The sequence below is a fragment of the Streptomyces sp. NBC_00690 genome (assembly GCF_036226685.1).
In the GTDB taxonomy this organism is placed as follows: Bacteria; Actinomycetota; Actinomycetes; order Streptomycetales; family Streptomycetaceae; genus Streptomyces.
The window spans coordinates 865,073-980,415 of record NZ_CP109009.1 but is presented as its reverse complement, the minus strand read 5'-3'; the positions used below and the strand labels follow the sequence as shown (position 1 = coordinate 980,415).

The 115,343-nt window shown below is 67.5% G+C and carries 98 protein-coding genes and 1 pseudogene (1 of these 99 cut by a window edge); 65 read left to right on the top strand and 34 right to left on the bottom strand.

Translation table 11 applies throughout. The features are described 5' to 3' along the window. Positions 1-26: 26 nt before the first annotated feature. Together OID54_RS04320 and OID54_RS04315 are read left to right on the top strand one after the other, a co-directional pair. The gene (locus OID54_RS04320; RefSeq protein WP_329014131.1) at positions 27-3,395 is read left to right on the top strand and encodes an RHS repeat-associated core domain-containing protein; all 3,369 of its coding nucleotides are present in this window, start codon (positions 27-29) and stop codon (positions 3,393-3,395) included. 24 nt (positions 3,396-3,419) lie between these two features. Then, complete coding sequence (locus OID54_RS04315; protein ID WP_329014129.1) at positions 3,420-3,638, top strand: hypothetical protein; 219 nt, start codon at positions 3,420-3,422, stop codon at positions 3,636-3,638. 118 nt (positions 3,639-3,756) lie between these two features. Here the strand turns inward: OID54_RS04315 and OID54_RS04310 are convergent, their stop codons facing one another. The 4 genes from OID54_RS04310 to OID54_RS04295 all read right to left on the bottom strand — a co-directional run bounded on the left by OID54_RS04310 (position 3,757) and on the right by OID54_RS04295 (position 7,873). After that, complete coding sequence (locus tag OID54_RS04310; RefSeq protein ID WP_329014126.1) at positions 3,757-4,377, bottom strand: CE1759 family FMN reductase; 621 nt, start codon at positions 4,375-4,377, stop codon at positions 3,757-3,759. A gap of 1 nt (position 4,378) precedes the next feature. Then, positions 4,379-5,506 carry an LLM class flavin-dependent oxidoreductase gene (locus OID54_RS04305; protein WP_329027259.1) on the bottom strand — a complete coding sequence of 376 codons (1,128 nt, stop codon included), beginning with the start codon at positions 5,504-5,506 and terminating at the stop codon, positions 4,379-4,381. A gap of 434 nt (positions 5,507-5,940) precedes the next feature. Beyond that, entirely contained in the window at positions 5,941-6,897 is a 957-nt protein-coding gene (locus tag OID54_RS04300) for an NAD-dependent epimerase/dehydratase family protein (protein WP_329014124.1), read from the bottom strand. 244 nt (positions 6,898-7,141) lie between these two features. Next, entirely contained in the window at positions 7,142-7,873 is a 732-nt protein-coding gene (locus OID54_RS04295; RefSeq protein WP_329014121.1) for a DUF4386 domain-containing protein, read from the bottom strand. Between the two features lie 107 nt (positions 7,874-7,980). Here OID54_RS04295 and OID54_RS04290 point away from each other — a divergent pair, with 107 nt between their 5' ends. Further along, positions 7,981-8,685 carry a TetR/AcrR family transcriptional regulator gene (locus tag OID54_RS04290; RefSeq protein WP_329014118.1) on the top strand — a complete coding sequence of 235 codons (705 nt, stop codon included), beginning with the start codon at positions 7,981-7,983 and terminating at the stop codon, positions 8,683-8,685. A 171-nt stretch (positions 8,686-8,856) separates the two neighbouring features. Continuing rightward, a complete protein-coding gene (locus tag OID54_RS04285) occupies positions 8,857-9,078 on the top strand; it encodes a hypothetical protein (RefSeq protein WP_329014115.1) in 222 nt (73 codons plus the stop codon). Positions 9,079-9,141: 63 nt separating this feature from the next. On the opposite strand, the gene OID54_RS04280 is transcribed toward OID54_RS04285, so the two are convergent. The 3 genes from OID54_RS04280 to OID54_RS04270 form a co-directional block, all read right to left on the bottom strand. Continuing rightward, positions 9,142-9,627 carry a GNAT family N-acetyltransferase gene (locus OID54_RS04280; RefSeq protein ID WP_329014112.1) on the bottom strand — a complete coding sequence of 162 codons (486 nt, stop codon included), beginning with the start codon at positions 9,625-9,627 and terminating at the stop codon, positions 9,142-9,144. Between the two features lie 246 nt (positions 9,628-9,873). Beyond that, positions 9,874-10,758, bottom strand: a complete 885-nt coding sequence (locus OID54_RS04275) for a hypothetical protein (RefSeq protein ID WP_329014108.1) — start codon at positions 10,756-10,758, stop codon at positions 9,874-9,876. Between the two features lie 10 nt (positions 10,759-10,768). Further along, positions 10,769-11,332 carry a papain-like cysteine protease family protein gene (locus OID54_RS04270; RefSeq protein ID WP_329014105.1) on the bottom strand — a complete coding sequence of 188 codons (564 nt, stop codon included), beginning with the start codon at positions 11,330-11,332 and terminating at the stop codon, positions 10,769-10,771. A 470-nt stretch (positions 11,333-11,802) separates the two neighbouring features. Here OID54_RS04270 and OID54_RS04265 point away from each other — a divergent pair, with 470 nt between their 5' ends. The 6 genes from OID54_RS04265 (at position 11,803) to OID54_RS04240 (ending at position 19,449) form a co-directional block, all read left to right on the top strand. Next, positions 11,803-12,528, top strand: coding sequence for a hypothetical protein (locus tag OID54_RS04265; RefSeq protein ID WP_329014103.1), 726 nt, complete (start codon positions 11,803-11,805; stop codon positions 12,526-12,528). Next, complete coding sequence (locus OID54_RS04260; RefSeq protein ID WP_329014100.1) at positions 12,528-15,353, top strand: ABC transporter ATP-binding protein/permease; 2,826 nt, start codon at positions 12,528-12,530, stop codon at positions 15,351-15,353. Before OID54_RS04265 ends, OID54_RS04260 begins: the two co-directional genes overlap by 1 nt. Continuing rightward, a complete protein-coding gene (locus tag OID54_RS04255) occupies positions 15,350-17,113 on the top strand; it encodes an ABC transporter ATP-binding protein (RefSeq protein ID WP_329014097.1) in 1,764 nt (587 codons plus the stop codon). The genes OID54_RS04260 and OID54_RS04255 overlap by 4 nt, the downstream gene beginning before the upstream one ends. 151 nt (positions 17,114-17,264) lie before the next feature. Continuing rightward, complete coding sequence (locus tag OID54_RS04250) at positions 17,265-17,858, top strand: TetR/AcrR family transcriptional regulator (protein ID WP_329014094.1); 594 nt, start codon at positions 17,265-17,267, stop codon at positions 17,856-17,858. Beyond that, entirely contained in the window at positions 17,858-18,712 is an 855-nt protein-coding gene (locus OID54_RS04245; protein WP_329014092.1) for an SDR family NAD(P)-dependent oxidoreductase, read from the top strand. Before OID54_RS04250 ends, OID54_RS04245 begins: the two co-directional genes overlap by 1 nt. Before the next feature lie 305 nt (positions 18,713-19,017). Further along, the gene (locus OID54_RS04240) at positions 19,018-19,449 is read left to right on the top strand and encodes a PPOX class F420-dependent oxidoreductase (protein WP_329014090.1); all 432 of its coding nucleotides are present in this window, start codon (positions 19,018-19,020) and stop codon (positions 19,447-19,449) included. A gap of 97 nt (positions 19,450-19,546) precedes the next feature. On the opposite strand, the gene OID54_RS04235 is transcribed toward OID54_RS04240, so the two are convergent. The 4 genes from OID54_RS04235 to OID54_RS04220 form a co-directional block, all read right to left on the bottom strand. Further along, positions 19,547-20,476 (bottom strand): malate dehydrogenase, encoded by a 930-nt coding sequence (locus OID54_RS04235; protein ID WP_329014086.1) that lies wholly within the window; start codon positions 20,474-20,476, stop codon positions 19,547-19,549. Beyond that, positions 20,473-21,297, bottom strand: coding sequence for a class I SAM-dependent methyltransferase (locus tag OID54_RS04230; RefSeq protein ID WP_329014083.1), 825 nt, complete (start codon positions 21,295-21,297; stop codon positions 20,473-20,475). The genes OID54_RS04235 and OID54_RS04230 overlap by 4 nt, the downstream gene beginning before the upstream one ends. Positions 21,298-21,320: 23 nt before the next feature. Further along, positions 21,321-22,574: an FAD-dependent monooxygenase gene (locus OID54_RS04225; protein ID WP_329014081.1), complete on the bottom strand. Its 1,254-nt coding sequence runs from the start codon at positions 22,572-22,574 to the stop codon at positions 21,321-21,323. A gap of 359 nt (positions 22,575-22,933) precedes the next feature. Then, positions 22,934-24,178: an MFS transporter gene (locus OID54_RS04220; RefSeq protein ID WP_329014078.1), complete on the bottom strand. Its 1,245-nt coding sequence runs from the start codon at positions 24,176-24,178 to the stop codon at positions 22,934-22,936. Between the two features lie 26 nt (positions 24,179-24,204). On the opposite strand from OID54_RS04220, the gene OID54_RS04215 reads away from it, so the two are divergent. Together OID54_RS04215 and OID54_RS04210 are read left to right on the top strand one after the other, a co-directional pair. Further along, positions 24,205-24,729: a CGNR zinc finger domain-containing protein gene (locus tag OID54_RS04215; RefSeq protein WP_329014075.1), complete on the top strand. Its 525-nt coding sequence runs from the start codon at positions 24,205-24,207 to the stop codon at positions 24,727-24,729. 291 nt (positions 24,730-25,020) lie between these two features. Further along, positions 25,021-25,362 carry a YciI family protein gene (locus tag OID54_RS04210; protein ID WP_329014072.1) on the top strand — a complete coding sequence of 114 codons (342 nt, stop codon included), beginning with the start codon at positions 25,021-25,023 and terminating at the stop codon, positions 25,360-25,362. 174 nt (positions 25,363-25,536) lie between these two features. On the opposite strand, the gene OID54_RS04205 is transcribed toward OID54_RS04210, so the two are convergent. The 8 genes from OID54_RS04205 to OID54_RS04170 all read right to left on the bottom strand — a co-directional run bounded on the left by OID54_RS04205 (position 25,537) and on the right by OID54_RS04170 (position 32,183). Then, a complete protein-coding gene (locus OID54_RS04205; protein WP_329014069.1) occupies positions 25,537-26,100 on the bottom strand; it encodes a uracil-DNA glycosylase in 564 nt (187 codons plus the stop codon). A gap of 313 nt (positions 26,101-26,413) precedes the next feature. Further along, positions 26,414-26,998, bottom strand: coding sequence for a dihydrofolate reductase family protein (locus OID54_RS04200; RefSeq protein WP_329014066.1), 585 nt, complete (start codon positions 26,996-26,998; stop codon positions 26,414-26,416). A 234-nt stretch (positions 26,999-27,232) separates the two neighbouring features. After that, positions 27,233-27,628: a peptidase inhibitor family I36 protein gene (locus OID54_RS04195; RefSeq protein ID WP_329014063.1), complete on the bottom strand. Its 396-nt coding sequence runs from the start codon at positions 27,626-27,628 to the stop codon at positions 27,233-27,235. 584 nt (positions 27,629-28,212) lie between these two features. Then, complete coding sequence (locus OID54_RS04190) at positions 28,213-28,809, bottom strand: HAAS signaling domain-containing protein (protein ID WP_329014059.1); 597 nt, start codon at positions 28,807-28,809, stop codon at positions 28,213-28,215. After that, positions 28,806-29,180: a PadR family transcriptional regulator gene (locus OID54_RS04185; protein WP_329014056.1), complete on the bottom strand. Its 375-nt coding sequence runs from the start codon at positions 29,178-29,180 to the stop codon at positions 28,806-28,808. Before OID54_RS04185 ends, OID54_RS04190 begins: the two co-directional genes overlap by 4 nt. 575 nt (positions 29,181-29,755) lie before the next feature. After that, positions 29,756-30,199, bottom strand: a complete 444-nt coding sequence (locus OID54_RS04180) for a TIGR03618 family F420-dependent PPOX class oxidoreductase (RefSeq protein ID WP_329014052.1) — start codon at positions 30,197-30,199, stop codon at positions 29,756-29,758. 272 nt (positions 30,200-30,471) lie between these two features. Beyond that, positions 30,472-30,924: a VOC family protein gene (locus OID54_RS04175; protein WP_329014049.1), complete on the bottom strand. Its 453-nt coding sequence runs from the start codon at positions 30,922-30,924 to the stop codon at positions 30,472-30,474. 368 nt (positions 30,925-31,292) lie between these two features. Next, on the bottom strand, positions 31,293-32,183 hold the full coding sequence (locus tag OID54_RS04170; protein ID WP_329014046.1) for an SDR family oxidoreductase: 891 nt from the start codon (positions 32,181-32,183) through the stop codon (positions 31,293-31,295). Positions 32,184-32,272: 89 nt separating this feature from the next. Here OID54_RS04170 and OID54_RS04165 point away from each other — a divergent pair, with 89 nt between their 5' ends. Continuing rightward, positions 32,273-32,719 (top strand): MarR family winged helix-turn-helix transcriptional regulator, encoded by a 447-nt coding sequence (locus OID54_RS04165; protein ID WP_329014042.1) that lies wholly within the window; start codon positions 32,273-32,275, stop codon positions 32,717-32,719. Between the two features lie 454 nt (positions 32,720-33,173). Here the strand turns inward: OID54_RS04165 and OID54_RS04160 are convergent, their stop codons facing one another. Beyond that, positions 33,174-33,947, bottom strand: a complete 774-nt coding sequence (locus OID54_RS04160) for a glucose 1-dehydrogenase (protein ID WP_329014040.1) — start codon at positions 33,945-33,947, stop codon at positions 33,174-33,176. Between the two features lie 387 nt (positions 33,948-34,334). Between OID54_RS04160 and OID54_RS04155 the strand changes: the two genes are divergently transcribed. After that, positions 34,335-34,775, top strand: coding sequence for a VOC family protein (locus tag OID54_RS04155; RefSeq protein WP_329014037.1), 441 nt, complete (start codon positions 34,335-34,337; stop codon positions 34,773-34,775). A 143-nt stretch (positions 34,776-34,918) separates the two neighbouring features. On the opposite strand, the gene OID54_RS04150 is transcribed toward OID54_RS04155, so the two are convergent. Continuing rightward, positions 34,919-35,152: a hypothetical protein gene (locus OID54_RS04150; protein ID WP_329014033.1), complete on the bottom strand. Its 234-nt coding sequence runs from the start codon at positions 35,150-35,152 to the stop codon at positions 34,919-34,921. A 772-nt stretch (positions 35,153-35,924) separates the two neighbouring features. On the opposite strand from OID54_RS04150, the gene thrS reads away from it, so the two are divergent. The 18 genes from thrS to OID54_RS04060 all read left to right on the top strand — a co-directional run bounded on the left by thrS (position 35,925) and on the right by OID54_RS04060 (position 55,434). After that, positions 35,925-37,151, top strand: a complete 1,227-nt coding sequence (gene thrS, locus OID54_RS04145) for a threonine--tRNA ligase (RefSeq protein ID WP_329027258.1) — start codon at positions 35,925-35,927, stop codon at positions 37,149-37,151. A 384-nt stretch (positions 37,152-37,535) separates the two neighbouring features. Beyond that, the gene (locus tag OID54_RS04140; RefSeq protein WP_329014031.1) at positions 37,536-38,078 is read left to right on the top strand and encodes a class I SAM-dependent DNA methyltransferase; all 543 of its coding nucleotides are present in this window, start codon (positions 37,536-37,538) and stop codon (positions 38,076-38,078) included. Positions 38,079-38,265: 187 nt separating this feature from the next. Next, positions 38,266-38,916: a type III effector protein gene (locus OID54_RS04135; RefSeq protein WP_329014028.1), complete on the top strand. Its 651-nt coding sequence runs from the start codon at positions 38,266-38,268 to the stop codon at positions 38,914-38,916. Between the two features lie 129 nt (positions 38,917-39,045). Then, on the top strand, positions 39,046-40,968 hold the full coding sequence (htpG, locus tag OID54_RS04130) for a molecular chaperone HtpG (protein ID WP_329014025.1): 1,923 nt from the start codon (positions 39,046-39,048) through the stop codon (positions 40,966-40,968). 250 nt (positions 40,969-41,218) lie between these two features. Continuing rightward, positions 41,219-41,866, top strand: a complete 648-nt coding sequence (locus OID54_RS04125; protein ID WP_329014022.1) for a class I SAM-dependent methyltransferase — start codon at positions 41,219-41,221, stop codon at positions 41,864-41,866. Positions 41,867-41,904: 38 nt separating this feature from the next. Next, on the top strand, positions 41,905-42,867 hold the full coding sequence (locus OID54_RS04120; RefSeq protein ID WP_329014019.1) for a hypothetical protein: 963 nt from the start codon (positions 41,905-41,907) through the stop codon (positions 42,865-42,867). A gap of 185 nt (positions 42,868-43,052) precedes the next feature. Next, the gene (locus tag OID54_RS04115) at positions 43,053-43,958 is read left to right on the top strand and encodes a MerR family transcriptional regulator (protein ID WP_329014016.1); all 906 of its coding nucleotides are present in this window, start codon (positions 43,053-43,055) and stop codon (positions 43,956-43,958) included. 79 nt (positions 43,959-44,037) lie between these two features. Further along, complete coding sequence (locus tag OID54_RS04110; protein ID WP_329014014.1) at positions 44,038-45,462, top strand: IS701 family transposase; 1,425 nt, start codon at positions 44,038-44,040, stop codon at positions 45,460-45,462. Positions 45,463-46,255: 793 nt separating this feature from the next. Then, complete coding sequence (locus OID54_RS04105) at positions 46,256-47,713, top strand: 4-hydroxyphenylacetate 3-hydroxylase family protein (RefSeq protein ID WP_329014010.1); 1,458 nt, start codon at positions 46,256-46,258, stop codon at positions 47,711-47,713. A 31-nt stretch (positions 47,714-47,744) separates the two neighbouring features. Then, positions 47,745-48,773, top strand: a complete 1,029-nt coding sequence (locus tag OID54_RS04100) for an amidohydrolase family protein (RefSeq protein WP_329014007.1) — start codon at positions 47,745-47,747, stop codon at positions 48,771-48,773. Positions 48,774-48,783: 10 nt separating this feature from the next. Then, positions 48,784-49,803, top strand: coding sequence for a hypothetical protein (locus OID54_RS04095; RefSeq protein ID WP_329014004.1), 1,020 nt, complete (start codon positions 48,784-48,786; stop codon positions 49,801-49,803). Next, positions 49,796-50,491, top strand: a complete 696-nt coding sequence (locus OID54_RS04090) for an RraA family protein (RefSeq protein ID WP_329014000.1) — start codon at positions 49,796-49,798, stop codon at positions 50,489-50,491. Before OID54_RS04095 ends, OID54_RS04090 begins: the two co-directional genes overlap by 8 nt. Further along, positions 50,488-51,147 carry an RraA family protein gene (locus OID54_RS04085; RefSeq protein ID WP_329013997.1) on the top strand — a complete coding sequence of 220 codons (660 nt, stop codon included), beginning with the start codon at positions 50,488-50,490 and terminating at the stop codon, positions 51,145-51,147. Before OID54_RS04090 ends, OID54_RS04085 begins: the two co-directional genes overlap by 4 nt. After that, positions 51,144-51,770 carry a 4-carboxy-4-hydroxy-2-oxoadipate aldolase/oxaloacetate decarboxylase gene (locus tag OID54_RS04080; RefSeq protein WP_329013994.1) on the top strand — a complete coding sequence of 209 codons (627 nt, stop codon included), beginning with the start codon at positions 51,144-51,146 and terminating at the stop codon, positions 51,768-51,770. The genes OID54_RS04085 and OID54_RS04080 overlap by 4 nt, the downstream gene beginning before the upstream one ends. After that, the gene (locus OID54_RS04075) at positions 51,767-52,726 is read left to right on the top strand and encodes a flavin reductase (protein WP_329013992.1); all 960 of its coding nucleotides are present in this window, start codon (positions 51,767-51,769) and stop codon (positions 52,724-52,726) included. The genes OID54_RS04080 and OID54_RS04075 overlap by 4 nt, the downstream gene beginning before the upstream one ends. Before the next feature lie 46 nt (positions 52,727-52,772). Beyond that, positions 52,773-53,885 (top strand): cupin domain-containing protein, encoded by a 1,113-nt coding sequence (locus OID54_RS04070; RefSeq protein WP_329013989.1) that lies wholly within the window; start codon positions 52,773-52,775, stop codon positions 53,883-53,885. Further along, positions 53,882-54,709 carry a fumarylacetoacetate hydrolase family protein gene (locus tag OID54_RS04065; protein WP_329013985.1) on the top strand — a complete coding sequence of 276 codons (828 nt, stop codon included), beginning with the start codon at positions 53,882-53,884 and terminating at the stop codon, positions 54,707-54,709. Before OID54_RS04070 ends, OID54_RS04065 begins: the two co-directional genes overlap by 4 nt. Next, positions 54,706-55,434 (top strand): maleylpyruvate isomerase family mycothiol-dependent enzyme, encoded by a 729-nt coding sequence (locus tag OID54_RS04060; protein ID WP_329013983.1) that lies wholly within the window; start codon positions 54,706-54,708, stop codon positions 55,432-55,434. The genes OID54_RS04065 and OID54_RS04060 overlap by 4 nt, the downstream gene beginning before the upstream one ends. 138 nt (positions 55,435-55,572) lie before the next feature. Here the strand turns inward: OID54_RS04060 and OID54_RS04055 are convergent, their stop codons facing one another. Beyond that, positions 55,573-56,757: a PucR family transcriptional regulator gene (locus OID54_RS04055; RefSeq protein WP_329013980.1), complete on the bottom strand. Its 1,185-nt coding sequence runs from the start codon at positions 56,755-56,757 to the stop codon at positions 55,573-55,575. Between the two features lie 147 nt (positions 56,758-56,904). Between OID54_RS04055 and OID54_RS04050 the strand changes: the two genes are divergently transcribed. The 14 genes from OID54_RS04050 (at position 56,905) to OID54_RS03985 (ending at position 79,769) form a co-directional block, all read left to right on the top strand. Continuing rightward, the gene (locus OID54_RS04050) at positions 56,905-58,365 is read left to right on the top strand and encodes an aldehyde dehydrogenase family protein (RefSeq protein WP_329013977.1); all 1,461 of its coding nucleotides are present in this window, start codon (positions 56,905-56,907) and stop codon (positions 58,363-58,365) included. A 46-nt stretch (positions 58,366-58,411) separates the two neighbouring features. Then, the gene (locus OID54_RS04045; RefSeq protein WP_329013973.1) at positions 58,412-58,606 is read left to right on the top strand and encodes a ferredoxin; all 195 of its coding nucleotides are present in this window, start codon (positions 58,412-58,414) and stop codon (positions 58,604-58,606) included. Continuing rightward, positions 58,599-59,753 carry an NAD(P)/FAD-dependent oxidoreductase gene (locus OID54_RS04040; RefSeq protein ID WP_329013970.1) on the top strand — a complete coding sequence of 385 codons (1,155 nt, stop codon included), beginning with the start codon at positions 58,599-58,601 and terminating at the stop codon, positions 59,751-59,753. Before OID54_RS04045 ends, OID54_RS04040 begins: the two co-directional genes overlap by 8 nt. Positions 59,754-59,780: 27 nt before the next feature. Continuing rightward, complete coding sequence (locus OID54_RS04035; protein WP_329013968.1) at positions 59,781-60,962, top strand: cytochrome P450; 1,182 nt, start codon at positions 59,781-59,783, stop codon at positions 60,960-60,962. 15 nt (positions 60,963-60,977) lie between these two features. After that, positions 60,978-62,036: an alcohol dehydrogenase catalytic domain-containing protein gene (locus OID54_RS04030; RefSeq protein ID WP_329013965.1), complete on the top strand. Its 1,059-nt coding sequence runs from the start codon at positions 60,978-60,980 to the stop codon at positions 62,034-62,036. Beyond that, the gene (locus tag OID54_RS04025; protein ID WP_329013962.1) at positions 62,026-63,264 is read left to right on the top strand and encodes a flavin-dependent oxidoreductase; all 1,239 of its coding nucleotides are present in this window, start codon (positions 62,026-62,028) and stop codon (positions 63,262-63,264) included. Before OID54_RS04030 ends, OID54_RS04025 begins: the two co-directional genes overlap by 11 nt. Positions 63,265-63,859: 595 nt before the next feature. Beyond that, a complete protein-coding gene (locus tag OID54_RS04020) occupies positions 63,860-68,404 on the top strand; it encodes a HAMP domain-containing protein (protein WP_329013960.1) in 4,545 nt (1,514 codons plus the stop codon). Between the two features lie 56 nt (positions 68,405-68,460). Further along, positions 68,461-70,899, top strand: a complete 2,439-nt coding sequence (locus OID54_RS04015) for a SpoIIE family protein phosphatase (protein WP_443055520.1) — start codon at positions 68,461-68,463, stop codon at positions 70,897-70,899. A gap of 359 nt (positions 70,900-71,258) precedes the next feature. Continuing rightward, positions 71,259-72,479 (top strand): glycosyltransferase, encoded by a 1,221-nt coding sequence (locus tag OID54_RS04010; RefSeq protein ID WP_329013957.1) that lies wholly within the window; start codon positions 71,259-71,261, stop codon positions 72,477-72,479. 1,119 nt (positions 72,480-73,598) lie between these two features. Then, positions 73,599-74,429, top strand: a complete 831-nt coding sequence (locus tag OID54_RS04005; protein ID WP_329013954.1) for a class I SAM-dependent methyltransferase — start codon at positions 73,599-73,601, stop codon at positions 74,427-74,429. A 75-nt stretch (positions 74,430-74,504) separates the two neighbouring features. After that, positions 74,505-75,287: a tRNA-dependent cyclodipeptide synthase gene (locus OID54_RS04000; protein WP_329013951.1), complete on the top strand. Its 783-nt coding sequence runs from the start codon at positions 74,505-74,507 to the stop codon at positions 75,285-75,287. Further along, positions 75,268-76,494 (top strand): cytochrome P450, encoded by a 1,227-nt coding sequence (locus OID54_RS03995; protein ID WP_329013946.1) that lies wholly within the window; start codon positions 75,268-75,270, stop codon positions 76,492-76,494. Before OID54_RS04000 ends, OID54_RS03995 begins: the two co-directional genes overlap by 20 nt. A 407-nt stretch (positions 76,495-76,901) precedes the next feature. Then, positions 76,902-78,611, top strand: a complete 1,710-nt coding sequence (locus tag OID54_RS03990) for a dihydroxyacetone kinase subunit DhaK (RefSeq protein WP_329013943.1) — start codon at positions 76,902-76,904, stop codon at positions 78,609-78,611. A gap of 324 nt (positions 78,612-78,935) precedes the next feature. Next, the gene (locus tag OID54_RS03985; RefSeq protein ID WP_329013940.1) at positions 78,936-79,769 is read left to right on the top strand and encodes a helix-turn-helix domain-containing protein; all 834 of its coding nucleotides are present in this window, start codon (positions 78,936-78,938) and stop codon (positions 79,767-79,769) included. Here OID54_RS03985 and OID54_RS03980 read toward each other — a convergent pair. Together OID54_RS03980 and OID54_RS03975 are read right to left on the bottom strand one after the other, a co-directional pair. Next, a complete protein-coding gene (locus OID54_RS03980; RefSeq protein ID WP_329013938.1) occupies positions 79,714-81,579 on the bottom strand; it encodes an ABC transporter ATP-binding protein in 1,866 nt (621 codons plus the stop codon). The two genes, OID54_RS03985 and OID54_RS03980, sit on opposite strands and share 56 nt — an antisense overlap. Continuing rightward, the gene (locus OID54_RS03975) at positions 81,576-83,378 is read right to left on the bottom strand and encodes an ABC transporter ATP-binding protein (RefSeq protein ID WP_329013934.1); all 1,803 of its coding nucleotides are present in this window, start codon (positions 83,376-83,378) and stop codon (positions 81,576-81,578) included. Before OID54_RS03975 ends, OID54_RS03980 begins: the two co-directional genes overlap by 4 nt. A 198-nt stretch (positions 83,379-83,576) precedes the next feature. Between OID54_RS03975 and OID54_RS03970 the strand changes: the two genes are divergently transcribed. The 6 genes from OID54_RS03970 (at position 83,577) to OID54_RS03945 (ending at position 89,239) form a co-directional block, all read left to right on the top strand. After that, a complete protein-coding gene (locus OID54_RS03970; RefSeq protein ID WP_329013932.1) occupies positions 83,577-83,912 on the top strand; it encodes a hypothetical protein in 336 nt (111 codons plus the stop codon). Positions 83,913-84,202: 290 nt separating this feature from the next. After that, positions 84,203-85,129, top strand: a complete 927-nt coding sequence (locus OID54_RS03965; protein WP_329013928.1) for an ABC transporter substrate-binding protein — start codon at positions 84,203-84,205, stop codon at positions 85,127-85,129. A gap of 7 nt (positions 85,130-85,136) precedes the next feature. After that, positions 85,137-86,066 (top strand): siderophore-interacting protein, encoded by a 930-nt coding sequence (locus OID54_RS03960; RefSeq protein ID WP_329013925.1) that lies wholly within the window; start codon positions 85,137-85,139, stop codon positions 86,064-86,066. A gap of 5 nt (positions 86,067-86,071) precedes the next feature. Further along, positions 86,072-87,127, top strand: a complete 1,056-nt coding sequence (locus OID54_RS03955; protein ID WP_443055754.1) for an iron chelate uptake ABC transporter family permease subunit — start codon at positions 86,072-86,074, stop codon at positions 87,125-87,127. Between the two features lie 71 nt (positions 87,128-87,198). Continuing rightward, positions 87,199-88,293 carry an iron-enterobactin ABC transporter permease gene (gene fepG, locus OID54_RS03950; protein ID WP_443055753.1) on the top strand — a complete coding sequence of 365 codons (1,095 nt, stop codon included), beginning with the start codon at positions 87,199-87,201 and terminating at the stop codon, positions 88,291-88,293. A 67-nt stretch (positions 88,294-88,360) separates the two neighbouring features. Continuing rightward, positions 88,361-89,239: an ABC transporter ATP-binding protein gene (locus OID54_RS03945; RefSeq protein WP_329013917.1), complete on the top strand. Its 879-nt coding sequence runs from the start codon at positions 88,361-88,363 to the stop codon at positions 89,237-89,239. 259 nt (positions 89,240-89,498) lie between these two features. Here the strand turns inward: OID54_RS03945 and OID54_RS03940 are convergent, their stop codons facing one another. From OID54_RS03940 to OID54_RS03925, 4 genes are all read right to left on the bottom strand, one after another. Continuing rightward, entirely contained in the window at positions 89,499-89,783 is a 285-nt protein-coding gene (locus OID54_RS03940) for a hypothetical protein (RefSeq protein WP_329013914.1), read from the bottom strand. A gap of 12 nt (positions 89,784-89,795) precedes the next feature. Further along, positions 89,796-90,170 (bottom strand): zinc ribbon domain-containing protein YjdM, encoded by a 375-nt coding sequence (locus OID54_RS03935; RefSeq protein WP_329013911.1) that lies wholly within the window; start codon positions 90,168-90,170, stop codon positions 89,796-89,798. A gap of 25 nt (positions 90,171-90,195) precedes the next feature. Beyond that, the gene (locus tag OID54_RS03930) at positions 90,196-90,591 is read right to left on the bottom strand and encodes an STAS domain-containing protein (RefSeq protein ID WP_329013909.1); all 396 of its coding nucleotides are present in this window, start codon (positions 90,589-90,591) and stop codon (positions 90,196-90,198) included. A 160-nt stretch (positions 90,592-90,751) separates the two neighbouring features. After that, the gene (locus OID54_RS03925; protein ID WP_329027256.1) at positions 90,752-91,093 is read right to left on the bottom strand and encodes an ArsR/SmtB family transcription factor; all 342 of its coding nucleotides are present in this window, start codon (positions 91,091-91,093) and stop codon (positions 90,752-90,754) included. Between the two features lie 415 nt (positions 91,094-91,508). Between OID54_RS03925 and OID54_RS03920 the strand changes: the two genes are divergently transcribed. Further along, on the top strand, positions 91,509-92,033 hold the full coding sequence (locus tag OID54_RS03920) for a hypothetical protein (protein ID WP_329013906.1): 525 nt from the start codon (positions 91,509-91,511) through the stop codon (positions 92,031-92,033). 936 nt (positions 92,034-92,969) lie between these two features. On the opposite strand, the gene OID54_RS03915 is transcribed toward OID54_RS03920, so the two are convergent. After that, positions 92,970-93,452 carry a DUF4253 domain-containing protein gene (locus OID54_RS03915; protein ID WP_329013903.1) on the bottom strand — a complete coding sequence of 161 codons (483 nt, stop codon included), beginning with the start codon at positions 93,450-93,452 and terminating at the stop codon, positions 92,970-92,972. A 735-nt stretch (positions 93,453-94,187) separates the two neighbouring features. On the opposite strand from OID54_RS03915, the gene OID54_RS03910 reads away from it, so the two are divergent. From OID54_RS03910 to OID54_RS03900, 3 genes are all read left to right on the top strand, one after another. After that, positions 94,188-95,054, top strand: coding sequence for a lytic polysaccharide monooxygenase auxiliary activity family 9 protein (locus tag OID54_RS03910; protein ID WP_329013900.1), 867 nt, complete (start codon positions 94,188-94,190; stop codon positions 95,052-95,054). Between the two features lie 355 nt (positions 95,055-95,409). Continuing rightward, the gene (locus tag OID54_RS03905; protein WP_329027254.1) at positions 95,410-96,159 is read left to right on the top strand and encodes a DJ-1/PfpI family protein; all 750 of its coding nucleotides are present in this window, start codon (positions 95,410-95,412) and stop codon (positions 96,157-96,159) included. Between the two features lie 240 nt (positions 96,160-96,399). Beyond that, complete coding sequence (locus OID54_RS03900; RefSeq protein WP_329013896.1) at positions 96,400-97,455, top strand: TerC family protein; 1,056 nt, start codon at positions 96,400-96,402, stop codon at positions 97,453-97,455. A 282-nt stretch (positions 97,456-97,737) separates the two neighbouring features. Here the strand turns inward: OID54_RS03900 and OID54_RS03895 are convergent, their stop codons facing one another. Both OID54_RS03895 and OID54_RS03890 read right to left on the bottom strand, forming a co-directional pair. Further along, positions 97,738-99,723 carry a WD40 repeat domain-containing serine/threonine protein kinase gene (locus tag OID54_RS03895; protein WP_329013893.1) on the bottom strand — a complete coding sequence of 662 codons (1,986 nt, stop codon included), beginning with the start codon at positions 99,721-99,723 and terminating at the stop codon, positions 97,738-97,740. A 199-nt stretch (positions 99,724-99,922) separates the two neighbouring features. Beyond that, positions 99,923-101,134, bottom strand: coding sequence for a S8 family peptidase (locus OID54_RS03890; RefSeq protein ID WP_329013890.1), 1,212 nt, complete (start codon positions 101,132-101,134; stop codon positions 99,923-99,925). A gap of 582 nt (positions 101,135-101,716) precedes the next feature. Between OID54_RS03890 and OID54_RS03885 the strand changes: the two genes are divergently transcribed. From OID54_RS03885 to OID54_RS03850, 9 genes are all read left to right on the top strand, one after another. Continuing rightward, positions 101,717-101,914, top strand: a complete 198-nt coding sequence (locus OID54_RS03885) for a hypothetical protein (protein ID WP_329013888.1) — start codon at positions 101,717-101,719, stop codon at positions 101,912-101,914. Positions 101,915-102,401: 487 nt separating this feature from the next. Next, on the top strand, positions 102,402-105,017 hold the full coding sequence (lanKC, locus tag OID54_RS03880) for a class III lanthionine synthetase LanKC (RefSeq protein WP_329013886.1): 2,616 nt from the start codon (positions 102,402-102,404) through the stop codon (positions 105,015-105,017). 116 nt (positions 105,018-105,133) lie between these two features. Continuing rightward, a complete protein-coding gene (locus tag OID54_RS39150; protein WP_443055752.1) occupies positions 105,134-105,217 on the top strand; it encodes a class III lanthipeptide in 84 nt (27 codons plus the stop codon). A gap of 171 nt (positions 105,218-105,388) precedes the next feature. Beyond that, on the top strand, positions 105,389-106,048 hold the full coding sequence (locus OID54_RS03875) for a GNAT family N-acetyltransferase (protein ID WP_329013883.1): 660 nt from the start codon (positions 105,389-105,391) through the stop codon (positions 106,046-106,048). Next, a complete protein-coding gene (locus OID54_RS03870) occupies positions 106,045-107,091 on the top strand; it encodes an ATP-binding cassette domain-containing protein (protein ID WP_329013880.1) in 1,047 nt (348 codons plus the stop codon). Before OID54_RS03875 ends, OID54_RS03870 begins: the two co-directional genes overlap by 4 nt. Further along, entirely contained in the window at positions 107,088-107,852 is a 765-nt protein-coding gene (locus OID54_RS03865) for an ABC transporter permease (protein WP_329013877.1), read from the top strand. The genes OID54_RS03870 and OID54_RS03865 overlap by 4 nt, the downstream gene beginning before the upstream one ends. Beyond that, positions 107,849-108,454 carry a flavoprotein gene (locus OID54_RS03860; protein ID WP_329013874.1) on the top strand — a complete coding sequence of 202 codons (606 nt, stop codon included), beginning with the start codon at positions 107,849-107,851 and terminating at the stop codon, positions 108,452-108,454. The genes OID54_RS03865 and OID54_RS03860 overlap by 4 nt, the downstream gene beginning before the upstream one ends. Positions 108,455-108,462: 8 nt before the next feature. Beyond that, on the top strand, positions 108,463-110,544 hold the full coding sequence (locus OID54_RS03855; protein ID WP_329013871.1) for a prolyl oligopeptidase family serine peptidase: 2,082 nt from the start codon (positions 108,463-108,465) through the stop codon (positions 110,542-110,544). Positions 110,545-110,554: 10 nt separating this feature from the next. Then, positions 110,555-113,137: an ABC transporter permease gene (locus OID54_RS03850; RefSeq protein WP_329013869.1), complete on the top strand. Its 2,583-nt coding sequence runs from the start codon at positions 110,555-110,557 to the stop codon at positions 113,135-113,137. 69 nt (positions 113,138-113,206) lie between these two features. On the opposite strand, the pseudogene OID54_RS03845 reads toward OID54_RS03850, so the two are convergent. The 3 genes and pseudogenes from OID54_RS03845 to OID54_RS03835 form a co-directional block, all read right to left on the bottom strand. Continuing rightward, positions 113,207-114,346, bottom strand: a pseudogene (locus OID54_RS03845) (MAB_1171c family putative transporter); the annotation flags it as partial. Then, positions 114,343-114,783: a hypothetical protein gene (locus OID54_RS03840; RefSeq protein ID WP_329013866.1), complete on the bottom strand. Its 441-nt coding sequence runs from the start codon at positions 114,781-114,783 to the stop codon at positions 114,343-114,345. The gene OID54_RS03840 and the pseudogene OID54_RS03845, both read right to left, overlap by 4 nt. A gap of 176 nt (positions 114,784-114,959) precedes the next feature. Next, on the bottom strand, positions 114,960-115,343 hold the 3' portion of the coding sequence (locus tag OID54_RS03835) for a helix-turn-helix domain-containing protein (RefSeq protein ID WP_329013863.1). It continues 45 nt past the right edge of the window; only the last 384 of its 429 coding nucleotides appear in the window; its start codon lies off the right edge, out of view — the gene reads right to left on this strand; it ends in the stop codon at positions 114,960-114,962.

Genomic DNA, 115,343 nt, shown 5'->3' with positions numbered 1-115,343 from the left:
GCGGTTGATTCCTGTGGAGGAATCTCATGGGTTCTCCGACTTTCCGCTCACCATCACAGCGCGCCCGCAGACGGGCCGTCCTGTTCACGGTGACCAGTTTCGCCGTCCTGTCCCTGACGGTCACTGCGCTTCCCGCGACCGCCGCGCCCCCGGGCCCTGAGCCGGGCGTCGACTCGGTCTGGGGCAAGAAGGCGACGCCTTTCGTGAGCCCGCCGGTCGCGGTGGGCACGACCAAGCCCGTCCCGACGGAGCCGGAAGCTGCCCCCTCGCAGGAGGTGGCGACCTGGCGCGCATCGGAGAGGAAACGTTCCGGCGCCACTTCGGGTTCCACGCAATCCCCTCGCGTCGGTGCGTCGACCCCGTTCGATCCGGAGGGGCAGGGTGCGGTGCCCTGGCACCGGATCTCGGACTTCAGGATCACCGACTCCCTGGTCGCCCGGATCAATCTCTCCAACGGCAACCTGATGCTTGCCGGGACGGACTTCGACATCGCGGGGGTGGGCCAGAAGTTGCGGCTGACCCGTACCTACAACTCGCTGGACGCTCCGTGGGGCAAGGTGTCCCAGCGCTGGTGGCAGGGGTACGAACGCTATCTGAAGATCTCCACCGGCTCGGTGGTGCTGTACGACGCGACCGGGGACACGGTCCGATTCAGCCCTGGCTCCGGCGGCAACTTCACCACGCCGACGGGCTACTCGAAGGACCTGAAGGCGAATGCCGACGGGACCTACACACTGACCGACCGCAAGTCCGGGGTGAAGGACACCTATGACCAGCACGGCACGCTGACGAAGGTCACCGATCGCAACAAGGGCACGATCTCCGTCACACAACACAACCAGGGGACCGAACACAAGGGTTTCAAACTCACCGAGACCCGCTCCGGCCGCTGGGTCGACCTGGTGAAGACATATCCGAACCAGTGGCAGGCCAAGGACAACGTCGGTCGCACCGCGGTCTTCGACCTCAACCCGGCCGGTGATCTGGCGAAGACCACCGACACCGAGGGCAAGGCAACACTCTTCGACTACGACCCCTCGCGCCGGTTGACAAAGATCACCACTCCCCAGGGACGCGTGACGGTCTTCACCTACGACAGCGTCAACCGGGTGACGTCCATGCTGAGGGCCACTGCCTTCAACGGCTCCGGCCACACGGGACCGACCTACAACTACGCCTACTCCGCTGCCGACCCGCAGGCCGCCGGGACCACGACGGTCACCAACCCGGAGCAGCACGCCACGCGATACGAACACCATGCGGACGGCGCGGTCACCAAGGTCACCGACGCGCTCGGCCGTGATCGCTCGACCACCTTCGACGCCAACCGCAACGTGGCCACCGCAACCGACGCGATGGGCGTGGGCGGCGGCGCCGGGAATGTGACCGCCTACGGTTGGGACGGGCGCAACAACCCGACCTCCGCGAAGCTGCCCACCGGGGCGACCGCCTCCATGACGGGCTATCAGACGATCGCCGGGGCGGACCTGCCCGGGTCCATGACCACGGCCGACGACGAGAAGACCGACTACGCCTACGACGCCGCAGGCAACACCACCACGGTCGCGGTGACCGGCACCGGAGGCGGGACCCGCACCTTCGACCACAACCCCGCCGCTCCCACCTGCGGCGGATTCGAAGGCCAGCGCTGCAAGGCCACCACTCGGATGACCGCGACGAAGACGGTCTCCACCGCCTTCCGCTACGACGGCCAGGGCAACCTGGAAAAGGTCACGCCGCCGACCCCGCTGGGCCCCACCACGTACACCTACGATGCGCTCGGACGACCTCTGACGGTGACCGACGGCCGAGGGATCACCACCACCTACACCTACGACCACCGCGATCGCACCAAGACCGTCACCACCCCCACCGCCAGCGTGCGTTACGAGTACGACGGGGACGGCAACCTCACCCTTCGCTCCGACGGTACCGGTGCCATCCGCTACGAGTTCGACCCGCTCTCCCGCGAAACCATCCGCACCCTCCAGAACGGCTCCCAGACCCAACTCACCTACACCCCCGCCGGCAACGTCGACACCTACACCGACCCCTCGGGCGTCACCGACTACACCTGGAACGCCGTCAACAAACTCACCCAGCTGAAGGAGCCGACGGCCAACAGGACGACGACGTACGAGTACAACCGCAACGACACCCGCACGAAGACCACGTATCCCGGCGGAACCGTGCAGAACGTGACCCTGGACAGCTCCGGCCGGCCTGAGAAGATCAAGGCCACTTCGTCTCAGGGCACCCTGACCGAGCTGGACTACTCCTACCGCAACGGCACCAAGGACAGCAGCAAGATCCGCACCGCCACCGATGCCGTCGCCGGTCGGAAGACGACCTACAGCTACGACGGCGAGGGACGCCTCGCCTACGCCAAGGAGGAGCAGGGCAGCACCCTCAGCGCGGCCTGGCAGTACTGCTACGACCGGGCCGGCAACCTCACCTCACAGGGCACGGTCTCCGGCTGCCCCGCCGCCACCACCTACACCATCAACGATGCCCAGCAGATCACCGCGAAGAACGGTTCCACCACCAACTGGTCCCACGACGCGGCCGGCAACGAGACCGCCGCCGCTTCCAGCACGGACGGCACCCGTACCGCAGGGCAGTGGTCGGACTATGCGCAGTTGACGTCACTCACCATCGGTGCGACCACCTACACCGGTCAGTACGGCTCCACCGACCAAAGCGAGCGCATCAGGCTCGGCGACACCTTCTTCCACAACGGGCCGCTCGGGCTGTCCGCCACCAGTACGGCAGGCGTGGACCGGGGATTCAACCGGGAACCCGGGGGCACCCTCAACTCCATGACCACCGGGGGCCGCAGCTACTACTACCTCACCGACGCCATCGGCAGCGTGGTCGCGCTCGCCGACGACACCGGCACCAAGGTCAACACCTACGCCTACGAGCCCCGCGGAGTGAAACGCTCCACCACCACCGAAACCGTTCCCCAGCCCTACCGCTTCGCCGCCGGCTACCAAGACCCCACCGGTCTCTACCACTACGCCGCCCGCTACTACGACCCCCACACCAGCCGCTTCACCAGCCCCGACCCCAGCGGCCAGGAGAAGAACCCCTATCTCTATGCCGAGGGTGACCCCGTCAACCGCATTGACCCCACCGGGCTCATCAGCATCGGGGGCGCGTTGGAAGGGCTCGGCAAGAGCAGCGACCTGATCAATACGGGGATCGCCGCCATCCAGGGGGACACCCGGGCAGCGTGGGCCAGCGTGGCGGGATGGGCCGTCGGCACCCTGGCCGGTGTGGGATGCGGTGCCCTCACGGCGGGAACCGGTGTGGGAGCGGCCGTTGCCCCGGCCGTGTGCGCCGGCGTCGGCTTCTACACGGGGGAGATCGTCTCCGGCGCGATCAAGGGATAGTCGTCCATGGGAAGGAACCCGGCAATGAGGCACTCGCGATTCACCGGCCCGGACAAAGTGAGCAGGAATCTGAAGGCTACGGCGGTCCTGACGGTCCCCTGCGTGGTCTTTCTCCTCTTCCTCATCTTCGTGCAGGGCATCGGTGAGGCATGGGTGGGGTTGGCGATCGTGATCGGGCTGTGGGGGCTCCTCTACTGGCGCTTCCAGGGAGTCGGACGCCGGGGTCTTCCCCCACAACGCTAGAGCGCCAACGATGCCCGCACCGGGCCACCTCGACGGTGCGGGCATCCAGCACGCCCGGCACAGCTCGTGGCATCGAACGGGCGTGAAGTTCGAGGGGGAAGTAGGTCCCGGTCGGTGTTCACCGTGGGCCGGGCTGGAGAAGTTGCTCCATGGCGGCCACGTCATCGGTGAGGGCCTCGCGCCGATGGCGGGGGCCGCAGCCCTGGACCAGGCGGGCGTAGTCGGCTGCCGCCCGACTGATGCGGTCGGCCAGGCCCGTTCCGCTGTTGTGGGAGCCGAAGTCATCGGTGGCGGCGTAGACGCCGCGGGGCGAGACGATGGCGTGGAGATACGAGAACATCGGCCGCAGTGCATGTTCGAGTACCAGTGAGTGCCGTTCGGTGCCGCCAGTCGCGCCGATGAGCACGGGCATGTCGGAGAGTGCGTCTTCCGGCAGTACGTCGAAGAACGATTTGAACAGTCCGCTGAAGGAGGCGTTGAACGCGGGAGTGACGGCGATGACACCGTCGGCGGCACTGACGGTTTCGTACGCCTCCTCCAGGGGTGCGGTGGGGAACCCGCTCAGCATCGCGTCGATGATCGCGCGTCCCAGGGGGCGCAGTTCGACGAAGGAGGACTCGGCCGGGGTACCGGCAGCGGCGAGTTCCCTGAGTACCGATGCTTCGAGCCGGTCGGCCAGCAGTCGCGTGGATGAAGGCTCCCGCAGCCCGCCGGTGATGATCGCAATCGTGGTTGTCATCTCAGCCGGATCCTCTCGGCGTGTCGACGTCCCCGGCGCCCGTCGACCCGTCTGCGGCGTCGCGTGCCCGGAGCAACGACTGGTGCGTAGGGGCGTCGGGGGCGTCGGGGGAGCGGCCGACGGCGAACTCCTTGCGGAGCACCGGTACGACCTGCTCACCCAGGAGGTCCAACTGCTCCAGCACCGTCTTGAGCGGAAGTCCCGCGTGGTCCAGGACGAAGAGTTGGCGTTGGTAGTCCCCGGCGTACTCGCGGAAGCCGAGGGTCTTGTCGATGACCTGCTGGGGTGATCCGACCGTTAGGGGTGTGAGCGAGGTGAACTCCTCCAACGAGGGTCCGTGCCCGTAGACCGGCGCGTTGTCGAAGTAGGGCCGGAACTCCTTGACCGCGTCCTGGCTGTTGGGGCGGATGAAGATCTGTCCTCCCAGCCCGACGATCGCGGACTCGGGTGTGCCGTGGCCGTAGTGCGCGAAGCGTGTCCGGTAGCGCTCGACCATCGTGCGGGTATGTGAGGCGGGCCAGAAGATGTGGTTGGCGAAGAATCCGTCCCCGTGGAATGCCGCCAACTCCGCTATCTCGGGACTGCGGATGGAGCCGTGCCACACGAAGGGCGGAATGCCGTCCAGCGGGCGGGGCGCAAGGGTGAAGCTCTGGAGCGGGGTGCGCAGCTTTCCCTCCCAGTCGACGACTTCCTCGCGCCACAGACGGCGCAGCAGCCCGTAGTGCTCGACCGTGAGGGGGATCGCCTGACGGATGTCCTGGCCGAACCATGGGTACACCGGCCCAGTGTTCCCCCTCCCCAACATCACATCGGTGCGTCCGTCGGCGAGGTGCTGGAGCACACTGAAGTCCTCGGCGATCTTGACGGGATCGTTGGTGGTGATGAGTGTGGTCGAGGTGGACAGGATGATGCGTTCCGTCCTCGCGGCGATGAAGCCGAGGAGTGTTGTGGGGGAGGACGGCACGAAGGGTGGGTTGTGGTGCTCACCCGTGGCGAAGACGTCGAGGCCGACCTCCTCTGCCTTCAGGGCGATGGCCACGGTGTCCCGGATACGTTCCGACTCTGTCGGTGTACGGCCCGTGGTGGGATCGGGTGTCACATCACCGATGGTGAAGATGCCGAACTGCATACCAGTCATGTCGCTGCCACTCTCCTCACTGAGGTGACGCGCCGCTTTGCCGTGAGGTCCTTGCTCCCACGAGAGCCGACCGCCACTACACCGCGCGATCGACTCGCTGCGCTCGGCTTCCGAGGCCGGACGGCCCCGGCTGGAAGGGGGAATCACCCGCCACACCAGCCTCATGGCTCCCTTACCCATTCCCCCGGCGGCCGGAGTTGAATCGCTTCCCTGGGCATCCGGTATCGCCGAAACCCTCTTTCGTCTGGCATTCGCGCAGGTGAGATGGGTAGTGGCAAAAAGGTCGCCCCGTGAACACCAGCCGAATCCCGCGCCGCTTGTTTCCCGGCCGACCGCTCGCTCAGTGGGCAGGGGAGAGCACCAGTGCGGCCGTCGGGACGGCCGCTGTGGCACCTCCGGCCTCCGCCCCTGCGCCCGGTGCGGGCTCACCCAACGCCTGGTCCGGCCATGTGTGTGCGATGCCAGGCGACGGTTGCGGTCGCGGCCACATCGGGAGCGGTGGTCTCGGTGTGGCCGAAGGTGCGACGGTAGAGCGTGTCGTCGACGGTCCAGGAGTGGCTGAACTGGTACCAGATGTCGAGCAGTTCACGGGCCTCGGGGTTGGCCAGACCGACGAGGCGCATGAGCGGCTTTGCGGTTCCGCGCATGCGGGCGCTGCTGTCGGCCGCTGCGGCGAACTGTTCGATGAACTGCCGTGGGGTGGACGCCGGGGCGGCGGGCAGGATGAAGGTCTGCCCATCGGCTTCGCCCCGTTCACCGAGCGTGACCAGCCCGGTCGCGATGTCCGGCAGGTAGTGCAGGGCATGGGGAACGTCGAGCCGTCCGGGCCAGTTCACCGTCCTGCCGCCCAGTACGGCAGGCAGCACCGCGGCGCCGATGACGCTTCTCGTACCGCCGGGGCCGTAGTAGTCACTGGCCTGACCAATCGTCACATTCAGACGGCCGGTGTTGTGGGCTTGGAGCAGCCGGTCCGCCATCGCCTTGCGTACGGCTCCCTTGCGACTGGTCGGCCGCTGGGGTGTTCGCTCGGAAACCGGACCGTCGATCGGTCCGTAGAGATAGAGGTTGTCGGCGAACACGAGTTTCGCGTCGGCCGCCGCGGCACCGTCGATGACGGCGTCGGTGAGCGGGGGGAACTCCTGTGTCCAGCGGTGGTAGGGCGGCTGGACACAGTGGTAGACGACGGTCGCGTCGGCACAGGCGGCGCGGGCCCCTTCGGTCGTGGAGATGTCGACGGCGAGGGTGGTGACACCGGGGGGTAGGTCGAGGGCCGGACTGCGCTGGACTGCGCGGGTCCGGACGCCGCGGCGGGCCAGTTCATGGACGACTGCCGACCCGATGCCGCCGCCGGCGCCGAGAACCACATGCAGGGGAGTGGACATGTTGTCCTACCTTCTTGTTCGTGTATGCGCGCCGGTCAGGTGAGTGGGCGGTGAATCCGGGGCTCCGGCACCTGCGTGGGAACCGACCGGTAGAGGTCCGGTTGCGCTCCGGGCGGGCTGTCGGATGTGGTCCGCGATCCGTCGTAGCAGTAGCAGTAGCCGCGGCGGGACGAAGACATCGAGATGGTCACACGGTGTGTACCGGACCGGTCCGGTACACACCGTGCTCCATGGGGGTGAAAGGTCAGCGGGGGCGGCGGAAGAGGGTGATGGCAGCAGCCAGGAACCACAGGTGCAGGAGGGAGGTGCCGATCGAGGTGGCGGCGCCCACATCGACGCCGGCGATCTCGGCGAGCGGCAGTGCGAGACCGGCCGCGGCGAGGAATCCGGCGATCAGCAGCCAGCGGGGTGCGGTGTCGGCGCGCCGGGCCGCGAGCATGGTGCACACGAGCCAGCCGACGGCGAACAGCGAGACGCCGAGTACCTCTCCGATCCCGCCGCCAAAGTCATTGAGCACCTGGTACTGAACGGCCACCGCCTCGCGGACCGCCGGGCTGGACGCATCGCCGTGAGCCTCCGCGAGACCGGGCATCGCCAGCAGCCAGCGTGAGATCCCGATCGTGCGGGCGAGGGTCGAGGCGACGGCGAACCCGATGGCCACCCGGCTGAGCGGGCTGTCCGTGCCGCCGGTCAGAACTCGGGTGGTCCACACCGCGACGGGCAGGAACAGCACCGAGTAGGCCAGATAGACCGCATATCCGGCGCGGACGGCACTCTCCTCGTCGAGCAGCCGCGGCAGAGCGGTGGCGGCCGGGTCATCGAGGCTGGCCGGCCAGCCGATTGCGTTTCCCAGGACGACCATGGGGACGAAGATCAGCAGACCCTCGACGACCAGCAGGGCGGCGGCGGCACGCCGGGGGCCTGGGTCGCGGGACGGGACGTCGGAGAGACGTTCCCGGGGATGGGTGACGGACATGGCCATGGGCTCCTTGCGATGGTTGTTCACAAAGCGACGGGTGTTCGCAAAAGTAGAGCACGCCGTTCGCGATGTAAACACCGATCGCACTTTGGTAGAGTGCTCCCATGCCCGCACCCACCCGCCGCGACCGGCTCCGCGCCGAGACGCTGGACGAGATCAAGGCCGTCTCCCTGCGCCAGTTGCGCGAGGTCGGGGCAACCCAGCTCTCCCTCCGGGCGGTCGCGACCGACCTGGGCATGAGCCCCGCCGGGCTGTACCGCTACTTCGACAGCCGTGACGCACTGCTGACCGCGCTGATCACCGACGCCTTCGACCGGCTCGCCGATGCGGTCGAACGGGCCCGGGACACCGACCCCGCCGCAGACGTGGCCGACCGGCTGTTCGCCGCCCTGGTGGCCTACCGCCGATGGGCCGTCAAGCACCCGCAGGAGTTCGGTCTCGTCTACGGCACCCCCGTGCCCGGCTACGCCGCCCCGCCGGACGGCCCGACCAGTGTGGCGACCCGGCGCGTCGGCGGGGCGTTCGCGCCGCTGTTCGTCGAAGCCTGGCAGCAGGGCAGACTGCGCCTGCCCGACGAGGTCGCGCCCGATCCCGCTCTGGCGCGCTACGCCGCCGAACTCCATCCCGACCTGCCGCCCGCCGCCGCAGCGGCCGTGCTCGGAGTTTGGACCCGTCTGCACGGGCTCGTCGTCTTCGAGGCGTTCGGCCATCTCCACTGGCTCGGGAACGACACTGCTCCCCTGGCCGAGCAGCAGCTTCGGCTACTGCTCGCGGAGATCGGGCTGCGCCCCGGCTCCGGGGCGGGGTGAAGCCGGGCTGTGGTGTCCGAAGCCCGGCAGGAGTCATCCAAAGCCAAGGTCCGTATCGGCCTCGCGCCGCGGGGGCTGCGCGCAGTTCGACGCCCGGCTGCCCGGCGATGTACGGGTGCGGGAGCCGGCGCTCGCGGTGCGTGTCAGCGTGCTCGGGGCGAAGCTGGGGTCATGGCAAAGCCTCGGCTGGTGGTGTACCCGCCGGATGAGCGCGGGTGGCGGCGGGTGCGCTACGACGGGCAGATTCTGGGCACGGCCTACCGGGTGTCCGATATCGCGGTCTTCCTCGCGGCGGCCGGGATGCAGGACGCGGAGGACATCGACCTCACCGACCCGGCGCTGGTGGAGTGGCGCGGGGGAGGGCCGGAGACCTGGGCCGAGTCCCCGCCCTAGCCATACCCGGAGCCATCCCGCAGCCGTACCCACACCTGGTGCCCACCATTGCACGGGCAGAACTCACAGGGCTTTGAAGTACCGGGCGATCGGCATGAGCGTGTAGTCCGCCTGCTCATAGACCTGGCGCGCCGGGGCATGGCCTGCGTCGCCTCCCGTGTCGATCATGGCGACCTGCATGCCGGCGTCACGTAGCCATGTCGTGGCGTGTTCGGTGAGTCGACCCCCGACGCCGCTTCCCTGGCTGTTGGGGTCCACGGCCAGCATCGAGATCTCACCGAGGAGACCAGTGGGGTCGGCTACCGTCGCCGCAGCGAAACCGACGACCCGAGCTTCCGTTGCTGCCACCCAGACCTTCATCGCGCCATCGGAGAGCACCTGCCGCACCGCTCGCTCCTGGTACGTGCGCCAGTCACCGTGGAGACGGAGGAAGAGCTGATCGCCCAGAACACTCCGCATCGAGTCGAAGACCGGGGCCCACGCCCGCAGGGACAACTCGACGACCGGCTCTTCGTCGAAGGGCCTGTACTCACGAATCCGCGCATCCATGGCTCCCAGACTGGCACGGCGCCCGAGTCCCGCCTGCCGGACGGCGATAGCCGGTCCCAGCGGCGCGGCTGCTCTGGTTGCGGTGACGAACAGCCCATGCCGGGCAGCATTCCTGACCTGCCCGGAGGAGTTGGCCAGCCCGCGAGCCTCCGGTCGTTCGCAGGGGGCAAGGACGGATGACGGCCGTGATGTGCTCCGCCCCGACTGGCTGTCGGGACGGAGCGAGGGGGACGTACGGGGTCGGGTTCAGCGGGTGCTTGCGCGCCGGCGTCGGTAGAGCACGGCGGCTCCGCCCACGAGGACGAGTGCCGTGCCGGAACCACTGGCGAGGAGCAGGGCGGAGGACGAGGCGTCGTCCTTCGTGCGTTGGAGGCTGTAGCCGCTGGAGTAGCCGGTGGCGTCGTACTCCGAGCCGGGCAACTTGTCGGCGTAGCGGGCCTTGACCAGTTTCTGGTAGTCGCCGAGCGACACCGACGCTCGGCCGCCCAGTCCCTCCCGGGCCTGGTCGTTGAGTGGCTCGACGGTGAAGAGTTTGAGCTGGTACCAGCCGCGGATCTGCGGTTCGGTGAAGACCAGCGTGCCCACGGTGGCCTTGCTGGCGTACGCGGCGTCGCTGTCGCCGTCGCGCACGGCCGCAAGGTGCCAGCCGCCGCCGCTCTGGTCGGGGGCGAGCATGACGGTAGCGTTGCGGCCGTTGACGGTGGCACTCAGCGAGGAGACCAGTTGCGTTAGCTTGATCGCCTCGGCTGGCAGTGGTTTGGCGGTGCCTGCGACGAACCCGGGGGTGATCTCGTTCCGCGCCACCGGGTCCTTGATAGTGAAGACCGGGAGTCCCTGACAGGGCTCGGCCGTCTCGGGGATCGTCTGTACCGGCGTGCCGGTGTCGCCGGTGGGTACTGGAGTGCGCAGGAAGCGGCAGACGGCGTTGCGGACGTCGGCTGACTTCACCGCGTTGAGGGCGGCCTGATAGCCCGGGATGTCGGCCGGGAGAGGGTCCTTCGCCGGGGCCGCGTGCGTCGGACCCACGAGAGCCAGCAGCGCGGACGCGCTCACTGCGATGAGGATGGACAGACGGGAGAAGCGAGCAGCCGCCCGCTTGTTGGACGTTTTGGTACCGCTGGTGTCGCGCATGTCGCCTGCCTTAGCGGGAGATACCGATGCGGGAGTGGGTCCACTTGGACGAGCTGTTGCTCACGTAGTCGTTGTAGTTCCACCATGTGTACGTGGTTGTGTCCGGCCATGGATCGGCCACGGCGATCGTGTTGTTCGACGTGTCGAAGCCGTAGACCACGTTCATATGGCCGCCTCCGGACGTCCACCCGATGCGGGCACCGATCGGTCGGGCCGCCTTGACGTCGGTGTACACCTGGTTGAAGGTGGCCGCACTGCTCAGGCCCGAGCCGGTGTGGGCCATGCCGAGGCTGCTCCAGCCCCTGGCCATGTCGTCAAGGGTGGCGGGCTGGTTGTTGCAGCCGTAGTAGGGCTGAGCCCGGCTGCAGAAGTCCGTCTGGGTGGAGCCGAAGCCCTGGAACTTGGCAATGGTCAGCCCGGAGGCGACCCAGCACCACTGGGACTTCTCCTGTTTCAGCATGGTGATGGTGTCCTGGCCCGCTTCCGCGTGAGCCGTGGCTCCCGAGGCCGCGAGCGATACCAAGGCGGCCAGCGCGATGGTCGACGTTGTGGTTCCGTACCTGAACCTGCCCATTTTCCTGCCTTCCCCTGTTGGGTGCACGAGATGAACGGGGCGATCTGGCAGGGAACAGGACAGCGCATCATGTCTGAGACAGATAAGAGATTTACGGGAAGTTACCCCCTACTGATGATTCGTCAGGTCATCGTGTGAATCGATCACTCGTGGCTCACATCCACTTGCTGACAGGAGTGTGAAGTTCCTTGCTTGTGCTGCCTTCGATGGGCTCCAAAGGCATCCTTCAAGTCCGCGAAGCCGGTCAGGCATGGCGTTGCATCGTGGAAGTGGAGGTTCGCCTCGCGACCCAACAGAACCCATGACGGCCGTGGTCTCCGCTCAGTCGCAGCAGTGAACGTTCTCGCACGAAGCGAGACCCGTCGGCCGCCGCAAGGTTGTCCCAGCAGTCTTTCCGGACTAAGTTAACGCCTTAACTAAGCACACCCTAAGTTCGTGGGGTGTGCGCTTCGGCGTGGAGATGTGACGGCATGGTCGGCAGAAAAGGTGACGAGGGGCGTCCGCCACGCATTTCGCTCGCCGATATAGAAGCGGTCGGACGGGAGATCGGACTTGCCGACCTGACCCTCCAGAAAGTCGCCTCGCGCCTCGGTGTCGCGTCCGCCGCGCTCTACCGGTACGTAGACGGCAAAGCGGGCCTGGACCGGCTGGTCGGTGAAAGCATGCTCACCGAACTGCGCATCCCGAACCCGCTCGAGGACACCGGCGCACATCTGCTGCGCTTCGCCATCACCCTGCGGGAGTTCGTCCTCGATCGGCCGGGCATGGCCCGCTATCTCCAGGAGCTGTTCCCGCGTGGTGCGGCGGGTGCCGCAGTGCTCGCCGGGGAGATCACGGCCCTGGTCGAACGCGGCCACACCGAGGACGTCGCGGTGGTCGTCTGCTCCTCGGTGGCCGGGTTCGCGATCGCGCAGGCCGCGGCCCAAGAGCGCCAGACCGCCTATCTGGCAGGCGGACACGGCGACCGCCGGATGGAACGGCAACTCGCCGATTCACGCGTTCTGCTGGCCTCCGACGGAGTCCTCGCGAAAGCGCACGAGAACCTGCCTGACGTCTCCCTCGCGGACTACTTCCGCCTGGTCGTCACGGCCTTCATCCGCGGCCTGACCGACGCGGCGCCACCAGGGCGCCCCCTGAGGGAGGTCATGGCCGCACTAGACGTCCGGCCCTCGCCGTCGCCCGATGGGAGCATCTAGTGTCACGAGGATTTCAGGGCGCGGTGCTGCGAGGCTTCGGCGCCCGCGACCACGAGGCGACCGTCGTGGAGAAGGTGCGGCTGGCACCGCACTTCGTCCGCGTCCGCCTTGTCTCGCCCACACTGTTCGAAGACGCGGTGGCCGAACCGACCGCATGGCTGCGGCTGTGGATACCGGACCCGGACGGCGCGGACACCGAGCACCAGCGCGCCTACACGATCACCGAGGCCGAACCGGAAACCGGCGCGTTCGCATTGGACTTCGTCCTGCACGAACCCGCGGGGCCCGGTTCGCGCTGGGCAGCGCTGGCGGAACCAGGTGCCCGAGTGCCGGTGATGTCGCTCGGTTCCACGAAGTTCGAACCGGCGGAGGAACTACCCTCCGGATATCTGCTGTTCGGGGACGCGGCGTCGATCCCGGCGATCAACTCGATCCTGGGCGTCGTACCGCAGGGCGTCCCGGTCGAGCTGTACCTGGAGGAACACAGCGCGGACGACCGCCTGATCCCGCTGGCGACGCACCCACGGCTGCGGCTGCACCGGGTGCCGCGCGGCGACGGAACACGACTGGCGGCGGCGGTCGAGGCACGGGACTGGTCCGACTGGTCGGCCTGGATCGCCACCGAGCAGACCTCCTTCAAAACGGTCCGCAAACGGCTGCGCGAGGAGTTTGGATTTCCCAAGTCGGAGTTGACCGGCCGGGCGTACTGGATCCACGGGCGGGCCATGGGCAAGCTCCGGAACAGCAAGGAGGGCGAGAACACTCCGATCCCCGAGATCACCGCGGCGCGAGGGCCGACCGAGGGCGAACTGATCACCGGCAAAGCGGCGACCTCCCTACCCGCGCCCGTACCCTCGGCACCACCGCCCGCAGTGTCCCGGCCCACCGAACCGTCCGTACCGGGGGAGACCGGCGAACCGTCCGGCTCGCCCCTGACCGGTGTCCCGTCCGTGCTCCTCGGCGAGTCCGAAGCGAACGTGACCCCCGGGCGCTGGCGATCGCAGGCCGCCGGACGACTGCTGGCCCCCATCCGCGGGACACTGCTGCTCGCCGGAGTACTCCAGACCGTCGTCACGCTCCTCCAACTCGCCCCGTTCCTCCTGCTCGCCGAACTGGCCCGGCTCCTCCTCGACGGCGCAGACGAGTCCCGGCTGCGAACGGTCGGCACCCTGGCCCTCGTACTACTCGGCATCGGTACCGCCCTCGGTGCCGCGCTCACCCTGTGGCTGCACGCAGTGGACGCCCGATTCGCACGCGCGTTGCGCACCCGACTGCTCGGCAAGCTGGCGCGGCTGCCGCTCGGCTGGTTCTCCGCACGCGGCTCGGCCGGAACCAAGAAAGTGGTCCAGGACGACACACTGTCCCTGCACTACCTGGTCACCCATGCCGTCCCGGACGCGGTCGCCGCGGTCGTCGCTCCGGTCGCGGTCCTCGTCTACCTGTTCACCGTGGACTGGCGGCCGGCCGTGGTGCTGTTCGTGCCCATCCTGATCTACGTCGTGACCATGGCGGTCATGATGGTCCAGTCCGGCCCCAAGATCGCACAGGCCCAGCGTTGGGCCGAGCGCATGGGCGGCGAGGCGGGCGCCTATCTCGCAGGGCAGCCCGTGATCCGGGTGTTCGGCGGTGCGGCGGCCTCGGCATTCAGACGGCGCCTGGACGACTACCTGACGTTTCTGAACGACTGGCAGCGACCGTTCATCGGCAAGAAGACCTTCATGGACATGGTCACCCGGTCAACGACCTTCCTCTGGCTCATCACCACCACGGGGACCCTGCTCATCGTCACCGACCGTATGAACCCCGTCGACCTGCTGCCCTTCCTGCTCCTCGGTACGACCTTCGGCGCCCGACTGCTGGGCATCGGCTACGGGCTCAGCGGGCTGCGCGACGGGATGCTCGCGGCACGCGCCATCGCCGTCACCCTCGACGGGAAGGAACTCGCCACCCGTCAGGACGCCGCCGCCGACCTGCGCGACGTGCCGGCCGGCTCCTCGGGGACGGTCGTGTTCGACCGCGTGACCTTCGGATATCGACCCGGTGTGCCAGTGATCCAGGACGTCTCGCTCACACTGCGACCGCAGACGGTGACGGCGTTGGTCGGCCCATCCGGCTCAGGCAAGTCCACCCTCGCCGCGCTGCTCGCCCGCTTCCACGACGTGGACGCCGGCGCCATCCTCGTCGACGGACGTGACATCCGCGCGCTCACCGCAGACCAGCTGTACGCGGGTGTGGGGTTCGTGCTCCAGGACGTCCAGCTCGTGAACGGAACCGTCCGCGAGAACATCGCCCTCGCCGTACCGGAAGCCTCCGACGAGCAGGTCGAAGCGGCAGCGCGTGACGCACAGATCCACGACCGGATCACCCGGCTCCCGCAGGGCTACGGCACCGTCCTTGGCACCGGCGCCCAACTGTCGGGCGGTGAGCGACAGCGCCTCACCATCGCCCGTGCCATCCTCGCCGACACCCCCGTCCTGGTTCTGGACGAAGCCACCGCATTCGCCGATCCCGAATCCGAGTTCCTGGTGCAGCGCGCGCTCGACCGGCTCACCCGAGACCGTACGGTCCTGGTCATCGCACACCGACTGCACACCGTCACCGGCGCCGACCGGATCGTCGTCCTGGACGACGGCCGGATCGTCGAGAGCGGGACCCATGACGAACTGCTGGCCGCCGAAGGCCGCTACCGCCGTCTCTGGGAATCCAACGGCACCGCACCCGCACCCGATGGGAACCGCGCACGGCGGCAGGCCGCCGACGGGGCCGTCCCCGAGCGGCCCGCTCAGGACCGGGCGGAAACCCTCATCGAAGGAGTGACCTCGTGATCCGCTCAATGCTGGGGCTGCTGCCGGCCGACCGGCGCAGCCGGGTTACCGCCTACGGCGCGCTTGCGCTGCTCTCGGTACTGCTCCGCGCCGCAGGCGCCGTGCTCCTGGTGCCGCTGCTGCGGGAGCTGTTCGGCCCCGATCCAGCAGACGCACTGCCGTGGTTGGGCGTGCTCACCGCCGTGACCGCGGCCGGATGGGCGACCGACACGGTCGCCGCCCGCCTCGGTTTCGACCTGGGCTTCGCGCTCCTGGACCGCGTCCAGCACGACGTCACGGACCGGCTGACCCGAGTCCGGCTGAGCTGGCTGGCAGACAACACGGCGACGGCACGCGGCGCGATCGCCTCCGGAGGCCCCGAACTGGTCGGCCTCTTCGCCCATCTGCTCACCCCATTGATCGGCGCCGTCCTGCTTCCCGCGGCGATCGCCCTCGCACTGGTTCCGATCGCCTGGCAACTCGCCCTGGCCGCCGCTCTCGGCGTGCCGGTACTGCTCGGGGCGCTGTGGGCCGCCGGCCGGATCAGCCGGCGTGCCGACGCCTTGGCTGCCGAGACCAACAGCGCCCTGACCGAGCGGCTCATCGAGTTCGCCGGTACTCAGCAGGCGCTGCGCGCAGCGCGCCGGGTCGCTCCTGCGCGCAGCCATGTCGGACGGGCGCTGACCGAGCAGCACGGGTCCACCATGAGGCTGCTGCTGTTCCAGATCCCCGGCCAGTTGCTGTTCAGTCTGGCGGGCCAGGTGGCACTGGTACTGCTCGCGGGCGCAGCCGCCGTACTGACGGTACGAGGGGAATTGACCGCACCGGAAGCGGTTGCCCTCATCATCGTCATCGTCCGCTATCTGGAACCGTTCACCACGCTGGCCGAACTGTCCCCGGCCGTCGAGACCGTCCGCACCACCCTCGACCGGGTCCGCACCGTGCTTACCGCGCCCACCGCCCCCACCGCAACCGCGACCAGCCATGGACGGCCGCCGCGGATCGAGTTTGAGAACGTCGACTTCGACTATGACAACGGCCATCATGTGCTGCGCGGCCTGAACCTCGTCCTGGACGCGGGCACCACCACCGCGATCGTGGGCCCCTCGGGCTCGGGCAAGAGCACGGTGCTCGCCCTGCTCGCCGGTCTGCATCCGCCGACGCGTGGACGAGTCCTCACCGATGGCGTGGACACGGCGAATCTCGACGGTGTGACCAGGCGTGGGTTGAGCAGCATGATCTTCCAACACTCCTATCTGTTCGACGGGACGATTCGCGAGAACGCTCTGGTCGGAGCCCCGGACGCGGATGACGAACAGCTTGCGCAGGCCCTAGCCTTGGCTCGGGTGGACGAGATCATCGACCGACTGCCGGAAGGCGCTGACAGCCGTGTCGGCGAGGGCGGTGCGGCGCTCTCGGGCGGCGAGCGACAGCGCATCGCCATCGCCCGCGCTCTGCTCAAGCCCGCCCCGATGCTGCTGGTGGACGAGGCCACCAGCGCACTCGACACCGAGAACGAGGCCGCGGTGGTGGATGCCCTGACCGCCGAACACCAGCCGAGGACCAGGGTCATCGTCACCCATCGGCTGGCCACTGTTCGCAGCGCCGACCGGGTCCTGTTCCTCGAAGACGGCGCTGTGGTCGAGGACGGCACCGTCGAGGAACTGCTGGCGGCTCGCGGACGCTTCCACGAGTTCTGGCACCAGCAGGAAGAGGGCGCACGGTGGCGACTGCGCGCCGAGCGGGAGCCGTCCGTCGCCGACCCGGCGTACGTTCGGTAACGACCCCAGATCAGCGGCAACTATTCGTCGGCACTTTGCTCGCGTACGAAGCCGCGGTGAGCGGCGAGGAGCGAGGAGCGAGGCTGAGTCGGGCCCACAGGCATCACCGCCGGGCTTGACAGTATCGGAGTGCGGAATGAATATTCATTCCGTGACTTCCCGGAAGCCAGACCTGGCCCAGTCCCTCATCGATGCCGCCATCGCCCTGTTCGCCGAACGCACCTACGAGGGAACGCAGATGCCGGCCGTCGCCCAGCGTGCGGGGGTCGGCGTCGGCAGCATCTACCGGTACTTCCCGAGCAAGGAGGCGTTGGGGAACGCCGCGTTCCAGCACGCCAAACGCGATCTACTGCACCGGTTGGCCGACGCGGTCGACCGAGATGGCCCCACCGCCTCGATCCGTGTGGAGTTCGGCCGGTTCTGGCGCGGCTTCGCCCAGTACGCCACGGAACGACCGGACGCCTTCGTCTTTCTGGAACACCAGCAGCACGACACCTACCTCAACCGAGAGAGCACCGAACTCGCCGCGGAGATCGACCGTATCGCCGCCGACTTCATCGCCCGAGGACAGCAGGCCGGTGAGATCCGCGACGGCGATGCCGGCCGACTGGTGGCCCTGGCGCTGGGTGCCTTTGCCGGCCTGGTCCGATTCCAACGCCCCGATGGACTCAAAGCCCTCGATCAAGATGCCCTCGACCAGGCGGAAGGCGCCGTCTGGGACCTATTGCATCCAAAGGACGTGTGATGACCACACCGCAGACCGTACTGATCACCGGCTGCTCCTCCGGTATGGGGCGTGAGACCGCCCTCGCGCTGCACCGCCTCGGCCACCGGGTCCACGCCACGGCGCGCCGCCCCGACTCGCTCGCCGATCTGGCAGCCCAGGGCATCTTCACCTACCCGCTGGACGTCACCGACGAGTCGAGCATGACCGCAGTGGTGGCAGCGGTCGAGGCCGAGCACGGCCAGGTTGACATCCTGATCAACAACGCCGCCTACGGGCTGCACATGCCGGTCGAGACGGCCTCCCCCGATGAGGTCCGGGCCCAGTTCGACACCAACGTCTTCGGCCTGGTGCGCATGGCGCAACTGGTCCTGCCCGGCATGCGCCGCGCCGGGCACGGCAGGATCGTCAACATCTCCTCCATGGGCGGCCGGTTCTCCCCGCCCGGAGGCGCCTTCTACCACGCCAGCAAGCACGCGGTGGAGGCCATCAGCGACTCGCTTCGCCTTGAGGTATCCGGGTTCGGTGTCCGGGTGGTGGTCGTGCAACCCGGGCCGACCATCACTGAGTTCGGCGCGACCGCGGTCGGAACCATGCAGCGCGACCCGGCTTCCGAGTCGGCGGATCCGTACGCGGACTTCCGCCGTGAGCTGGCCGCCATGTACGCGGACCGCACCTTCACCCGAAGCAAGGGCGCGGTATCGGCCGAGACGGCAGCCCGGGTGGTCGTTCGCGCCGCGACCGTCGCCAGACCTCGCGCCCGCTATGCGATCGGGACCATGGCCCGCGCGACGATGCTCGCCAAACGGCTGCTGCCGGATGCGGCGTTCGACGCGGTCATGCGGCGCAACTTCCCCCTACCGAGAACGGTCTGAGCAGAGCGGCCTGCGCCTTCGTCGGTCCCGTCGTGTCCTGAGGGAGGCCGGTCGGGCTCCGGAGCGTCGGTCTGCATTCCAGCTATGGAGCCTGAGGGATGACAGGTTGCGGGCCGCCCACCCGCCCCTGGACGACTGCCGGGAGAGGCAGGCTTGGACATGCCGACCCTTGAGGACCACCGGGTCCGTCATCATCGATGGGACGGCACGCTACCGGCAGGAATTGGCGTCACGTCAGAACAAGACCACCCGTTCAGCCGTGCCGAGTCGGAATACTCGGCGGCGGCCCATGGGTTGGGCCCGGTATGGCAGATACTCTCTTCGATCCGCATGCCCTGCTTGCGGACAGCCGACTCGGTGTGCTCGCGACGATCAAGTCCGACGGCCGGCCGCAGCTCTCGCCGGTCATGCCCGCTTACGACCACGCCGCCGGGGTGATTCGGATCTCGACGACCGCAGGAACGGCCAAGGCCGCGAACCTACGCCGGGATCCACGCGCCGCCGTGGAGGTGACCGGCCCGGGCGGCAGGTCCTGGGCCACGGCGGAGGGCACGGTCGAGCTGGTCGGCCCGGGTACCGATCCGGGCGGCCCCGAGGTTCAGGCACTCGTGGACTACTACCGGGCCGCGGCTGGCGAGCACCCGGACTGGGATGAGTACCGGTCTGTCATGGTCTCCGAACGGCGAGTGCTGGTGACACTGACCGTTGAGAAGGTGTACGGCGCAGACCTGCGCTGATGAGCCGGGCCGTTGCCCTGCCGCGGTCGGCATACCGCCGGCCGCGGCGGTGAGGTCGATCCTCCTGCCTCACTTGAAAGGGGTGCTCCGGATCCGCTCAGAGCCCGCCCAGACTGTCCATGCGCTCCCGGATGAGGCAAGCCGCCTGTTGGAGTGCGGCCTGCTCCGGTTCTTCCAAGGCCCACTCGACCACGCTCAGGGCTCCTTGTGCATTGATGGCGACGGGAATTCCCACGCTGACATCGGTCAGGCCGTACTCACCGTTCAATGCCGTGGAAGCCGTCCAGTCCGACTGCCGTCGTTGGGTGATGTCGAGAATCATCCGGGCGACTCCTCCCGCCGTGGTCCACACTGTTGTGCGCGGGATGCCGAGTCGACTCCATCGGGTGTAGAAACTGCGCAGGTCAGCGAGGATGACGTTGCGCTGATGGGCGGACATCCGTACGTGCCTGCCGGCCACCAGAATTCGATGGAAGAGCGGAATGAATGCATCTCCGTGCTCGCCGATGACCCAGGCAGAAGTGTCCGCGGCGTCTGCTCTCAAGACCTGGGCGGCGGCCACTCGTAGGCGCAGACTGTCGTTCCATGAGTAGCCGAGGATTCTTGCGTGGTCGATCTGTGCGTGTCGCTGCAACCAACCGCTGAACACATCGATCGGGTTGGTCACCACGATGACGTGCCCGGGCCAGTCTGCGGACAGTGTGGCGATCTCGCGGAAGTAGGGCCGGAGGATCTCCGCGTTTCCCGCCATGGACTCCGCCCGTGGCGCCCAGGTGGTGAGCGGGACCGAGGCGGTGATCACAATGATGTCCGAGTCGTGGAAGTCACCCATCCCTCCGTGCCTGACGATCGGTGCCCGGCCCAGCGGTGCGAGGGATTCCGAGTCCATCAGTAGGCAGGTGATGGACTGTGGCCTTCTGCCGATGAGCGCCATCTCGTACGGGGTGTGGGCATAGACGAGCAGATGCGCGAGGCATGCCCCAACTCCGCCTGCTGCACCGACGATCGTCACCTTGGGCGTTCTCATTGCGGTTGCACCGACTTCACATGGGCGGTGACCTGGCCGCAAACGGTCACCCAGCCGAACGAGCACATCGGATCGCCGCCCACACTGCTGGAGCCCTTGAACTCGGCGATCAGGTCGGGGGCGAGCCAAGGGCCCAGCCGTGGCCGGGCCGCTTCGACAGTGGAACGGTAGAGATCGCTCCAGGGGGAGCCTTCGCAGTAGAAGGGCACCTCGATCGACACATCACGGAGGTCGAGTCCTGCAAGTCGAACAGCTCGGGGCAGCTTGTGGCCGAGGCGAAAGTCGATTCCCTCGGACTGTCCCCAACGACACCAGGCAGACCAGAAGCGCTGGTGCTTTGCCTCACCGAACAGGGCGGCACCGGCGTCGGGTTCGATCAGGACCAGTACTCCGTTCGGAGCCAGAGCTCCTGCAAGACGGTGCACCACGGATTCCCACTGCGGCAGATGATGGAGGAGCGCACGGCAGGTGATCACATCAAACGCCTCGGAGGGCATCTCGCCAGAGAGCACGTCCAGTTCGCGCACGGTCAGGTTCGAGCGAGGCAGGTCCTTCAGGAACGAGAGGTTGATGTCCGTGGCCGTCACCTGCCCATCCGCCCCCACCTGATCGGCCATCCAAGCGGAGATCGTGCCTGTTCCCGAGCCGAGTTCCAGACAGCGCAGGCCAGACCGCATCCCGGCAGCTTGCAGCGCCCTCTGGTGAAGGGGGTCCAGCAACCGTGCCAGCAACCCAAGACGATCACATTCCCCCGCCCCCGAGCCGGCGAAGACATAAGGGGGAGCGGCCACAGCGTCCTCCGGAGGGAATGCGCTCGCCATGGGGGATCTTCCTTCCGTGCTGCCTACTCAGGGCCGGGAGTGTGACGGGCAACGGTCCATGACGGGTGGTCATTGACCTGGGTGACGGTGGCCTGGGAGAGCTTTCGGTAGTGGGCCGCTATCTTCTCGGCCTCGCCGGTCGGCAGCGCCCCGCCATGGCCCGCTGCTCGGGTGATGATCTCTTCCGGGCCGAGGTTGCGGTTGGCCCGTACGATCGCGTTGACTGCCGGCCGGCGCATCCGGTCGTAGCGGCGCAGCGCGGCCACGGGGTCGCTCTCACGAGCCAGGCACCAGGCCAGTACCCGGGTGTCGACGATGGACTGCGATCCGCCGTTCATACCCATGGGAAACATCGGGTGGGCGGCATCGCCGAGCAGGGTGACCCGACCGAAGCTCCAGCGCGGCAGGGGATCACGGTCGAGCATCGGGTACTCGAAGATCGCTGTGGAGCGGTCGACCAGCGTTGCGAGGTCGATCCAGGGCAGATTCCAGGAGGCCAGGCCGGTGTGTGCCTCCAGGGGTGTGATGCGGCGGCTGTGGCCGTCCTCAGCTGGCGAGGAGGGGCCGTGCCGTACTTCCAGCACCCAGTTCAGCAGGGCGTCGCCGCCCTCGGCCGCGGGATCCTCGATCGGATAGGCGATGAACTTTGCGCCGGGGGTCCCACCGGCCACCACGATGGAACGGCCGTCGAAGATGTGAGGATGGTGGGACACCGCGCGCCACATATGGACGCCGTTTCCGTTCGAGGGGCGCTCATCCGGGTACAACTGGGCGCGGACCACGGAGTCGATGCCGTCGCAGCCGACGAGCACATCGGCGTCCTCGATGGTGGGAAGGCCGCTCGTCCGGTCCAGGAAGTGGGCCCGGACGCCGCCCGCAATCTGCTCGAAGTGCCGGAACAACATACCGGTTCGAACCGAACCCGGCCCCAGGCGCTCGCGCACCGCAGCCAGCAGCAGCATCTGGAGGCGCCCGCGGTGTACGGAGTACTGCGGCCAGTGGTAGCCGGCCGTGAGTCCCAACCTCTCCTCCCATACCGGCTCGCCTCTACGATCGCGGTAGCTCAGCCGGTGCGGGGGAAGTGCCATGGAGGCCAGTTGCCCGGCCAGGCCGAGTTCGGCGAGTTCCCGGACGGCGTGCGGTAGCAGATTGATCCCCACACCGACCGCCTCGACACTGCGCGCCGTTTCGCACACCCGAGGCTCCAGGCCCGCTGCGTGCAGGCTCAGGGCGCAGGTCAACCCGGCGATACCGCCGCCCACGACGGTCACTTTCATCGGCCTGCCTCTGCCTTTCGCCGGGAACAGGAGCGTTCGCGGATCCCACCTGCCGCGATGGAGCCGGTTCTGCTGTGGGGAACTGGTCCGCAGTGGCGTGCGGGGCACAATCCGCTGACTTGGCAGTACCCATGGCGACCGCCGTTCTACTGGGGCATTCGAGACCCTGGCCTTGGACCAACGGCCCCGCATCAGCGTCCGGTTGGCGATCGGTGCCGTCCAATACGCAGGGGTGATGGCAACCGTCATCATCCGTGATCGCACCTGGACCCTGGGCAGGTGCGGGGGTGGGGCCGCTGGGGGATGTCACCCGTTCGGGGCGGGCGTCGGCCCGCCCGTAGGACAACTCGGTCCCCAGGTCATTGGGTGCGGTGTTCCGCGGCGGCTGTGACCGTCAGAGCGACGACGGTCAACAGGGCCAGCAGTGCCCAGACTGGGGTGAAGCTGCCGGTGAGATCCGCCAGGAGACCGAGCGCGGGTGGCATGGTGACGATGGCGATCTGGTTGACGGACATGGCCACCCCCAGGGCGAAGCCGGTCTTGCCGGGTGGGGCCGCTTCGGTGACGTAGGCGACCCATGGGCCGTACCAACCGAAGCCGAAGAAGCCGAGCCAGACGAAGGCGCCGGAGGCGATCAGCGGCGCCCGTCCGGCCGGTGTGAGCAACACGGTTAGCCCGGCGACCACGGCGATCATGCAGACCAGCACGATGGCATAGCGACCTGACCTGCTGTGGTCGCTCCAGGCAGCCAAGCAGATCCTGCCCGCAACGCCCGCACCTTGGGACGCCACCAGAACCAGGGCCGCCTGTCCGGCGCCGACCGACGATGTCTGGTGGAGGTGGAGCACCGTCAGCACGGCCACGCCGTACTGCACTGAGATCAGGCTGGTCCCCGACAGCATGATCTTCACCATGGACGGTTCACGGAGCATTCGCAGTCGAGCGCGTAGCCGTGCCGTGAGTGGGTTCGACGATCCCTTGTGCCGCGGGGCGGGCAGGACGGGCGGCTGTTGATAGCAGCCGAGGAACAGGAAGGCCCCGCTCAGCGCGACCAAGCCGCCGGTCAGCAGTGTCGCCCGCCAGCCGAACTCCTCGGCGACGAGGGGGAGTACCGCCGAGGCGACCGCAGCCCCCAAGGGCAGACCGGCCTGCCGGATGCCCATCGCGAAGCCCCGCTGCGAGGCGTCGAACCAGGAAGCCACCGACTTGCTCCCACCCGGCTGGACGCTGCTGTATCCCGCCCCGACCACGAGCAGGGCGACCAGCAGTGCGGGGTATCCCGGTGCCAGGCTCCCCATCCCCAGCGCCAGCGCGACCACCCCGGCCCCGATCCCCACCACCCAGCGCTCGCTGTAGCGGTCTAGGAGTTCACCGGCCACCAGCAGACCCGCGAGCGGCACGAATTGGGCAGCCGAGACCAGTAGGCCCAACTGTGCAGCACTCAGGTCCAGCGCGCGCTGAAAGTGGACACTGAGCGCCCCGATGCCTCCTACGAAGAAGCCGGATGATGCCTGGGTGAAGGTGGCAACGCCCAGCACGATCCAGCGATAGCGCCACGGGTCGCCGGGAGGAAATCGGGCGCGGTCGGGGCTCTGTTGTGCCATGTCGAACACACTGCTGTAATGGTCTTATGCACCTCAACCCTTACGGCGAGGATGCGGTGAACCTGGCCGCTGATCTGGCCAACCGCCGACCTGAGAGCGTGGACGAGTTGGCGGAGCGCTGTAGCTCCGCCGGGCTTGCGTTGGAGTGCAAGGTGACAGCGGACGACCTTGACCGTGCCCAAGTCGCGCTGAACGCCTGGGAGGAGATCGTCGACGCACCCGAGGAGCAGGGCCGTGCCGATCTGTTGAACCGGATGCTGGCCGAGGCTGCCGCCTACCCCCGGCTGACCTCCCACCCCGGCACCGGCTGGCATCTGCACTACCGGGACGCAGAACAGCCCATCGGATCCGTACTGTTCACACTCTTCGCGGTCGGTACCGCACTGCATCTGACGAACCGAGGTATGCACCGGCTGCGGCGCTGCGAGGCGACCAACTGCAACACGGCCTTCGCCGACACTTCGCGCACCGGGCGGCAACGCTACTGCTCGCAGCGTTGCGCCAATCGCGACGCTGTCCGCAGGCACCGGGCACGAGTTTCTGGCAGTTGACCAGTGGGCCGCGCTGGCATCGTGGTTGCTGGTTGCTGATTCCCGGTCGTCTGGCGAGGTTGCGCCGTAGCGCCGGTGCCATGGGATTTGTGGGCGGCTGTGGACGGGTGTGCCTCCTGGTGGGGCTTCCCATCGGGGTGCCGCCCCTACGTGTCCGCCCAGCCGAGAGGCTACGTACCGGACTGGGGGCACGTGCTCGGCGTCGGAGCCACAATAGGGGGCCGAGCACCAGCGCGGGGTCGCGGCGTAGAGGGTCGACGGCTGACGCCGCCCGAGCAGAGGAGTCCTTGCATGACGAAGTACCTGATCTCGTTCCCCGGTGAGGCCATGGTGTTCCCCGAGGGAGACCTCAAAGCGGTGGTCGAAGCCTCGCATGCCGTCATCGAGGAGGCCAAGGCGGCGGGCGTGTATGTCTTTGGCGGCGGGATCGATGAGGACGTGGCCCCGGTGCTCGTGGCCGATGACGGCACGGTCACCGAGGGCACATACCCCGGCCACAAGGTGCCCAACGGCGGCTACACCGTCCTTGAGTTGCCTTCGCGGGAGGCGGCACTTGAGTGGGCCGCGAGGATTGCCGCCGCTTGTCGCTGCTCGCAAGAGGTCAGGCAGTTCCAGTACGACCCGGCCAGCTGACGAGGGCGACCTCAGCCTCCGCCGGGCTGGAGCCGAAGCCGGACGAGCGGTTGCCACGCGTGGTGCCGTAGCTGCCGTCGTGCGCCCGCCGAGTACTGCGGGACAGCCCTGAGGGTGTCGTCCCGCGGTCTGCCCATGGAGGACACCCCAACGCACAGAGATCGGCCATTCAACTCAAGTGGTCTCCAACAGTCGCACGGCCTTCTGCATGACCTCCAAGATCTCTCGACGGGCCGCAGGACGGGAAGCGAACACACGCGGGCTCGGGTGCCAGGTCGGGAGCGTGTGTACCTTCGCGGCGTAGCGCTCCTGGTAGATGGCCCAACCAGCCTGCGCTTTGCGGCCCATGGGAACGACCACCTCCACTGAGGGAAGCAGCGTCATCACCTCGTGGAGGAAGGGTGTGGCGCGCCGGATCTCGGATTTGCCCGGGGCCGCGATACGGGTGGTTGTGCCGAGGTACCACGGCACAACGTTCCAGTGCACGGACTTCCCATAGGGAAGGCCCGCCTCGTCACGCAGCATCCAGCAGTTCCGTGCGGTGGGGTCGTCGTTGTCGATCGAGATGATTCCGCTGCCGGTGCGACGTAGCTCGGCCTCAGCGCCCATGGCCTTCTGACCCGGTGCTTCCAGCAGGAAGAGGCTTCGGGCCGCCACGCCTCCTGAGGCGGGGTCGAACCAGGGCACTGATTCGCCGTCACCCAGCCGGGTGCGCAGATTCTCTACCCAGTCGTTCAAGGGGCGCACCGAAGCCTCAGTCCGTATGGCTGCCAACCGAGTACGCAGCGCTTCGGGCTCCGCGAGCGCCCGAGGCCCTGTCGTGGGAAAGGGAACGTGTGTCATGCGCCGTAGTGTTCCACCTGGCTCGACAGGCTCTGCAGAGCAAGGTGCAAACAGTGAGTGCTGCTGCCGGTGCGCGGGCCAGGTATCGGATTGGCGACGCCGGCTCTCCCTGTCGCAACACACGTTGACGTCGGAGGCTGACTCGTCCCTAGGCCGTGGGCTCGCGGAGGTTCATGCGGATGACCCCATCCTCTTCATGGGGAAGGTCTCAGACGCGGAGGGTGGGCCGGTAGACGAGCTCTTGGGTCTGGCCGTCGAGCGTCTGGTGATCGATCAGCTCCAGGTCGAAGTCGGCCGCACCCCGAAAGATCGGGGCAGAGCCTGTCCGACCAGTGATGACCGGGAAGATCGTCACCTGGACGCGGTCGACGAGCCCAGCGGCCATCAGTGCGCGGTTCATCGACAGGCTGCCGTGCGACCGCAGTGGCACCTCGGACTCCTCCTTGAGCCGGGCGACAACATCGACGGCGTCACCGCGCACCACCCTCGCGTCTCCCGGCCAGTCGAGGGGCTCTTCCAGTGTCGTCGAGACCACCGTCGTCGGCAGACTCCTCATCCGTGCTACCCACGGGTCACCCACTTCGGGGGCCTCGGCCCCCGGGCCCAACAGCTGCACGAACTCCCGGTAGGTGCCGGCCCCCAAGACCATCCGCTGCTCCGCGCCGTATTGGGCGAGGCGGTGGTCGAGAAACTCGGGACCCTGCTTGCCCCAGTAGCCGCCCCAGTCCCCATCACTGTAGGAGCCGTAGCCGTCCAGGCTGGAGAAGACGTCGAAGGTATAGGTAGCGGGCATTGTGCTCTCCCTGAGCGCAGTTCGATCGGGTTCAAAGAATGTAGACCCGAAAGCGCGGCAGAATTCATCGCCGCACACGAGCACTCCGGATGAATCGCCCGGTCCAGCACGGATCAGGGGCGGACCGCTGTGTATCCATCTGGACCTGGGCGGTCATCTCAGAGATGCCGGAACACACCGTACGGGTGCGGCGCCGGAGGCCGCGCCGGCCCGTGTCGAACGCTCGTCCACGGGTCAGTTTGTAGCAGCACGGCCCCCTGTACAGAATTGGTCCATCTGCCCGGCACCGTAGATTCCGCTGCCGAGGTTGCTGCTGGAACCTCCGGCAGGGAAGCCGCGGTACTCCTCATAGTCCCCGTTGCCGTCCCATCTCCAGAGCATGCCGTCCACGTTCAGGTTGTTGTCGTACGACCTGACGTGCCCGAAGGAGGAGAAGTCCGTCATGTAGCGACAGGCGTACAGACTGCCGGTGGCGATCCGATCGCCACCGAAATTGATGGAGTCGTAGAAACACAGCGAATTGGACGGGCAGTTACTGGCAGCCGCTGCAGGCGGTCCGGATACGAGTATCCCTGCACCTGCCAAGATGAACGCAGAGGCCAAGGTGGCAGCTTGCTTCTTCCAGCTCATTCAATTCCCCATTTCTGTTTGATGTGTCCGTGCGCGCTGTGCCGTTGTGCTGAGGCGACGGAAGGCTGCCCTGCCGCCGCACTGATGAACCGCCGGAACGCGCCCCGGTGACTGAAAGGGGAACCCTCCTGGCGCCGGAGTAGCTGTGGAAGGCGACGGAGACTCAGGAGGAAGATAGAAAAATTGCTGGCAGGGAAGGGTATTCGGTCAGCTGTGTCGAGTTCCTACGGAGTTCTTTCACCCAGCCCTTCGTAGCCTTGTGCTCCTCTATCACCGGGTTTCCCCTGACCGACTCGTCGCCACGGTCGTCGTCCTGGCCGCCCTGGTGGATATCTCCACCCAAGCCCCCGGCATCTTCTGCTGCGGAGCGATCACGCGGCGATAGGTTCCGATCTGAGCCGCGGCACGTCCGCTCATGGGAATCTGGTGCGTGCGCGCGGAGCCGTTCTCGACCGGGACATCGATGCCTCGATCGATGTCGCCAAGACCGCTGGGCTGTCGGTATCGGCCAGCGAAGCTGGAGGCCGTGTCGCATCTCTTGGGGCTGTGGCCATCTGTGGAGAACCAGGTGCCGCAACCGTCTATCAGACGCGGCGGATGCGCCAGAGCCATAGGGCAGTGCCCGCTATCAGGGCGAGCGAGCCCATGTTGGCCAGGAGAGCCGGGATTTCTGGCGCCGCGTGGCCCGAGATCAGGTTCCAGGTGGTGAAGACGGTGATCGGCAAGATGAGGGTGAGCAGTACGCCGATGGTCTTCTGGACTGCGGTCCAGTACACCGAGGTGCACAGAAGTACCGCGCCGATCAGGCGGAACAGTGCGGCGACCACCGAGCCGGGGGTGTTGGAGAGCAGCATGGTGGCGGGCGGCGCGATGGTGAGCATCAGCAGTGGGACCAGGGGGTGTACCTTGCCGCGCCGGGCGGGTGCATCGGCATCGCTCAGGGCCGGGGCCCCGGCCGTTCCGTTCCCTGCTTCGACCAGCGCTGTCGCCGCGATCGTGCGGGGGTCCCCCAACTCCGCCAGGATCTCGCCGATCGTGGCGTCGGGGCGCTCGGCGCGCGTCACCTCGATGTGCTCCGCGAGGTCGGCGAGGAGTTCCTGACGACGGTCGGCAGGAAGCGCGGAGGACTCGCGCTCGACCGCGGAGAGGTAGTCGCGTACGGGCTCGGCAGAGGTCTTCATGCGGGGTCTCCGGTGGGGGGTTGCGGGGTGGTCAGGAAGGTGTCAACGGCGTTGCGGAAGCCAGGCCAGACACGGGCGAACTCGTCGAGAGCGGCCCGGCCGCTGTCGGTGAGCGCGTAGTAGCGGCGGGGTGGGCCGGAGGCGGACTCCTGCCAGGTGGTGGTGACCAGGTCGTCGCGCCGGAGCCGGGAGAGCAGCGGATAGACCGTGCCCCGGCCCGTAGCCAGGGCGCCGGAGTTCTCCAGGGCGTGGAGGAGTTCCACGCCGTACCGGGGGCGGTCACGCATGAGGGCGAGTACGCAGTACTCCAGGACCCCTTTGCGCAGCTGGGCGGCTGCCCGAGCTTGCTTAGTCGCATCACCTGGTTGCATGCGTTGCAAGATACCTGGTCGGGCAAGCAGGGGGGAAAGGGGGGCCTCTTTCAGTAATCGCCAGCGAGGTATTTCCGTATTTATCAGTATGAAAATGGCGAAGAGGGGGTGCTGGAGGCCGAGGGAGTGAGCGGGTCGCGCGGCTCCCGCGCTGAGATGGGGCGGGTGGTGGGGGAGGGCGATCCCCCACCGGACGGCCTCGCAGAGCGCGGCGGTTTCGAGAAGGGTCCGCGGGAGGTGCCGGGCCGACTCCGCAGAGAAGCTGATCGAAGGTCAGTTCGTCGGCCTACGGATCCCGTGCCAGAGCATCCGGGGTGACATCGAAACGCGCCGATGATCCGAACCTCATGGCGCCTGGGGTGGAATCCGAACTCCCCAACGAACGTGTGCTCGTCGAGAGCCGTGCAGCTGCAGCTGCACTACGCAGAAGCCACCCGGGAGGTCGAGACGGTGCACGCGATGGTGCGGGCCTCGGCCGGATCGCCGTGGGTGGGGGGATCGCGGCAGGTGGAGTTGACCCGTCATGGAGTGTGTCCGGATCGAACTGCAGGCCCGGGGACGTTCGATCTGCCCGTTCAGGGGGCGGGAACGGGACCGCCTGGCCGGAACCGCTCGACCCCGACGATGTGCCGCACCTTGACCGGACGCACGATCACCGCGATCCGCTGCTCACCCGGCATGATCCACTCGAACCGCTCGCCGAGGTACTTCAGGGCCAGCCGGTCCATCCGGTCGCGCGCCTCCTCGCCCTCGATGAACCGGGTCACCACACCACTGATCTGCACCCGGTCGAAGGGATCTGCTGCGTCCGCGTGTGAGAGATACACACGGGGGTCGCGACGCAGATTCTCCTCCTTCACCCGACCCACCGATGTGTTGAAGGTCAGCTCACCCTCTCCCTCCAGATCCACCCACATCGGGCTGACCTGCGGTGCACCGTCCGGGAAGACGGTTCCGACGTACCAGATGTTGGGGGCTAGGAGCCGGTCACGGACGGCCTGATCGAAGGTCGAAGTCATCCCGGAAGGCTACCAACCACGATCGGCAGAGCGATCTCAAGCGCTCATTCGCCCACAGTTGGGGCAAGGACAAGTCGACGCGTTGGGCGACGGGTTGGGTGACGGTGGTGGCTCAACTTCTGTGGACGTCTCACGAGAGCCCCGCTGCGCTCAGGGTAGAGACATCGCCCTTGGCCGGCGCCCCTCAACCTGTATCGGGAACACCAGTGCCTGGGTCCGGAAGCCGAGTTGGAACACGAACTCGGTGGTGGACGGTGTCGAACGTCAGTGGGTTAGCGGTCATCGGGGGTCGGGTCGGCGAGGATGCCCTGGAGGAGACCGGTTGCTTGGCCGACCTCGATGAGATAGCCGTCAGGATCGCGTAGATAGCAGCGCAGCTCGGCCTTTCGGTCAATTGGCGGGGTAAGGAACTGCGCGCCCTTCGCGCTCCAGAGTCGGTAACAGGCGTCGATGTCCGCCACGCGGATGTTGAGGAAGCTGGATGCCGTACCGGGGTCGTTGGGCGGTCGGAGGGTGACGTCGGGTTTGTCGGGGGTGGGGCCGCCTCCCGGGTTCATGATGAGCCAGCTGTTGGCGAGCTTGACGATGCATGGGTTCTCGGTGAGGACGACCTCACCGCCGAGGACCTCGGTGTAGAACGCCCGGGACCGGCCCACGTCCCCCACGGTGAGGAAGTGGGTGAGCAGCAACCCGGAGGCCGGGGCCGGGAGGTCTTCGCTGTGCATGACGGTGGCTCCTCTGCTGTTCCGTACCAGGCCCGTGCGCGGCAGCCCCCGGTACGGTGATGGCCCCCTTCTTCCATCCCTTTCGTCATCATCGGCCCGCGCCCACCGAAGGCGTACCGCCCTCCGGATGAACCGAACGGGCCCACACAGCACCAAGGCCAGTCCCTACCTCCCACCGCATCGGTCGAGCCCGCAACCACGACGACGTCCTTCAGCCACGCGATGACGGGAACCCCGACGAACGGACCGCCCATGCGCATGCCCCGCGTCCACACCCGGCGCCTTGAGCTAGTCGGCCCGGCTGGTGGCCCGCGACCGCGTCAGGCGATGCCCGGATGCCCGCCGGGCAGCCGACGTTGTGCGCAGGGTCAGGCCGGGTCGGGGAGTGAGGGGGTGTGCGTGGTCAGCTGAGCGCTGATGTTCCACAGGCGGCCCGCGAGCGTTGTGTCATAGGAGACAGGAGTGGTGCGGGTCGGATTCCCCTTCCGGTCGAAGAAGAAGCCGTTGTCGGTGTCGAGGCGGTCGGCTCCAGCCAGGGCGACCGAGGCCCGTGCGCCGGTGTCCGCGCTGGTGCTGAGGGCCGCGAACAGGCTGAAGGGGAAGGGCGGTCGCATGGCGGTGCGTACGAAGCCCGGTTCCAGCGCGGTGGCACTCAGTCCGCCCGGACCATCCGCTCCGTCCACCTCCAGACGGCGGGCGAGTTCGTAGGTGAACAGGACGTTGGCGAGCTTGGATTGGTTGTAGGCGCGTTGCTGCGAGTACCGGCGACTGCTCTGGAGGTCGTCGAGATCGATGCGGCCCATGGCCTGGGCGGCGGAGCTGACCGTGATCACACGGGCGGGCCCGGAGGCGCGCATGGTCGGGAGTAGCAGATGGGTGAGGAGGAAGGGGGCGAGGTGGTTGATGGCGAGGGTTTCTTCCAGCCCGTCGGTGGTCTCGCGGCGGCGGGGGTTGATGACTCCGGCGTTGTTGATGAGGACGTGCAGCTGCTCATGGTCGGCGATGACGGCTTGGGCGAGCCGGTGAATGGAGTGTTGTGAAGAGAGGTCTGCCAGGCGGACCTCGACCGAGGGGTTACCCGTGGTGTTGGTGATCTCATTGCGGGTCGCCTCCCCGCGATCGGCGTTGCGGGCGCCCAGGATGACGGTGGCCCCGCGGCCGGCCAGTGCCTTCGCGGTGGCCCGGCCGATTCCGCTGGTGGCTCCGGTGATGAGGATTGTCCGTCCTGCGAGGACGGATCTGTTGCGGTCATCCGACATTCACGACCCCCAAGAAGTAGTTGTATTGCAACCATTACATCCTTGGATATGGTTGTCAAACAACCACTACTTTGAGGTATCTTGGGGAGATGGACGACGCATCACCGCAGGGCGACATCGTGCCCTTGGCGTACCGGCTGACGGAACGGCTCACCGCGCACTACTTCGCGCGTATCGCCGAGTTCGGACTCTCCCGATCCGAAGCCAAGGCCCTTGTCGCCCTTCAACCGGGGGAGTCGGTACTGATCGGCAAGGTCGCCGAAATCCTCTGGGCCGACCGCTCCAACACGACCAACCTGATCAACAGGCTGGTCGGCCGTGGCCTGGTCGAGCGCCGCTCGGGCAGCGCCGCGGGTCTCACCGACGGACGGGCCCGGGCCATCGTCCTCACCCCCGAGGGAGAGGAACTGCGGCGACGCCTGCTGGAGCGCACTGCCGAGGGCAACCCTGTGTACGGAGACCTCTCCCCCCGCGAACTCCATCAACTGCGCGGTCTGCTGATCCGCCTGGACCAACACGCACAGGCCCAGCCGTGACCTGGGTACTCAAGGGCTGGCTAGCCGGGGCGTGAATGCCGCCAAGGGCGGCACACGCCACTGGTGCTGAGATCACCTGGAGGAGTCGCGAGCGTGCTGCTGCCCGTCCTCGCCGCCCTTGTGCTCTCCGTGTTGTGAGCGGCGTTGCATATCCGCACCTGCCAGTCGTGCACATGGCAGGCCCGCGGGCGAGCTGAGGGGAAGGGTGACCTGCTCGCCGATGCCGTGTCTTCACCCACCGTAGGCAAGGGGCCAGATCGGGGCTGCTCGCCGAGCGGCTGGCGCCGGTGGCCGTGCACTACCGCGCGTACCTCACCGTACGGCGGCTCGCCCGGTTGCTCGACGTCGCACCGATGACCGTGTGCCGGGCGGCCCAGCGCCTCGGTTCGCGACTCGTGCTGGAGCCGGCCCGAGCCCTAGGCGGCCGTCCGACAGCAGGGCTCCCCGCACCACGTCACCGGCGTGGAATACCGGCAATCATCCCGCCGTCGACCACGAACTCGGCACCGGTCGTGAACGAAGAGGCATCACTCGCCAGAAACACGATCGTGTCCGCGATTTCCGATGCCTTACCGGGCCGTCCCAGCGGGATGTCAAGGCTCTCGGGGTCGATCCGCGCGGTCATCCGGGTACGCACATAGCCCGGGTGCACAGAGTTGACGCGAATTCCGGACGAGCCGAGTTCGACCGCCAGCGACTGCGACAGACCTCGAACACCGAACTTTGCCGCCGTGTACGCGTGTAGTGCTGGGCTGCCCCGGAGGCCGTCGACCGACGAGATGTTGATGATCGACCCTCCGCCCTGCGCCTTCATCTGCGGAACGACTGCCCTGCACCCGAAGAACACCCCTGTGAGATTCACAGCGATCACCGCGTTCCACCTTGCGGTGGTGAACTTCTCGATGGGCGCCGCGTTCGCAATGCCCGCATTGTTCACCAGTACGTCCAGGGTCCCGAACGCATCCACCGCCTGTCGGATCGTGTCCGCCCAACCCTTTTCGTCAGTCACGTCCAGATGCACGAAAAGAGCACCCTCACCAAGAGAGGCGGCCAGTTCGAGCCCCTGCTTGTCCGCGACGTCGGCAATCACCACGCGCGCCCCCGCCTCGTGCAGTGCTCGCACGGCAGCCGCACCGATGCCACGCGCTCCGCCCGTGACGAGCGAAACCCTTCCACCAAGGTGGATCCCGCCTGTGCCTCGCAAAGACGTCAACTCCTCGTCCCCCACTCGATTCCTTCCACAAGTGCAAAAGCAGACTGGAGAGTTCACCGTATCGCCCCTGCTGAGCCTGACCGGTCACGGTGTTGACCGGTCACCGTGATGACCCGGTCGGTGTGTGGGCCGGTCCTCTACCTTGCCCCCTGCGGAGCGTGGCTTCCGGGTCACCTGATCGGCCGAACGAGTGGGTCTCGCCGCGCGACGCCGGTGCTTGACGGGGGCGACAATGGCCCTCGGTAGTGGCGTCTGGCTCGCGGTCTTGATGTACCGGTGCTGAGGTGCAATCCAGCGTTTCGGAGTTCGGCGGTCCAAGGATGTCGAGAACCTGCCACCGGCTCCGTCCCAGGGGCATCGAGCGGCTACCACCGGTCGCACGAGGAAGAAGGAGATTCCAGCATGGCGATTCAGCGGATGGACAACGTCGGCATCGTCGTCGATGACATGGATGCCGCCATCGCGTTCTTCGTGGAACTCGGTATGGAACTGGAGGGCAGGGCGGAGGTCAAGGGGCTCGTCGCCGATCAGTGCACCGGACTTGACGGCGTCCGCTGTGACATTGCGATGGTCCGGACCCCGGATGGTCACAGCCGACTTGAGCTGGCGAAGTACCGTAGCCCCGACGTGATCAGCGCCGGGCCGCGCGATCGGCCGCACAACATTCTGGGCACGCACCGCGTCATGTTCGCCGTCGACGACATCGAGGACACCGTTGCCCGCCTGCGCCCTCACGGCGCCGAACTCGTCGGCGAGATCGCCCGGTTCGAAGACAGCTATCTGCTCTGCTACATCCGCGGCCCGGAGGGCATCATCGTCGGTCTGGCCGAGCAACTGCGCTGAGTAGGAGCAACCGACCTCAAGTTGGGACCGCGAGAATCCGAGTCGTTGTGTGGGTATCTGGTCGCGGTACGGGGCACCAGCGGGGTCCCATGCACCAGCTACCCGGGGGCATTGCGTCCGTCAGGATGGCCCGACCACTCGCATCACTCGGCTGACTCGGCGCTGAGGACGCCCGCAAACGGCAGCAGACCTGCTAGGAGCATGAGCGATCCAATGACCACCGGCGTCGCACTCGTGGCCTTGGAGTGGCGAGAGTTGACTCGCCCACAGGCAGTGTCCTGCTTCTGGATCCGCCCGGCGAAGAGAGTCCGGGCGGTGATGAGACCGACCCCAGTAAGCACCATGAAGAATCCCAGGAAGACCGTCTTGGCATCCACGGATCACCGCGTCCTCTCTCAGGCAGGAACAGGGTCCAGAGCGCTACTTGCAGTTCACCTCATTACGCTCCAGTTGATGCGCCGCCCGCCCGCCGCTGCTGGAAAGACTGCCGCCTTTGTTGCGGACGGCCTTCGATATTCCCGAGATCGTAGGAGCTTTCCATAGAGGGAGGACTCTGTGCCGGGGTTGCCCGTGGCGCTTTCCAGACCCCCGGAGACACCGGGCAAGCCGAGTTCGCTGTTGTTGACCCTCGCTCCGGCTGTCGTTGGCGAGCGCGACCGCGTTGCCGATGGCGTCGGTGAGGTAGTGGTCGTGGCGGATCCCGGTCGTCATGGAGTTCAGGGTGCCTCCGGATTCCCGACTGAATCCCCGGCCTCCGCACCGGCTTGGACCGGCCCGTGCACCCAAAGCGACGCCCGGTCGGCGTCCGAGCCGGCCCGGCCAGGTCGACGAAGGCGCTCGAGGTGTTGTTACGCGGCGGTTCGTTGCCGATGCGGCACCACATCAACATGCTCGGTCGGTACTCCCTCCACATCCCGTTACTTCCCCGGTGTGCGTCCCGGGCGCGCCTGACGAGGAATGACCGTGTGGACGTCGCTCCATCCTGCTAGCGTCCAGGGCATGAAGCGCGCTGCTATGACGACGACGCCGGAGAGTGTCCCGGCGCGCTGACGGACGATCTGATCCGAAGCCCCGGGGCAAGTGCCCCGGGGCTTCGTCGTAGGCCCGGTCGCTTGCTCCGCAACCAGCAAGGAGACCGTGATGACCAGCGTGTATGACCACCGCAAACTGGGCCGCGAACTTGACCTGTTCGACACTGACCCGCTGATCGGCGCGGGCCTACCGTACTGGCTGCCCGACGGCGCGACCGTACGGCACACTCTGGAGGAGTACATCCGCACAGCCGAGCAGCGGGCGGGCTACCAGCACGTGTATTCACCGGTCCTCGGCAAGCGGGAGCTGTACGAGATCTCCGGGCACTGGGCGCACTACAGCGCCGACATGTTTCCCCCGATGGCGCTCGGCGGTGAGCAGGTCGTCCTGCGGCCCAGTCTGTGCCCTCACCACGCAGTGATCTATCGCTCCCGCTCCCACAGCTACCGCGAACTGCCCCTGCGCATGGCCGAGCTGGGTGGCATGTACCGCTCGGAGCTCTCGGGCGTGCTCGGCGGGCTGACCCGGGTGCGTGCCATCCAGCTCAACGACGCGCACATCTTCTGCACCCTGGAACAGGTCGCCGGGGAGGCGCAGGCGGCGCTGGAGATGATTCGCCGGGCGTACGAGGCGCTCGGCATCACTCCGACCCGTTACCGGCTCTCCCTCCCGGGGCCCGGTGGCAAGTACGTTGCCGCCCCTGAGAAGTGGCAACGGTCCACCGCCCTGCTGACTGACGTCCTCGACCGTTCCGGCCTGCCCTACGAGGCAGCCGAGGCAGAGGCCGCGTTCTACGGCCCCAAGATCGACGTCCAGGTCACCGACGGCGCTGGCCGGGAGTCCACCCTGTCCACTGTCCAGGTCGACTTCCACCAGCCCGAGCAGTTCGACCTGCACTACATCGGCGCGGACGGTGCCAAGCACCGCCCGGTCATGGTCCACCGCAGCATCATCGGCAGTGTGGAGCGAGCCGTCGCCCATCTCATCGAACAGCACGGTGGTGCCTTCCCCGGCTGGCTGGCCCCCACTCAGCTGGTGATCCTGCCGATCTCCGACACCGAACTGCCCAACGCCGAAGCCCTCGCCCGGCGATGTGCGAGCTCCGGGCTGCGTGCCGAGATTGCAGGACCGGACCGCGGCACCCTGGGCGCGCGTATCCGAGAGGCGCGACTGGTTCCCTACCAAGCCGTCATCGGCGCCAAGGAGGCCGCTGACGATCACGTCGCACTGCGCCTGCGTGACGGCCGCCGACTCGACCCACAGCCGGTCAGCGAGGCACTCACCCGTATCAGTGCTCTCATCGGGACCCACAGCACCGACCTGTGGGTCGACACTGCCGTGTAGCCGACGGTTCGATCGACGTCTGTTGTCGCCCGAGGCGAGGAGGCAGAAGCTCTCCGCGATGGGCCCGGCGAGGGCTTGACGGAGGGATGCGACCGGCGCCAGCAGCCGGGCTTCACCGAGCCGTTCGGCAGCCCGGCTGACCGGGGCGGAAACGGCAGCTCAAACGCACGATGGCCCTCTCCGTGTTCGCCACCATCGGGGTGATGCTCCGGGCGCCCGGGCGGGGCTTGGAGACCCCGCCTGCGGACTCCGGTGGAGGGAGAAGCCGCGGTGGTGGACCGCGTGTCATAGGGAGCACCAGCGGTACCCCTAAAGCGCGGGTGACGCGGGCATGGGGATCGGGGCAACGGACAGGTGGTGCGGTACGTGTGCCAAGGTGACCGCATGACGTGGAACGGTGACGAGTATCAGGCCAGGTTCGACCGCATCGCCGCCGACGGACAGGACGTCCATGGTGAAGCCACGATGGTCCGGTCCTTCGAGCCCACCACCGTCCTTGACGCGGGCTGCGGCACCGGTCGGGTCGCCATCGAGCTGGCCCGCTACGGAATCGCCGTGACCGGTGTGGACGTGGACGAGTCGATGCTCGCCGTCGCCCGGCGTCAGGCGCCGGAGATCCGCTGGCATCAGCATGACCTGGCCGATCTCAACCTGGGACTGTTGTTTGACGTCGTGGTGATGGCCGGCAATGTCCCCCTGTTCACCTCGCCGGGTACGGAATCGGCCCTGGTGGCCGGGGTGGCGGGCCACGTCGGTCCGGGTGGCCGTCTCATTGCGGGCTTCTCCCTCGACCGCGGATACTCGCTGGACGACTACGACGCCCACTGTCGCGCGGCGGGACTTTCCCTTGAGGCCAGATACGCCACTTGGTCCCGGGCCACCTATGAGGGCGGGATGTACGCGGTTTCAGTCCACCGCAAGCCCTGAACTCCCGACGGCTGGTACTCCCAACGGCCAATCGAGCTCCACGACATGCCCGTACGGCATGAGCACCGCCAGGATCAAGCCGTTGGGTCGACGGACCGATGCGCTTCACCGGCAGCGTCGTAATATGTCATCTCATGGATGACAGGCATGATGTCGTCGCCGTGATGACCGTCTGAGGGGGGTGCCCGTGACCGCAGCCAAGCGGCCGTCCACGACCAGCGCCAATGTCCACAGTCCGTCGTCCTTCCTCGCCGCCGCGGCGGCCCTTGCCGTCATAGACGACGCCCTGCGCCATGCCCAGCACGAGGCTCCCGACGCTGCTGGCCCCGGTCCCGAGCAGGCGCTGGCCTCCCTCGTGCTGCTGCGGCAGGTACGCGAGCAGCTCGCCGGCTGGGAAACCGGCCTGATCGAAACCGCCCGCGAGGCGGGCGCCAGCTGGGCCGATCTCGCTCGCCCCCTCGGCGTTGCCAGCCGCCAGGCGGCCGAACGCCGATACCTTCGTGGCCGACCCGGCGCCGTCGGCACTACCGGAGAGCAGCGTGTGACAGCCACCCGCCAGGCCAGGGCCGCTGAACGCGCCACTGTCACCTGGGCCCGCGCCAACGCCGCCGACCTGCGCCGTCTCGCCGGACAGATCACCGCGCTCGCCCACCTGACGCCCGAAGCGCGCTCAGCTCAGGCCGCACTGCATGCCGCCCTCGGCGCCACCGACGCCGCCGAGCTCATTGCTCCTCTGACCGGCATGCGCCCCTACCTCGATGCCCACCACACCGACCTCGTCACCTGCATGGACGCCCTCGACGACCGGCTCACGTTGACGGCAGCCGACGATGCCTGATGCCTATCGCAGAGAGTCACAGAATGCGGGTGCATTCCAGCCCGCCCAGAACCACGCCGACGGCGGGCGACGATTCGTCTCGGCCTTAATTCCCAACCATTTATGACGTTCCCACCGAAAGGGCCACACATGGGTAGCAGCAGTGTCGAGACGCTGGAATTTCAGGCTGAGACACGCCAGTTGCTCCGACTGGTGATTCACTCGATCTACTCGAACAAGGACATCTTCCTGCGCGAGCTGATCTCGAACGCCTCCGACGCACTGGACAAGCTGCGGCTGGAATCGCTGATCGACTCCAGCCTCGTCGACATCGACACCACCGACCTGCACATCGCGTTGGAGGTCGACCAGGACGCCCGCACCTTGACCGTCCGAGACAATGGGATCGGCATGAGCCGGGACGATCTCGTGGAGCTGATCGGCACGATCGCCAAGTCCGGCACCGCCGGACTGCTGGAGAAGATCAAGGAGTCCCAGGACGCCGCCACCGCCGAGAGCCTGATCGGGCAGTTCGGCGTCGGCTTCTACTCGGCGTTCATGGTTGCCGACAAGGTCATCCTGCGCACCCGGCGGGCGGGCACCGACTCCGGTACCCAGTGGGAGTCCGACGGTGAGGGCGCTTACACCGTCCAGGCCGTCGACGGCCTGCCCATGGGCACCTCGGTCACCCTGCACCTCAAGCCCGCCGACAGCGAGGACGGGCTCGCCGACTACCTCTCCGAATCGAAGATCCGTCAGATCGTCAAGCAGTACTCGGACTTCATCCGCTGGCCCATTCGGATGGCCACCGAGCGCACCGAATCCGAGGGCGAGACCACCCGCGACGTCGAAACGCTCAACTCGATGAAGGCGCTGTGGGCCCGGCCGCGCACCGAGGTGACCGAGGACGAGTACCACGAGTTCTACCAGCAGATCAGCCATGACTGGCTGGCCCCGGCCGCGACGATCCATATGCGCGCCGAAGGCACCTTCGAGTACGAGGCGCTGCTGTTCATCCCCTCGCAGGCACCCTTCGACCTGTTCTCGCGCGAGACCAAGAGCGGTGTGCAGCTGTATGTCAAGCGGGTGTTCATCATGGACGACTGCGAAGCGCTCATGCCCAACTACCTGCGCTTCGTCAAGGGTGTCGTGGACGCCCACGACCTGTCATTGAACGTCTCCCGCGAGATCCTTCAGCACGACCGCCAGATCCGGGGTGTGCGTCGGCGCCTGGTCAAGAAGGTCCTCGGTGCCATCAAGGACATGCAGTCCAAGGACGCCGAGTCCTATGGGAAGGTGTGGGCGCAGTTCGGCCGGGCGCTGAAGGAAGGTCTGGTCGAGGACTCGGACAGCTCCGAGACCCTGCTTGAGCTGGTGTCGGCCGCTTCCACGCACGACCCGGAGAAGACCACCACACTGCGCGAGTACGTCGAGCGCATGAAGGAGGGGCAGGACGCGATCTACTACCTGACCGGCGAGACCCGTGCGATGGTGGAGAACTCCCCGCACATGGAAGCCTTCACCGCCAAGGGGTATGAGGTCCTGATCCTCACTGACCCCGTCGACGAGGTGTGGGTGGACCAAGTGCCGGGCTTCGACGGCCACCGCTTGCAGTCCATCGCCAAGGGCCAGGTCGACCTTGACGAGTCCGCCGACGGCGACGAGGAGATCACCGCCGAGAAGGCTCAGCGCGACCAGGACTTCGCCGCCCTGCTGCCGTGGCTGACCACCACCCTGTCCGAGCAGGTCAAGCAGGTTCGCCTGTCGTCCCGCCTGACGACCTCGGCGGCATGCATCGTCGGTGACGCCCACGATGTGACGCCGACCCTGGAGAAGATGTATCGGGCGATGGGACAGCAACTGCCCACCGTCAAGAGGATCCTTGAACTCAACCCCGCACACCCACTGATCACCGCCTTGCGCACAGCGCACGCCGCCAACGCCGATGACGCTGCACTGGCAGAGATTGCCGAGCTGGTGTACGGCAGCGCATTGCTCGCCGAAGGGGGCGAGCTGCCCGACCCGGCCCGCTTCACCCGGCTGCTCACCGACCGCCTCACCCGGGCCCTGTAACCGTGGGTGTGGCACGACAGGGCTGAAGCGCCCGGTCGCACCCACCCCGAACTCGCCAACCCCACATGCACGTTGAACTCGCCCGCCCTGAAATCCCGTACGAGATTTCTGGGCGGGCGAGCGTGTTCAGGCTGCCTCCGCTCACCCTGACCGCACCCTCCGGATTGCGCCCGGGCCGGTCGAGACAGCAGCCAGAACAGTCCGTGAGATTTCGAGGTTTCGAGGTTCCGCGTCCAACTACCGTGGTGCCATGACACTGCTGTCTCAACTCCACCGTTTCCATCAGAGGCATCCGTGGAGTCACAACGATCACTACGGCCCATGGACCGCCGACTGTGTGGCCGCGTCCGGGGCCCGCAGCGTCCTCGACGTCGGATGCGGTACGGGGAATCTCGCCGCACTGCTCCGTAACCGCGGCGCCACCGTCACCGGGCTCGAACGCGACGCTGCGACCGCCCGCGCCGCAGCGGAACGCTTCGTCGACGACCCTGCGGTCACCATCGTCCAAGCCAACTTCGCAGACCGCGAGCGGCAGCGACGCTGGGACGCCATCACCCTCGTCGCTGTCTTGCACCACCTACCGCTGGTGCCCACTCTGCGGGAACTGCGCGGCTGTCTCACCCCTGGCGGGCGCCTCGTGGTCGTCGGCTGCTACCGGGAAGACGGACCCGCCGACCGGGTCGCCAATCTGCCGGCCGCACTCGCGAACCCGATCATGGCATTGGTCAAGCACCCGGGCCGCGCCGCTGAGCTGCCCCCGCACATGACAGCACCCACCACCGACCCGCAGGAGACCCTTGGCGACATCCGGTCTGCGGCCACCCAGGAGCTGCCCGGCGCCCGGATACGCCGTCGCCTGTTCTGGCGATACACCCTGGTCTATGACGCCCCTGCCTGACTGCCCGCTGGCCTCGGCTGGAGGCTAGCCTGCTGAACATGGCCCCATCTGCCCACCCCCTGAAAATCATCACGCGGCTCGTTGACGGAAGCATCTGCGCCTACGACCTGGCTGCCGATGTCCGGGGTGTGCTGTCGCCCGCCATGATCTGTCGGCCGTCCACCGCCGACGACGTCGTCGACCATGCAGTTCACGCTGATCTCCAGCGCGTCTACTACACGACCCTGAACGCGATTGTGTGCGTGACAGCTGACGGTGCGGAGGTCTGGCGGTCGGAGTTCACGCCGCAGTCAGACCAGAAGTTCGGTAGCCATCCCAGCTGCGTGCTCTCGGTGGACGGAAGTGTGGCCTGGGTCTATCGGCCCGACGCCCTGTCCGGCCGCAACCGCCCCGATCAGTGGGTCGCCCTGGACGCCGCGACCGGATCGGTCATTGCGCGGACGAACCTGGACACCCTCGGGCACGGCGGTCCGCAACTGGTACACCCCGCGGGCGATCAGATGTTCCTCAATGTGGGAGAAGGCCAGGACGGCTCGGTCATCTACCGCGCGTCGCTGAGCGGGGACCGGATGGATCTCATCTGCTATCCCTGGATCGACCGGTGCCTCATCGACCTGTCGCCCGACGGACGCCAGTTCATGACCGTCGATCACCAGCAGGCCGATGTCTCCATCCACGCCCACCCGGACGGCGAAGTGACGTTCACTCTCTCCGTCGACGCCTTCGGACACGAGCCGGAGGAGATCTGCGTCGAATGGAGCGGCGGCTACCTGAACCAGGACACCGTCATCGTCACGCTCGCCGGCGAAACCGAGGACGAAGAGGAGTGGTTCCGCCACTACCGCGTCGATGCGCGCTCCGGCCAGGTCCAAGCTGCGTTCGACTCGCACGGAGAGAATGCCTACGACATCCAGCTCCTTGGAGACGGATCCTGGCTCACCTCCGATCCATCCGGTCACCCGATCCGCTGGACAGACGCAACAGGCGCAACAGGCGCATAGGAGAGCTCGGGGACCAACCTGGTTGAGCCAGGGCAGGTCGCGAGGCGGGTTCACGACGAAGATCCGTACGGAGAAGGGGTGCTTCTCCTGGCGCGGGTGCCGGGCGGCGTGGCTCGGGTTGCACCTTCCGTAGCGGTATGTGGTCCGGTGGACTCACGCCCCGCCCCACTGAGGAGCCCCTGCTCATGTATTCGTCCTTTATCCCGCCGCGCCAGGTCAAGATCGGTGACGCGGCGGCCTTCGTCGGCACCACACCGCGGGCGATCCGTCACTACCACGAGATCGGCCTGCTCCCCGAGCCCGTGCGGGGTGGCGACGGCCGCCGCCGCTACGGCTACGAAGACATGATCCGGTTGCTGTGGATCCGCAGGATGGCCGATGCCGGGATCGCCCTCGACGACATCCGTGACGCCTTCGCCGACACGGCTTCCGCTGGTGCCGACAGCGACGACGGCATTGCGAGCATGCTGGAACGGCTGGACGAAACCCTCGTCGCCCAGGAAGCAGAACTGCGGCGGCAACGGACTGCCGTGCAGCGTATGCGTACCGAGGGCAGCAGGATGGGTCTGCTCTCCGCCTTCGTCACCAGCCGCCTCACGAGCCTGCCCGAGGGCTCACTGCGCCAGGCGGATCTGGACAGCCTGCTGGTCACCGAGCGGATCTTCGGCCCGCTCGGTGCGGCCGTCCAGGCAACCCGTTTCGTCGCCCTGGCCACTCACCCGGATCTGCGTGAAGACTCCGACCGTATCGATGCCTCCGAGGAAGCACTCGATGACACGATCGCCGTCGATGACCCCCGAGTGGCCCGGGTGGCTGCCGAACGGCACGCCTTCGAAATGGCGCTGCAAGCCGTCATCGAGGATTCCGGCCTGGCGGAGAGCGACGACGCACTCTTCGACTCCTGGGACACCTTGCACCCCGCAACCGCTGATGAGAGGGAGAACGAGGCGGGCCGAAGCTCAGGCAGGGGGCAAGAGTCCATGAGCGCCTTCGAAGCCACAGGAAAGATGCCCTACGACTTCTCCCCGGCCCGCCTGCGCTGCATGGAATTCGCCGAAGAACTCGCCGCCCACGAGTCACCCGCTTCCTAGCGGTGGTTTGTTGACTGCGGGTCAGGGTCGTAGTAGGCCGGTAGCAGAGGAACGTCGCCTCGCCACCCGGGAGCTTGTGATGACCCGTCGTGTTCCGTGTCCGCCCGCTCCGGGCCCGCTGGAAGCCTACGCCGCACGCTTCGATGACCTCTTCTCCACCCTGGCACAGCGCCGCGGGTTCCGGGAGTACCTCGCGGGACTGCTGCTGCCGCGGGACCGAAACAAGACCCTGACCTGTCTGGCCGGCACCGAGCCGGTGGCCGGAGCCCAGCACGCTGCGGTGCAGCGGCTGCAGTTCTTTCTGTCCGAGTCGACGTGGGACCACGAGCAGGTCAACGCCCGCCGGGTGGAACTGCTGCTGGCCGATCCCGCGACCGCGCCGCACGCGGGCGGGGTGCTGGTGATCGACGACTCGGGAGACCGCAAGGACGGCAAGGCGACCGCGCACATCGGCCGCCAGTGGCTGGGCCGGCTGGGCAAGACCGACAACGGCATCGTCACCGTGACCACCTGCTGGGCCGACGAGAACCTCTACTACCCGCTCCACGCGGTGCCCTACAGCCCAGCCCACCACTTCCCGACAGGCAAGAAGGACCCGGGTTTCCGCACGAAGCTGCAGATCGCCGTCGAACTCGCCCGCGCCGCCAAGGCGGCCGGAACGGCCTTCCGGGCGGTGGCCGCCGACTGCGCCTACGGTGACCAGGACGGCTTCCGCCGAGAGCTCTCCGCGGCGGGCCTGCCGTTCGTCATGGCCCTCAAGCCGAGCCACGGCAGCTGGGCCTACGGCAAGGACGCCTACACCCCTCTCCAGGCCGCCCGGGCTCTGACCTGGGCAGACCCTGAGCATCCCGGAGACTGGAACCATGTCGAGCGGACCTTCCGCGACGGGCGCACCGAGACCTGGTGGGCCGCTGACGCCACCCTCGGCTTCTGGGGCCCCGATGGAAACGTCCGCCTGGTCGTGGCCACCACCGACCCGGCTACGCTGCCCTCGCAGTCCACCTGGTACCTGGCCACCGACCTGCCCCGCCCTGGCGGCCCACGCGAGGCCGACAGTCCCGAACCCGCCGCTGACCTGCACGAAGTCGTCCGTATCTACGGCATTCGACACTGGATCGAGCAGAGCTACAAGCAGATCAAGGACGAGCCCGGATGGGCCGACTTCCAGGTCCGCTCCGACACCGCCATCCGCCGCCACCAGACCCTGATCGCCTGCGCGTTCTCCTTCTGCTGGGACATCTGGTTCGCCCGACTGCCAGACCGGGAGCCCGCCGTCGTCCCAGCAGTCCCACCGGCCTCCACCCCAGCGGGACCCACTGAGAGGGGGAACGAACAGACCCCACCAGCCCCAACCGGCCAGCTGGCCGCAGGCGATCCGCGCCGTCCGGGCCTGGCTCGACCCCTGGACCACCCTCCAACGATGCTGGCGAGCCTGGACCAACGAGCCGCCACCACCCGAACTCCAAGCACTGATCAACGCCGTCGGCGCAGGCCACCCGCTTGATCTCTACTGCCCGGTTTAACAAACCACCGCTAGGTGTATTGACCCTCAACGTTGTTCACGCGGCTGATGGGCGGGTGTCCGTTGAGTGCGGTGTGGCAGCGGTCTCGGGGGCCGGTGGGGCGGAGCTTGTCGAACCGGGTGCAAGGGCCTGTCATGACCCCGGATGCTGTCACAACACCTGCCGGAACGCGCCCGGTACCGCTGTTGTGTGGAATCGAGTCATGGCGAGGAATCCGTGTCCGGGCCGCTGCCACCGGCGGCCTTGATCTTGACATGGGAAGGGGTCGTTCCTGTGACCCCTGCTCTCGGGTCGCGCGCGACTGAACCGTAGGCGCGGGCGCGGGGGCAGTGCTCGGCGAGCGCGACGAATGCGGGGTGGGCCTCGACCGTCTCCGTGGGGTGGATCGCTGCGCCAGGTGCTTGGAAGCGTCCGCATCCATCGGTCCGCACTCTCGACGAGAGACACTCCCGCCTAACGTCGATTGGCGATGCCGCATCGCGTGGTCGCCTCTGCCTTGGAATCGCAAGTAAGGGAACGTCTACACCTCTCAATCTTAATTGGATCGGCAAGTTTCAGGGCTGCCGATGCCGACATCATCCGGCCGATTTCGATGCGTCCCCACCATCACCTACCTCGACACCGTGTCGGATTCGGTGCCTCCGACTTCCCTCACGACGCTCATACAGCAAGCCGCGGCGCACCCGTAGCGTCCGTTCGTACCAGCCGATCTGCCCCACGAAGGTGGCTTCTCGGCGGGATTCGTCGACTGCACATGAGACATACGCGAGGTACATGATGGATGTGAGCGACGCCAAGGGCGCCATGACCGGCGATGACTTCCGGGCGAGCCTTGACGATGGCCGTGAGGTATGGCTGGGTGGCGAGCGGGTTCGCAATGTCGCGGCACACCCGGAACTGCGCGGCGCGGTCGACGAGATCGCCCGCCTGCTGGACCTGCGCTTGTCGGACCCGGTTGCCCGGGAGACCGCGCTGACCACGTCGGCGGAGTCCGGCAACCTGGTCAGCCGTTCGTACAGCTTGCCGTCGACCCCGGAGGAACTGCGCGCCAAGTTCGCGGCCTCACAGTGGTGGATGGCCGAGAGCCTCGGACAGCACGGCCGTGCCCCCGACTTCATGGCGAACGTCGTCGTCGGCCTGCGCGACTACCACGCGGAGTTGGAGACGAACCGCCCCGGTTTCGGTGCCAATGTGATCAACTACCACCGCTATGCCACCGAGCACGACCTCGTGCTCACGCACGCACTCGGCGATCCGCAGATCGACCGCAGCGCCAGCCCCCTGGACGACCCCGATCTCGCGCTGCGGGTGGTCGAGGAGAACGAGCGGGGCGTTGTCATCCGGGGCGCGAAGCAACTCGCAACCCTGGCACCGTTCGCCCAGGAGGTGCTGGTCTACCTCAACGGTGTCTCCGCCCAGCGCGGTGCCGAAAAGTTCGTCATCTGGTTTGCGCTGCCGATGAACACGCCCGGCTTGAAGACCCTGTGCCGTGAGCCACTCGGCAGCTCTGGTGCAGGACACGCGCACCCCCTCGCGCGGAGGTACGACGAGCAGGACGCCATGCTGTTCTTCGACGACGTCGAGATTCCCTGGGAGCGGGTGTTCCTCCTCGGCGACGGCCTGCTCGCGCTCAAGGGCCTCTCACGGATCAACGCCTGGTCGATGCAGAGCACGCACATTCGGTTCCACGAGCGTCTGCGGACCTTCATCTCCGTGGCAGCCATGGTGGCCGACAGCATCGGGGTCGATGGATTCCGTGGCATCCAGGAGGACTTGGGCGAGCTCATCTCCTATGCGGAGACGCTCCGGCTGGGCATCGCGGGCGCGGAGGCGACGGCGGTACGCACGCCGAGCGGGCTGCTTGCGCCCGCCCCCTCGTACGGCCTCGGCTTCTGGTCCGCGGAGGTGTCGGCGCGGGTCGTGAACATCGTGCGCGGCATCGGGGCGTCCGGACTCATCATGCAGCCTTCCGAGGCCGACCTGGCCAATGCGGAACTGCGCCCCTTCATCGACCGGTACATGCACGGCCGCGGTATGGCCGCCGACCACAAGGCACGCCTGTTCCGGCTGGCCTGGGAGTTGGTCGGGGACGGCTTCGGAGCCCGGCAGGAACTGTACGAGTATCTGCACCGCGGCGACCCGGGCGCGGGCCGCGCCCGGCTGCTGCGCAGCTATGACCGCTCCGAGACCGACGGCCGTATCCGCCGCCTGATCTCCTCGCCGCTCCGCTGAGCACCCCCGACAACCCCGAAGAGGACGACTCATGATCATCGATGTCCACGGGCACCTGAGCGCGCCCGCCGAACTGTACGCCTGGAAGTCGGGACTCCTGTCGCACCGAGGGGCCCATGGACGGGGCGCCCCGCGCATCAGCGACGAACAGCTTCGGGCCGCCCACACCGAACCGCACCCCAGCTTCGGCAATGTGTCGCACATGGATCACATCGACGGCGCCGGCGTCGACGTCCAGCTCATCTCGCCGCGGCCGTACCAGATGATGCACAGCGAGCAGGGCAAGCTCGTCCAGTGGTTCACCGAGGAGACCAACGACCTCATCCACCGTTCCACCGAACTGTTCCCCGGCCGGTTCCTCGGCGTGGCCGGGCTGCCGCAGAGTCCGGAACTCGAACCCGCGCAGTGGGTCGGCGAACTACGGCGCACCGTCACCGAACTCGGTTTCGTCGGGGCCATGCTCAATCCGGACCCGTTCGAGGGCACCGCGACGCCGCCGGCACTCGGTGACCGGTACTGGTATCCCCTCTACGAGGCGCTGTGCGAACTCGACGTTCCGGCGCTGATCCACGCCGCCGGATGTCGGCCACCTGCGCGCGAGCCGTACAGCCTCCACTTCATCCAGGAGGAGACGGTCGCCATCTGGAGCCTGCTCAACTCCTCCGTGCTCCAGGACTTCCCCGAGCTGAAGATCGTGGTCTCCCACGGGGGCGGCGCGATCCCCTATCAGGTGGGCCGGTTCCTGCCCTCCGGTGTCCGCTCCGGGGCGACCCCGTACCTGGAGAAGCTCCGCAAGCTGTACTTCGACACCTGCCTGTACACCCAGGACGCGATCGAACTACTCATCCGCACCGTCGGCGTCGACCGCTGCCTGTTCGGCACGGAGAAGCCCGGAACCGGCTCTCAGATCAACCCGGACAACGGCCGCTGGTTCGACGACATCCATCTGCTGGTGAACGACATCGACTGGCTCACGGACGCCGACCGCACGGCCCTGTTCGAGGGCAATGCCCGCTCGCTGTTCCCCATCGGCGCCGGTGCCACGGCGCGGACGGCATGAGGGGCGCGCCATGGCAACCGTAGTCACCGGGATCGGCTGCTCGCACGGACCTCAGCTCAAGACGCCGCCGGCTGGCTGGTCCGAGCGCGGGATGGCCGACCGACGCAACCAGGCCCTCGAATTCCAGGGACTCATCTACGACTTCGCGTCACTCCAGGCCCGGCGCGAGGATTTCTCGGAGCACTGCACGCCCGAGGCGATGCAGGCGAACTGGGACGCCTCGCAGACGGCGATGGATCGGCTGGGCCGGCACCTGGCCGCCGCCGATGTAGATGTGCTGCTGATCGTCAGCAGTGATCACAAGGAGGTCTACGGCGACGAACTGCTTCCCGCCTTCGCCGTCTACTGGGGCGAGGACGTCGCGCACGTGCCGTTCACCGAGGAGCAACTCGCGGTCATGGCACCGGGGCTGGCCGAGGCCGCGCGTGGCGATGTGCCCGCTGAGACGGTCGTACGGGCGTGTCATCCGGAGCTGGCGCGGTACCTCATCGAGCAGGCGGGTGGGTCCGGCTTCGATGTGGCCGCGTCGCGCTCCCTGCCGTCGGGCCGGTACGCCAACCACGGCATCCCCCACGGGTGGGGCTTCATCTATCAGCGGATACTCGGTGAGGAGTGCTCCATCCCGTTCGTTCCGGTCTTCATCAACACCTTCTACGAACCCAACCCTCCCTCCGCCGAACGTAGTTACCGCTTCGGCCGCGCGCTTGGTCGGGCACTGGCGAACTTTCCCCAGGACCTGCGGGTCGGCGTCGTCGCCTCCGGTGGGTTGTCACACTTCGTCATCGACGAGGAGCTCGACCGACGCTTTCTCACGGCACTGGAATCCGGCGACGAGCAGTATCTGACCTCGATCGACCCGGCTCTCATGCGCTCGGGCACCTCCGAACTGCGCAACTGGATCACGGTGGCCGGTATCGCGGCCGAGACCGGGATGACCGTCACCTCCACCGACTACCGCGCCTGCTACCGCACCGAGGCCGGTACCGGAAATGCCATGGGCTTCGTGACGTGGAGCCGCACCAATGGCTGATTCCCTCGGCGTACCCGATACCGCGCCCGACGCGATCGCGCGCCTGCGAGCTTTGGACGTCTGCGCCGTCTCCGACGCACTCGACATTCTGGGGCTGCCCGGCGCGACCGTGGGGCTCGCCCCGATGTGGCCGTCCCCGAACACCGTCGCGGGACGGGTCCGCACCGTGAAGGCGGGCCCCAGGGCGGCGGCTGGGCCAACCACCCACATCGCCAGCCCTGCCGTCGCCTCTGCACATCCCGATGACGTGATCGTGATCGACAACCACGGGCGCACCGATGTCTCGTGCTGGGGTGGGCTGCTCGCCGAGGCGGCCGTTGCCGCGGGGATCGCGGGGGTTGTCGTCGACGGTGCGTGCCGTGACGTACCCGAATGCGCCGGTCTCGACCTGCCGCTGTTCGCCAAGGCCGCCGTTCCCGTGAGTGCTCGGGGCCGGATCGTCCAGGAGGAGATGGACGTGCCCGTCCAGATCCGCGGCGTCCGGGTCTGCTCCGGAGACCTGGTGGTGGCCGACCGCAACGGTGTGGTGTTCGTCGCGGCCGAGCACGCCCGATCGGTGATCGCCCTCGCCGAACGCATCGCCGCCCGGGAGACCGCGATGGCGATAGCGGTGCGGGCGGGCCGCTCGATCGTCGAGGTCATGCATGACTCCCAGTTCCCTGCCGTCACCGCCGAGGAGACACCGTGACCGACACTCCGCTGGACCCGCGACTCGACGACCTGTCGACTGCGACCCTCTCCGACGCATTGGACCGGCTAGGACTGCCCGGGAGCCTGCACGGGCTTGCGCCGCTCGGACCAGGGCAGCACCTGATCGGACGCGCGTTCACCGTCCGCTACCAACCGGCTGGCAACCCACCCGGGACCGTCGGCGACTATCTCGACGACGTTCCGCCGGGCTCCGTCGTGGTCCTCGACAATCAGGGCCGTACGGACTGCACGGTGTGGGGCGACATCCTCACGGCTGTGGCACACGCGAAGGGAGTGGCCGGCACTGTCATCGATGGCGTCTGCCGCGATGTGCACCGCGCACTCGGCCTCGGCTACCCGATCTACAGCCGAGGACGGTTCATGCGCACCGGCAAGGACCGGGTCGAGGTCGCCGAAGTGGGTGGCCCGGTTGCCGTCGGCGGAGTGCAGATAAGCCCCGGCGACCTGCTGGTCGGCGACCAGGACGGCATCGTCGCGATCCCCTCGACATCTCTCGCCAGCGTCGTCACCCTCGCGATCGAGATAGCCGACCGCGAGGAGAAGATCCTCGCCAGCGCGCTCGCCGGTTCCACCATCGCCGAGGCACGGGCCGCCCACGGCTACCACGAGCTACAGCGCAGAGGAGCGGAATGAGCACGCCCGTCATCACCTACGAAGAGACCGAACTGCTGGCCATGGGCACCGCGACACTGTTCGAGGCCGCCCGCTTCGACTGTGACCTCGACCCCGAACTGCGGCCCAGTTGGCCCGGCGCCCGACTGTGCGGAACCGCATTGCCGGTGCTCGCTGCGGCGGGCGACAACCTGCCGCTGCACTGGGCACTGGAGGAGGCGGCCCCCGGTGATGTGCTGGTCGTCGACGCCGGGGGATCACGCTGTGGCTTCTGGGGCGAGGTGATGTCCGTTGCCGCGCAGGCTCGCGGGGTGCGCGGGCTCGTCATCGACGGGGGCGTACGCGACACCGCGCAACTGGAGCAACTCGCCTTCCCGGCGTTCTCGTCCTCGATCGCGATCCGCGGCACGGGGAAGGCGTGGCGCGGCACCGTCGGTGAGCCGATCACGGTGCGTGGACGCCCCGTACGACGTGGAGATCTCGTCGTCGCCGATCAGGACGGCATCGTCGTCCTGCCGGCCGACCGTGTGGACGAAGTCGTCGCGGCGGCCCGGGACCGAGTCGAGAAGGAGGACGCGTATATGAACAGGCTGCGTTCGGGCGAGCTAACCCTTGATATCTACGCGTTCCGGGAGTTGCGATGACCAGCACCGACCCGCAGGCCGGGTTCAAGCAAGCCGCCGGACACTTCGCATCCGGCGTCACCATCGTCACGACCCGCAACGGCGACCATGTCTACGGCATCACCTGCTCGTCGTTCGTCTCGCTGTCGCTCAACCCGCTGCTGGTGACCGTGTCGGTCAACTCCCACAGCCCCTTCCTCGCGGAGGTACGGGAATCGGGCCGCCTCGCCGTGAGCGTGCTCGCCGATCACCAGCAGGACGTGTCACGGTACTTCTCGACCCGCGGCCGGGGACGGGGCGAGGGCGAGTTCCCGGATCTGTCGACCGAGTCCATGACCACCGGCGCACCGATCGTGAGCGACTGTCTGAGCTGGTTCGACGCGAAGCTGCACGCGGTCCTGCCCGGTGGTGACCATGAGATCCTCATCGGTGAGGTGGTGGCGGCGGGCGGCCGGGACGGAGCACCGCTGCTGTACTGGGACGGGAACTACCGCCAGTTGGACATGGAGCCGTCCGACAACCGCATCGAGCGGTACGCGGACGCGATGTCGGTCCAACTGCACCTGGTCGGCCTTGACAGCACCGGGCTTCTCGACGCGCAGCTTGCCCTCGAACCCGCCGCGGGCGCGCTCGCCGCGGGTGTCCGCTCCGAACCGGGGCTGTCCGCGCTGCGCGACTCGTTGGCCCGCTCGCGCGCACTCATGGACTCACCGGAGGCGTTCACCGAGTCCGCGCTCCAATTCCACAACGCGCTGGGTACGGCGTCGGAGAACCCCGCGATCGCCGCGTCGGTCCAGGCACTCGGGCGCTCCCGGCAGGCCCACTACGCGAACGGCACCACCTGGGAGTCCATGGTCCGCACCATCGAGGCGCACGAGGAGATCTACCGCGCCATCGAGGCGGGCGACGAGGAGCGCGCGCGGGCCCTGGTCACCGAGCACCTCACCACGGTGGGCGCGCGGCTGTGCCGCCAATGAGGCCGTCTGTCCTATCCATCCCGCTCGGAAGTCTGGGAGCACAGAGATGACCACCTCTTCACCCGTGCGCATCAATGCCACTGACGGCCCAGGCCAGCCCGAACGCACTCCACAACTGGAGTCGCTCTACCGGGGCTTCGAATCGGAGTCACTGGTCCCGCTGTGGACAGAGATCGGCGAACTGATGCCCGCCGAGCCGGCTTCCAAAGCCGTGCCGCACCTGTGGCGTTGGAGCGCACTTTTGCCCATGGCCGAGCAGGCCGGCGGGTTGGTCCCAGTGGGGCGTGGTGGTGAGCGGCGCGCGATCGCGCTGGCCAACCCGGGCCTTGGCGGGCGCCCGTTCGTCACACCGACGTTGTGGGCGGCCATCCAGTATCTCAACCCGTGTGAGGATGCGCCCGTCCACCGCCACACCCAGCACGCCTTTCGCTTCGTTGTGGAGGGCGAAGGTGTGTGGACCGTCGTCAACGGCGACCCGGTGGCCATGCGACGCGGCGACTTCCTACCACAGGCCGGCTGGCACTGGCACGGCCACCACAACCGCAGTGACCGGCCGATGGCATGGATCGACGGACTCGACATCCCCTTGCAGTACTTCGCGGACGCGACGTTCTTCGAGTACGGCCCGGACGGCACCGAGGCCGTGGACACCCCGAAACGCTCACGGGCCGAGCGGCTGTGGGGCCACCCCGGGCTGCGTCCACTGACACACCTCGCACCGACGCCGGCCACTCCGCTGCTGGCCTACCGATGGGAGTACACCGACCGTGCTCTGACCGAGCAACTGGCCTTGGAGGCCGAAGGCTGTCCGGCGACCATCGAGCCGGGCCACGCCGCAGTGCGGTACACCAATCCCACCACCGGCCAGGACGTACTGCCCACGATCCGCGCCGAGTTCCACCGCCTCGCCCAGGGCACGGTCACCGCCGCACGCCGGGAGACCGGCTCATCGGTCTTCCAGGTCTTCGACGGCGTGGGCGAGATAGGCGTCGGCCAGCACAACTGGAAGGTCGAACGCGGCGATCTGTTCGTGGTCCCGTCCTGGGTGCCTTTCACCCTGTCGTCCGAGGTGGGTCTTGACCTCTTCCGTTTCAGTGATGCCCCGGTGGTCGAGCGGCTTGGTCTGCTCCGCTCCCGTGAGGAAGGAAACAACGCATGAAACTCGCAACCCTGCGCATGGACGACGGGCTGCACGCGGCTCTCGTGCGGGACGACGGGTACGTCGACCTCGGACCCGGTGATGTCGGCGGCCTGCTGGCGCGCCCCGACTGGCGGGCCTTCGCCGCGGCGGCCGAGGGAGATGCCTTCACCGTCGAGCCCGCCCGACTGGCACCGGTGATCCCCCGGCCCGGCAAGATCGTCTGTGTGGGGCTCAACTACCGCACACACATCACCGAGATGGGCCGGGACCTGCCCGCGTACCCCACCCTGTTCGCCAAGTTCTCCGAGGCCCTCATCGGTCCCTACGACACGCTGGAACTGCCGCCCGAGTCCCCGGCCGTGGACTGGGAGGCCGAGCTCGTCGTGGTCGTCGGAGAGCGGATTCGGCGTGCCGACCGAACTTCCGCCGAGGCCGCGATCGCCGGATACACGGTGATGAACGACGTGTCGATGCGCGACTGGCAATTCCGCACCAAGGAGTGGCTGCAGGGCAAGACCTGGGAGGCCAGCACCCCCCTCGGCCCCTGGCTTGTCACCCCGGAAGAACTGGCACCCGACGCGGGGATCAGCTGCGAGGTGGACGGGGACATCGTCCAGAAGTCCACCATCGCCGATCTGTTGTTCGACGCCGCCGACCTGGTCAGCTACATCTCGACCATGATCACGCTCAATCCGGGGGACCTGATCGCCACCGGCACCACCGGCGGGGTGGGCCATGCCCGCAAGCCCGCACGCTACCTGGAGGACGGCCAGCTGCTCGTCACCGCCATCGAGGGCATCGGCGAGATGCGCAACCCGGTGCGGCGGGGTGCGCCCAGATGACACCCGCGGTGGCGCAGAGCCTGCGCTGGATGGCTGACGGCCATCTGTACTTCCTCGCCCAACTCGCGCACAACAACGACCAACACCTACACGGCCCCAGCCGTCTGCCGGGCTGGTCTGGCAGACACCTGCTCTCCCATCTGGGTCACAACGCGGCGGCGCTCCGTAGGCTCGTCCATTGGGCGATGACCGGTGAGGCCACCCCCATGTACGCGAGCCCACAGGCACGCGTGGAGGAGATCGAAGCGGGGGCCCTCCTGCCGGCCGCGCGACTGCGCGCGTTCGCGGAGAAGGAACAGTGCCGGTTGGCCGACTCCCTGGCACAGCTCACCGACGCCATGTGGCGGGCGCAGGTCGTCACCGCCCAGGGACGCACGATACCGGCGAGTGCCATCCCCTGGCTTCGCGCCCGCGAAGTGTGGGTCCACGCCTGTGACCTCCCCGTAGGCGGCGACTTCGCGAACTTCCCGGGCGACTTCGTGGACGCCCTGCTCCAGGACGCGCTCACTCGTCGGCGCGATGCCCACAACATTGAGGTCGCGGTGCGTCCCACCGACCGTGTCGAGTCCTCGGCCACCGGCGCCCTGATCGGAGAACAGGCGACGGGGAGCAGTGTGTGCGGTCCCACCGCCGACCTGGCCCGCTGGCTCACCGGCCGGGGAGCGTCCCCAGGGCTGGCTACGTCGGACGACGTGCCCCTGCCCGTACTGCCTGCCTGGCTGTGACACCGATCGTGTGGCAGGACCCCGCCCGTCCCGGAAGCCGAAGCCGTGCCCCGGCCGCGGTCACGGGGTCCGATGGTGCGAATGCAGGCAGGACCCCTGTTGCGGTTCCTCTGCCAAGACCCATCGTGGGTGGGGCGGTCAGCGGGCGCCCCGCAGGCCCGCCAACGTCGCGACGCGCAGTGCCGTGTGCAACTCGCGGCGGACGCTGCCGCATCCCAGGTCGACCTGGACGATCTCCCGCACGCGATCCAACCGGTAGTACAGCGTGCTGCGGTGGATCATGAGATCCCGCGCGGTCGCCTGTGCGTCGCAGGCGTTGTCGAGGTAGGACTCCAGTGTGGTGACAAGATCGGGCCCACCCTCGACGGCCAGCAGTTTCTGCAGCGGTGGCGGCAGATCCCGGCGGGTGAGGGAGGCGAGCGGAAGCTGGACCAGAAGTCGGTCGAGACCTAGGTCCGACCACTTGGCGACCGGCCCGTAGGTCGCCTCGTCCAGCCAGGCGGCCCGTGCTGCAACCAACGCTTCCCGGTAGGACTCGACTGCGTCCGCGAGTTCTGCCCGCGGGTCACCGATGCCCGCACGCAGGCGTACGAACCCGCCCGCGCGGAGGTGTTCGGTGATGCGCTCTTGGTTGACCCGGCGTGGAGTGATCGCCACCGCATGCGTGGCCAGGACGGTTCCCGCCACCTTCGAAGGCGACTTGCGCAGTAGCTCTGTCATGCAGTCGTCGAGGGCCATCCGGTCCTCGACGGACGGTTCCCCGCCCGGTTCACCCACGCTGATCACCAGGACCGTGTAACTCTTCGACACACCGGTCATCCGGGCGTCGCTCAGCACCTTGGCGGCCTCGGCACGCGTGTCGGGATCACCGGACAGGACACGGGCCAACTGCTCATGGACACGCTGTAGATCATGCTTGCGGCCGAGCTCGCGCTCGTACAGCAACTCCTTGAGATCGGCGGCTGCCACGTCGAGCGCGTCACGGAACCACGGCGCCTCCTCGCCCGCCCTGTCGGGCGGAATGTAGGCGATGTACCCGACGAGGCGTTCGCCGCGGCGGACGGGGAAGACCACCCGGGCCGGTGCGCCGGTCTTCTCGTCGGGCGGGATCACCACCGCACCATGAGCGCGGTGAGCGCCCGCCCGGTGGATCATCGCCCGCGCCCGTGTGGTGCCGCGGCGGCTCAAAATCACCGTGCGGCGCACATCGTCGACATCGTCGTCGTGGGCGCTGAATGCGACCAGGTTCAGCTCGGCGTCATAGAGGACGAGCGAACGATCAAGCTGCTCTGCCAGGTTTTGGACCACATCGTCAAGGTTCATTGGCCTACCGCCCTTCCGACACGGTGTCGGAAATCTTGAGCGCACCTTAGTACACCCGAGCGAGTTCTATCACCGCCGTCACACATACCTTTTCGGCCAAGACGTCCGGCGAGGACGGTGCGACGCCCCATCCCAAGGGAGACCTACGTGAGCATCCTCGATCCTGTGATCTGGACCGGTCGGCTGTACTCAGCCGGTTGGTGTGAGGGCTCCGGCGCCCCGGCCGCCGTCCTGGAGGCGGCGACCGGCACCCGGCTGGGGACCATCGGCACGGCCTCCGCCCCCGATGTCGAAGCAGCGGGCGCTACGGCTGCCGCCACGCAACCCCGCTGGGCCGCCACCGCGTTCACAGAGCGGGCAGCGGTGATGCACCGCGCCGTCGAGGCTCTGGAGGCGAACCGCGACGACATCGTCGACTTCATGATCCGTGAGACCGGATGCACACGTCCCAAGGCCACCCAGGAGATCGTCAAGGCCGTAGGCGAGATCAACGCCGCCGCCGCACTGGTCGACCAGCCGTACGGTGACCTCCTTCCGCACGAGACCCCGGGCGTGCTGTCCATGGCCCGCCGGGTCCCGGTCGGCGTCGTCGGGGTCATCTCGCCGTGGAACGCCCCGCTCATGCTCGCGATCCGCGCCGTTGCACCCGCGCTGGCACTGGGCAACGCGGTGCTGCTCAAGCCCGCTCCGGAGGCATCGGTCAGTGGCGGTGTGCTGCTCGCCCGGATCTTCGAGGAGGCCGGACTCCCCGTCGGTCTGCTCCACGTGCTGCCGGGAGGCGCCGACACCGGCGAGGCCGTCGTCAGGTCACCCCACACCGCGGTGATCTCGTTCACCGGGTCATCCGCGGCCGGACGCCGGGTCGGCGAGATCGCCGGCGGCATGCTCAAGCGCGTCGTCCTCGAACTCGGTGGCAACAATGCGCACATCGTCCTCGACGACGCCGACCTGGAGCTGGCCGTCAACAACGCGGCTTGGGGCTCGCTCCTGCACCAGGGCCAGATCTGCATGGCGACCGGCCGGCACCTTGTCCACGAGTCGCTCGCCGACGAGTACGTCGAGCGGCTCACCACGTACGTCCAATCGCTCGCCGTCGGCGACCCCACCGACCCCGGGGTGAGGGTGGGACCACTGATCAGCGAGCGGCAGGCGAATCGGGTCCACGAGATCGTCACCGCATCGATCGCAGCCGGCTCGGTGCTGCGCGCCGGCGGCAAGCAGGACGGCCCCTTCTACACCCCGACCGTGCTCGACCGGGTCACCCCCTCGGCCCGCGCGTTCAACGACGAGATCTTCGGTCCGGTGCTCCCGATCACCCGCTTCTCCAGCGACGAGGAGGCGGTCGAGCTTGCCAACGCCACCCGCTACGGGCTGTCGGCGGCGATCCACACCGGCTCCATGGGCCGCGGCCTCGACCTGGCCGCACGCCTGCACACCGGCATGGTGCACATCAACGGCCAGACCATCAACGACGCGCCACATGTGCCGATGGGCGGCACCGGGGACTCCGGCAACGGTGGCCGCTACGGCGGGCACTGGAACCTCGACGAGTTCACCCAGTGGCAGTGGGTCACGGCCCGCAGTACTCCGGGCGCCTACCCCATCTGAATCAGCGCCGTAGCCGCATCTGCACAGAGCACGAAAGGAAGTCGAAATGAAGATCTCAGTGGAACGCGCCCGGTGCGAGGGCTACGGGTTCTGCGAGCAGTCCGCGCCGACCCTGCTGCGCCTCGACGACGAGGGCGAACTGGAGATCCTCCTGGAAGAGGTCCCGGCCGCCCAGACCGAAGCCGCCGAGGCCGCCATACGGGTCTGTCCGGTTGCCGCGCTGAACCTCGCCGATGCGTAGCGGGACGCGGGCGATCGTCATCGTCGGCGGTTCGGTGGCAGCGACGACGGCATCGGACGCCCTGCGCCAGCAGGGACACGACGGCCCGATCACCATCCTGAGCAAGGAGTCCTACGCACCGTATGTGCGTCCACCCCTGTCCAAGACCGTACTGAAGGGCACGGAACCAGCGGAGTCGGTGTTCATGCCCGCACTGCCCTCCGACGTCACACTGCGCACCGACGCGCGGGCGACCGGCCTGGACACCGATCGCCGACGCGTGCTGCTCGCCGACGGTGAGGAGGTGCCCTACGACGGGCTCTTCCTCGCGACCGGTGCCCGCGCCCGGCGACTCGGCTCGTCCGGTGGGGAACTCGTCGTACGTGACCTTGACGACGCGCTGGCGCTGCGCGACCGTCTCGCCACCGCACGCTCTGCGGTGATCATCGGCGGTGGCTTCCTCGGTATGGAGATCGCTTCCTCCGCGCGCTCGCTCGGCGTCGACGTCACCGTCGTCGACCGGGACCCGCATCTGGTCCGCCAGTTCGGCCGAGATCTCGCCGCCCGTATGACCGCCGCTGCCATCGCCAAGGGCGTCGTCCTCGCCCGCGCCGACGGCGCCGTCGAGTTGCTGGGCACCGGCAAGGACATCACGGGCGTGCGCACCGGCTCCGGCACCGTGCACGAGGCCGATGTCGTGATCACGGCGGTCGGCTGCCAACCGAACGTCGAATGGCTCGATGGCACGGGACTCGCCTCACCGGCCGGAGTCGAAGTGGACAGCCGTTGCCGGGTACGCCCGGACATCGTCGCAGCCGGTGACCTCGCCGCCCGGTCCGGCGATTCGGGCGGACCGCGCCGGACCCCGCACTGGGCCAACGCACTCGACCAGGCACGCATCGCCGCGGCGGCACTGGTACGCGGCGACGAAGCGCCGGTCTACCGACCCAGACCGTTCTTCTGGACCGAGCAGTGGGGTCTGGACATCAAGATCGCAGGCGAGATCCGTCCCGGCACCACCCTCTCCGTCCTCGACGGCTCGCTCGACGATGGCGACGCCCTCGTCCAGTGGACCCTCGACGGCCGCCCCGTCGCCGCGGGCACCGTGAACCGCCGGGTCCCGGTCGCCAAACTCCACAGACTCGCCGCGGCCGTACCGGTCGCGTGACCGCAATTCCCCTCGTTTGGAGTCACCATGCCTACCCATCCCATCCCTACCGTGGACATCGACCTCTTCACCGACGAGGCGTTGCTCGACCCCTGGCCGCTCTACCAGCAGATCCGAGACGCCGGGCCCCTCTGCCACCTGCCCCGGCACAGCGTCTGGGCGATGGGCCGCTACGCCGAGGTCCGGGCCGCCCTCGGTGACTGGGAGACGTACTCATCGGCCAGCGGCATCGGTCTCAACGACGTGTCGAACGAGGCCACGCGCGGCCTGATCATCGCCACCGACCCGCCCGAGCACGACCGGCTCCGCAGCGCACTGGCGGAGCGCCTGTCGCCGCGCGAGATCCGCAAGCTCGGCGAGGACATCAGACGTCGGGCCGCCGAACTCGTCGCCGACCTGGTCGAGAAGCGCAGTTTCGACACGGTCACCGACCTCGCCCAGGGCTTCCCGCTCTCCATCGTGCTCGATCTGATCGGGCTGCCCCAGGAGGGCCGCGACAAGGTCCTCACCTGGGCTGATGCCGCCTTCTCCGCGAGCGGTCCCGAGGGCCCGCGCACCAACGCGGCCCTCCCGCTGCTGGCGGACCAGATGGCGTATCTCGCCACCCAGGCCACACCTGATCAATTGACCCCGGGCAGCATGGGCCGGGCGATCTACGAGGCCGCCGAGGCCGGGAAGATAGCCCCCGAGTCGTGCGTGCCGCTGATGTCTGCCTACGTCACCGCCGGTCTTGACACCACGATCAACGCGATCAGCAACGCCGTCTGGTACTTCGCGATGTACCCGGACCAGTGGGACGCCGTCCGCGAGGACCGAAGCCTGATCCCGAGCGCGTTCAACGAGATCCTGCGCATTGAGTCGCCCGTGCAGTTCTTCTGCCGCGTCACCACCCGCGACGTGGACGTCGAGGGCATGGTGCTGCCCGAGGGCTCGCGCGTGATGATGTTGTACGCCTCCGCCAACCGCGACGAACGCCGGTGGCCCGACCCACTGCGGTTCGACGTCCGCCGCAACGCCGCTGAGCACGTCGCATTCGGATACGGCATGCACGGCTGCGCCGGCCAGGGCCTGGCCCGGCTTGAGGGCCACTCGATCCTGGAGGCGCTGGCCGACCGGGTGGCGCGCTTCGAGGTGGGAACGCCACAGCGGCGCATCAACCAGCTGATCCGTGGGCTGAGTGCGCTGCCCACCACCGTGCACGCGGCCTGAGAGGAGCGGCCGATCATGTTGGCCACACGATTCAACAAACCCTTCGACATCACGGTCGAGGAGGTTCCCGACCCACGGGTGGTCGATCCCACCGACGTGACCGTGGAAATCCTGTACACCGCGATCTGCGGGTCCGACCTGTGGACCTTCCGCGGCATCGTCCCCCACGCCCCCGGCGGTATCGGCCACGAGTTCATGGGACGCGTCCTTGACATCGGCACCGATGTGTCGTCGGTCCGGCCCGGAGACGCGGTGATCGCGCCGTTCGTCTTCTCCGAGGGCGACTGTGAGCAGTGCCGGAACGGGCTTCAGCCGCTGTGCGAACGTTCCGGTATCTGGGGCAAGGACTGGGCCGGCGCACAAGCGGAGGCCATCCGGGTGCCCTTCGCGGACGCGACCCTGGTGCCCTTGCCATGGTCAGCGGATGAACTCGACACGGAACTGGCCCGACGTCTGATGCCGCTGTGCGACGTGTACGCCACCGGCACCCACGGCGCGGTCCTTGCGGGCGTCGGCCCCGGAGACACCGTAGCCGTCATCGGGGACGGGGCCGTCGGCATCTCGGCAGCCGCCGCGGCCCGCCGGATGGGCGCGGGGCGAGTGGTGCTGCTCGGCGAGCAGCCGGCCCGGCTGGCGATCGCCGAAGGTTTCGACGTCGAGACCCTGCGGGTGTCCCGCGACGAGTCGTCCGTCGCACGGGTACGCGAGGTATTCGGCGGCCGGCTGCCCGACCGAGTGGTGGAGTGCGTTGGCATGCAGTCCGCGTTCGACACCGCGCTGGATGTGGCGGCCCCTGGCGGGAGCGTGGGATTCGTAGGCGTCCCGCACGGCGTGGAGCCGATCCCGCCGATGCGGCTCTTCGGACGTCAGATCCAGGTGTGCGGCGGGGTGGCGCCCGCCCGCCGCTACCTCCCCGGTCTGATCGACGAGGTGCGCACTGGCGGTCTCGATCCCTCACCACTGATGGACCGGACGCTTGCGCTCACCGACGCGGCAGCGGGCTACGAGGCGATGGACACCGGAGCGGCACTGAAGGTGCTGCTGACGACAGCGGGAGGAAGCCATGGCAGCTGAGCCAAAGGTGATCATCGTCGGTGCCGGTATCGGCGGTCTGACTCTGGCACTGGAACTGCACCACAGAGGGATCGAGTGCGTCGTACTGGAAGCCGCTCCGCAGCTGGAGCCGCTGGGCGTCGGCATCAATCTGCTGCCGCACGCCACCCGCAACCTGTCCCGGCTGGGTCTGGAGGACGCACTTGCGGCGGTCGCGGTGACCACGGTCGAGTCGGCTTTCTTCAACCGGTTCGGCCAGCACATCTACAGCGAACCCGCCGGCCGTCACGCCGGCTACGCCTGGCCGCAGTTCTCGATCCACCGCGGTGACCTGCAACAGGTGCTGCTGGAAGCAGTACGTGAACGCCTGGGCGACGACGCGGTACGCCTGGACCACCGGGTCGTGTCGGCATCGCAGGACGAGGACCGCGCGACCGTGCGGATAGCGCACGCCGACGGATCGGCCGATTCCCTCTCCGCCGCCGTGGTCGTCGCCGCGGACGGTGTGCATTCGGCTATCCGTCGACAGTTCCACCCCGAAGCGGCACAACCCCAATACACCGGCTACATGATGTGGCGGGGCGTCACGGTGTGGCCGGAATTCCTCTCAGGCGCGTCGATGGTGAGGGCCGGTTGGCTCTCGACCGGGAAGATGGTGATCTACCCCGTCCGTGAAGCCATCGACGACCAGGGACGCCAACTCGTCAACTGGGTCGCCGAGTGCGAGGCGCCCATGCGCAGCAAGCGCGATTGGAACACTCCCGGGCTCATCGAGGACTTCATCGGCCCGTTCGAAGACTGGCACTTCGACTGGCTCGACGTTCCGGCGATGATCCGTGCCGCTGACGAAGTGCTGGAGTACCCCATGGTGGACCAGGACCCGCTGGACCACTGGACCGAAGGGAGGATCACACTCCTGGGCGATGCCGCACACCCGATGGTCCCGCGCGGCTCCAATGGCGCCGCCCAGGCGATCCTCGACGGTGGGGTGCTGGCCGATCACCTTGCCCAGACCGACCCGGTCACCGCACTGCGCCGCTACGAGGAATCCCGTCTGCCGGCGACGTCACAGGTGGTGCTCACCAATCGGGAGAATCCACCGGACGCGATTCTCCGAGAGGTCCACGAACGTACGGGAGACCAGCCGTTCGGCCGTATTGACGATGTCCTCACCCAGGACGAGATCGCGGGCCTCAGCGACGGGTACAAGGCCATCGCTGGTTTCGCCAAGGAGCAGTTGACACCGTAGGGCGAGCATCGCGGGCAGCGTGCCCATGGCCGCGTAGTTGCGTGCTGGAGTTGCCCGGTCGTCGTGCGGCAGATCCTGGATGATCTCTGCTGTCACTTCCCTCGCCGTGTGAGTGCGGGGCGACCGGGACTTCGGTGCGACTGCCTGCGACGCCGGAGCCGGTGTCCACAGCAGGAGTCGGGCCTCGCGGAGGACGGGCGCGGAGGAGGCATTGCAGTTGACCTATCCATCTCTCTGATTCAGGTGAGCCCGTACCGCTGTGCGGTGGTTGATACCGATGGGACTCCTGAGAGACAGATCACCGCTTGTATCTTCAGCTTGGAGAACGACCATCACTCGCCCCACGGGGAGCGACCGCTGGTTCCGCCCTGAGTCGCTGAAGCCAGGTGGTTGCCCGGTGCGGGAGCCCTGCACGCCGGACGGGAAGTCGGGCCATACCAGTGGGTAGTTCAGGGGTATCCTCTGTCGTATTTGCTGCCAGAGTGTTGAGTGATTTGCGGTGGGAGCGGGCGGCAAGCATGTCCGCTCCATTGTTGCGTCGGCAGTCCTGACGTCTCCCGGTCGCGCTCTTGGCCGGGCTCTAGAAGGTGGGGGCATGGTCAAGGCGAGAGCCCAGTACTCGGAGCACGGTTCGCAGGGTCCGGGCGGATCCGGTGGCGTGGGCGAGGTAGAGCTGCGGCAGTTGCTTGCCGGGCTGACGGCCGTGCGTGACGGGGACTTCGGTACCCGCCTGCCCGGTGAGGCTGACGGGCTACTCGGCGAGATCGCCACTGTCTTCAACGGCATGGTCGACCAGTTGTCCCTGTTCACTTCCGAAGTGACCCGGGTGGCGCGCGAGGTGGGCACCGAGGGCACACTCGGCGGCCAGGCGGAGGTTCCTGGTGTCTCCGGCACCTGGGCGGACCTCACCGATTCGGTCAATGCCATGGCCGGTAATCTCACCACCCAGGTCCGGGATATCGCGCAGGTTGCGACAGCGGTGGCCCGGGGCGATCTCTCCCAGAAGATCGACGTCGATGCGCGCGGCGAGATCCTGGAGCTGAAGAGCACCGTCAACACCATGGTGGACCAGCTCTCCGCGTTTGCGGACGAGGTGACGCGTGTGGCCCGTGAGGTGGGTAGCGAGGGCCGGCTCGGCGGACAGGCGGAAGTCCCCGGGGTGGGCGGCGTCTGGCGCGAGCTGACCGACTCGGTGAACTTCATGGCCGGCAATCTCACCGACCAGGTCCGAAACGTCGCCCAGGTCACCACAGCGGTTGCCAAAGGTGATCTGTCCCAGAAGATCACTGTGGATGCGCGCGGCGAGATCCTGGAGCTGAAGAACACCATCAACACGATGGTCGATCAGCTGTCCTCCTTCGCGGACGAGGTCACTCGTATGGCCCGGGAGGTCGGCACCGAAGGGCAGTTGGGCGGGCAGGCCGACGTCAAGGGCGTCTCCGGCACCTGGCGCGACCTGACCGACTCGGTGAACTCCATGGCCGGGAACCTCACAGTTCAGGTGCGTTCGATCGCCCAGGTTGCGACGGCGGTTGCCAAGGGTGATCTATCGCAGAAGATCACCGTGACCGCCCGGGGCGAGATCCTGGAATTGAAGAACACCATCAACACGATGGTCGATCAGTTGTCCGCGTTTGCGGACGAGGTGACGCGTGTGGCCCGTGAGGTCGGCACCGAGGGCCGGCTCGGCGGGCAGGCCGACGTCAAGGGCGTCTCGGGTACGTGGAAGGACCTCACCGAGTCCGTCAACGTCATGGGCGACAACCTCACCGCGCAGGTGCGCTCCATTGCCGAGGTCACCACCGCGGTGGCCCAGGGTGATCTATCCCAGAAGATCCGGGTGGATGCCCGGGGTGAGATCCTGGAGCTGAAGGAGACCATCAATACGATGGTCGATCAGTTGTCCGCGTTTGCGGACGAGGTGACGCGTGTGGCGCGCGAGGTGGGCACCGAGGGCAACCTCGGCGGGCAGGCGACCGTACGGGGTGTGTCCGGTACCTGGAAGGACCTGACCGACAACGTCAACGTGATGGCGTCCAATCTGACCGGTCAGGTGCGCTCCATCGCGCAGGTCGCCACCGCGGTGGCGAGAGGTGACCTCTCCCAGAAGATCACTGTCGAAGCGAAGGGCGAGGTGGCAGCGCTCGCCGGGGTGATCAACACCATGGTCGACACCCTCTCGGCCTTCGCGGACGAGGTGACGCGTGTGGCCCGGGAGGTCGGCACCGAGGGCCGGCTCGGCGGCCAGGCCAGGGTGCCGAACGTCGCCGGCACCTGGAAGGACCTCACCGACAACGTCAACTCGATGGCGAACAATCTGACCGGGCAGGTCCGCAACATCGCCCAGGTCACCACCGCTGTCGCCAACGGCGACCTGTCGAAGAAGATCGACGTCGACGCACGCGGCGAGATCCTGGAACTCAAGACCACGATCAACACCATGGTGGATCAGTTGTCGTCGTTTGCCGCCGAAGTCACGCGTGTGGCCCGTGAGGTGGGTAGCGAGGGCCGACTCGGCGGACAGGCCGAGGTGGAAGGCGTCTCGGGCACCTGGAAACGCCTCACGGAGAACGTCAATGAACTGGCCGGCAACCTCACCCGACAGGTGCGCGCGATCGCCGAGGTCGCGAGCGCCGTGGCCGAGGGCGATCTGACCCGCTCGATCACCGTGGACGCCTCGGGCGAGGTCGCCGAACTCAAGGACAACATCAACTCCATGGTCGGTTCGCTCCGGGAGACCACCAGAGCCAACCAGGAGCAGGACTGGCTCAAGTCCAATCTGGCCCGGATCTCCTCGCTGATGCAGGGGCACCGCGATCTGTCCCTCGTCGCGGAGCTCGTGATGGACGAGCTGACCCCGCTGGTCGCCGCTCAGTACGGGGCGTTCTATCTTGCCGACGAAGGTGCTGAAGGTACGGAACTCACCCTCGTCGGCTGGTACGGAGGGCCGGTCGGCACGGTCACCGGCCGACGCTTCGGTCTCGGCGAGTCCCTGGTCGGCCAGGCCGCCCGCAGTCGCCGTACGATCGCCGCCGACAAGGTGCCGGGCGACTACGTCATCTCGTCCGGACTGGGCGCCACCACTCCCGGCAGCCTCATCATCCTGCCGATCGTGGTCGAGGATCAGGTCCTCGGCGTCATCGAACTCGCCTCGTTCACTTCGTTCACCCCCGTCCACCGCGACTTCCTCGACCAGTTGATGGAGACCATCGGCGTCAACGTCAACACCATCGTCGCCAACGCCCGTACCGACGAACTCCTGGGCGAGTCACAGCGGCTCGCGGGCGAACTCCAGGCACGCTCCGAAGAACTCCAGGTCCAGCAGGACGAACTCCAGCGCTCCAACGCCGAACTGGAGGAGAAGGCCGCCCTGCTCGCCACACAGAACCATGACATCGAGACCAAGAACCTGGAGATCGAGCAAGCCCGCCAGGAACTGGAGACCAGGGCTCAGCAACTGTCCCTCGCCTCCAAGTACAAGTCCGAGTTCCTGGCCAACATGAGCCATGAGCTGCGCACACCACTCAACAGCCTGCTGATCCTGGCCCAGCTACTGGCGCAGAACCCCACCCGGAACCTCAGCCCGAAGCAGGTCGAGTACGCGGGGATCATCCACTCGGCCGGCTCCGACCTGCTCCAGCTGATCAACGACATCCTCGACCTCTCCAAAGTCGAGGCGGGGAAGATGGACATCCATCCGGAACGGATTCCGCTGCGACAACTGCTCGACTACGTGGAAGCGACCTTCCGTCCGATGACCACGCACAAGAGCCTTAGCTTCTCGGTCACCACGGCTCCTGGAGTGCCCGGTGAACTGGTCACTGATGACTCCCGGCTGCGACAGGTACTGCGCAATCTCCTCTCCAACGCCGTCAAGTTCACCGAGGACGGGAGCGTTGAGCTACAGATCGAGCCCGCTGCAACAAGCGAACTGCCGACGGCCATGGACCGCAGCGGCCCGGTCATCGCCTTCCGGGTGAAGGACACCGGTATCGGCATCGCCGAGCAGCAACTCGAAGCGATCTTCGGTGCGTTCCAGCAGGCGGACGGCACCACCAGCCGCCGGTACGGCGGCACCGGGCTGGGCCTGTCGATCAGTCGGGAGATCGCCCAGGTCCTTGGCGGGGTGGTGACCGCGCGGAGCACTCCCGGCACGGGCAGTGTCTTCACCCTGTACCTTCCCATCACCCGGGCGGGCTTCGAGGCCCAGACGGACGGTGCCGACACGGCCAGCCCACCAACCCATGAGCAGCCCCCGATTCCGATGCCGCGCCAGCAGCGCCGTCTACTGGTGATCGAGGAGCGTCCTCACGGCCTGCTCTCCCTCGTCGCCGAGAGCGCTGCCGCCAATCTCCCGGCCGGGCACGAGCGGGCCGATCACCAGCCGGACACCTCCGTGATCACCGCCCTCGGTGCGCAGGAGGCGGCGACGGCCCTCGCCGCGGAACCCGTCCACTGCGTCGTCCTCGACCTCGAACTACCCGACGGCGCGGCGCTACGGTTCCTCGAACACATGGACGGCGACCCGGCCCTCACCGCACTACCGGTGCTCGCCCACAACAACCGGCGTCTCAACCCGGAGCAGGAACAAGCCCTGTTGAGCCGGTCCGAACACCGCCCCCTGGAAGTGCTATCCAGTCTGGACGAGCTGCGCGAGCGCATCGCGCTCCACCTGGCGGCGGAGCAGCCCGGAAGTGTGCTGCCGCTGGTCCGTGCCGAGGACGCGGGTCGACTCGCGGCCCATCCCGTCGACGCGTCGCTTGCGGAACGTACCGTCCTCGTCGTCGACGACGACGCCCGCAACCTGTATGCGCTCAGCGGCATCCTGGAACTGCACGGAATCCGCGTGGTGCACGCGGAGAACGGCCGCAAGGGAATAGAGGCGCTCATCCGTCACCCCCGGGTCGATCTCGTCCTGATGGATGTGATGATGCCCGAGATGGACGGCTACACCGCGACGGAGGAGATCCGCCGCATGCCTGCGTACGCGGAGTTGCCGATCATCGCGGTTACCGCGAAGGCGATGCCGGGCGACCGGGAGAAGAGTCTGGCTTCGGGAGCGAGTGACTACGTGACCAAACCAGTCGACGCGAATGACCTCATCGATTGCGTCCGCCGCTGGCTCCCACCCGGCAAGTAGGCCCAGGCGCGCCCCGTCCTTCCTGACGACCCCCAGCCAGAAATCAGACATCCACGGTGAGCACCCCAGACGAAACCCCAGGACCCGAAAGAGCGGACACGCTGGATGCTCCCTCCCCAGCCGTGCCACCGAACGCTCCCGGCGCGGCGGTGGACAGCGTGGCTCACACGAGTTCCCCCGTCGGCAGACTCGCCGCCACGGTCGAACGGTTGCGGCGCGAAGTCCGAGCGGCTCATGCCGAAGCGGACGGCCGTGCCCTGGTCGAGATGGCGAAAGGCATCCTCATCGAACGGCTGGGATACGGACCCTCCCAGGCCGCCCAGCAACTGGCCACCCTCACCGGCCGCACCGGACTCACCCTGCTGGAACTGGCCGTGGACATCGTGAACGAAGCGTCCCGGGACGATGTCAGTCACGTCGCGGCCGAGTTCCTCCAGCGCACGGCATCTTCTCCCGATAGCCAGGCGCGCCCTTCGGCTGCCGTACGCCTGCGCACGGCTGAGAGCGGCATCCTCGCGGCCGGCGATACACAGGCGATGGCACAGGCACTCCTCCACAATGCCCTGCGCCCCCTCGGGGCCTGCGCGGTCGCGATATGGACCGCCCACGGGGACGGCTCCTTCGCCCTGGCCGGCTCCGCCGGATTCACCCCCCAGGAGGCAGCGCGCTGGCACCACGTGCCGCCCGGAGTCACCACTCTCGCCCGCCGGGCCCTGGACGAACGCGAACCCATCATCCTGCCCAGCCTCATCGAGACGGCGACGCCCTCTTTGGGTAGAAAGGAGTGGCCGCGAGGCGGCAGGATGGCGGTCCCCGCAGGAACAGGAGGGCGCCTGCACGGCGTGCTGGAAATCTGCTGGCCGGGACCGCTGCCGCCGCGGCCCCCGCAGATCGTCCGCCAAATCGAAGCACTCGCCCAGTTGTGTGGGCACACCCTGGAGACCCTGCCCGCCCACAACGCACCCGCGCCGCTCCAACAACCCGGCATGGCAGAACTGATCGACCTCGCGGAAGGAGTCAGCGACCCTCTGCTCCTTCTCACCCCGCTCCTGGATTCCGACGGGCATCTGGTCGACTTTCGCATCCGCCACGTGAACAGCCGATTTGCCGATCCTGCCGGGCGCCCACCCGCCCAGATCCGAGGAGCGCTGCTGCTGGAGGCGTACCCGCTGGCCGCCGAGGACCACGGCCTCTACGGGAAGATCGAGCATGTCCATGCGACCGGAGAGCCCTTCCGCGCCCGGCATATGAATCTCACCGCCCTCGTCGACCAGGTCCCCTTGACCGCGGTCGCCGACGTCAGCATCAGCCGCGTGGGGGAGGCGCTGGTGTTGATCTGGCGGATCGAGGACGAGACCGTACGCCTGGCGAGCCTGTTGCAGCACGCCCAGCGCCTCGGGCGTATCGGTGGCTTCGAAGAGAACCTGACGACCGGCAGCATCACCTGGAACAGCCAACTGTTCGATCTCTACGGCCGACAGCCCACCTTGGCACCCTTGCCGCTGCGCGAACTGGCCGCGCACGCCCATCCAGACGACAGGACCGTCATCGACCGCCTTCTGCACACGGTCTTCCAGTACCGGCGACCCGCCTCCGCAGCCTTTCGCCTGCGCCGTACCGACGGCGTCACCCGGCATATCCGTGTCATCGCCGAACCGGTCCTCGACACCGACCACCAACTCAGGACGGTCCGCGGCGCCTACCAGGACATCTCATCCCAACACTGGACTGAAGTCGCCCTGCACGCCACGCGAGATCAACTCGCCTACAGCGAGGCCGAGTCCGAGGAACGCAACCGCCTTGCCCTACAGCTCCAACACGCCATCATGCCTCCCAGCCAAGGCCCGCTCGACCTCCCCGGCTTGAGCGTCGCCGTGCGGTACCGCCCGGCCGCCACAGACGCGCTCGTCGGCGGCGACTGGTACGACAGCGTCGTCCTGCCCTCCCGGCAGATCCTCCTCTGTGTCGGCGACATTGCCGGACACGGCGTCGGAGCCGCCACCAGCATGGTGGTCCTGCGTAACGCCCTACGGGGACTCGCCGTCACCGGCGCCGGCCCGGGCCAGCTACTCACCTGGCTCAATCTCGTCGCCCACCATCTCACCGAACAGATCACCGCCACCGCAGTCTGCGCCCTCTACGACCCCCGAACACGCGTACTGCGCTGGGCGCGCGCCGGGCACCTCCCGCCCGTCCTGATCCGGAACCAGAAGGCCCAGTCGTTCCCCTTGGGGCGCGGGCTTCTTCTCGGCGCGATACCGCAAGTCCCCTACAGCGAACAGGAAGTGCAACTCGAACAGGGCGACATCTTGCTGATGTACTCCGATGGACTGGTCGAGCGCAAGGACCTCGCCCTCGACGACGCTCTGACCCAGCTGCTCACCACCGCGACAGGACCTGACCAATCCCTGGAACAACGTCTCGACGATCTCCTCTCGCATAGTCAGTCGGACACCGACGATGACACCTGCCTCATCGGTATCCACATCACCTGACACCTGCCGTTGGAGCGCGGAGGAGTCCAGGCGCCGCAAGGGACATGCAGACGCGCCCGGTAGTACTCCGACCGGTTTGGACTCCGGTGCGCCGCGTCCGACGCGCCCTCGGCCACGGTGCTGCGCTCGACCCCGATCCCCGCCTCTGTGGAGCATCACGTCAAGCCCTGGCCCGTCCCATTGGCCGTCGATCAGGAGTTCCCTCTTGCCCACGCCTCTCTGGACGGTAGCGACCGCATGGTTCCGCGCCATCCCCGGCTATCGATCAGGTCTGTTGTGAGGGTGCCCGCATAGGCGGGTCGGCTATAGGGCAGCCTCCTCCCGTCTCATGGCAGGAACCTGGACGGAGTCCTCTTCTCGTGCGCGTACTGTTCACCACTCTCGGCAGCCCTTCCCATGGGCGCGCCCAGTTGCCACTGGCCCGAGCCCTCGCCGCAGCAGGGTGTGAGGTGCTGGCGGCCACTACCCAACCCGTCGCCGAGGTCTTCAAACAGGACGACGTCAGGGTGACGAGCTGTATCAGCGGGTTCAATCCGGGCTCCCACGCGACGCCGTCCCAAATCATGGAAATCACCGACCGCACCGACTTGAATCCCGAGCAGCGACGGGCGCTGTTCTTACGGGTCATGTCACAGGTTCTGTCCGGTCCGATGGCCCGGGACGTTCTTGATGCGGTGCTCCCCGTGGTGCGAGACTTTCGGCCGGAGCTGATTCTTCGCGACGGTATGGACCTGGGCAGCGTCCTGATCGGTGAGATGCTCGACATTCCCCAACTGCCCACTCCCTCCGGGGCACTCAACGCGTTCGACCCGGCTGAGCTCCTGCCGGGTCTCAACATCCTGCGGGAAGAGCATGGGCTACCCGCACATGAGGATCCGCTGTCGATCGTCCCGCGGGGGCGCATCGACTATGTGCCGCCCGACTACTCCTTCGCCCGGTATCTGCCGGTGGCGCGGTCGTACCGGCAGACGGTGACCGTGGACCGCAGATCGGTCCTGCCGCGGTGGGTTGTGGATCTGCCCACCGACCGACCGCTGGTGTTCGCCGCCATCGGCACGGCACTTCCCATGATCCACGAGAAGACTCCCGACCAGGAGGCCGGGAAGCCACCGTTCTTGATGCCGGATCCGGTCGACACCCTGCGGTCGATCATCGAGGCCGCAATCCGGTTGGACGACTGCACCGTCCTCGTGGCGACCATGGGTCTCCCCGTGGACATCGATCCCCTACCGTCGCATATCCACATCACCGAGCGTCTGCCGCAGCCGCTGCTGCTGGAATCCGTCGACCTGTTCCTCACCCACGGCGGATTCAACAGCGTCCGGGAGTCGCTGCGCACGGCCACACCCATGGCGGTGCTCCCTCAGTTTGGAGATCAACACGGCAACGCACGCCGCGTCGAGGAACTCGGACTCGGACGAGAGATCACCGACAACACCCCCGACGGCATCACGACGGTCTGTCGCCAGGTCCTGGCGGATCGGGTGATCGGCGCGAACACCCGCCGGGCGCGCCTGGCGACACTTACGCTCCCAGAGATCGAGAGCGCAGTTGCCGACTTGGAGCAACTCGTCCGCTAGCAGGACACACGCGCGTTCCGGTGCTAAGCCTTCGGGAGCCGGGCAGCGGAGTCGCTCGTGGCCTCGACGCCAGAGCCGTCAACGCCCATGCATCGGATCCGCCTACAGATGGCTTTGTCCGGTCCCGGGATCCCAACATGTCCGGGTGGAACGGAATGGCCGATGCGCGGGTTCGACTGTCCGCCACGGGGTTGGTGTACGCGTCCTCGGTCGGCGCCCACTCGCCGGGACCCAAGGACCGAACGGTGGACGAGGCCCGGCCGATCCACGGATGGTCAGGCGTCGCCTACACCCGTAGCACCGCGCGCGCATCCGCGAAGGCCGCGTGCGTTGTGCCTCGCGGCGGGGACTCCGCGTGGCCCTCGGTTCCCCGCGGACCTCTTCGACGTACGCCTCTGCACGCTGCCGAATAGGGACCTGCGGTCCGCGCTGGCTGCCATCTGAGCAGTGCACCTCCTGCCCGCCTCGCCGCAACTGATTCGACGCCGTCCTTCGACTTCCGCTGATGGACACCACCCGTGCTCGCAACGTACTGGGCTGGCAATCCCGATGCACGGCGACTGAGGCCGTCCAGGCAGCGCCACAGGGGATGCGAGACGGGGACGGGCTGCCGACCGCCCACGGGTGGGTCGTGCCTTGGGCTGATCAGTGGGCGGGACGACTGAAGTGGCGGCGTGAGAGACCTTGTTGGCCGCCCGGGGGCGGATTCGTGGCTGAGTTTTTCACAAAGGCACAAGCGTTCAACACGTTCACGCTTCCGATTGCGCATGGACTCTTGCGGCGCCGGATCGCGGCAAGAAGGGCGGAGACGAAGAACGGATTATCTGGACCGGGGGTACCGACGGCACGAAGGGTGCCGACCGAGCAAGTCCGCCGCACCTCGGTGGGGATGGCGGCTAGACCGGCTGCGGGTGCGACGGTTCCCGTTGGTTCGAAGACACAACATGTCGTTGTGTCTCGCCGAGTGTGTGAGGTATCCGTCCTGCGCTCGAAGGCTGGGTTGGGTCCCCTGCCTCCGCGGGGTTTCGACTCGATGTCGGCACTCCCTTCTCAACAGGCTTCTGACAGTGCCCGGCCACGGGGTCGGGCCTGACACCAAGACGCAAAGGAGCAAGAAGAATGACGATGGATTCCCAGTTCGACACGGCAGTGGCCGCGTATGAACGCAGCATGGAGGAGATGCCCTTTCGGGAGCACGTGGAGGCGTACAGCTTTTTGAACGCGGTCGGCGACGTCGTCGGGCGCGATGTGCTCGACCTGGGCTGTGGCAGCGGGTTGTACGCCCGCCGGTTGCGCGGTGCAGGGGCGGCTCGGGTCGTTGGCATGGACGAGTCCGGTGCGATGGTGGAGCATGCGCGACGGCGCGACGAGCGCGAGGGGTTGGGTGTGGAGTACCTGGCCGCGAACGCCACCGATCCGGCCGCCGGTGATCTGCCCGGCATCGCCGGGGCGTTCGATGTGGTCACTGCCGTGTACGTACTGCCCTATGCGCCCACCCGGGAGGCGTTGGAGGGGTTCTGCGCCACTGCGCGTCGGGCGCTACGCCCTGAGGGCGGGCGGTTCGTGGCCGCAGTCCTCAACCCCGAATTCTCCACCGACCCCCAGTGGTACCGCGGCTATGGCATGTGTCTGAGCGCACGGCAATCGCCGGCGGAGGGCACCCCGGGGCACCTGCGGGCCTGGGTCGGGCCGGAGGTGCTCGACCTGGACTTCTTCCGCTGGTCCGCGGCAGCGCATGAACAAGCCCTGGCGGCAGCCGGCTTCGACCGTGTCTCGTGGATCAACCCGACCGTCTCCGAACAGGGACTGGCGAAGTACGGAGAGACGTTCTGGGCAAACTACCTCGCCTGCCCCCACGCGCTGATCATCCACGCACAGGCGGGCCCCGAGCCCGAACTCGCCGACCGCCCGCTCCCGGCAAAGGACACCGACCCAGCTCCCGCGAAGTGAGACTCCGACTCCCATGAGCCGACTCTCCGCAGTTCCCCCACCTCGCAACGACAACCGAAAGTTGAGGTCACCAGCATGAGTCACAGCATGGCTGCCCACGCACCCGCTCCCGACACAAACTGCGCGCGCTCGGTGCCGCAAGAACCCATCACTCCCAGCGGCTTCCGGGTGGAGGGCCTCGACCTCCACGACCCCCGCCTTGCCGAGCGATACGGCACCGTTGTGCTGGGCCTGTCACCGTTCAACTCCTTCTACTCCACGGAAACCGTGACGGCGTTGTGTCGAAGCGCCTCGGAGTCCTTCGCCGATGTGCATGTGGTTCTTCCGGGGGCTCCCGAAGCAGCGCTGCGCTACATCTCCGCAGGCAAGGCGCCACGGCGCGCAGTCCAGCGTTCCAAGCGTGTCATCCACAACATGCGCAATGTGGCGCGCCGCACCCTGGCCGAATGCGAGGTGCCCGACACGGACTCCAGGGTCCACGTGATGACCCGCTTCGCCGCACACCCGCGCTACCGGGAGATTCGGACCCGCATCGAGACGGCGTACCGCACACAGGCCCCGATGCGAGAGGCGGTGTGTTCGATGACCCGCACGGCCCTGGCGACCTCCATCGACTCCGAGCCCACCCCGGCCCAGATCGAGGACAACACGCGCTACATCTTCGCCGAATCTCCGCTGCTGCTGGACTCGACCGGAGTGCTGGCGCGGTCCCGAGCACTGTTCGTGTACCACCGCAGGGTGCCCGTCTACGACGTGGTGGCCTACGGGCAGATTCCCGGCCTCACCATCGGAGCGGGCCATGTCCTGTCCGTACTCACCGACGAGAGGAACGACCGTGATGACCACGATTCCCGATGAACTGACCTGGCCCGACTCCTTCCCCACCCGCGGACACGGGCTGCCACCGGAGATGTTCGACCGCCTGCGGCGCGAGCGGCCCGTCGCCCGGGTGACATTCCCTTCCGGGCACCGGGCGTGGCTCGTCACCCGCCGCTCCGACATCACCGCAATCGGATCAAGCCGTAGCTTCTCCCGCGACCTCACCTGCCCCGGCGGGCAGCGCATCGCCGGAGAGGACTTCAACAGCGTGCCAGGCGGCATCTTCAACCTCGATCCTCCCGCGCACACCACCGTGCGGCGCGTGGTCCAGCCGTTCTTCAACCAAGCCGCCGCGACCGCCCTCAAGCCCGCGGTTGCTTTGGCCGCCGCAGACCTGGCGAAGGCGCTGCGCGATGGCGCCAACCCCGCTGATCTGCACGGTACTTACGCGCATCCGCTGGCGGCGACACTGGCCTGCGACCTCATGCGCGTGGCACCTCGACAACGCCGCAAGATCGTGCCCCGACTGCGCTCCCAGGTCGACTACACAACACCGGCCGCCAAGATCGATACATCCACCCGATGGATGCTCGACTTTGCCGACGAAGTCATCGACGCCAAGTCGGTGGACCATGATGACGCACGCGAACCACGGGACCCGGTGGAGGCACTGATCCGCGCCCACCGCCACGGAACCATCACCCGAGAACAGTTGCACGCCACGGTGATGTACCTGTTCGTCACCTCCGCCGAGCCGGTCACCGGCCCCGTCACCACCGGCGTCTACACCCTGCTCCGACACGGCGACCAACTCGCCCGAATACAGCGAGATCCCACCCTATGGCCCGCCGCGGTGGCCGAACTCCTGCGACTGCACCACAACGGTATGACCTCCATGCCCCGCCTCGCGCTGACCGACACCGAACTGCACGGGGTGCTCATCCGGGCAGGTGACGCCGTCGTCACTCCATGGGTCGCCGCGACATGGGACCCAGAGCACTACAAGCAACCGGAACGATTCCGCCTCGACCGCAGTGCACAGGAGGACCCGGCCGTCACCTTCGGCACCGGCCCCCACTTCTGCCTTGGAGTCAATATCGCCCGCATGTACCTGGAGACCGCACTCTCCACCCTGTTCGAACAACTGCCTGACCTGGCCCTGGCGGCCAAACACGAGGACATCGCCTGGGAACCGGACAGCTACCTGTTCACCCGGCCGGTGGAACTACCCGTTACCTGGTCCTGAACCATTGCTCCCAGGGTTCGGCAACGAGTGGATGGCTCCAGCCGGTGGTGCGACATCCTCGTGCCCCCGCATCACGAGCCGGCCTCTCGGTTCGAGCACGCGGTTCCCCTGAAAGTGCGCCCGTCGAAGTGCGCCCGCGCGACGCGAGGAACCCTGGGGGCCGGGCCGCAGCGGCAAACACCTCGATGGCTCCGAATCCGCCCCTCCTCATTTGGTCGTACTGGCATAAAATCCTCCAAGTGAGGAGGTGTCGTGATCACGACCTCTGCGAGGCGCTACATCTTCGCCGATGTCCTGTCCAAGCTTGGGAGCCGTGCAGTCGCCTGCGTCGAAGATCGGCGTCCCCGGCCGCTCTCCGAGGCCGCCTGCTAGCCGGTATCGCACTTCAACCCCCCAGTGGAGGTCCGATGAGCTACTTCCTCCCCGAAGACGATGCGGTGCGCACGGCATGCCAGGGGCTGGCGCTGACGTATCCCGGAATCGGCCTGTGCGTCGAGCCCCTCTATCTGCTTGCGACCAGGCCCGCGCCCCCACGCAGGGTGGCGCTGGTGACCGGGGGCGGTGCCGGTCATGAGCCGCTGCATACCGGTCTCCTCGGCCGAGGCGGACTGGACGCCGTGATACCCGGCCCGGTCTTCACCTCACCCAGCAGCGCACAGATCACCGCGGCCACTCAGGCGGCAGCCGCTCTCGGCCAGCGCGACGGCGTCCTGCACATCGTGAAGAACTACACGGGTGACCGCATCAACTTCCGCCTCGCCGCCGAACAGGTCCGCGCGGCGGGCATTCCGGTGGCCGAGGTAGTCATCGATGACGACCTCGCCACCGAGGGTGCTGCCGCCGGGCGCCGGGGCACGGCGGCTACGGTCGTGGTGGAGAAGCTGCTCGGTGCCATGGCCGACCAGGGGGCCGACCTCGACACCCTCGCCGCACTGGGCAACCAGGTCGCCGCCGCCTCCCGCAGTCTCGCCGTCTGCGCACGCGCCCACACCACCCCCGCCACCAGGGCACCCGCCTTCCGGCTGGAACCGCACGAGCTGGATTACGGAATCGGCATCCACGGCGAGCGTGCCGCCCACACCACCACCGAACCCCACATCGTCGGCCGCCTTGTCACCCGCATGGTCGATGAGCTCCTCGGCAGTGTGACACCGGGTGAGTACGGAGTGATCGCACTCGTATCCGGTCTCGGCGGAACCAGCGACCTCGAACTACATGCCATCGGCGCGCTGCTCCACCACGACCTCACCACCCGTGGCATCCACGTCCACGCCCTGGCGGCGGGTACCTACGTCTCCGCCCTCGACATGGCCGGCTTCAGCATCACACTGACCGCCCTAGCCCCCGCCTGGCCGGGTCTGTGGGACCTGCCAACGGACACACCCCTGCGCCTCCCGGGTCCCGCTGCCTCCCGCACCACCACCCTGACACCTCCCACCACCACGTTCGACCACCAGGGCCGAGAGCAGGAACAAGGACAAGGCAGCCGCGCCTTCCTCGATGAACTCGCGCGGCTGTGCGCCCAGGCCCACAGCGACCTCACCGCACTGGACCAGGCGAGTGGAGACGGGGACTTCGGCGACAACTTCTGCGGTGGCGTGGCCACAGCGGTCCGCCACGCCACTGCGACAGGTCTCACGGGTACCACAGCGCTCGCCGACACCTTCCGCGACCGCGTCGGAGGCTCCAGCGGCCCCCTCTTCGGTATTCTCTTCTCCGCTCTGGCTCCCGGGGCCGACCACACCCCACCAGACATTCCCGCCATCGGTGCTGCGCTGCACCGGGCGTTGAGCCGGATCACCGCCATCGGAGGCGCGTCCCCGGGCGACTGCACGCTGATCGACGCCCTCGCCCCCGCCTCCGAAGCGATGGTCGCAACCCACCCCTCGGACTCACGACGACCTCTGACCGCGGCGGCGTTGGCAGCCGTCGAAGGAGCGCGTGCCACCGCCGAGCTCACCGCCCGCAGGGGCCGAGCCAGCTATACCGGCCACCGCTCCGCCGGTCGCCCCGACCCGGGCGCCGTCGCGGTCGCCCTCGTCCTCATCGCTCTCGCCCGGGTACACGAACCCCACCCCGCAGCAGAACTCCCCGAACTCCCGACCATCACCCGCTAGCCGTGAGGGTGCCCGCCCGGCAGTGGCCCGACGGATGTGCCCTGCCCCGCAAGGTCCTCCGTGCTCGCAAGCTGACGCCGGGGATCCTCCCGTTGGTTGACCGAGGATGTTGGCCATGTGAGCGATCGCACCCCCGTCACGGATGCCAGCCCCGGCAGCAAGTCAGTGCATCTGGGCAGCGTTCAGCGCCGCATCGGTGCTCGGGCGTTGCCCATGGCCGTGCTGTCGCCAAGGCTCTGCCCTTGGCGAGTGAGGTATGCCTAACTTGTGGCGCGTTATAGTGCTGCGCGTGCAAGTGGGCGAGGGGGCGAGGGGGCGAGACGAGTGGGCGAACTGCGAGAGGTCATCGCACCGTACGGCATATCCACGTCACGGATGCGCCGTGAGCGGCATCCACAGGGGCGGACCTGGGAGCCGCACTCTCATCCGTTTGATCATGAGTTGCTCTGGGGGGTCACGGGTACAGCCGTCACCGCCGTGGTGGACGGTGTGTCCTGGACCGTCCCACCGACCGTGGGACTCTGGCTCCCCGCGGGCACGGTGCACGCGGTCTCCACGGGCCCGGGGGCGGACTTCAACACCACCTACTTCCGGGCCGAAGTCTTCACTCCGGCATCGACCACACCCGGGGTCTGGGGACGGCCTGGGCTCGTCGCGGTCTGTGCGGCCTTGCGCGAGATACTGCTGCACATGAGGCGGTACGGCATGCTGCTGGCTGCCCGGCACCGAGCTGAGCAGGTCGCGTTCGACCTGCTGCAACCCCTGGAGATCGCCGCGGTGGAGGTGCCGATGCCCACCGATCCGCGAGCGCTGGTCGTCGCCGAGGCGCTGACCGCCGATCCTGCGGACCCTCGCGGTCTCACGGACTTCGCCCGGCTCTCCGGCTGCGGGGTGCGGACCCTGACGCGCGTCTTCACCACCGACACCGGAATGAGCTTCGTGCAGTGGCGCACTCAGGTCCGCATCCGAGCGGCCCTGACCTATCTGGCCGCTGGCCTGCCCGTCTCCGTGGTGGGCCGACGGGTGGGATACAGCACGCCCAGCGCCTTTGTCGCCGTCTTCCGTCGGGTCACCGGGCGGACACCCGGTGAGTGTTTCGGCCTCATCGAGGACTCTGGGTACGAGGGGTATGAAGGTTTCGAGGGGGCGGTGGGGTAGTCAGCAGTTCGGGTGTTGGGCGCTGTGCGGTCCACGCCTGCCAGAGCTCCGCGTAGCGCCCCTGTGCGGCAAGGAGCTCTCGATGGGCACCCTCTTCGACGATCTTGCCCGCCTCCAGCACCACAACGCGGTCCGCCGTGGCGGCCTGGTTCAATCGATGGGCGACCGTGATGGCCGTACGCCCCTTCACCACGGCATCGGTGGCCGCCTCCAGGGTGCGCGCTCCCGCGCTCCCCGCTTCGGCCGTGGCTTCGTCCAGCACCACCATCAGCGGGTCGAGGAGCAGGACTCGGGCCAAGGCGAGTTGTTGTGCCTGAGGTGCGGTGAGGGGGTGACCGCCCGCCCCGACCCGGGTCTGACGACCCTCGGGCAAGGTGTCTATCCAACGGTCCGCACCGACCGCTCGCAGCACCTGTTCCAATGCGGCGTCGTCCGCCTCCGGGCGAGCCAGCCGCAGATCGTCGGCGAGGGTACCGACGAACACATGGGTTTCCTGGGTCACCAGAGCGACCGTGCGTCGAGTGAGCACCGCGCCCATCTCCCGGGGTTCGACACCGCCGATGCGAACAGTTCCGCTCAGGGGCTCGTACCCGCCCGCGATCAGTTGCGCGAGGGTTGACTTGCCTGCTCCGGTGCTGCCTACGAGCGCGACCCGCTCGCCCGGCGCGATTGTCAGGCTGACTCCGGAAGGCACTTCAAGCCCTTCCCGATGGCAGTAGGACACCGTGGCGAGTTCGAGGGAGCTGTCCGCAGCGCGGGGTGGGTCGATCGGCTCCGGGACGCGGGGGAGCGAGGTCACCCCGACCAGACGGGCCAGTCCAGCCCCCGCCTCCTGAAGTTCGTCGAAGACGCTGAGCAGCGCACCGATTGGATCGAAGAGGCGGTGGAAGAGGAGCGCGGCGGCCGTCGCCTCGCCGATGGTGGCCGTCCCCTCGCGCACCAGGTGGAAGCCGAGCGCAAGGACGGCCGCGAGGCCGATCAACTCGGCCAGGTTGAGGCGTCCGAAGAAGCGGGTGCGCAAGGTGGTCGCCCGCAAGCTGTACTCGACGGCCGCACGGGACCGGTCCGCGATGGCGTCCAGATGGCGGGGGCCCAGGCGCAGCGCGGCGACGGTGTCGACCGCACCGAGTGCGTCGAGAAGCCGTTGTGCGCGCTCCCCCTCGACTTTCCGCTCGGCCTGGTAGACCGGCTTGGAGCGGCTGAGGTACCAGATCAGCGCCCGGAGTTGGATGGGCGCCGCGAGCAGTGCGGCAACGGCGAAACGCCAGTCGAGCGTACCCATCCCGACGAGGGTCAGGACCACGCCGAGAGCCGCGGTCACAAAGATCGGCACCGCGTTGGAGGCCGCGTCGGTGACGACTCGTACGTCCCCGGTGATCCGCGCGACGAGGTCGCCTCGACCGGATCGTTCCACGTCCTTCGACGGCAGGTGCAGGGCACGGTCGAGCACGTCCTCACGGAGATCGGCGACCACGTTTTCGCCGACATGGATCACCAGATAGTGGCTGAGTGCTCCCAACACCGCTTGGAGAAGTGCGATCGCGGCCAGTGCCGCTCCCCACACATGGAGCGAGTCCACGGCATCCGCGCCATGGCGCACCACTTCGTCGACCATCCGGCCCAACACCAGGGGGGTCGCCAGACCGGCGAGGGTGTTTGCCACCAGCGGGACGATCGCCCCGACCGCCCGGCCGCGATGCGGTCGCAGGAGACCGAGGGCCGCCCGTCGAGTCTGTGCCGTATCGGCCGTCGGCAGGAGCGTGTCGAGAACGGGCCCGAGCGGGTTCGTACCGTTGTCCGTCAGGGTCATGCCAGCACCGTCGCTCGGTAGGACGCCGATGTCGTGAGGAGTTCAGCGTGGCTGCCGACGGTGGTGTTGCGGCCGTCGGCCAGCACGACCACCCGGTCGCAGACCGCGAGCAGGGTTGGGCTGGTGGTCACCAGGACGGTGGTGTGGTTCGCCCGGGCCGCGCGCAGTCCGACGGCGACACGCGCCTCCGTGACACTGTCAACGGAGGTCGTGGGGTCATGCAGAACCAACACGGGTGCCCCGGTGGCCAACGCCCGGGCCAGGGCGATGCGCTGGCGCTGCCCACCGGAGAGCGTCAGTCCCCGCTCGCCGATCGCGCTCTGCAACCCCTCGGGCAGTGCGTCGACCACATCGTTGACACAGGCTGCGGTCAGAGCCGCGTCGATCGTCTCCTGGGTGATCGGGCGTTCGTAAGGGGTGATGTTCTCCACGATGGTTCCCGCGAAGAGGGCCGCGTCGTGCGGTGGAGCGACCAGGGTGCGCCGCACCTCGTCCGGGTCACGCTGGTGGATCGCAACCCCGTCGACGTACACGGCTCCGGCGTCGGGGTCGATCCGCCGGGCGCAGCAGTCCAGTAGGGCACGGGCGTGTGCGGCGTCATCGGTGACGATCCCCACGAGTTCGCCGGGCCCGGCGTGGAACGTCACCTCGGTCAGATCACCTCCGGCGCCCGCGGGCCCACGGATGGTCAGCCCTTCCACCCGGAGGGAGCCGATGGTGGCGCCCGGAGCCGGGTGCGCATCGGCGGGCTCGGCAGGTGTGTGAGTGGTTACCGAAGGAGCGCTCCCGAGAGTTGCGGCCACCCGCCGGGCCGAAGCACGGGCACGGGCGAGACCCGAGCCGAAGTACGCCACATCGACCAGGGGGCCGCGCAGGAACTGGGCCAGACCCACGACCGCGACGAGTTCGCCCACCGTGATGCTGCCGTGCGCTGCCATTCGCGCGCTCACCAGGGCGATCACAACGAGAAAGCCACCGGTGACCAACGTGTTGGCGGCCGTGTAGCAGGCTTGGGCACGTTCGGTGCGCAGGGTCGCGGCGAGCGCCGTGCGGCTGACCGCGCGATAGCGCCTGGCCGCATGGGGCTGGGCGCCGATGCCGTCGAGCACGCGCAGTCCGGTCAGAAGATCCGTCGCGGTGGCTCCGGCCTGTGCCGCGGATGCGTAGTCGTGCTCCGTACGCCGTTCCAGTGGGCGGCTCGCGTACTGCATCGCCACCAGCACGGGCGGGGTGCCGAGGAGAACCAGGAGGCCCAGCGGTACGGAGATCAACAGCAGCGCCACCGCAGCCGTGACGATCGCGGCAGCGGCGGCGAACTTGGTGCTGAGCGTATGTGTGAAGCGGGCGACGTTCTGGGCGTCCGCCGTGGCGAGGGAGAAGAGCTCGCCGGGCATGCGGCGGCTCGCCATGCCGCTGGGGTCGAGCGCCCTTTGGGCGATGGACATCCGGACGCTGTGCCCACCGAACTCGGCCACATGAGCCGCTGCCCGGGCTGCGTACCGCCAGGACAGCAGCAGCCCGCCGAACAGTACGGTGAGGATCAGCAGCCAACGGCCGAGTGCGGCCGAATCCCCGGTGGCGACGGCGCGGTCGATGATGGCGCCGATGGTCACCGGTATCAGTGCCTCTGCGACATCGTGGCCGGTCAGCCCAGCCGAGGCGGCGGCAAGACGGCGACCTCGTCGCTGACCGGTGAGCGCGTCGCGCAGCACGGAGCGGGCAGTGACGGATTGCGGAAGGACACCTGTTGCCGTGGCTGGTGGGGGAGGCGCGGACGGCGCATCGAGGTGGGCGGGCATGAGAGCCGACCGTACCGTCGGTGCTCCCGGCGTTCCCTGGGACGGGCCATTTCCTGTTGTGAACGGGCCATTGGCCGGCCGAGTGGCCGCATCGCGATAGGAACTGGCGTATGCCCGACATCGTATGTTGCATCCTGCTCACTCCGTCGACTATTCATAGGTAAGGCTTACCTAAGACAATTCTTCGCAGTCCTCTGTATGAACCGCCCCGGAGGCGTCAATGCCGGTTGCACCACCACGACCGAGACCCCTGCTTCGCCCGGCTTCCCGAGTGACCCGGCGCCGGTTCGCGATCGGGGCCGGAGTCCTCACCACTGCGGGAGCGCCCACGGCCTGCGGCAATGGATTGAGCGGTTCCGTCCGTCCGTCGCCAAGGAAGCGGGCCTCGACGTCCTCTTCTACGACCCAAAGGACGAGCAGAACAGCTTCGAGCTGTCCTCCGAGCAGTTCGACCGGCTCGACCGGGCCGATCTGGTGATCCGGCAGGACGTCGACGCAGAGGCGGCCAAAGTGCTCGACGCCCGCCCCACCTGAAAACAACACCCCGCAGTCCCCCATCGCAAGGTGGTCACCATGGACGCCCGCTTCAGCGCCGGCCTGGTCCTGACCGCAACCGGATTCCTCGATGTCCTCGCAGAAGCAGCGGAGCTACACGCATGAGCCCTCACCACGTCCTTCGGAGAACTTCCATGGCCCACCAGGGCACGAGCGGGCGCAGTGACACCCGGAGTTGCTGCCGGAACGTTTCACCGACCGGGCGTCAAGGGGTTTCCCCCACGCATCTCGTCCACAACGAGCTCACCCGCCGCGGCTTCGGGAGGGGAGTGGGCGCCCTCACCCTGGGCGGCTTGCTCGTCGCCTGCGGCGGCAACAACGGCTCGGATGATGTACGCGACTCCGGTAGCAGCGGCTCCGACACCATCGACTTCTCCTACCAGGGCTACCGGGCCAAGATCCCCGCCAACCCGAAGCGCGTCGTCGCCCTCGACCCGCGCACCGGCATGGAGTTCGCCGTGATGGCCGGCTACCCCATCGTCGCCGGATACCGGCTGGAGAAGGGCAATCACCTCGCCGCCCAAACCCCCTCGGGATTCAAGGCGCTCGAAGGTAACGAGACCGAGCCGAGCGCCGAATCGGTGCTGGCCCAGGAACCGGACCTGCTAGTCATCGGCGAGGACTGGTGGAAGTTCTACCAGGAGAAAAAGCTCCTCACTGAGGACATCGCTCCCGTACTCGTCGTCGGCGGCGGCTTCAGCCCGTTCTGGCGCCGCCACACGGAAGAGCAACTCACACTCCTCGGTCGGGAACAGCAGGCGAAGAAGCGACTCACCACTTACGACACCCGGCTGGCCGCTGCCCGCAAAGAGGTCGGGCGGCTGATCAAGGGCAAGAAGATACTCGTCGCCGGCGCCGAGAACCCCCAGTTCTGGGCCCAGACCCGAAGCTTCTACCTCAGCGTCGCCAGGGACCTCGGCATGGACGTGATGTTCTACGACCCCGAGCGCGACATCAGCAGCGGCAAGTCGAATGAGTACTACAGCCTGGAGAAGGTCGATGCCTTCGCCCCTGCCGACCTGATCATCCTCCAGAACCCGGACGACCCCGCCACCCGCGCCAAGACCTGGCAGCGGCTGCCCGCCGTCCGAGCCGGCCGAGTCGCCCCCCTGAACTACTACAGCAACGCCGGCCTCGCCCTCACCGCCACGGCCCTGCTCGACGAACTCGTCTCCGCCGCGAAACTCCTGGGGTGATCGGCACATGAAAGACCTGCTGCACCGCGGAACGGTGCTCACCACCAACTACCTCACCCCCGGCATGATCCGGATCGTCTTCGGCGGTGCCGGGCTGAGCGCCTTCAAGACCTCCGGCGTCGGGGATGAGTATCTGCGGCTGCACTTCCCCGTCCCCGGAACCGGCGAGTTGGTCCTGCCACGACCCGAACTGGACTGGACCTACCCCGCCGACAGGGAACGCTCACCGTGCGAGCGGTACACCGTCAGGCGGTACGACCCCGAGCGCGGCGAAGTCACCTTCGACTTCGTGGTCCATGACGGCGGGGTGGCCAGCTCCTGGGCGAAGGCCGCCCGACCCGGCGATGAGCTAGGCATCGGCTCCCCGCGCGGACTGTACGACCCCCCAGCGGGGGTCGACCACCAACTACTGGCCGCCGATGCGACGGGCCTGCCGGCCGTGGGACGACTCGTGGAGCAACTTCCCGCAGGCACCCGCGCCACCGTGATCGTCGAGGTGGCCGACGCCAGCCACGAACAGACGATCCACTCCGCGGCGGACGTGGAGTTCGTCTGGCTTCACGGCGCAGGCAACGGCATCGGACCCAGTCGGCTGGAGGAAGCCGTCCGCACCCTGGCCAGACCCGGTGTCGCGCCCGGCTATGTCTGGGTCGCCGGCGAGAGCCACGCGGTCCGCGGTATCCGCCGCTACCTCCGGCACGACCTCGGTCTGGCCGCCCGCATGTACAAGGTGGTCAGCTACTGGCAGTACGCATCCAAGGAGTGGGAAGACCGCTGGGCCGCCCTCGATCCAACCGTCCGACAGCAACTCGACGACGCCTTCGACTCCATGCGCGACCACGCGATCCGCGGGGCGGAAGGCGATGAGGCGAGCATGGAGCAGAGCGAGGACATCCTCGACTCCGTGGAAGAGACCATGGAGAGAGCCGGGCTGTGACCAGTGTGACCACCGAGGGCCGCAATCGCGCGGCTCGCGAGAGTCCGCGGCCCGGTGTCGCACCGACCGCCGCACGCCGCTCGCTCTGGCTGCTGCTTGCCGTGGCAGTGCTCCTGGCGACGCTGCTCCTGAGCGTGGGCGTGGGCTCCAAATACCTTCCGCCCGCGACCGTATGGGATGGACTGTTCCACTACACCGGCTCCAACGACCATGTGATCATCCGTGATCTGCGGCTGCCCCGCACCCTGCTGGGCCTGCTGGTCGGCATGGCCCTCGGGGTGGCGGGCGCGGTCATCCAGGCACTCAGCCGCAACCCGCTCGCCGACCCGGGCATCCTCGGTGTCAACGCCGGCGCCGGATTCGCCGCCGTGCTGGCCATCGCACTCCTGGGGCTCACCGATCTGCGCCAGTACATTTGGTTCGCCTTCCTCGGCGCGGTCCTGGCCACCATCGCCGTGTACGCGATCGGTTCACGGGGCCGTGGCGGCGCGACGCCCATCCGTCTCACCTTGGCGGGTGTGGCGACCGGCGCCGTACTCAGCGGTATCAGCTCCGGCATCACCCTGCTCGACCCCAAGACCTTCGACCGGATGCGGTTCTGGGCGGCGGGCTCCATCGCGGGCCAGGACATGCAGACCGTGGCGCGGATCGCGCCGTTCCTGGTGGGGGGACTCCTCCTCGCCCTGACGCTGGCCCGCCCGCTCAACGCGGTCGCCCTCGGCACCGACACCGCCCGCGCCCTGGGCGTCAACATCAACCGGACCCGGCTGCTCAGCCTCGTCGCCCTCACCCTGCTCTGCGGCGGGGCGACCGCGGTCGCCGGGCCCATCGCCTTCATCGGTCTGATGATCCCGCACGTCGCACGCTGGATCGTCGGCCCCGACCAGCGGTGGATCCTTCCCTATACCCTCGTGCTGTCACCGATCCTGCTGCTCAGCTCCGACATCATCGGACGGCTGGTGCTACGACCGGGCGAACTCCAGGTCGGCATCGTCACCGCGTTCGTCGGCGTACCCGTACTCATCGCGCTGGTACGACAGCAGAAGGCGAGCGGACTGTGACCACCCCTCTGGACAGCAAGCCGGAGCAGACAAGCAAGTCGGAGCGGATCAGCAAGCCGAATCGGCCCGGTGTGGCACCCACCAAGGCAGCCAACCGGTTCGGCCGCACCGCCGTCGACTTCGGGCGCCCCATTCGCGTGATGCGCCTTCACGATCTACGCGGCGGTCGACTCTCGCTCCGCCTGGACACCCGCGCGACCATCGTCTGTCTGCTCCTGCTGACCGTCACCGCGACCATCGGCATCCTCACCCTCGGCAGCGGCGAGTACACCGTGCCACCCGGCGATGTCATCCGGGCGTTGCTCGGCGACGCCACCACCAAGGTGCACATGGTTGTCATCGAGTGGCGGCTGCCCCGGGTGCTGCTGGCCGTCCTGTGCGGAGCGGCGCTCGGGGTGAGCGGTGCCATCTTCCAGTCACTGACTCGCAATCCGCTGGGCAGTCCCGACATCATCGGATTCAACACCGGTGCCAACACCGGCGCACTGGCCGTCATCATGCTGGCGCACGGGGGCTACTACCAGGTGGCGGCGGGCGCAATGGCAGGCGGTATTGCCACGGCCGCCGTCGTGTACCTCCTCGCCTACCGGCAGGGCATCCAAGGGTTTCGTCTGATCATCGTCGGCATCGGAATCAGCGCACTGCTCGCCTCCTTCAACACCTGGATGACCCTCAAGGCGGACCTGGAGACGGCGATGGCGGCGGCCGTCTGGGGTGCCGGCTCCCTCAATGGTCTGAGCTGGGAACAACTGGGCCCGGTCGCCGTCGTACTCGCCCTACTGCTGCCGGTGGTGCTGTTCCTGGCGAGCCGGATGCGGATGCTCGAAATGGGCGATGACACCGCGCGTAGCCTCGGAGTGCGGGTGGAACCCAACCGGCTGGCGCTGGTGGTCACCGGTGTCGCACTGACCGCGCTGGTGACCGCCGCCGCCGGTCCCATCTCCTTCATCGCCCTGGCCGCACCCCAGCTGGCCCGCCGACTGGTCCGCTCTCCCGGGGTCTCGGTACTGCCGTCGGCGGTGATGGGAGCAGCCTTGCTGGTCACCAGCGACTGGGTGGCACAACGGGCCTTCGCGCCCCTTCAGCTACCGGTGGGTGTGGTGACGGTCAGCATCGGTGGCGTATATCTGATCTGGCTGCTGCTCGGTGAGGCCCGGCGCCAGTGAACACCATCGACAAACCTTGCCGCAGGCGTCTTCGGTACGAATCTCCCGCACGAACGGATCCCGCTCGATGACCATCCACCAAGCCGAAGCCGAAGCCGAAGCCGAAGCCGAAACCGGACCGCTGGCCGCACCGGGGGCAACCCGGCCCGATCACCCGAACACCGCGCGGCTCTGGGCCGAGAATCTGACCCTCGGCTACGACGCCCGGACCATCTCCACCGAGCTCTCCCTCCACATCCCCGACGGCTCCTTCACGGTCATCATCGGTCCCAACGCCTGCGGCAAGTCCACGCTGCTCCGTGCCCTTTCCCGACTGTTGAAACCCACGGCCGGAACCGTGCACCTGGACGGGCGGGCGATCTCCTCCTACCCGGCGAAGGAGGTGGCTCGGCGGATGGGCCTGCTTCCACAGACCTCCGTCGCACCGGACGGCATCACGGTGGCCGACCTCGTGGCGCGAGGACGCCACCCGCACCAGAAGCTGCTCCGCCAGTGGTCCGATGCGGACGAGCAAGCGGTGCTCGGTGCCATGGCCGCGACCGGGGTCACCGATCTATCGGCGCGCTTGGTCGACGAACTCTCCGGGGGACAGCGACAGCGGGTCTGGGTGGCCATGGTGCTAGCCCAGCAGACTCCGTTGCTGCTGTTGGACGAACCCACCACGTTCCTCGACATCGCCCACCAGATCGAACTGCTGGAGCTCTGCCGCGACCTCAACCAGCGCGACGGACACACCCTCGTTGCGGTGCTGCACGACCTCAATCACGCGTGTCGCTACGCGGACCACATCATCGCGATGCGTGACGGCAAGGTGATCGCCACCGGACGTCCGGCCGACATCGTCACGGCAGAGCTGGTCGAGGAAGTCTTCGGCCTGCCGTGCCAGATCATCGAGGATCCGGTTTCCCACACGCCTCTGGTGATCCCCCTGGGGCGACAGCGCTGACGACTGACTCCCACCCCTGGGCCCGCCGCGATCATTGAGCCACCGCAGGCGTCCACCCCGGGGGGCGGTAGCCCTGTCCGGCGACCGGGCGTACGCGACGGCATACACATGGGCCTCATCGCTTCGATTCGTGAGCGCCTTCGAGCAACCGACACGAGGCCACTCGGGCTGGTTCATCGAAGGCATCTCCTCGTACACCGTGGAGTGGCTGGCTGCGGCGCGGCACCCTTCCCTCACACGACTGTGGCGGGCCTGCCGGTCACCGGCAGGCCCGCCACAGTCGCGTTCGCGTCCACATCCGATGCCGCACCCCGTCGTCCAAGCTTTGAGGCAGCGCCCTTTGCTTCCCGACGGCGGACAGAACCCGGGCCAGCGCCTCCCCCGGCGGTACGGGCTCGTCGTCCATGGCATGCAGATCATCGAGGCAGGACTGCCCGTCCGGGACGATCTGTGCCCGGATCCGCAACGTGGCGACATCGATCCGCAGAGGCCAGAAGGCACACAGCGCTCCCTCGGCGCGAGCAGCACCTCGGGCGGTACGCACCGAACGAACCGGTCAGGCTTTCTTGACCACGCTGGATTTGAGTTGCATGGCGCCGAGTCCGTCGATCTTGCAGTCGATGTCGTGGCCGTCCGCACCGTTGACCAGGCGGATGTTGCGGACTTTGGTGCCGGCCTTGATGCTGCTCGGACTGCCCTTGACCTTCAGGGTTTTGACGACGGTGACGGTGTCACCGTCGGCGAGCACGTTGCCGACCGCATCCCTGATCGCTTGGGCCTCTCCGCCGCTCGTGGAGCCGAGGGGCGTCGGCGTCCACTCGTGGGCGCACTCGGGACAGACCAGGAGTGCACCCATGGCGTAGGTGTAGGCACTGGAGCACTTGGGGCATGGCGGGAGGGCATCGGTCGCGTCGTTCACGGTGTTCCTCATCTGGCGGGTTCTTGTGTCTCAGGTGTCAGGTTGTGGTGGCGTTGGGCCACTCGTCGCTGGACCACTGGCGTTGTTTCCCTGGCACGAGGTGGTGGGCGGTGAGGGCGGTGGGCAGGTCGCCGTGCACGGGGATCGACGGATGGGGGCTCTCGGGTACGAGGAAGCCGTCGGCGGGGACCGCGGCCAGCTCCAGGCGGCGTCCCTCGGCGGCGAGTTGGCGTGCGGCCTGGACGACGGCGGCCTGTCCGTCTGTCGACCAGCTGCGCAGTTCGGTCAGGTCCAGGATGACCGGTCCGGTTCCGCGGGCCAGGGCCCAGCCGATCGCACCGGTGAACCGGGCCACCGCCTCGGGGCCCAGGTGCCCGGCCAGGGAGAGAACACTGAGGTTGGGGTGGGTGGTGTAGCGCCACTCGATGGTCATCCGCTGCCTCGGTCTTTCATGGGGGATGTTTCACAGGGGGAGGGGGGTCCCAGATGCTCTTGCCGTTGCCGTCAGCGTCACCACGGATGACGGCGGTGCTGCCCAGGGCCAGGGTGCAGTGATCGGACCCGGCCGCAGGACCGGCGGGCCAGCAAGGTGCTCACCGGGACGTGACCACGTCTTCCCGCAGCTCCGCCAGGAGCTCGTTCTGGCCGGCCAGCATCTCGGTCAGAATCCGCCGGGCGGCCCGCATCAACTCCGCCACATCCCCGCCCGCCAACTCGTACACCACCGTCGAGCCCTCCCGGGTGGAGGTGACGATCCCAGAGCGACGCAGGACTGCGAGCTGCTGAGACAGCGCCGCAGGCTCCACCTCGATCGCGGTCAACAGATCCCGTACCGGCATCGGACCACTCTGGAGCAACTCCAGCACCCGTATACGGACCGGGTGCCCGAGCATCCGAAAGAACTCGGCCTTCGCCTGGTACAACGGCACCTGCACCCTTAAACCAGCTCCCTCATCCACATCCATGGCGCTAGCGCACCCGAGGCCGGATGAACGCCCGGCTGCCACACCCCTCAGCGAGGACGCGGCGACGTTCATATTGTAGCGAATTGCACAAATTTGCAATTCGTGTAGTCGTGTGATGGGCGCAGAGCGGGGCCACCTGGGCAGCTGTCATACGGACCCAGTCGATTCCGGTACCGGCCGTGTGACGGTCTGGCCAGTCATGGGTTCACGGCCTACGTCGTGACCGGCCGTTGGTGCGTCGAGCCGGAGAGCCCCCGATCCGCCGGGTGGCCCTCGAACGATCCGTTCCCCTCCCTTCCCCGGACATTGCCCCATCAGGGGTCCCACCGCGGGGTAGCCATAAGGGCGGCCCGTAGCAGCCGACTAGTTGGGGGGATCGAGTGTGATGGTCCGGAACTGGCTGGATGAATCCATCTCGGCAACGGAGGTCCGCAAGGTATGGGTGTGGGTCGGACACGTTGCCGGCTGGCTCTGTGCGTTGTCCGCGTGCGTGTACTCGGTACTGTACGGATCCACCTTCGCCGGGTTCACCACCACACTCGCGGCCTGCACCCTCTGCCAGATGTTCGCAGTAGCGGCGGCCCTGTGGCCCGGCGATGGTGCGCGCTCCAAGGAAGCACTTGAGTGCCACACCCGCGCCGCGTTATCCGGCATTCTCTTCCACTACTTCGCCATGGTGGCTGCGTTCCCGCTCCTGCTCGTCGTGCTGGCGACGGGGCATGACGTCGACAAGGAGGCGCTCGCGCCAATCGCCATGGGAGTGCCTGCCCATATGACGGCCAGCATCATGAACCTGATCGCGGTGGGGCTGTTCGTCGGTCGTGCAGAGCGACGCTCAAGACGCGGTGCGATGCCAGACTGCCCGGACTGGAGCGACAGCGGAGGAGGCTGTGGCTGCGGTGCCGACTGACCGCCCCATGGGCGGCAATCGCGGTTCAGTTGTCCGGGGCGGGCGCATCGGCCCGGCCCCGCGGGGCATCTCCCTCCCTGAAGATGACGAGCCCGTCCAGGAGGGTCCGGGATTCGGGCGCCGTGGCGGTCTGATCAACACCCTCCTCCTCACTGTCTGTCTCACCGGCGAAATTGCGCGCTCAACGAACCGTGGGAGGGGCCCGCATCGGGCCCCTCCCACGGCTGCGCAATGACTCAAGCAGCGCTCACGTGCTGACTAGCGGGTCCTGTCCCACGGTCAGGCTTGGATGCGGCAGTACAGCTTCCCCTTGTAGATAAGGCATTCGCGGGGTTCGGATGCGAGGGTCTGCGATGCCGGCGTGGTCGGCGCCAGAGCAGCTGCGGTACCGGCCAGCGGAAGCAGAGCGAATGCGGCGACAATCGTCGCAGCAGCAATTCGGCCAAGAGCCTTGTGCATATTGTTCTCCCCGTGAGACAGAGCGGAATGTGGAGGGACTCAACAGCCCGACTCCGCCGGGCAACACCTCCCAGTGGAATGGAGGCCCCTGAACCCCACCTATCGCAACGCTACCCAATGCAATTGCGCGAGTACCCTCTGTTGCCAACTGCGGAACTTCGTTGCGCCTCCGGTGCAAAATGTGCGAAAAGGGCGTTCGAGGCCGGGATTCCATGTTCCTTCCGCAGACGGACCCTGCATGAAGCCGCGCAGCACCTTCCGGACTTGAAGCGAGCCGTGAGCGTCGTCGAGTCGGCCCATCGGCGTGGGATCGACTGTCTCCCACACTGTTGGGGCATATCGCTTGCCGGCTCCAACAGGTCCGCCCCCGCTACCCCGTTCCCCGCTCCAGCCACCAGTCGCAAGGCGGATCAAAGCGTCCTCGCCGCCGTGCACACTCTCTTCAGAGTCTGGCTCCAACACCAAGATGTGCTGGGGTCAGTCCCACCAGAATTCCCAGGAGTGAGCGTCAACGAGTTGATCGGCGTATGAGATCAGCGTGTGGGGACGGGAGCCTTGCCAGATGTTGTCCGGGCAGAACGCAAAGTGCTCCGCGGCGATGAGGAGCGCGTCTTCTGTCTGCGTCGGCGGGGTGGCGATGCTGAGGTGGAGGGTGTCGAACCCAACGGCGACGACGCGTGCTCCGAAGCGCTGCTCCCAGGTTCGCAGAACGGTGGAGAACTTCGCGGTGTCGTTATCGTAGTTGGCGGGCCCGTCCCATCCTGCTATGGCGAGTGCGTCGGCGCCCGAAGCCGCAGGGACCAGCCCAAGACGGACACGGGCCCGCAGGGAGGCGAAGAACTCCGCGTACTCGGCGGCCTCTTTGTCCGGATCGGGTCCTGTCGGCCGGCCGGGGGCCAGGCCCGGCCATCGCTGCCCGAAGGGCGCGGTGACGGCCAGCCGCTCGGCAGGCGGAAGCACGTCGTCCCTCGCCGGTGACCGTGTACCCGCGCCACCAGTTCGCGAGGAGTTCGGCCGGGTCGTGATCCCCGGGCGAGGACATGCGCTCGGGGGACAGCTCACCCGAGGCCCAGGGCCGGAACTCGCTGTCGCCGGGATCCCGGCAGTCGAGCAGGAGGGGCCACAGTCCGGTGCGGGCGTGTTCGGCGTGTATGCGCGCCCACAGTCCAGGAGCGACCGGGCCATCGCTCAGCCAGAGAATCTGGTTGCCGTCGCTGCTGTCCTCGGACGTGATCATTCGGCCGGGCGGCAGCGGGGTGTCGAGAAGCATGTGCGGTTCAAAGGTCACGCGCGGATGCTAGCCCCACGGACTGACACGCCTCACGGTCGACGGCACACTGACGCCAGTCGCCATTCCTGGCGGCGTCGATCCGAGACACCCGGTCACGCCAACGATCTCACCGAGGACTCGATGCGGCGTTGGAAGTGGGCACGGAAGCCGATGATGTTGTGTTGGCCGGCCACTGGCTCGGACATACCCCGGAAATGCTCGCCGCCTTCCATGATGCCAACCCTGGATGGAACACCCGTAAGGCGAGCCGGCAGCCATATCTCTCGGGGATGGTACGCATCCCCTTGCTATTGGTACGGACCAATGTGATTCTCTGGTATAGACCTCCGCCCCAACCCCCCGCACTCGGGGCGGTGTTGTCCAGATCCTCCCGACGTCCCCTACACGTACGAGAGTGAGTCGCCATGTCTGCCGTCCGACGCCGCCTCGCCACGGCCTCTTTGGCCGTGTCCGCCGCGACCTTCCTTTCCCTGACGCCCTCACCCGCGAGTGCGCACGGCTCCGTCTTCGGCCCGGTCAGCCGGGTGAGCGCATGCTTCGCGGAAGGCCCGGAGACGCCGAAGTCCCAGATCTGCAAGGACCTTGTCGCTGACTCGGGGACCCAGCCGCTGTACGACTGGAACGAGGTGAACATCGCCAATGCCGACGGCAGGCACCAGCAGATCATCCCCGACGGCAAGCTCTGCTCCGCCAACCGCGTGAAGTACCGCGCACTCGACTGGGCCCGCACCGACTGGCCCGCCACGGCGGTGACCGCGGGTTCCTACAACTTCAACGTGAGGGTCACCGCGGCCCACCGGGGCACGATGACGATGTACATCACCAAGCAGGGATTCGACCCGACGAAGCCGCTGAAGTGGTCGGACCTGGACTCGGCCCCGGTGGGTACGTACTCCACGCCGGGCATCAGCGACAGCGGCTACTACCGCTTCACCGGTACCCTCCCCGCCCGCACGGGCCGCCATATCGTCTACAAGGTCTGGCAGCGCCACGACAGCACCGAGGCGTTCTACGGCTGCTCGGACGTCACCTTCGGCGGGGCGGGCGTGTCCGCGGCCAAAGCCCCGACCGAGGCGAGGATCGACACCAGCGCACCCCGCTCGACCGTAAGCCACGCGGGCCATGGCGGGGACGAGCACGCGCCCGCACTGGTCTCCGCTCCGTCGCAGCCCGCGAGTGCTCTGCCAGGTGCTCTGGCCTGGGCGGGGGGCGCAGCCGCGTTTGCCGTGGGCGCCCTGCTCCTCGGCCGCGGTCGACGCAGGACGAACTAAAACGGCTCCTGGGAAGTGTGACGGCACCGCGAAGACCTCACACCGGACATCGCGGTACGGCAGCCTCCTCCCCCCACGGCCTTCGTGCTGATCCCTGCGTCCCACCGGTTGGAGCACAGGGATCAGACGGAGGCCGATTTCGTATCCGCCGAGTCCCGTACGGGCCCACGAGGAGAGCCCTTCAGGGAGTGGGGAATCGCTGAGCCGGGCCGGAACACTCCACCCGGCCCCGTTTCGGACCTCGCTGACGATCCGTCCACGGAAACCCTGATCGGTACGGGAACTCCGATGGTCCGCTGTCCGACCAATGGAGCAGATCACCACCAGGATCGATGAGGAGACCCGAATGCCACGCATGAACCGACGGGACGTGCTCCGTGCCTCCACCGCGCTGGGCGCCACCGGCGTGCTGGCGGGTGCCACAGGCTCCACGAGTGCCGCGACGGCGGTGGATCAGCCGGTCGCGGCGAAGGAACGGACCGGCCCGTTTCGAGTGCAGGTCGTCATGTTCGACGGGGTGGAGGAGCTCGACTTCGCCGCGCCGTACGAGGTGTTCTCCGCTGCGGGGTTCTTCACCTCGCGGCCGGTGGAGGTCGACTACGTGAGAGCCTCGGGACCGGCCGCCGTCACCGCGGCCTACGGGACACGGCTACGCGGCATCGGCCGCTGGGCGCCCGAAGAGGCCGATGTGTTGGTCGTACCAGGCGGCGGCTACGGCCGACGGGACAGCCCGGGGGTATGGGCCGAGATCGACCGGGGAACCCTTCCTCGTGCACTGGCCGAGGCGGCACGTCCGGGACTCACCATCGCGGCACTGTGCACGGGCGTCATGCTCTGCTCCGCCGCCGGGCTGACCCGTGGCCGCCCCTGCACCACCCATCACAGGGCCCGCGCGGACCTGGAGTCGCAGGGCGGGGTGGTGAAGAACGCCCGGGTCGTGGACGACGGCGACCTGGTGACCGCGGGCGGTATCACCTCGGGGCTGGAACTCGCCCTGTGGATCGTCCGCCGTGAACTCGGACCGGACGCCGCACTCGGCATCGAGTCGATGATGGAGTACGAGGCACGGGGCACGGTCTGGGCACCGAACTCCTCGGCGCGATAGACCCAGGGCCTCGGGGCCGTCATTCATCCGACCGTACCCGGGAGCCCGACCCGACCGATCCCGCCGACCGCGCCGCCGATCCCGTCCAGGTCGGGTCGGGTCGGGTCGATGGGGAGGATGCCACCGATGGCGCGCCTCCAGTCCGCCAGCCGGGCCGAACGCTGCGCATGCTCCCTGTAGCGCGATGCCGCACACTTTTCGTGAAGGGCTATTGCGCAGGCCAAAGTGAGGGTGTTCGGCGTGCTGGAGGTTCCGGTCTGGCTGTGGGGTGTGTTCGCCGCGACGGTGGTCGTGTCGCTGACGGTGGACCTGTTGTCCCACCGGACCGCGCACGTCATCCGCTTCAAGGAGGCGGCCCTCTGGAGCGGCCTGTGGGTGAGCCTCGCCGTGATCTTCGGCGCGGTCGTCTTCCTTGTCCTCGGCAGCACTGCCGGCACCGAGTACACAACGGCTTGGCTGCTGGAGAAGAGCCTGTCGGTCGACAATCTGTTCGTCTTCGCCGTAATCTTCGCGTACTTCAAGGTGCCCCGCGCCTACCAGCACCGCGTGCTGTTCTTGGGGGTCATCGGCGCGCTCGTCTTCCGCGGGATCTTCCTTTTCCTCGGTGTGGCCGTGGTCAGCCGCTTCACCGCGGTGCTGTTCGCCTTCGCGGGTGTGCTCTTCTACAGCGCCTACAAACTCCTCAAGGACGAGGAGGAGAGTTTTGACCCGGGCAAGAACTTTGCCGTGCGGATGCTTCGTAAGATCATCCCGGTTCGGGACGAGTATGCCGGGGCGAAGTTCTTCGTCAAGGAGGCCGGCAAGTGGGTGGCGACTCCACTCCTCGCGGTGGTGGCGTCCATCGAGGCCGCCGACCTGATCTTCGCTGTTGACAGTGTTCCGGCCGTCCTCGCGGTCAGCGACGAAGCCTTCATCGTCTACACCAGCAATGCGTTCGCCATCCTCGGCCTACGGGCCCTCTACTTTATGCTCGCCGGCCTTCTGGACCGCTTCCACTACCTGAGCAAGGGCCTGGCGATCATCCTCGCCTTCATCGGTGTCAAGCTGATCCTTCAGGCATCCCACAAGATGATCAGCCCCAGCATCCCCGAGATCCCTTCACCGATCAGCCTCGCAGTCATCGTCGTGATCCTGGCAGGTTCCGTGCTCCTCAGCCTCAGAAGGTCCGCCCGGATGGGCGGTGCGGAACAGACCGATGAACAGGGGGCTGCTTCCGCGACCCCCGAGCAACCCGGCCCGCCACCTGCGGTGAATGACGGTGATTCCCCACCTGGATCACGGGGTCGGGACGTTTGAGCCCGTCCGCGCTCACGGCGAGGACACAGCACTTTCCTTCCCCCAAATGCAGACATATAGTAAAAATATGGCCAAAACAAAGAGCGAAACCGACGTGTACATGTGCCCGATGTGCAAACAGCCCGTTCCGACCGCGATCCACCGCCGCCGGACCCTCGGTGTATTCGTCCCGGTATGGGGCCCGGGCGCATGCCAAAATCGCGACTGTCCCGAATACCGATTGGACCCCCAACACAAGAAGTCGCCAGCCCGGTGACGAAGGGGACGACGGAGCGTCGATGGTCAGTCGAGACTCCATAGGCGTACGTCCCGGTCGGCGCTGGCCACGGTTCTCCCGTCCCGGCTGATGGCGACCGAGCACAGGGCCCCTGCGCTGTCGGAGAGGGTGGTGGTGCTGGCCCGACGCAGGATGTCCCATATGCGTACGGTCTCGTCCTCGCTGGCACTGGCGAGCTGCTCGCCATCCGGTGTGAACGCGACGGCTCTCACGATCTCGGTGTGCCCATCGAGTGTGGCGGTACTGGTCCGGGAAGCCACGTCCCACAGCCGGATCTTTTTGTCCCAACCACCGCTGGCGAGAGACTTTCCGTCGGGGCTGAAGGCGACCGACGACACATAGAGGGTGTGGCCGGTGAGGGTGGCGAGCGGGCTTTCGGCTGCCACGTCCCAGAGGCGGACCGTGTTGTCCCAGGCGCCGCTGGCGAGGTGTTTCCCATCGGGGCTGAAGGCGACGGAGACCACATCGGAGGTGTGGCCGGCGAAGACGGCGACGGGGGCCCCGTCGGACACCTTCCACAGACGCACCGTCAGATCCCGGCCCGCGCTGGCGACGGTCTTGCCGTCCGGGCTGAAGGCGACGCCGTTCACCGATTTGCTGTGGCCGGTGAGGGTGGCAACGAGACCGCGGTCGGCCACACGCCATAGCCGGATGGTGCTGTCACCGTGACCGGTGGCGATGGTCTTGCCGTCCGGGCTGAACGCCACGGCCAACACCAGGGAACGCCCGTTGACCGATGCGGTGAGGGACCTGGTGGCCGTGTTCCACCAACGGACGGTGTTGTCCTCGCCCCCGCTGGCGACGGTCTTCCCATCGGGGCTGAAGGCCACCGCATACACACCCTTGGTGTGACCCTTGAGGCTGGCCGTACTCGGTCGGCCCGAGGGCTCGTCCGAATCGGGTCTGAGCGCCCATGCGGCCCCGGCGATCCCGGCAACGGCCGTGGCCCCGGCCAGGACGACCGTCCGACGGGCAGGCCCACTTCGCCCGGCTCCTCCCGTAGTCGGTGTGGCGTGTGTATCCGGTGCGGAGATATGGGTGGGCGGGTGTGGCACGGACGGACGTTGCCGGGCGGGTGCGGTGACGGTCGGCTGGTACTTCGGTGCCGGTGCCGGTGGCGCTGGATGGTCCGGCCGGGTGGGCGGGTGATGGAGACCGGTGAGTCGGGCGGCGAGGGCAGTGGCACTCGGGCGTTGATCGGGATTCTTGGACAGAAGGTCGTTCAGGGTGGGGGCGAGCTGTGCGGCGTGCCGGGGTGCAGGCAGGGGCTGGGAGAGGATGGCGTGGAAGAGTGCCATCAAAGTAGGAGCTTCGAAGGGGCCCTTGCCTTCGACGGCGGCGTACAGGGTGGCTCCGAGTGACCAGAGATCGCCGGCAGCGGTGGCGTCCCCGCCTTCGAGTTGCTCGGGAGCCATGTACTGAGGTGTTCCCACGATTGTTCCGGTACGGGTGAGCCGGGTTCCAGCCGAGTCGTCGAGGACACGGGCGATGCCGAAGTCGGTGAGGATGGTGCGCGCGCCGTGGATGAGGATGTTGTCGGGCTTGAGGTCACGGTGGACAACGCCAGCGGCGTGGGCATGCGCGAGCGCGTCGGCGATCTCCGCGCCGATCTCGGCGACCCTCTGCCAAGGGAGCCTGCCGTTCTGGGCGATCAGGCCACCAAGGGAGTCCCCGGGGATGAACTCCATGACGATCCAGGGAGCGTCAGCGTCCTTGACCACGTCATGGACGGTGATGATCCCGGGGTGCCCCAGTGTCGCTGCCACCCGCGCCTCGCGCATGGTGCGTTGAAGCAACTGCTCCCGCTCACCCGGCGAAGTTCCCGCCGGCAGTACCACTTCCTTGACGGCGACCCTGCGGTCGAGGGTCTCATCGTGCCCCCGCCATACCCGTCCCATACCGCCCTGGCCCACCAACTCGACCAATCGGTACCGTCCACCCACCAAGCGTCCCACTTCCCCCACCATGGCGGTCACTTTAGGCCACTCCATCCCGGAAGGCTGGCCAAAGCCAGAGCGCGGACCGGGCAAGGCGAATCCCAACTACCGTCACTGCGGGGGAGTGTCCGACGGCTCTTGCTCGGGATGGGAGAGGTTCGTGAGGAACCAGCGAGTTCTGCCCACGAAACAGTCGCCTGCGACGGAAGGCCCGTACGGGAATGATCCCGTACGGGCCCCGGTCGACATGTCGCTACGGTACGAGCCTCAGCAGCTTGTTCGGGGAGCCCGCTCCGATGGCGGTGAGAACGTTGGGCGTTGCGCCGTTCACGAGTGCCGTTGCCACGGCCGCGGGGGAGGCGCCGGGGTGGTTGGTCAGATAGATCGCGGCAGCACCGGAAACATGGGGCGCGGCGAAGGATGTGCCGTTGCCCGTGTAGGTGGCGGTGTCAGAGTTGTTCCAGCCGGCCGTGATGTCGGAGCCCGGCGCGAAGATGTCCACGATGGGACCGTGGTTGGAGTAGGTGGCCTTGGCATCGGTCCTGGTCGTGGCGCCCACGGTGATCGCAGTGGTCACTCGGGCGGGCGAGTAACCCGACGCGGGTGCGCCTGAGTTGCCGGCCGCGATGGAGTAGGTGACGCCAGACGCGATCGACCGCCTGACCGCGTTGTCCAGTGTGGGGCTGGGCCCTCCGCCGAGCGATACGTTCGCAACGGAGGAGGCCACATGGTTGGCGGTGATCCAGTCGACGCCGGCGATGACGCCAGCGGTGGTACCGGACCCGGTGTTGCCGAGGACACGCACTGCAACGATCTTGGCCTTCTTCGCCACTCCCCAGGTGGTCCCGGCGGCGGTGGTGGCGACATGGGTGCCGTGCCCGTAACCGTCCTGGGCGATGGGGTCGTTGTCGATGAAGTCGTAGCCGTTGAAGGCGCGGCCGACGATGTCCTGGTGGGTGATGCGCACCCCGGTGTCCAGGACGTAGATGGTCGTGTTGATGCCCGCCGAGTCAGGGTAGGTGTACGTACCGTTCAGCGGGAGGTTCGCCTGGTCGATCCGGTCAAGGCCCCAGGGTGCGTTGTACTGGGTGGCGGTCGAGTGGACCTTCTGGTCCTGCTCGACCGAGGCGACCGCCGGGTCGGCGGCGAGCCGCTTGGCCTCGGTGTTGCTGAGCGTGGCGGCATAGCCGTTCAACGCAGAGGTGTAGGTGCGCTTGATCTGGCCGCCGTAGCTGGCTATCAGTTGCTTACCGCGGGCGGTGGACGCGGTGAAACCAGCGGTCTGCTTCAGTGTGACGAGATAGCTTCCCGGCACTGCGCCTGCTGCTCCGGCCTGCAGGATTCTGCCCTCGGGCTGGGCTGCCTGGGCGGGTAAGATCGCGCCCGCTCCGGCTGCCAACGCCACAGTCGCCACGGTGGCTACCGCCGCGACGATCCGCCGCTTGGTGTTGCGCACTGCTGCCATCGAGTGGTCCTCCTCGAATGGTGGCGCGCCAAAAGTGCACGCGCCCGCTGGGTGCGGCGTACGGGGTCTGTACGCCGCAACTGACGATGGCGCGGCGCTCTCGGGCAGGGCAAGCACGAGCTGGATGTTGCCATGAGCACGACATGATGCCACTCGCCCGTCAACTTGGCTTTACATGCGGCAATGTGAACGTCGTCTTGTGTGCACGATCCGAGGCCGGATCGGCTCAGTTCGAGTGCCCACAAAGCATGCAGAGCCCGCTGCTCTTGTGTGACCGTCAGGACAGGCGGTGGCAGCAGGTACCAAAAGGGATGATTCGGGCGGCCCGCCCACCCGGCGAACACTCAAGGCCGATGGTCTCCGGCGCCTGGCTTCTGACCGCATGAGTCAGAGTGATCGGGGTGCCCAGGGTGTCGCTTGGGTCCTCGCATCGAGGAGGGTGCGGGAGCGCTTCTCGCCCAGCGGGTATCCGCCCACGGCTCCCAAGCAGCGGGTGCTCTGCAGAGCACCACAGAAGAAGAGGACACTGCACCTATGACCCTACCCAAAACGCATCATTGCTCAGCCTGCTCGGACGGTGCTGTGACGGAGACAATCGTTCATGAGGACCTGGTCGTCGGAGCACCCCTGTCCATGGAAGATCTCACCGATGCAGAGCGCCTCGATCGGTTCGCTCGTAAGTACGCCCACGACGGTTGCCAGGTCAAAGAGGTCCGGCGGGTCACCCAGGACAGCTTGAGCGGCTACGCCTGGTCCGTTCGCTTCACCGAGAGCCCTTGACACATTGATCACCGGGCAGCTCCGGGAAGAGCGCCGCGAGGAGCAGCCTGGCCGATGAACATGCGCTTCGCGTAGTGGACGCCGAAGGGGAGGTCGCCGTGTGTGCTGAAGGGATGCGCGGTGGCCTCTCTGCAGGGAAGCCGATTCGAACGGGCTCTAGGGGCGCGACTGCCTGATTCGGCAGGGCAGAGGAGTTTCTGATGGTCTGCCGAATCCGTTGTGCCGCGCCTGCGGCATGTGCTTGTTCCTGGGGGCAATCGCACTCCCCTCCTCCGCCACGCGGCGAGGCGTGCAGGTGAGCCATTCGATGCCCGGTCGCCTTGAGGTTCCGATTCAGCAAGACCGCAGTTCCTGGCGCATGTTGCCCTGCCCGTATACCGGCAATATACCGTCCATAAACCCGCCTTCCATACATTGGTTGATCTGCAGGGCGGACAGTGATTGTCCGAGGTGATCGTGCGGTCCGGGCGAGAGGAGTGCGGCGGCTGTGGAGGAAGACCATCAACTGTTCGGCTGGGCGAACCTGACCTTCTATGACACTCCAAGCCGGTGGGTCGAACCAGCTACCGAATTCAAGGTGAGCAGCAAGCCGATTCCCCAGGGCTGGATTCGTACGTATGAGGACATGTGGACGGTGCTTCGACCGGCAGAGGTCTCCCCGCCGAGCCAAGGTTGGAAGATTCATCTCTCCGCCCGTATGGACAATGCACCCCAGGCGCTGGAGATTGTCTGGGAATATTGCGTCATGCGCGATCTGCCCTTCAAGTATCTGCGCGACAGCAATATGCATCTCGTGCTCAACTCGAAGTACGCACCGCGGCAGTCGAGCGGGAAGCTGGCGGCTATCTACCCTGCCGATGAGGAGCAGTGCGGGGGCATTTTGGAAGAGCTTTCACCACTCCTCCAAGCGGAGGGAGGCCAGGCAGGGTCGTATATCCTGAGCGATCTGCGCTGGGGGAAGGGGCCTCTCTTCGTACGCTACGGGGGCTTCCGGAACACACGGACGCTGAATGCGGACGGGGAACTCGTCCTGGCCTTGGTGCGACCGGACGGCGCGTTGGTGCAGGACCATCGCAAACCCGTCTTTTCGCCGCCGGGATGGGTCCAGATCCCGGAATTCCTCCGCCCTGCCCTTGAGGCTGCCCGTGAGAGCGACACTGTTGATTTCCCCTACGAAGTCAAGAAGGCAATTCACTTCTCCAATGGCGGCGGGGTGTATCTCGCGGAGCGCCGGTCGGATGGAATATCCGTCATCCTCAAAGAGGCGCGTCCGAATGCCGGGCTCGATCGACTGGGACAGGATGCGATCAGTCGACTGCGTAGAGAGCGACGTGTTCTGGAACACCTCTCCGATGTAAGTGGTGTTCCGAATGTCGACGGATATTTCACAGTGTGGGAGCATGAATTCCTGGCTATGGAACTGATGCCCGGAGACCCTTTGTTCGTCTGGGCCGGTCGATCGCATGCCCTCCTTCAGCCCGATCCCAGCGACCAGGACATCGAGAAATACACCCACGATGCTCTCGCCCTTCTGGACCGCGTGGGAGAACTACTCGAAGACATCCACCGACAGGGGATCTTCTTCGGTGACCTGCATCCCGGGAATGTCCTCGTGGATGCGGATGGCACAGTCTCGTTCATTGACTTCGAAACTGCCTTCTGGCAGGAGGAGAGCTATCGGCCGGCCATGGGAGCACAGGGTTTCGCCGCTCCCTGGTGCCGCACGGGGGAAGAGATGGACCGGTACGCGTTCGCCTCCCTCCGGCTCTGGGCCTTCCTGCCGGTCAATCGGATCTTTCCGTTGGGTCCGCGGAAGGTCGCGGAGACGGCCGCCGCGGTGGCCGAGAGATTCGCGCTGCCTACTGGGTTCACCACGGGCGTCCTGCAGGACATGGGCGTTGAGGAAGGGCGCAGTGAACACGTGCCTCCAGGGCTCCCCGCGAACCTCGTCGCTCAACGGCGGCGGGTTCTCGGCCAGCCCCTCGATGTCGATCTGGACACGGAGAGCCCGGATTGGCGTGCCGTGCGGACCTCTCTAGCGGAGGCAATCCGGTTGAGTGCCACCCCGGAGCGGATCGATCAGCTCTACCCCGGAGACGTACGGCAGTTCCGCCACGGACCGACGAGCTTCGCCTACGGCGCGGCAGGTGTTCTTTGGGCCCTTGCCGCCACCGGAGCACCGCCAAGCCTTGAGCACGAACAATGGCTGCTCGATGCCGTTTCCCGAGGGCTGCCGGAGCAGCCCGGCTTCTACACGGGCCGTCATGGAACCGCCTATGCCCTGGACAAGCTAGGTCACCACGACGTGGCCCGTGCCGTGGTCAGCGAGTCCCTGCCACTCACCGAGCACACCCACGGCATGTCGCTGTTCAGCGGGCTGTCCGGGATCGGGCTCAACCTGCTGTACTTCGAAGGGCGGTATGGAGACACGGCCGCCCGTCTCGAAGTTCGGAAGATAGCGAAACGGCTGGCGGAGTCGGTACGTTCGGGGCGAACGTCGGGCACGGAGAAGCGTGCGGGGTTGATGCACGGTTGGTCGGGTCCCGCTCTGTTCTTCCTTCGGCTCTACGAGTCCACTGGCGACAGAGAGCATCTAGCCATGGCTCGTGCCGCGCTCGACCACGATCTCGCGGAATGCGTCACTCTGGACAACGGAACCTCACAGGTCCTGGAATCGGGCCGGCGGACACTCGCCTACCTGGAGAGCGGCAGCGCGGGCATCGGGCTGGTGTCCGACGAAATCCTTGCCCACGGGGAGGACCAGCGGCTCTCAGCGACCGTGCGGGAGATCATTGCCGCCTGCCGTACGGAACTGGTCGCGGAGTCCCATCTCTTCAACGGACGCGCGGGCCTGCTCGCCACGGTCGCTCGACTGCGGCACCACGTTCCGCTCGACGACGCCGAAGCCGTGGTGCGCCGTCATCTGCGACGGTTCAGCTGGCTGGCCCTGTCCTACCGGGGTCGGCTCGCGTTCCCGGGCGACCAGAGCCTCCGGCTGTCCATGGACCTGGCCACTGGAAATGCCGGTGTCCTCCTAGGCATTGCGACCGCCTTGGAAGAGCCGAGCGAGTTTCTCCCCTTTTTCCGCCCGCAGAAGCCGTGACCCGGTCAGCGGGCACCTGATCGCGACCGCGTGGCACCGCCGCGCTGCCCAAGGCCGCGACATCAGGAGAAGGGGAGAGGAAGGGCAACCAAGGCAACACGAAAGGAGGTGACGACATGACGATTCTCGAACTGCAGGAGATGGAGACCTCGACCGAGGGCTCGGAGCTGCCGGTGAGCACCGCCAGCTGGCACTGCTGACAGCAGTGAGAAACACCTAGTGATGTGGTGTGAGAGTGGTTGCCTCATCGTCTCACGCCCCGCATGCCGGGCCCGCTGCTGTCGGCGAGGCACTGACCTCGCCCAGCGGCGGGCCCGGCGTCCACGGTACGGACTCTCAGGGTCCCGGTAGAACCCGATGGGAAGAGACTGATGGCCATCACAGGAAAGCTCGTCCGTCTGCAGCGGATGTCGGACGAGGACTACGAGCAACTGGCGAAGTGGTCTTCGGGCCAGTCGGGAGCCTACTCATCGGCCTCCGCGGAGTTTCTGTCCGGGGAAGAGCTACGGGATTTCTCCCGGCAGAGCGGACACCAGTACCTCGCGGTTGTCACGGACGAGGGTCAACTCGTCGGCGTCGCGGACTACTCCCGGGCGACCTACGCCGGGAACTACGAGATCGGCATCAACATCGGCGACCCGAAGCACTGGGGCGCAGGCTACGGAGCCGAAGCCCTGAGCCTCCTGCTCCGGCATCTGTTCCACTCCAAGAACGCCCACCGTGTGCAGGGGGTCGTCGGTCTCTACAACAAGCGGAGCGTTCGCCTCGTCGGTGAGCGGGGCTTCATCTTCGAGGGACTGCTCCGCGACTATTTCTTCCTCGACGGCGTCTACCACGACGGCGTCTCCATCTCGATGCTCCGCGACGACTACTACGCGCTGGGCCCCGAATCTCCCCTCGCCCCGCCCGAGGACATCGTGCCCGCGGAGGACAGGGCACAGGCGAAGGAGGCCACGCGCGTGCTCCTGGCCGGCCGGACCGGTGCACACCTGCGGTCCTTCCTCGAACACACACGAGACATTCGCGCATGACGGTTCCCCAGCTCGGGAGGGCCGCCCTGCAGGCCACGGGCGATCCCGGAGCGGCCATCGAGGTCCGCGCACTGCGGAAGGCATATCCGGCGCCAAGGCGACGGCGCTGGGGCAGGCAGCCGACAGGACAACCGGCAGAGGCGTTACGGGGCATCGACCTCACTGTGCCCACGGGATCGATCTTCGGCTTCCTCGGCCCGAACGGAGCGGGGAAGACCACCACGGTTCGGATCCTCGCCACACTGCTGGCGCCCGACAGCGGAAGCGCGGTCGTCGCAGGTCACGACGTGCTGTCCGAACCGGGAGAGGTCCGGCGCCGGATCGGCTATGTCAGCCAGTACGGCGGGGTCAATCCCGCGACCCGGGTCCGCGCAAACCTCCTCCTCCAGGCGCGGCTGTTCGGTCTGACCGCCCCGCAGGCAGCAGAGCGAGCCGACACCATGCTCCGGGTCTTCGGCCTCCGGGGCCTGGATGAGCGACGGACCGGGAGTTTGTCGGGCGGACAGGCCCGTCGGCTGGCGCTGGCCGTCGGACTGGTCCACGCCCCCGGACTCCTCTTCCTAGACGAGCCCACCCTGGGCCTCGACCCTCGCGCCAGATCCGGGCTGTGGCAGGAGATCAGGGCCCTCCGCGACCGTGGTTCCACTGTTTTCCTCACCAGCCACTACCTGCACGAGGCGGACAGCCTGTGCGATCAGCTGGCGATCATCGACGAGGGCCGAGTAGTGGTCTGCGGTACCCCCGAGGAACTCAAGAAGTCGCTCTCACCCGATGTCCTGCGGCTCCGACTGGAAAGCGGGCACACGGACGCCGTGCGTGTCGAGCTCACGCAACTGTCCGGAGTCCACTCCGTCCGCGCCGACGACTCCCATCTGCGGGTGTACACGGACGACGGCGAGAAGGCACTTCCTCTGGTGCTGCACACGCTCAACTCCATGGGGTGTGCGGTGGACCAAGTGGCACTGTCGCGCCCCAGCCTCGACGACGTCTTCCTGCACCACACCGGCCGTTCCCTCACAGACGGTCCAGGGGCGGCACAATGAACACTCTGCTGCCGGACACCCGAGCGCTCTACCGTTTCGCGCTGCACGAGGCGGTCAGCAACCGCACCTGGATCGTGCTCGGTCTGGGGCAACCCGTGATGTGGCTCGTGCTGTTCGGCCCGCTGGTGAGGTCGGTGACGGGCCCCGGCGTCAGCAGCGGGAACCAGTTCATGCTGTTCGTCCCCGGGCTGCTGATGATGGTCGCCCTGTTCGGCAGCACCTTCATGGGACTGACCCTCCTAGCAGACCTCCGTACCGGTGTGTTGGAGCGGTTGGCCGCCACCCCCGTCAGCCGCGTCGGGCTGCTGTCGGGATGGCTCCTGCGCGATGTCACCCTGCTCACCGCCCAGGCGCTGCTCCTCCTCGCGGTAGCCATGGCGATGGGGCTTCGCGCGCATCTCGGGGGAACGGCGATGACTCTGGTTCTGGTCGCCCTGGTCGGAGTGCTCGGTGCCAGCACCTCCTACGGCCTGGCACTCGTACTGCGCGACGAGAACACCCTGGCGAGCACGGTCAACATACTGACCATGCCGCTCACGCTGGTGAGTGGCCTTCTGCTCCCCGTCACGCTCGCTCCCGGCTGGCTGCAGGCGATGGCCAAGGTCAATCCCCTGTACTACGCCGTCGAAGCCGCCAGAAGTCTGATGGCCGGCCAATTCCATGACACCGCGATACCAGTGGGATTCGCCGTGGTCGGAGGGCTCGCGGTGCTCACAGTCTCATGGGCCGCCAGCCTGTTCCGCAAAGGAGTCGTCCGATGAACCGCCTGTCGTCCACCGACCCGGCGGGGGGCCCACCGCCCCGTGCGCCCCGTCACCTTCCTCTCGTTCACGGCAATGTCGTACTCATTGGTACGGGCGCCTTCTCCGTCGTTGAGCTTCCGGGGTGGGCCGCTCTGCTCCGTTCCTGGTACGGCTGGTCGATTCGGCCTTGTCTGACCCACTCGGCCGACCGGCTGGTGTCCCGCGAAGCACTCGCCGCGGCCGCTGGCGCGGCCGTCCGGGGCCCGCACTGGCCGACTTCGGAAGGTATGACTCCCCACCAGGAACTGGCAGCCTGGGCAGAACTGATCATCGTCGCACCGGCGACCACAAATTTCGTGGCCAAATGTGCCACCGGCATGCCGGACAGTCTCGCCGTGAGCACGGTGATGAGCTCGACCTGCCCGGTCGTGATCGCCCCGTCGGTACCCGAGGCGGCGCTGCACCGCCCATCCGTGCGAAGGAACCTGAAACTTCTGGAAGAGGAGGGTCACTACGTCGTGCCCACACAGGAAGGCATGTCCGTACACACCGGCCGTGTCGGCTCCGGTGCCATGGCCGATCTGGTGACGATCCTGCGGTTCACCGCCTCGGTGCTATGACTGAGGCCATGGCACCGCGGGACTCCGGCCGGCGATTCCCGCCCGCCCACCGGGACCCGACCGTCCACCGCGTGTTCGGAGTGTCCACACAGGACCCGTACCGCTGGCTGGAGGACTCCTCGTCGGCCGAGACCCGCACCTGGGAAGCCGCACAGGACCGGCTTTACGCAGCGGAACGACGTACCTGGCCCCACCGGTTCGGCCCACGGCTGCGCGAACTGTACGGGGCGGCCTCGGAACAGGTCCCGGCGTGGCGGGGCGACCGTCGCTTCTTTCTGCGCCACATCCCCGGCAACGAGCACGAGGTGCTGTACACCTCGGCGCCCGACGACCTGGATCGTCCCCTGCTCGACCTGGCACACCTGTCGGATGCCGACACCATCACCCTCGAAGCCTGGGAACCGTCCCCCGACGGACGTCTCGTCGCCTGCCAGTTGGCGTACAGCGGCAGCGAGAACGCCAGCCTCCGGGTCCTGGACGTCCGCACGGGCGGACTCCTGGCCGATGACGGAATCACTGGTTGCCGCTCTTCCCCGGTCGCATGGCTGCCCGACGGCCGGTCCTTCTACTACACCCGCCCCGAGTACGGTTCCGACGGCGGTACCGCGCCCGGCGCACGGCCCTGCCTTTGGTGGCACCGGGTGGGAGAACACACGCGCGAAGATGTCCTGGTGCTAGGCGGCCAGGATGACCACCGCCGGGTGTACGACGTCCGCGTCAGCCCGAACGGGCGCCTTCTCCTGGTGTCCCTGGCCGCAGGCCCGGCCCTGTCCCGCGAACTCATGCTGGCGGACCTCGGCTCGGGCCCGGCCAGCCAGCCCCGCCTCCGTACCTTCCACCCCGCCGGCCGGGCTCGTGTGCGGGCGGATGCGGGGCCCGACGGACGTCTGTACCTCCTGACCGACGAGAACGCGCCCCGGCACCGGTTGTGCGTCGCCGACCCCGAGAACCCCCGAGGGCCGTGGGAGGAACTCATCCCCGAAGACCCCTGGGCGGTGCTCGCACGCGTCGTGCCGCTCGGCGGAGGGCTGTTGCTCGCCCAGTGGGCGCGGGATGCCGTCCACACGGTCACGGTGCACCGCACGGACACCGGTGAGCTGATCCGCCGGGTGCCGCTGCCGGAGCTCGGAACCGTCAGGGGCATATCCGTACACCCCGCGAGTGAGGCCGACACGCCGGGCGAGGCGTGGATCGCCCACGCCGACATGACCTCTCCTCCTCGAATCCACCGCTACGACCCGCGCACGGGGCTGATGGTCGGCGGCACACCTCGTCCATCAGTGCGGTCGCGTACCGCCGTGACCACGCGCCACGTCCGCTACCGCAGCGAGGACGGCACATCGGTCGGGATGCTGGTCCTCGCCCAGGACACGAAGCCCGGGCGCCCCCGCCCGCTGCTGCTGACCGCGTACGGTGGGTTCGGCGTCAGCATGTCCCCGTCGTACCAACCCGACGCACTGGCTTGGGTGGAGGCAGGCGGTGTGTACGCCGTGGCTCAGGTTCGCGGAGGGGGCGAGCAGGGGCAGGCGTGGCATCGGGCGGGCACGGGTGCGGGCAAACAGAACAGCATCGACGATTTCCACGCCGCAGCGGAGTGGCTGGTCGACAACGGTTGGACGACACCAAGACAACTGGGAGCCGTGGGCGGCTCCAACGGAGGGCTGTTGGTCGCCTCGGCACTGGTCCAGCGGCCGGAGCTGTACGGTGCCGCGGTATGTTCGGCGCCGCTTCTCGACATGCTCCGGTACGAGAGGTCAGGCATGGGGCGATTGTGGAGTGCCGAGTACGGAACCGCGGACGATCCCGAACACGTTCGTTGGTTGCTCAGCTACTCTCCGTATCATAATGTGCGAGAGGAAACTTCCTATCCGGCCGTGCTGTTCGCGGTCTTCCAGGGTGACACCCGTGTAGATCCCAGTCATGCGCGGAAGATGTGCGGAGCCCTGCAACATGCGAACCGCTCGGGCAGGCCAGTGCTCTTGCGCCGGGAAGCGGGCTCGGGACACGGCAAGCGATCGACGAGCCGGGCAGCCGCTCTGGGATCGGATGTCCTCGCGTTTCTCGGTGGTCAGCTGGGGCTGAAAGGTTGACGGCATCACCATGGCATTAATCGCATGGCGCACCGTACGCGGTCGCCTGCCGGGACTTGTCGGCGCGTTCGCGGGCGTCCTCCTGGGAGTAGTGCTCACCACGGTGTGGGGGGTGTACTTCGAATCGAGCCTGAGAATGAAGGCGTTACCCGAGCGGTTCGCAGCAGCCGATGTCGTGGTGGACGGTGACCCCTGGGTCAAGGAGAAACAGCCCGGCGGGCGGTCGATCCAAGCTGTTCTGCCGGAGGAACGGCCACTGCCGCAAGGACTCGCCGATCAAGTACGGCGTGTGCCAGGAGTGCTCGGCGTCGTCGAGGACCGGCCGCTGTACGCACAACTCGTCGGAGTCGACGGTGTCGCTGTCGGCGGCCCGAACGGCGGACCCTCTCGGGGGCACGCCTGGAGTGCGGCGTCGACAACTCCGTTCCGGCTGGTGTCCGGGCAGCCACCGCGCCGCGACGGCGATGTGGTGGTCGACCGCCGCACCGCTGCACGGACGGAGTTGGAACCCGGTTCGACAGTGCGCGTGCTGACGGTGAGCGGCGCCCGCACCTACCGTGTCGTGGGATTCGTCGAGCCTGCGGGGAGCCCGGGCCGTCGCGGCGAGCGTCCACGCGAGGCATCGTTGTTCTTCACCGACCGGGAGGCGGCGGAGCTAAGTCGTTCCGCGGGGGTCTTGCCCGGCCCGTCCGCCATCGCCGTCACCACGCGTCCTGGAGTCTCCCCGCGGCAACTCGCCCTGCGGATCGAGGAACGCGTCGGAGCCGCCGGTGTGCGCGTACTGCACGGTGGTGACCGAGCCGAGGCGGAGAATCGAGAGACCGTCGCGGGGCGGGACTTCGCACTCGCCATCTCCGCGTCGTTCGGGTTGCTGGCTGCGGTGTTCACCATGGTCATCGTGTCCGGGCCGTTCAGCATCTCCGTACAGCAGCGACGGCGTGAAATCGCGCTGCTGCGCGCTGTCGGCGCGTCCCGTGGCACGGTCCGCGGCATGGTGTGCGGGGAGGCGTTGATCCTGGCGAGTGTCGGAACCCTGCTGGGCGGCCCGCTCGGTCTTCTCCTGGCGGAACCGATGCGTGAGGTCCTCGTATCCGCGGGGATTCTCCCCGCCCAACTCTCTCTGTCCCGAAGCCTCCTGCCACTCCTTGCCGCGGCGATCCTCAGTCTCATCGGGGTGCAGGCGGCGGCGCTCATGGCGGTCCGTAGGGCGAGTCGGATCCGTCCCGTGGAAGCTCTGCGTGAAGCGGACGCGCCACCGCAGGGCGTCTCCGGCTGGCGTACTCTCGGCGGGGTCCTGGTCCTGGTCGTGGGCGTGGTGCTCACCCTGCGGAACCAGAGCGAGGGTGACGTCATCCGGACCTTGGCGTACGTGGCTGTGCTGCTGCTGGGGTTCGCGCTGCTCGGGCCGGTGGTGGTGCGACTGGGGATGGGTCTGATCGGTTCCGCCATGACGCGTGTGGGCGGGATCGCCGGCCATCTGACCCACCGGGCGTTCCGTGCTGAGACGCGCAGACTTGCCGGCGCGGTGGTTCCCCTCACCCTGGTCTCCGGCTTCGCCTGCACGGTGCTCTTCACCGGGACCACGCTGGAGAGGGAGAGCGCACAGCAGGCCACCGCACGTTTGACCGAGGTCGACCGGGTACTGGTGGCCAACGGTGCCGACGGTCTCCCGCCAGGCATCGCCGACCGCGCACGTGACTTTCCCGGAGTGCGGGCCGTTGCCCCCATGGTATCGACACGGTTCGTCGTGAGGCGGAAGAGCCCGATCGGCGATGTGCTGGAGACCGTCTCTGCGAAGGGGCTGCAACCCGATGCCACGGCTGCGACACTTGACCTGGCCGTTCGTGACGGCCGTCTGACGGATCTCCGCGGTAACTCCGTGGCCATCTCCACGAATCTGGCACACCGGCTGGGCTGGCGGCTCGGTGAGCACGTGCCGATCGTCCTCGGGGACGGCAACGCGGTGCGGTTGCGTGTCGTCGCGTCCTTCGACCGATCGGACGGTTTCGCGGATCTCCTCGTACCGCGTGACCTCGCGCTGAGACACGTGACCCTCGGGCTTGATACGGAGGTGTACTTGGCCGCGCGCACGAGCGACGGGTTGGCGAGCGTCGACGCGCTGCTGAGTCGTGTACGCACCGACTTTCCCACGGTCCGCGTGTTGGAGCGGCACCAGGCGGTGGCACGCGTCGAGGCGGTGTCCGCCGCGGATTCCAGGAGCCGCTACCTGCTGCTGGGCACCCTTCTCGCCTTCAGTGCGGCGGCGACGGCCACCGCACTGACCATGGCCGCGGTGCAGCGAAAGAAGGATCTCATGCTGCTGCGCACGCTCGGAGCGGACCGTCGTCTGCTGGCTCGTATCGTCGTGTGGGAGTGGATCGCCGTCTCCGGACTCGCTCTTTTGGCGGGCGCCGCTGCCGCCTCCCTACCCCTGGCGACCTTCAGCCACGGACTAACCGGTTCCGCGTTGCCGTCCCTTCCCGTTCCGCTGCTCGGTGGCACCGCGGTGGGCATCGCCCTCCTTGCGCTCGTTGCCAACCTGGTGCCCGTCGCGCTCGCTCTGCGGACTCCTCCACTGAACAAGGCGGTCTGACAGGGGGCCCTCCCCGTAGCGGCGAAGCGCGTTACTCGAGTTTGAGCTTTCGAGCTGTCGAAAGACGCGTGAGACCTGTGTGAGCCATTGGACTTCGCCGACAAGGTCGCTCCGCGCGGCTATGGGTGTCTTCTGGCTCAGCGGGTCGCTGATCGCCGGAGCCCCCGGCCGTCGCGCACGCAATCCGGCCAGGAGGGTCGCCGCCTCTTGAGCGGCGGAAGCCCCGCTCCCTGCTTCGGGGAACGCTGGCCCGTCCGATACAGGCCGAGCGACGTGACGGCGCAGCGCCAATTGACCGTCGCGGATCTCGATGGCGCGACGGTACAGGCGGTACTCAAGACCCCGCCGTGGAATGAGGTCCACGAGGCGGGACCGCGGCGGCTCCAGGGCGATCTCCGGTGTTGACCGGTATAGAGCGCACCACAGTGGCCGCAGACGCTGGTAGGAACAGTAGGCGATGAGACATCGATGGCAGCCTCTGAGCTTCGGTCCCCAGCAAGGCACTGTCCAGCCGAAGATCTGCAGAAGCGGCCCGAGACTGCCAGCGATCCACCAATGCGAATCCCACATGTTCGTTGCCCCGAGCCAGGTGCCGAACGCTGTGGCGCCGCGCGTGACGCAGTAGCAGACGATGATGACGGACCCCGCCGTCACCGCCCACATGCCCCGAATCAGCCAGGGACGGTTGGCGATCTTTGTATAGCGCAGACAGCAACGGGCCGTTTCGAACTGCCCCACCGCGTACAGCGCGAGGTGCACCAGGAGGTACCCCGCGTACCGGGGGTCGCGCATGTTCAAGAGGATGTCGCTGTCACCGGTCACCTCGTGCTTCGGCAGTCCCAGGTGAACACAGAAGGCCGTCAGCGCGATGAGCGGCACGCCGTAGCCGACGATCCGCCGCCAAGCTTTGCGAGTGGCCTGTTCGGGTGGATCGGACAAGTGCACCAGCACTACCTGCTGGGCGGTAGTGACCACGATCATCAGCAGGGGCACCAGCATGACGGCGGCCCCGGACATGCTGAGGAATCGGTCGGCCAATGAACGGAACGGCTCCACCACCACCATGAAGCCCAGGCTTGTGGCCATGAAGCAGACACAGAGCGCGATGCGGGCGGGTCTTCTTCGACCGCTCATCAGGCCGGGCGCCTTGTACAGGAACGCCGCCAGCCCTCCGATGACACAGCCCCAGGCGAGCAGCTGATGAATCACCTCGCGATACCACCGTCGCGCGGTGGCGAGGGCTCTCCTTCCTTCGCCTCGTCCAGAGTGCCGAGCCCGATCACCCCTTCGATGCGGGCCAGAGTCTCCACATCCTCCGGGGGAGGCCCCCAGGAGAGCTCGGTCGTACGGTGCTGGGCTCGCAACAGGAGCAATGAAGCCATGATCTCCGCCTCCTGTTCGGCGTCCTGGGTGTATCCGCAACGCAGCAGCATGCCCTGGACGAGGTCCGGGTCGAGGTTCGGAAACAGCTCGGCCAGGCCGCTGTCGCCCTGACCGCCGGCCCGGTGGTCGCAGAGTATGTGCGATAACTCGTGGGCGATGATGTGCGATTGGTGGGCCACGCTGGTGTGCTTCTCGTAGGCGATGTAGTCCGCCTCCTTCAGGGAGACCCAGATTCCGTACACCCTCGCTCGATGCAGTTCCATCGGCAGCAAGTGGATGGGACGGCCTCGTGACTCGCCCAGATGGGTACACAAGCCGTCTATGTCTAGAAGCTCAGGGATGTTCAATTCAGCCAGGTAATACTCACATTGGCGCCGTAGCTCTTTGAGTCGACGTCTGCGTATCCGACCATCGACGGGACAGCCAGGAATCGCACGCATCAGTCGTCCTCCACCGGGGGAAGTCCCTGTAGTTTGCGTATCTGATCGAGAACCGTAGCGATCGAGTGCAGGCTTTCCTGCGGGAGTCCCACCGCTCGTAGCGCGAAGGCACGCACGCCCGCCTGGTTCATGGCGCTCAGAACGGCCAGTTGACTGTTGACGCTCTCGGCATAGCCGGGATCGACGAAGTAGGCGGGTGACACGCCGAAGAACTCGGCCAGCGCCGCCTGTAGTTCCGGTGAAGGGCGGACGCGTCGCCCCGTGCGTAGCGCCGAGAGATACGCGCCGCTGACCCGCATCCCGGGATGTGACTCCTTGATGCGTGCCGCGACCTCGTCGTTCGTCCAGTTGCGCCCTTCCGGGCGACTGGTGCGGAACAAGCT

Bases quoted from the DNA above. Each gene is read 5' to 3' on its own strand.
- OID54_RS04320 (WP_329014131.1), top strand. From the start codon at position 27: ATGGGTTCTCCGACTTTCCGCTCACCATCACAGCGCGCCCGCAGACGG.
- OID54_RS04315 (WP_329014129.1), top strand. From the start codon at position 3,420: ATGAGGCACTCGCGATTCACCGGCCCGGACAAAGTGAGCAGGAATCTG.
- OID54_RS04310 (WP_329014126.1), bottom strand. From the start codon at position 4,377: ATGACAACCACGATTGCGATCATCACCGGCGGGCTGCGGGAGCCTTCA.
- OID54_RS04305 (WP_329027259.1), bottom strand. From the start codon at position 5,506: ATGCAGTTCGGCATCTTCACCATCGGTGATGTGACACCCGATCCCACC.
- OID54_RS04300 (WP_329014124.1), bottom strand. From the start codon at position 6,897: ATGTCCACTCCCCTGCATGTGGTTCTCGGCGCCGGCGGCGGCATCGGG.
- OID54_RS04295 (WP_329014121.1), bottom strand. From the start codon at position 7,873: ATGTCCGTCACCCATCCCCGGGAACGTCTCTCCGACGTCCCGTCCCGC.
- OID54_RS04290 (WP_329014118.1), top strand. From the start codon at position 7,981: ATGCCCGCACCCACCCGCCGCGACCGGCTCCGCGCCGAGACGCTGGAC.
- OID54_RS04285 (WP_329014115.1), top strand. From the start codon at position 8,857: ATGGCAAAGCCTCGGCTGGTGGTGTACCCGCCGGATGAGCGCGGGTGG.
- OID54_RS04280 (WP_329014112.1), bottom strand. From the start codon at position 9,627: ATGGATGCGCGGATTCGTGAGTACAGGCCCTTCGACGAAGAGCCGGTC.
- OID54_RS04275 (WP_329014108.1), bottom strand. From the start codon at position 10,758: ATGCGCGACACCAGCGGTACCAAAACGTCCAACAAGCGGGCGGCTGCT.
- OID54_RS04270 (WP_329014105.1), bottom strand. From the start codon at position 11,332: ATGGGCAGGTTCAGGTACGGAACCACAACGTCGACCATCGCGCTGGCC.
- OID54_RS04265 (WP_329014103.1), top strand. From the start codon at position 11,803: ATGGTCGGCAGAAAAGGTGACGAGGGGCGTCCGCCACGCATTTCGCTC.
- OID54_RS04245 (WP_329014092.1), top strand. From the start codon at position 17,858: ATGACCACACCGCAGACCGTACTGATCACCGGCTGCTCCTCCGGTATG.
- OID54_RS04240 (WP_329014090.1), top strand. From the start codon at position 19,018: ATGGCAGATACTCTCTTCGATCCGCATGCCCTGCTTGCGGACAGCCGA.
- OID54_RS04235 (WP_329014086.1), bottom strand. From the start codon at position 20,476: ATGAGAACGCCCAAGGTGACGATCGTCGGTGCAGCAGGCGGAGTTGGG.
- OID54_RS04230 (WP_329014083.1), bottom strand. From the start codon at position 21,297: ATGGCGAGCGCATTCCCTCCGGAGGACGCTGTGGCCGCTCCCCCTTAT.
- OID54_RS04225 (WP_329014081.1), bottom strand. From the start codon at position 22,574: ATGAAAGTGACCGTCGTGGGCGGCGGTATCGCCGGGTTGACCTGCGCC.
- OID54_RS04220 (WP_329014078.1), bottom strand. From the start codon at position 24,178: ATGGCACAACAGAGCCCCGACCGCGCCCGATTTCCTCCCGGCGACCCG.
- OID54_RS04215 (WP_329014075.1), top strand. From the start codon at position 24,205: ATGCACCTCAACCCTTACGGCGAGGATGCGGTGAACCTGGCCGCTGAT.
- OID54_RS04210 (WP_329014072.1), top strand. From the start codon at position 25,021: ATGACGAAGTACCTGATCTCGTTCCCCGGTGAGGCCATGGTGTTCCCC.
- OID54_RS04200 (WP_329014066.1), bottom strand. From the start codon at position 26,998: ATGCCCGCTACCTATACCTTCGACGTCTTCTCCAGCCTGGACGGCTAC.
- OID54_RS04195 (WP_329014063.1), bottom strand. From the start codon at position 27,628: ATGAGCTGGAAGAAGCAAGCTGCCACCTTGGCCTCTGCGTTCATCTTG.
- OID54_RS04190 (WP_329014059.1), bottom strand. From the start codon at position 28,809: ATGAAGACCTCTGCCGAGCCCGTACGCGACTACCTCTCCGCGGTCGAG.
- OID54_RS04185 (WP_329014056.1), bottom strand. From the start codon at position 29,180: ATGCAACCAGGTGATGCGACTAAGCAAGCTCGGGCAGCCGCCCAGCTG.
- OID54_RS04180 (WP_329014052.1), bottom strand. From the start codon at position 30,199: ATGACTTCGACCTTCGATCAGGCCGTCCGTGACCGGCTCCTAGCCCCC.
- OID54_RS04175 (WP_329014049.1), bottom strand. From the start codon at position 30,924: ATGCACAGCGAAGACCTCCCGGCCCCGGCCTCCGGGTTGCTGCTCACC.
- OID54_RS04170 (WP_329014046.1), bottom strand. From the start codon at position 32,183: ATGTCGGATGACCGCAACAGATCCGTCCTCGCAGGACGGACAATCCTC.
- OID54_RS04165 (WP_329014042.1), top strand. From the start codon at position 32,273: ATGGACGACGCATCACCGCAGGGCGACATCGTGCCCTTGGCGTACCGG.
- OID54_RS04155 (WP_329014037.1), top strand. From the start codon at position 34,335: ATGGCGATTCAGCGGATGGACAACGTCGGCATCGTCGTCGATGACATG.
- OID54_RS04140 (WP_329014031.1), top strand. From the start codon at position 37,536: ATGACGTGGAACGGTGACGAGTATCAGGCCAGGTTCGACCGCATCGCC.
- htpG (WP_329014025.1), top strand. From the start codon at position 39,046: ATGGGTAGCAGCAGTGTCGAGACGCTGGAATTTCAGGCTGAGACACGC.
- OID54_RS04125 (WP_329014022.1), top strand. From the start codon at position 41,219: ATGACACTGCTGTCTCAACTCCACCGTTTCCATCAGAGGCATCCGTGG.
- OID54_RS04120 (WP_329014019.1), top strand. From the start codon at position 41,905: ATGGCCCCATCTGCCCACCCCCTGAAAATCATCACGCGGCTCGTTGAC.
- OID54_RS04115 (WP_329014016.1), top strand. From the start codon at position 43,053: ATGTATTCGTCCTTTATCCCGCCGCGCCAGGTCAAGATCGGTGACGCG.
- OID54_RS04110 (WP_329014014.1), top strand. From the start codon at position 44,038: ATGACCCGTCGTGTTCCGTGTCCGCCCGCTCCGGGCCCGCTGGAAGCC.
- OID54_RS04105 (WP_329014010.1), top strand. From the start codon at position 46,256: ATGATGGATGTGAGCGACGCCAAGGGCGCCATGACCGGCGATGACTTC.
- OID54_RS04100 (WP_329014007.1), top strand. From the start codon at position 47,745: ATGATCATCGATGTCCACGGGCACCTGAGCGCGCCCGCCGAACTGTAC.
- OID54_RS04095 (WP_329014004.1), top strand. From the start codon at position 48,784: ATGGCAACCGTAGTCACCGGGATCGGCTGCTCGCACGGACCTCAGCTC.
- OID54_RS04090 (WP_329014000.1), top strand. From the start codon at position 49,796: ATGGCTGATTCCCTCGGCGTACCCGATACCGCGCCCGACGCGATCGCG.
- OID54_RS04080 (WP_329013994.1), top strand. From the start codon at position 51,144: ATGAGCACGCCCGTCATCACCTACGAAGAGACCGAACTGCTGGCCATG.
- OID54_RS04075 (WP_329013992.1), top strand. From the start codon at position 51,767: ATGACCAGCACCGACCCGCAGGCCGGGTTCAAGCAAGCCGCCGGACAC.
- OID54_RS04070 (WP_329013989.1), top strand. From the start codon at position 52,773: ATGACCACCTCTTCACCCGTGCGCATCAATGCCACTGACGGCCCAGGC.
- OID54_RS04065 (WP_329013985.1), top strand. From the start codon at position 53,882: ATGAAACTCGCAACCCTGCGCATGGACGACGGGCTGCACGCGGCTCTC.
- OID54_RS04060 (WP_329013983.1), top strand. From the start codon at position 54,706: ATGACACCCGCGGTGGCGCAGAGCCTGCGCTGGATGGCTGACGGCCAT.
- OID54_RS04055 (WP_329013980.1), bottom strand. From the start codon at position 56,757: ATGAACCTTGACGATGTGGTCCAAAACCTGGCAGAGCAGCTTGATCGT.
- OID54_RS04045 (WP_329013973.1), top strand. From the start codon at position 58,412: ATGAAGATCTCAGTGGAACGCGCCCGGTGCGAGGGCTACGGGTTCTGC.
- OID54_RS04040 (WP_329013970.1), top strand. From the start codon at position 58,599: ATGCGTAGCGGGACGCGGGCGATCGTCATCGTCGGCGGTTCGGTGGCA.
- OID54_RS04035 (WP_329013968.1), top strand. From the start codon at position 59,781: ATGCCTACCCATCCCATCCCTACCGTGGACATCGACCTCTTCACCGAC.
- OID54_RS04030 (WP_329013965.1), top strand. From the start codon at position 60,978: ATGTTGGCCACACGATTCAACAAACCCTTCGACATCACGGTCGAGGAG.
- OID54_RS04025 (WP_329013962.1), top strand. From the start codon at position 62,026: ATGGCAGCTGAGCCAAAGGTGATCATCGTCGGTGCCGGTATCGGCGGT.
- OID54_RS04020 (WP_329013960.1), top strand. From the start codon at position 63,860: ATGGTCAAGGCGAGAGCCCAGTACTCGGAGCACGGTTCGCAGGGTCCG.
- OID54_RS04005 (WP_329013954.1), top strand. From the start codon at position 73,599: ATGACGATGGATTCCCAGTTCGACACGGCAGTGGCCGCGTATGAACGC.
- OID54_RS04000 (WP_329013951.1), top strand. From the start codon at position 74,505: ATGAGTCACAGCATGGCTGCCCACGCACCCGCTCCCGACACAAACTGC.
- OID54_RS03995 (WP_329013946.1), top strand. From the start codon at position 75,268: ATGACCACGATTCCCGATGAACTGACCTGGCCCGACTCCTTCCCCACC.
- OID54_RS03990 (WP_329013943.1), top strand. From the start codon at position 76,902: ATGAGCTACTTCCTCCCCGAAGACGATGCGGTGCGCACGGCATGCCAG.
- OID54_RS03980 (WP_329013938.1), bottom strand. From the start codon at position 81,579: ATGACCCTGACGGACAACGGTACGAACCCGCTCGGGCCCGTTCTCGAC.
- OID54_RS03975 (WP_329013934.1), bottom strand. From the start codon at position 83,378: ATGCCCGCCCACCTCGATGCGCCGTCCGCGCCTCCCCCACCAGCCACG.
- OID54_RS03970 (WP_329013932.1), top strand. From the start codon at position 83,577: ATGAACCGCCCCGGAGGCGTCAATGCCGGTTGCACCACCACGACCGAG.
- OID54_RS03960 (WP_329013925.1), top strand. From the start codon at position 85,137: ATGAAAGACCTGCTGCACCGCGGAACGGTGCTCACCACCAACTACCTC.
- OID54_RS03945 (WP_329013917.1), top strand. From the start codon at position 88,361: ATGACCATCCACCAAGCCGAAGCCGAAGCCGAAGCCGAAGCCGAAACC.
- OID54_RS03935 (WP_329013911.1), bottom strand. From the start codon at position 90,170: ATGAGGAACACCGTGAACGACGCGACCGATGCCCTCCCGCCATGCCCC.
- OID54_RS03930 (WP_329013909.1), bottom strand. From the start codon at position 90,591: ATGACCATCGAGTGGCGCTACACCACCCACCCCAACCTCAGTGTTCTC.
- OID54_RS03920 (WP_329013906.1), top strand. From the start codon at position 91,509: ATGGTCCGGAACTGGCTGGATGAATCCATCTCGGCAACGGAGGTCCGC.
- OID54_RS03910 (WP_329013900.1), top strand. From the start codon at position 94,188: ATGTCTGCCGTCCGACGCCGCCTCGCCACGGCCTCTTTGGCCGTGTCC.
- OID54_RS03905 (WP_329027254.1), top strand. From the start codon at position 95,410: ATGAACCGACGGGACGTGCTCCGTGCCTCCACCGCGCTGGGCGCCACC.
- OID54_RS03895 (WP_329013893.1), bottom strand. From the start codon at position 99,723: ATGGAGTGGCCTAAAGTGACCGCCATGGTGGGGGAAGTGGGACGCTTG.
- OID54_RS03890 (WP_329013890.1), bottom strand. From the start codon at position 101,134: ATGGCAGCAGTGCGCAACACCAAGCGGCGGATCGTCGCGGCGGTAGCC.
- OID54_RS39150 (WP_443055752.1), top strand. From the start codon at position 105,134: ATGACGATTCTCGAACTGCAGGAGATGGAGACCTCGACCGAGGGCTCG.
- OID54_RS03875 (WP_329013883.1), top strand. From the start codon at position 105,389: ATGGCCATCACAGGAAAGCTCGTCCGTCTGCAGCGGATGTCGGACGAG.
- OID54_RS03870 (WP_329013880.1), top strand. From the start codon at position 106,045: ATGACGGTTCCCCAGCTCGGGAGGGCCGCCCTGCAGGCCACGGGCGAT.
- OID54_RS03865 (WP_329013877.1), top strand. From the start codon at position 107,088: ATGAACACTCTGCTGCCGGACACCCGAGCGCTCTACCGTTTCGCGCTG.
- OID54_RS03860 (WP_329013874.1), top strand. From the start codon at position 107,849: ATGAACCGCCTGTCGTCCACCGACCCGGCGGGGGGCCCACCGCCCCGT.
- OID54_RS03855 (WP_329013871.1), top strand. From the start codon at position 108,463: ATGGCACCGCGGGACTCCGGCCGGCGATTCCCGCCCGCCCACCGGGAC.
- OID54_RS03850 (WP_329013869.1), top strand. From the start codon at position 110,555: ATGGCATTAATCGCATGGCGCACCGTACGCGGTCGCCTGCCGGGACTT.
- OID54_RS03840 (WP_329013866.1), bottom strand. From the start codon at position 114,783: ATGGAACTGCATCGAGCGAGGGTGTACGGAATCTGGGTCTCCCTGAAG.